At 70.3% G+C, this 92,906-nt stretch carries 84 protein-coding genes; 42 read left to right on the top strand and 42 right to left on the bottom strand.

Annotation, left to right across the window (positions count from 1 at the left end):
* On the bottom strand, positions 1 to 2,770 hold a 2,770-nt coding region (locus ASF41_RS06875; protein ID WP_407067261.1), incomplete at its 3' end, for a DNA translocase FtsK.
* Between the two features lie 282 nt (positions 2,771 to 3,052).
* Here ASF41_RS06875 and ASF41_RS06880 point away from each other — a divergent pair.
* The 3 genes from ASF41_RS06880 (at position 3,053) to ASF41_RS06890 (ending at position 5,977) form a co-directional block, all read left to right on the top strand.
* Positions 3,053 to 5,134 carry an NAD(+) synthase gene (locus ASF41_RS06880; protein WP_056491903.1) on the top strand — a complete coding sequence of 694 codons (2,082 nt, stop codon included), beginning with the start codon at positions 3,053 to 3,055 and terminating at the stop codon, positions 5,132 to 5,134.
* Between the two features lie 66 nt (positions 5,135 to 5,200).
* The gene (locus tag ASF41_RS06885) at positions 5,201 to 5,428 is read left to right on the top strand and encodes a hypothetical protein (RefSeq protein ID WP_056491906.1); all 228 of its coding nucleotides are present in this window, start codon (positions 5,201 to 5,203) and stop codon (positions 5,426 to 5,428) included.
* 135 nt (positions 5,429 to 5,563) lie between these two features.
* Entirely contained in the window at positions 5,564 to 5,977 is a 414-nt protein-coding gene (locus tag ASF41_RS06890; protein WP_056214043.1) for a PilZ domain-containing protein, read from the top strand.
* A 1-nt stretch (position 5,978) separates the two neighbouring features.
* Here the strand turns inward: ASF41_RS06890 and ASF41_RS06895 are convergent, their stop codons facing one another.
* On the bottom strand, positions 5,979 to 6,416 hold the full coding sequence (locus ASF41_RS06895) for an HIT family protein (protein WP_056214046.1): 438 nt from the start codon (positions 6,414 to 6,416) through the stop codon (positions 5,979 to 5,981).
* A gap of 380 nt (positions 6,417 to 6,796) precedes the next feature.
* Here ASF41_RS06895 and ASF41_RS06900 point away from each other — a divergent pair, with 380 nt between their 5' ends.
* Both ASF41_RS06900 and ASF41_RS06905 read left to right on the top strand, forming a co-directional pair.
* Entirely contained in the window at positions 6,797 to 7,543 is a 747-nt protein-coding gene (locus ASF41_RS06900) for a glutaredoxin (protein ID WP_056349872.1), read from the top strand.
* Between the two features lie 252 nt (positions 7,544 to 7,795).
* Positions 7,796 to 8,779, top strand: a complete 984-nt coding sequence (locus ASF41_RS06905) for a cation diffusion facilitator family transporter (protein WP_056214052.1) — start codon at positions 7,796 to 7,798, stop codon at positions 8,777 to 8,779.
* A 74-nt stretch (positions 8,780 to 8,853) separates the two neighbouring features.
* Here ASF41_RS06905 and ASF41_RS06910 read toward each other — a convergent pair whose 3' ends face one another.
* From ASF41_RS06910 to ASF41_RS06920, 3 genes are all read right to left on the bottom strand, one after another.
* The gene (locus ASF41_RS06910) at positions 8,854 to 9,825 is read right to left on the bottom strand and encodes an alginate O-acetyltransferase AlgX-related protein (RefSeq protein WP_156653225.1); all 972 of its coding nucleotides are present in this window, start codon (positions 9,823 to 9,825) and stop codon (positions 8,854 to 8,856) included.
* A gap of 36 nt (positions 9,826 to 9,861) precedes the next feature.
* A complete protein-coding gene (locus tag ASF41_RS06915; protein ID WP_056379687.1) occupies positions 9,862 to 10,905 on the bottom strand; it encodes a hypothetical protein in 1,044 nt (347 codons plus the stop codon).
* Between the two features lie 318 nt (positions 10,906 to 11,223).
* The gene (locus tag ASF41_RS06920) at positions 11,224 to 11,451 is read right to left on the bottom strand and encodes a hypothetical protein (RefSeq protein WP_056214060.1); all 228 of its coding nucleotides are present in this window, start codon (positions 11,449 to 11,451) and stop codon (positions 11,224 to 11,226) included.
* 348 nt (positions 11,452 to 11,799) lie between these two features.
* Between ASF41_RS06920 and ASF41_RS25970 the strand changes: the two genes are divergently transcribed.
* Positions 11,800 to 12,300, top strand: a complete 501-nt coding sequence (locus ASF41_RS25970) for a hypothetical protein (RefSeq protein WP_244479583.1) — start codon at positions 11,800 to 11,802, stop codon at positions 12,298 to 12,300.
* Between the two features lie 37 nt (positions 12,301 to 12,337).
* On the opposite strand, the gene ASF41_RS06930 is transcribed toward ASF41_RS25970, so the two are convergent.
* From ASF41_RS06930 to ASF41_RS06955, 6 genes are all read right to left on the bottom strand, one after another.
* Positions 12,338 to 13,030 (bottom strand): sigma-70 family RNA polymerase sigma factor, encoded by a 693-nt coding sequence (locus tag ASF41_RS06930; RefSeq protein ID WP_056491909.1) that lies wholly within the window; start codon positions 13,028 to 13,030, stop codon positions 12,338 to 12,340.
* A gap of 380 nt (positions 13,031 to 13,410) precedes the next feature.
* Positions 13,411 to 13,911, bottom strand: a complete 501-nt coding sequence (locus ASF41_RS06935; protein WP_056492002.1) for a glutathione peroxidase — start codon at positions 13,909 to 13,911, stop codon at positions 13,411 to 13,413.
* 86 nt (positions 13,912 to 13,997) lie between these two features.
* The gene (locus tag ASF41_RS06940; RefSeq protein WP_056491912.1) at positions 13,998 to 15,158 is read right to left on the bottom strand and encodes a M20 aminoacylase family protein; all 1,161 of its coding nucleotides are present in this window, start codon (positions 15,156 to 15,158) and stop codon (positions 13,998 to 14,000) included.
* Between the two features lie 61 nt (positions 15,159 to 15,219).
* The gene (locus ASF41_RS06945; RefSeq protein WP_156653226.1) at positions 15,220 to 16,524 is read right to left on the bottom strand and encodes a GNAT family N-acetyltransferase; all 1,305 of its coding nucleotides are present in this window, start codon (positions 16,522 to 16,524) and stop codon (positions 15,220 to 15,222) included.
* 81 nt (positions 16,525 to 16,605) lie between these two features.
* A complete protein-coding gene (locus ASF41_RS06950; protein WP_056491915.1) occupies positions 16,606 to 17,370 on the bottom strand; it encodes a glycerophosphodiester phosphodiesterase family protein in 765 nt (254 codons plus the stop codon).
* Positions 17,367 to 17,840, bottom strand: a complete 474-nt coding sequence (locus tag ASF41_RS06955; protein ID WP_056214073.1) for a RidA family protein — start codon at positions 17,838 to 17,840, stop codon at positions 17,367 to 17,369. The genes ASF41_RS06950 and ASF41_RS06955 overlap by 4 nt, the downstream gene beginning before the upstream one ends.
* A gap of 284 nt (positions 17,841 to 18,124) precedes the next feature.
* Here ASF41_RS06955 and ASF41_RS06960 point away from each other — a divergent pair, with 284 nt between their 5' ends.
* From ASF41_RS06960 to ASF41_RS06975, 4 genes are all read left to right on the top strand, one after another.
* Positions 18,125 to 19,318, top strand: a complete 1,194-nt coding sequence (locus ASF41_RS06960; protein WP_056214077.1) for an aspartate aminotransferase family protein — start codon at positions 18,125 to 18,127, stop codon at positions 19,316 to 19,318.
* A gap of 96 nt (positions 19,319 to 19,414) precedes the next feature.
* Complete coding sequence (argF, locus tag ASF41_RS06965; RefSeq protein ID WP_056214080.1) at positions 19,415 to 20,368, top strand: ornithine carbamoyltransferase; 954 nt, start codon at positions 19,415 to 19,417, stop codon at positions 20,366 to 20,368.
* Between the two features lie 272 nt (positions 20,369 to 20,640).
* Positions 20,641 to 21,660 carry an Hsp33 family molecular chaperone gene (locus tag ASF41_RS06970; RefSeq protein ID WP_056491917.1) on the top strand — a complete coding sequence of 340 codons (1,020 nt, stop codon included), beginning with the start codon at positions 20,641 to 20,643 and terminating at the stop codon, positions 21,658 to 21,660.
* Between the two features lie 173 nt (positions 21,661 to 21,833).
* Positions 21,834 to 23,030, top strand: a complete 1,197-nt coding sequence (locus ASF41_RS06975; protein WP_056491920.1) for a hypothetical protein — start codon at positions 21,834 to 21,836, stop codon at positions 23,028 to 23,030.
* A 61-nt stretch (positions 23,031 to 23,091) separates the two neighbouring features.
* Here ASF41_RS06975 and speG read toward each other — a convergent pair whose 3' ends face one another.
* From speG to apaG, 3 genes are read right to left on the bottom strand one after another with little or no spacing between them, the layout of a single operon-like run.
* Entirely contained in the window at positions 23,092 to 23,676 is a 585-nt protein-coding gene (gene speG, locus ASF41_RS06980) for a spermidine N1-acetyltransferase (protein ID WP_056214091.1), read from the bottom strand.
* Positions 23,673 to 24,845, bottom strand: a complete 1,173-nt coding sequence (argE, locus tag ASF41_RS06985; RefSeq protein ID WP_056491923.1) for an acetylornithine deacetylase — start codon at positions 24,843 to 24,845, stop codon at positions 23,673 to 23,675. The genes speG and argE overlap by 4 nt, the downstream gene beginning before the upstream one ends.
* 4 nt (positions 24,846 to 24,849) lie before the next feature.
* On the bottom strand, positions 24,850 to 25,242 hold the full coding sequence (gene apaG / locus ASF41_RS06990; protein WP_055950877.1) for a Co2+/Mg2+ efflux protein ApaG: 393 nt from the start codon (positions 25,240 to 25,242) through the stop codon (positions 24,850 to 24,852).
* A gap of 144 nt (positions 25,243 to 25,386) precedes the next feature.
* Between apaG and ASF41_RS06995 the strand changes: the two genes are divergently transcribed.
* Together ASF41_RS06995 and ASF41_RS07000 are read left to right on the top strand one after the other, a co-directional pair.
* Positions 25,387 to 25,806: a hypothetical protein gene (locus ASF41_RS06995; RefSeq protein WP_056379702.1), complete on the top strand. Its 420-nt coding sequence runs from the start codon at positions 25,387 to 25,389 to the stop codon at positions 25,804 to 25,806.
* A 99-nt stretch (positions 25,807 to 25,905) separates the two neighbouring features.
* Positions 25,906 to 27,024 (top strand): 2'-deoxycytidine 5'-triphosphate deaminase, encoded by a 1,119-nt coding sequence (locus ASF41_RS07000; protein ID WP_056214103.1) that lies wholly within the window; start codon positions 25,906 to 25,908, stop codon positions 27,022 to 27,024.
* A gap of 79 nt (positions 27,025 to 27,103) precedes the next feature.
* Here ASF41_RS07000 and ASF41_RS07005 read toward each other — a convergent pair whose 3' ends face one another.
* Positions 27,104 to 28,189, bottom strand: coding sequence for a YeiH family protein (locus ASF41_RS07005; RefSeq protein WP_082487065.1), 1,086 nt, complete (start codon positions 28,187 to 28,189; stop codon positions 27,104 to 27,106).
* A gap of 134 nt (positions 28,190 to 28,323) precedes the next feature.
* Here ASF41_RS07005 and ASF41_RS07010 point away from each other — a divergent pair, with 134 nt between their 5' ends.
* Positions 28,324 to 28,566: a hypothetical protein gene (locus ASF41_RS07010; protein WP_056214107.1), complete on the top strand. Its 243-nt coding sequence runs from the start codon at positions 28,324 to 28,326 to the stop codon at positions 28,564 to 28,566.
* Between the two features lie 45 nt (positions 28,567 to 28,611).
* On the opposite strand, the gene ASF41_RS07015 is transcribed toward ASF41_RS07010, so the two are convergent.
* The 8 genes from ASF41_RS07015 to ASF41_RS07050 form a co-directional block, all read right to left on the bottom strand.
* Complete coding sequence (locus tag ASF41_RS07015; RefSeq protein ID WP_056491926.1) at positions 28,612 to 28,944, bottom strand: hypothetical protein; 333 nt, start codon at positions 28,942 to 28,944, stop codon at positions 28,612 to 28,614.
* An 11-nt stretch (positions 28,945 to 28,955) separates the two neighbouring features.
* Positions 28,956 to 30,170, bottom strand: coding sequence for a molybdopterin-dependent oxidoreductase (locus tag ASF41_RS07020; RefSeq protein WP_056491929.1), 1,215 nt, complete (start codon positions 30,168 to 30,170; stop codon positions 28,956 to 28,958).
* Positions 30,171 to 30,208: 38 nt separating this feature from the next.
* Entirely contained in the window at positions 30,209 to 30,937 is a 729-nt protein-coding gene (locus ASF41_RS07025) for a GntR family transcriptional regulator (RefSeq protein ID WP_056214262.1), read from the bottom strand.
* 161 nt (positions 30,938 to 31,098) lie between these two features.
* A complete protein-coding gene (locus tag ASF41_RS07030) occupies positions 31,099 to 32,088 on the bottom strand; it encodes an Ldh family oxidoreductase (RefSeq protein ID WP_056491932.1) in 990 nt (329 codons plus the stop codon).
* A 6-nt stretch (positions 32,089 to 32,094) separates the two neighbouring features.
* The gene (locus ASF41_RS07035; RefSeq protein WP_200941256.1) at positions 32,095 to 33,036 is read right to left on the bottom strand and encodes an NAD(P)-dependent oxidoreductase; all 942 of its coding nucleotides are present in this window, start codon (positions 33,034 to 33,036) and stop codon (positions 32,095 to 32,097) included.
* 89 nt (positions 33,037 to 33,125) lie between these two features.
* Entirely contained in the window at positions 33,126 to 34,493 is a 1,368-nt protein-coding gene (locus tag ASF41_RS07040) for a cation:dicarboxylate symporter family transporter (protein ID WP_056492008.1), read from the bottom strand.
* 163 nt (positions 34,494 to 34,656) lie between these two features.
* Complete coding sequence (locus tag ASF41_RS07045; RefSeq protein ID WP_082504143.1) at positions 34,657 to 35,937, bottom strand: UxaA family hydrolase; 1,281 nt, start codon at positions 35,935 to 35,937, stop codon at positions 34,657 to 34,659.
* A 7-nt stretch (positions 35,938 to 35,944) separates the two neighbouring features.
* Positions 35,945 to 36,262 (bottom strand): UxaA family hydrolase, encoded by a 318-nt coding sequence (locus ASF41_RS07050; protein ID WP_056214120.1) that lies wholly within the window; start codon positions 36,260 to 36,262, stop codon positions 35,945 to 35,947.
* 278 nt (positions 36,263 to 36,540) lie between these two features.
* Here ASF41_RS07050 and ASF41_RS07055 point away from each other — a divergent pair, with 278 nt between their 5' ends.
* The 9 genes from ASF41_RS07055 to ASF41_RS24670 all read left to right on the top strand — a co-directional run bounded on the left by ASF41_RS07055 (position 36,541) and on the right by ASF41_RS24670 (position 44,814).
* Entirely contained in the window at positions 36,541 to 37,284 is a 744-nt protein-coding gene (locus ASF41_RS07055) for a sulfite exporter TauE/SafE family protein (protein WP_056214123.1), read from the top strand.
* A gap of 226 nt (positions 37,285 to 37,510) precedes the next feature.
* Positions 37,511 to 38,527 carry a 2-keto-3-deoxygluconate permease gene (locus tag ASF41_RS07060; RefSeq protein ID WP_056214127.1) on the top strand — a complete coding sequence of 339 codons (1,017 nt, stop codon included), beginning with the start codon at positions 37,511 to 37,513 and terminating at the stop codon, positions 38,525 to 38,527.
* 1 nt (position 38,528) lies between these two features.
* Positions 38,529 to 39,830: a four-carbon acid sugar kinase family protein gene (locus ASF41_RS07065; protein WP_056492011.1), complete on the top strand. Its 1,302-nt coding sequence runs from the start codon at positions 38,529 to 38,531 to the stop codon at positions 39,828 to 39,830.
* Positions 39,827 to 40,828 (top strand): 4-hydroxythreonine-4-phosphate dehydrogenase PdxA, encoded by a 1,002-nt coding sequence (gene pdxA / locus ASF41_RS07070; protein ID WP_056214133.1) that lies wholly within the window; start codon positions 39,827 to 39,829, stop codon positions 40,826 to 40,828. Before ASF41_RS07065 ends, pdxA begins: the two co-directional genes overlap by 4 nt.
* A 107-nt stretch (positions 40,829 to 40,935) precedes the next feature.
* Positions 40,936 to 41,709 carry a DeoR/GlpR family DNA-binding transcription regulator gene (locus tag ASF41_RS07075; protein ID WP_056491935.1) on the top strand — a complete coding sequence of 258 codons (774 nt, stop codon included), beginning with the start codon at positions 40,936 to 40,938 and terminating at the stop codon, positions 41,707 to 41,709.
* A 194-nt stretch (positions 41,710 to 41,903) separates the two neighbouring features.
* A complete protein-coding gene (locus ASF41_RS07080) occupies positions 41,904 to 42,371 on the top strand; it encodes a hypothetical protein (RefSeq protein ID WP_056214274.1) in 468 nt (155 codons plus the stop codon).
* A gap of 391 nt (positions 42,372 to 42,762) precedes the next feature.
* Complete coding sequence (gene oxlT, locus ASF41_RS07085; protein ID WP_056214277.1) at positions 42,763 to 44,055, top strand: oxalate/formate MFS antiporter; 1,293 nt, start codon at positions 42,763 to 42,765, stop codon at positions 44,053 to 44,055.
* A gap of 206 nt (positions 44,056 to 44,261) precedes the next feature.
* On the top strand, positions 44,262 to 44,459 hold the full coding sequence (locus ASF41_RS07090) for a hypothetical protein (RefSeq protein ID WP_056491938.1): 198 nt from the start codon (positions 44,262 to 44,264) through the stop codon (positions 44,457 to 44,459).
* 187 nt (positions 44,460 to 44,646) lie between these two features.
* Positions 44,647 to 44,814 (top strand): hypothetical protein, encoded by a 168-nt coding sequence (locus ASF41_RS24670; RefSeq protein ID WP_156649637.1) that lies wholly within the window; start codon positions 44,647 to 44,649, stop codon positions 44,812 to 44,814.
* Positions 44,815 to 44,895: 81 nt separating this feature from the next.
* Here ASF41_RS24670 and ASF41_RS07095 read toward each other — a convergent pair whose 3' ends face one another.
* From ASF41_RS07095 to ASF41_RS07110, 4 genes are all read right to left on the bottom strand, one after another.
* The gene (locus tag ASF41_RS07095; RefSeq protein ID WP_156653227.1) at positions 44,896 to 45,456 is read right to left on the bottom strand and encodes a hypothetical protein; all 561 of its coding nucleotides are present in this window, start codon (positions 45,454 to 45,456) and stop codon (positions 44,896 to 44,898) included.
* A 146-nt stretch (positions 45,457 to 45,602) separates the two neighbouring features.
* Positions 45,603 to 46,331: a 6-phosphogluconolactonase gene (gene pgl, locus ASF41_RS07100; protein ID WP_056277684.1), complete on the bottom strand. Its 729-nt coding sequence runs from the start codon at positions 46,329 to 46,331 to the stop codon at positions 45,603 to 45,605.
* A gap of 73 nt (positions 46,332 to 46,404) precedes the next feature.
* Positions 46,405 to 47,379, bottom strand: a complete 975-nt coding sequence (gene gnd / locus ASF41_RS07105; RefSeq protein WP_056491944.1) for a phosphogluconate dehydrogenase (NAD(+)-dependent, decarboxylating) — start codon at positions 47,377 to 47,379, stop codon at positions 46,405 to 46,407.
* A 168-nt stretch (positions 47,380 to 47,547) separates the two neighbouring features.
* The gene (locus ASF41_RS07110) at positions 47,548 to 49,881 is read right to left on the bottom strand and encodes an NADP-dependent malic enzyme (protein WP_056214152.1); all 2,334 of its coding nucleotides are present in this window, start codon (positions 49,879 to 49,881) and stop codon (positions 47,548 to 47,550) included.
* Between the two features lie 390 nt (positions 49,882 to 50,271).
* On the opposite strand from ASF41_RS07110, the gene ASF41_RS07115 reads away from it, so the two are divergent.
* On the top strand, positions 50,272 to 50,526 hold the full coding sequence (locus ASF41_RS07115; RefSeq protein ID WP_056214155.1) for a DUF3297 family protein: 255 nt from the start codon (positions 50,272 to 50,274) through the stop codon (positions 50,524 to 50,526).
* 3 nt (positions 50,527 to 50,529) lie between these two features.
* Here ASF41_RS07115 and ASF41_RS07120 read toward each other — a convergent pair whose 3' ends face one another.
* The 3 genes from ASF41_RS07120 to aspS form a co-directional block, all read right to left on the bottom strand.
* On the bottom strand, positions 50,530 to 50,883 hold the full coding sequence (locus ASF41_RS07120) for a hypothetical protein (protein ID WP_056491947.1): 354 nt from the start codon (positions 50,881 to 50,883) through the stop codon (positions 50,530 to 50,532).
* Between the two features lie 169 nt (positions 50,884 to 51,052).
* Complete coding sequence (locus tag ASF41_RS07125) at positions 51,053 to 51,361, bottom strand: hypothetical protein (RefSeq protein WP_056214162.1); 309 nt, start codon at positions 51,359 to 51,361, stop codon at positions 51,053 to 51,055.
* A 70-nt stretch (positions 51,362 to 51,431) separates the two neighbouring features.
* Positions 51,432 to 53,246, bottom strand: a complete 1,815-nt coding sequence (gene aspS, locus ASF41_RS07130) for an aspartate--tRNA ligase (RefSeq protein WP_056277867.1) — start codon at positions 53,244 to 53,246, stop codon at positions 51,432 to 51,434.
* Between the two features lie 185 nt (positions 53,247 to 53,431).
* On the opposite strand from aspS, the gene ASF41_RS07135 reads away from it, so the two are divergent.
* The 4 genes from ASF41_RS07135 to ASF41_RS07150 all read left to right on the top strand — a co-directional run bounded on the left by ASF41_RS07135 (position 53,432) and on the right by ASF41_RS07150 (position 56,923).
* A complete protein-coding gene (locus tag ASF41_RS07135) occupies positions 53,432 to 53,875 on the top strand; it encodes a hypothetical protein (RefSeq protein ID WP_056379722.1) in 444 nt (147 codons plus the stop codon).
* A 79-nt stretch (positions 53,876 to 53,954) separates the two neighbouring features.
* Positions 53,955 to 55,106 carry a ribonuclease D gene (gene rnd / locus ASF41_RS07140; RefSeq protein ID WP_056491950.1) on the top strand — a complete coding sequence of 384 codons (1,152 nt, stop codon included), beginning with the start codon at positions 53,955 to 53,957 and terminating at the stop codon, positions 55,104 to 55,106.
* Positions 55,107 to 55,170: 64 nt separating this feature from the next.
* The gene (locus ASF41_RS07145; RefSeq protein ID WP_056491953.1) at positions 55,171 to 56,055 is read left to right on the top strand and encodes a LysR family transcriptional regulator; all 885 of its coding nucleotides are present in this window, start codon (positions 55,171 to 55,173) and stop codon (positions 56,053 to 56,055) included.
* 142 nt (positions 56,056 to 56,197) lie between these two features.
* Positions 56,198 to 56,923: an amino acid racemase gene (locus ASF41_RS07150; RefSeq protein ID WP_348271625.1), complete on the top strand. Its 726-nt coding sequence runs from the start codon at positions 56,198 to 56,200 to the stop codon at positions 56,921 to 56,923.
* A 34-nt stretch (positions 56,924 to 56,957) separates the two neighbouring features.
* Here ASF41_RS07150 and ASF41_RS07155 read toward each other — a convergent pair whose 3' ends face one another.
* Positions 56,958 to 58,790, bottom strand: coding sequence for a hypothetical protein (locus ASF41_RS07155; RefSeq protein WP_056491956.1), 1,833 nt, complete (start codon positions 58,788 to 58,790; stop codon positions 56,958 to 56,960).
* Positions 58,791 to 58,926: 136 nt separating this feature from the next.
* Positions 58,927 to 59,253 carry an iron-sulfur cluster insertion protein ErpA gene (erpA, locus tag ASF41_RS07160; protein WP_056349834.1) on the bottom strand — a complete coding sequence of 109 codons (327 nt, stop codon included), beginning with the start codon at positions 59,251 to 59,253 and terminating at the stop codon, positions 58,927 to 58,929.
* Between the two features lie 164 nt (positions 59,254 to 59,417).
* Between erpA and ASF41_RS07165 the strand changes: the two genes are divergently transcribed.
* A complete protein-coding gene (locus ASF41_RS07165; protein WP_407067262.1) occupies positions 59,418 to 60,719 on the top strand; it encodes a deoxyguanosinetriphosphate triphosphohydrolase in 1,302 nt (433 codons plus the stop codon).
* Positions 60,720 to 60,741: 22 nt separating this feature from the next.
* On the opposite strand, the gene ASF41_RS07170 is transcribed toward ASF41_RS07165, so the two are convergent.
* Both ASF41_RS07170 and ASF41_RS07175 read right to left on the bottom strand, forming a co-directional pair.
* Positions 60,742 to 61,368 (bottom strand): PilZ domain-containing protein, encoded by a 627-nt coding sequence (locus ASF41_RS07170; RefSeq protein WP_056214190.1) that lies wholly within the window; start codon positions 61,366 to 61,368, stop codon positions 60,742 to 60,744.
* 74 nt (positions 61,369 to 61,442) lie between these two features.
* Positions 61,443 to 62,051 (bottom strand): PAS domain-containing protein, encoded by a 609-nt coding sequence (locus tag ASF41_RS07175; protein WP_056491959.1) that lies wholly within the window; start codon positions 62,049 to 62,051, stop codon positions 61,443 to 61,445.
* Positions 62,052 to 62,417: 366 nt separating this feature from the next.
* Between ASF41_RS07175 and ASF41_RS07180 the strand changes: the two genes are divergently transcribed.
* Together ASF41_RS07180 and ASF41_RS07185 are read left to right on the top strand one after the other, a co-directional pair.
* A complete protein-coding gene (locus ASF41_RS07180; protein WP_056491962.1) occupies positions 62,418 to 63,233 on the top strand; it encodes a rhomboid family intramembrane serine protease in 816 nt (271 codons plus the stop codon).
* A gap of 185 nt (positions 63,234 to 63,418) precedes the next feature.
* Positions 63,419 to 63,850 carry a CBS domain-containing protein gene (locus ASF41_RS07185; protein WP_056214200.1) on the top strand — a complete coding sequence of 144 codons (432 nt, stop codon included), beginning with the start codon at positions 63,419 to 63,421 and terminating at the stop codon, positions 63,848 to 63,850.
* A 35-nt stretch (positions 63,851 to 63,885) separates the two neighbouring features.
* On the opposite strand, the gene ASF41_RS07190 is transcribed toward ASF41_RS07185, so the two are convergent.
* From ASF41_RS07190 to folE, 3 genes are all read right to left on the bottom strand, one after another.
* A complete protein-coding gene (locus ASF41_RS07190; protein WP_407067263.1) occupies positions 63,886 to 64,929 on the bottom strand; it encodes a patatin-like phospholipase family protein in 1,044 nt (347 codons plus the stop codon).
* A 96-nt stretch (positions 64,930 to 65,025) separates the two neighbouring features.
* A complete protein-coding gene (gene hisI, locus ASF41_RS07195; RefSeq protein ID WP_056214203.1) occupies positions 65,026 to 65,442 on the bottom strand; it encodes a phosphoribosyl-AMP cyclohydrolase in 417 nt (138 codons plus the stop codon).
* A 28-nt stretch (positions 65,443 to 65,470) separates the two neighbouring features.
* Positions 65,471 to 66,295: a GTP cyclohydrolase I FolE gene (gene folE / locus ASF41_RS07200; protein ID WP_056214206.1), complete on the bottom strand. Its 825-nt coding sequence runs from the start codon at positions 66,293 to 66,295 to the stop codon at positions 65,471 to 65,473.
* Positions 66,296 to 66,583: 288 nt separating this feature from the next.
* Between folE and ASF41_RS07205 the strand changes: the two genes are divergently transcribed.
* Both ASF41_RS07205 and yidD read left to right on the top strand, forming a co-directional pair.
* Positions 66,584 to 67,027 (top strand): iron-sulfur cluster assembly scaffold protein, encoded by a 444-nt coding sequence (locus ASF41_RS07205; RefSeq protein ID WP_056491965.1) that lies wholly within the window; start codon positions 66,584 to 66,586, stop codon positions 67,025 to 67,027.
* Between the two features lie 4 nt (positions 67,028 to 67,031).
* Positions 67,032 to 67,391, top strand: coding sequence for a membrane protein insertion efficiency factor YidD (gene yidD / locus ASF41_RS07210; RefSeq protein WP_056492017.1), 360 nt, complete (start codon positions 67,032 to 67,034; stop codon positions 67,389 to 67,391).
* On the opposite strand, the gene ASF41_RS07215 is transcribed toward yidD, so the two are convergent.
* Positions 67,372 to 68,763: a 2-hydroxycarboxylate transporter family protein gene (locus ASF41_RS07215; RefSeq protein ID WP_082504147.1), complete on the bottom strand. Its 1,392-nt coding sequence runs from the start codon at positions 68,761 to 68,763 to the stop codon at positions 67,372 to 67,374. The genes yidD and ASF41_RS07215 overlap by 20 nt on opposite strands.
* A gap of 373 nt (positions 68,764 to 69,136) precedes the next feature.
* On the opposite strand from ASF41_RS07215, the gene thrS reads away from it, so the two are divergent.
* Positions 69,137 to 71,164: a threonine--tRNA ligase gene (thrS, locus tag ASF41_RS07220; protein WP_056491968.1), complete on the top strand. Its 2,028-nt coding sequence runs from the start codon at positions 69,137 to 69,139 to the stop codon at positions 71,162 to 71,164.
* A 61-nt stretch (positions 71,165 to 71,225) separates the two neighbouring features.
* Here thrS and ASF41_RS07225 read toward each other — a convergent pair whose 3' ends face one another.
* Both ASF41_RS07225 and ASF41_RS07230 read right to left on the bottom strand, forming a co-directional pair.
* A complete protein-coding gene (locus ASF41_RS07225; RefSeq protein WP_056491971.1) occupies positions 71,226 to 71,648 on the bottom strand; it encodes a hypothetical protein in 423 nt (140 codons plus the stop codon).
* A 37-nt stretch (positions 71,649 to 71,685) separates the two neighbouring features.
* Complete coding sequence (locus ASF41_RS07230; protein ID WP_156653228.1) at positions 71,686 to 72,654, bottom strand: hypothetical protein; 969 nt, start codon at positions 72,652 to 72,654, stop codon at positions 71,686 to 71,688.
* Between the two features lie 211 nt (positions 72,655 to 72,865).
* Between ASF41_RS07230 and ASF41_RS07235 the strand changes: the two genes are divergently transcribed.
* The 4 genes from ASF41_RS07235 to ASF41_RS07250 all read left to right on the top strand — a co-directional run bounded on the left by ASF41_RS07235 (position 72,866) and on the right by ASF41_RS07250 (position 74,817).
* Positions 72,866 to 73,429, top strand: coding sequence for a nitroreductase (locus ASF41_RS07235; protein WP_056491974.1), 564 nt, complete (start codon positions 72,866 to 72,868; stop codon positions 73,427 to 73,429).
* A gap of 10 nt (positions 73,430 to 73,439) precedes the next feature.
* Positions 73,440 to 74,051 carry a flavin reductase family protein gene (locus tag ASF41_RS07240; protein WP_056214229.1) on the top strand — a complete coding sequence of 204 codons (612 nt, stop codon included), beginning with the start codon at positions 73,440 to 73,442 and terminating at the stop codon, positions 74,049 to 74,051.
* Between the two features lie 84 nt (positions 74,052 to 74,135).
* Complete coding sequence (locus tag ASF41_RS07245) at positions 74,136 to 74,510, top strand: type II toxin-antitoxin system RelE/ParE family toxin (RefSeq protein WP_056491977.1); 375 nt, start codon at positions 74,136 to 74,138, stop codon at positions 74,508 to 74,510.
* Positions 74,494 to 74,817 carry a DNA-binding transcriptional regulator gene (locus tag ASF41_RS07250; RefSeq protein WP_056277636.1) on the top strand — a complete coding sequence of 108 codons (324 nt, stop codon included), beginning with the start codon at positions 74,494 to 74,496 and terminating at the stop codon, positions 74,815 to 74,817. Before ASF41_RS07245 ends, ASF41_RS07250 begins: the two co-directional genes overlap by 17 nt.
* Positions 74,818 to 74,881: 64 nt before the next feature.
* Here the strand turns inward: ASF41_RS07250 and ASF41_RS07255 are convergent, their stop codons facing one another.
* On the bottom strand, positions 74,882 to 75,805 hold the full coding sequence (locus ASF41_RS07255) for a DMT family transporter (protein WP_056491980.1): 924 nt from the start codon (positions 75,803 to 75,805) through the stop codon (positions 74,882 to 74,884).
* Positions 75,806 to 76,102: 297 nt separating this feature from the next.
* On the opposite strand from ASF41_RS07255, the gene ASF41_RS07260 reads away from it, so the two are divergent.
* From ASF41_RS07260 to ASF41_RS26430, 5 genes are all read left to right on the top strand, one after another.
* Positions 76,103 to 77,194 carry a hypothetical protein gene (locus ASF41_RS07260; RefSeq protein WP_056214238.1) on the top strand — a complete coding sequence of 364 codons (1,092 nt, stop codon included), beginning with the start codon at positions 76,103 to 76,105 and terminating at the stop codon, positions 77,192 to 77,194.
* Positions 77,184 to 80,345, top strand: a complete 3,162-nt coding sequence (locus ASF41_RS07265) for an efflux RND transporter permease subunit (protein WP_056491983.1) — start codon at positions 77,184 to 77,186, stop codon at positions 80,343 to 80,345. The genes ASF41_RS07260 and ASF41_RS07265 overlap by 11 nt, the downstream gene beginning before the upstream one ends.
* A gap of 1,069 nt (positions 80,346 to 81,414) precedes the next feature.
* A complete protein-coding gene (locus tag ASF41_RS07270) occupies positions 81,415 to 88,155 on the top strand; it encodes an Ig-like domain-containing protein (protein ID WP_162242105.1) in 6,741 nt (2,246 codons plus the stop codon).
* Positions 88,156 to 88,856: 701 nt separating this feature from the next.
* Positions 88,857 to 89,858 carry a hypothetical protein gene (locus ASF41_RS07275; RefSeq protein WP_156653229.1) on the top strand — a complete coding sequence of 334 codons (1,002 nt, stop codon included), beginning with the start codon at positions 88,857 to 88,859 and terminating at the stop codon, positions 89,856 to 89,858.
* A 311-nt stretch (positions 89,859 to 90,169) separates the two neighbouring features.
* Positions 90,170 to 92,005 (top strand): M64 family metallopeptidase, encoded by a 1,836-nt coding sequence (locus ASF41_RS26430; protein WP_082504151.1) that lies wholly within the window; start codon positions 90,170 to 90,172, stop codon positions 92,003 to 92,005.
* A gap of 201 nt (positions 92,006 to 92,206) precedes the next feature.
* Here the strand turns inward: ASF41_RS26430 and ASF41_RS24675 are convergent, their stop codons facing one another.
* Positions 92,207 to 92,518, bottom strand: coding sequence for a hypothetical protein (locus ASF41_RS24675; protein WP_156653230.1), 312 nt, complete (start codon positions 92,516 to 92,518; stop codon positions 92,207 to 92,209).
* Positions 92,519 to 92,906 lie beyond the last annotated feature (388 nt).

Consider the following 92,906-nt stretch of genomic DNA (forward strand, 5'->3'; position numbering starts at 1 on the left):
CCTTGCCCGCCACCATCATCAGGTCGGCCATCTCGTCGACCACGATCACGATGTAGGGCAGCGCCGACAGGTCCATCTCCTCCGTCTCGTAGACGGCCTGGCCGGTCTCGCGGTTGAAGCCGGTATGGACCTCGCGGGTGATGGTCTCGCCCTTGGCCCGGGCCTCCGCCATGCGGGCGTTGTAGCCGTCGATGTTGCGCACGGCGATCTTGGACATCTTCTTGTAGCGCTCCTCCATCTCGCGCACGGCCCATTTGAGGGCGATGACCGCCTTCTTCGGGTCGATGACGACGGGGGAGAGCAGGTGCGGGATGCCGTCGTAGACGGAGAGCTCCAGCATCTTCGGGTCGACCATGATCAGGCGACACTCCTCCGGCTTCATCCGGTAGAGGAGCGACAGGATCATGGTGTTGATGGCCACGGACTTGCCCGAGCCCGTGGTGCCGGCCACCAGCAGGTGGGGCATCTTGGCCAGATCCGCGATGATCGGCTCGCCGCCGATGTTCTTGCCCAGGCACAGGGCGAGCTTGTGCTTGCTCATGCCGAAATCGGCCGAGGCGAGGAGTTCGCGCAGGTACACGGTCTCGCGGGTGTCGTTGGGCAGCTCGATGCCGATGACGTTGCGGCCGGGGACCACGGCGACGCGGGCGGAGACCGCCGACATCGAGCGGGCGATGTCGTCCGAAAGCGAGATCACGCGGCTCGACTTGGTGCCGGGCGCCGGCTCCAGCTCGTAGAGGGTGACCACCGGGCCGGGACGCACGGCCAGGATGTCGCCGCGCACGCCGAAATCCTGCACCGTCTGCTGGAGGTTGAGGGCGTTCTGCTCCAGCACGTCGGCATCGACCTCCTCCGTCTCGTTCAGGGGCGGCTCGGCCAGGAGGTCGAGGGCGGGGTGCTCGTAGTCGGCGTTCTCCACGAAGGACATCGGCACGTGCCGGCCGGCCGGGATGAGGAGCGGGCGCTCGGGCAGGATCGCGCGCGGCATGTGGACGGCCGGGACCTCCGGCGCCGCGACGGCCTCCGCCGCGGGGGCGGACGCCTCGGCCTCGACCGGGACGGACCCCTCGACCGCGTCGGTCGACGCGACCGAATCGGTCGACGCGACGGGCGTCGGAGCCTCGATCTCGGGCTCGGGGGCGGACAGGCCCTTGGGATTGCGCAGCAGCACCGGGCGCGCCGGGATCGGGGTCGGCACGAAGGCGGGCTCGGCCGCCCGGGGCGCCGCCGCGACGAGGGCAGGGACGACGGGGGCAGGGACGACAGGGGCAGGGGCGACAGGCGCCGGCTCGAAGGGCGCGACCGGCACGAACGGCATAGCCCCCGGCAGGGCAGGGGAGGGGGCCGGAAGCGGAGCCGCGACCATCGGGGCGGCCACCAGGGCCGCGGCGCCGACGGGGGCGGCCGGACGGCCGGCGCGGATCGCCGCGCGGGCCGCCATGGCGTGGAGCGGGGTGGAACGGACCGGCGCCGCCCCCGGAACCGCGTTGTCCTGGCCTTCGACCGGGCGCGGCGGGCCGAAGGGCTCGAACCGCACGAGGTGTTCCAGGCGGTAGCCCGCCCGGGCCGGCGCCGTCTCGGCGGTCGCGTCGGCCGGGGCGGAGGCCGCGGGCTCGACCCGTGCCGCAGCGCCGTCGAAGGCCCCGCGCTCGGAGACGGGGCTTTCGGCGGTGGCGATCTCGGAGGGGACGATCTCGGAGGGGACGATCTCGGAGGCGGCGATCTCGGACGCCGGCAGCGGGGCGGGCTCGGCCTGGATCGCCGACCAGGCGTCGAGGGCGGCGCCGTCGCGGCCGTCGAACCAGGCCTGGACCTCGGACCAGTCCGGCACGTCCGACCAGTCGCGATCGTCGGGGATCACGGCCGTCTCGACGGGCGCGGTGTCTGCGGGGGCGGTCTCGGCGAGAGACGTTTCGGCGAGAGAGGTTTCGACAGGGACGGCCTCGACCGGCGCAGGCTCCGGCGCGAGCGCGGCGGGAGCCTCCGGGTCGGGACGGACCTGGCGCCGGTCGGGGCTGCGGAAGAAGCGCACGCCGGGGGGGGCGACGAAGGGCTGGCGCCACAGGGGCTCGGGCACCTGGGCGGCCAGGGCCTCGGCCTCCGCCTGCGCCGCGCGGGCGGCCTGCTCCCGCGCCTCGGCCTCGAGCCGGAGCGCGTCCTGCTCGGCCTGGAGGCGCAGGGCCTCCGCCTCGGCCTCCGCATGGGCCTGGGCGCGGGCGGCGCGCTCGGCGTCCAGCGCCCGCTGGCGGCGCTCGTGCAGGACGGGATCGGGGGTGCGGGTGTAGCGCACGGCCGGTCCGGCCGGGGCCGCCGCGGCAGGGGCCGGGGCCTCGCCGGCCTCGGGCATGATCGCGGCCGGGCGGCGCGGGGTCCGGATCAGGACGCGGGGCGCGGGCGTGTCGGCCTCCATCTGGCAGTCGTCGAACCCGACCGCGGGGGCGGCGCGGCGCGGGATCATGTCGAGGGTGGCGCGGTCGTCGAAGACCTGGGCCGGCCAGGCCTGGATCGCGGGGGCGGGCCGGAAGGCGAGGCCGACCTCGTTGCGGCCGACGAGGGCCTGCGGGCTCGTCATCCAGCTCGGGGTCGGGCGGGTGGCCGCCACCGTGTAGTCCGGCCGCTGCGGCGGGCCGGCGAGGCGGCGGGAGAGGGTCGCCCGCAGGTTCATCAACCGGTGCGCCAGGGCGCCAATCGACAGGCCGAGGCGGTCGCTGCCGCGAACGGGGCGCGAAGGATCACGATGGGAGTAGGGGAGCCGTCCCGATGCGCGCATGATTGGCCGGATGTACTCAAAACGGGTCCGCCGCCGGGAGCGGCGCGGTTCAGCGCTGAGTTAGGGGCATCGTCGTTAACAGACGCTTGATTTGACCGCGCGACCGAGGCCCGATCGCCTGAACCGGGACCACCGAACCGCGCCCGTCGAACCCGGAGCCCCCTCGCCCGGCCCCTCGCTGGGCCCCTCGCTGGGCCCCTTGGCACGCCGCCGAACCCTTGCGCTGGAGGCGGATGGCGGCAGGGGTTAAGGTGCGGCGCGATCAGTCCGGAGCCCCGCCCCTTGCCCAGTCCCTCGGCGACCACGTCCGCCCCGGCCGATCCCGGCTTCCGCTCCCTCTACCGGCACGGCTTCGCCCGGGTCGCCGCCTGCACCACCCGCAGCCACCCGGCCGACCCGGCCCGCAACGCTGCAGGCATCCTCGCGCTCGCCCGGTCGTGCGACGAGGCCGGGGTCGCCGTGGCGGTGTTCCCGGAGCTCTGCGTCTCGGCCTACGCCATCGAGGACCTGTTCCTGCAGGTTACGGTGCTCGAGGCGGTGGAGGCGGCGGTGGCGCGCCTCGTGGCGGATTCGGCCGCGCTCCAGCCCGTCCTCGTCGTCGGCGCGCCCTTGCGCTGGGGCCACCGGCTCTACAACTGCGCCCTGGCCATCCACCGCGGCCGGCTCCTCGGGGTGATTCCGAAGAGCTTCCTGCCGACCTACCGGGAGTTCTACGAGAAGCGCCACTTCGCCTCCGGCGCCGGGATCGCGGGCGAGAGCATCCGGGTCGCCGGCCTGGAGGCGCCCTTCGGCACCGACCTGCTGTTCGCCGCCGCGGACGTGCCCAATCTGGTGCTCGGCGTCGAGGTCTGCGAGGACCTCTGGGTGCCCGCCTCCCCCGGCATCGACGCGGCCTTGGCCGGCGCCACTGTGCTCGCCAACCTGTCGGGCAGCCCGATCACGGTGGGCCGGGCGGACTCCCGCGCGCTGCTGACGCGGGCCGCCTCGATGCGCTGCCTCTGCGCCTACGTCTACGCCGCCGCCGGCACCGGCGAATCCACCACCGACCTCTCCTGGGACGGGCAGACCAGCATCGACGAGAACGGGGAGCGCCTCGCCGAAGGGCCGCGCTTCGCGTCCGAGCCCGTGATGACCCTGGCCGACATCGATCTCGGCCGCCTCGCCCAGGAGCGGCTCCAGATGGGCAGCTTCGACGATTCGGGCCGTGCCGCGCCCCGCGGGCCGACCTATCGCCGGGTGGCCTTCCGGCTCGATCCGCCGGCCGGCGACCTCGGCCTGCGGCGCACGGTCGAGCGCTTCCCCTTCGTGCCCGCCGATCCGGCCCGCCTCGCCCAGGATTGCTACGAGGCCTACAACATCCAGGTGGCGGGCCTCGCCCAGCGCCTGGAGGCGACGGGGACGAAGAAGGTCGTCATCGGCGTCTCGGGCGGCCTCGATTCGACCCACGCCCTCATCGTCGCGGCCAAGGCCATGGATCGGCTCGGCCTCCCGCGAACAAACATCCTGGCCTACACCCTGCCGGGCTTCGCCACCTCGGAGGGCACCAAGACCAACGCCCACGCCCTGATGCGGGCGCTCGGCACCACCGCCCGCGAGATCGACATCCGCGAGGCCGCCACCGTGATGCTCACCGGGATGGACCACCCGTTCGGACGCGGCGAGCCGGTCTACGACGTCACCTTCGAGAACGTGCAGGCGGGCCTGCGCACCGACTACCTGTTTCGCCTCGCCAACCAGAACGGCGCCCTCGTGATCGGCACCGGCGACCTGTCGGAACTGGCGCTCGGCTGGTGCACCTACGGCGTCGGCGACCAGATGAGCCATTACGGCGTCAATGCCGGGGTGCCCAAGACCCTGATCCAGCACCTGATCCGCTGGGTCATCGCCTCGGGCCAGGTCGGGCCGGAGGTCGGCGTCACCCTGCGGGCGATCCTCGCCACCGAGATCTCGCCCGAGCTGGTCCCGGTGGACGCGGGCGCGACGCCGCAGAGCACGCAAGGGGTGATCGGCCCCTACGCGCTGCAGGATTTCAACCTGTTCTACACCCTGCGCTACGGCTTCCCGCCCGCGAAGATCGCCTTCCTGGCGCTGCACGCCTGGGGCGACGCGGGCACCGGGTCCTGGCCGCCGGACTTCCCGGACTCCGAGCGCGGCGCCTACGACCTGGGAGAGATCCGGCGCTGGCTCGCGGTCTTCCTGCAGCGCTTCTTCGGCTTCAGCCAGTTCAAGCGCTCCGCCCTGCCCAACGGACCCAAGGTCTCGGCCGGGGGCTCCCTGTCGCCGCGCGGCGACTGGCGCGCGCCCTCCGATGGAAGCGCCCGGCCCTGGCTCGAAGACCTAGCCCGTAACGTTCCGGAGACCTGATCGACACAGTGCTGTCCGATTGCCCGCTTAGGGCGTAGCTTGGGTGGGCGAATCGGAGATTGACCGATGCAGAATTACAACGTTTTCTGCCTCAGGAGCATCGAGGGCCTGTGCTGCGCCGTGCCGGAGAGCCGCGCCGTGCCGCCCTTCCTCGGGAACGGCCGCTGGGCCTTCGGCGGCAAGCTCGCGGCGGCGGGCGACGCCCCGGCCGATTTCGACGACCGCGCGGCCGAGACCGCCGTGCGCTTCAACGGCTTCTACCTGTTCCAGACCATGGACAGCCGCTTCCACTGACCCGAAGGGAGAACGCGGCATCCGGTCCGCCGCCGCGCGCGCGCATCGCGGCGATCATTCCTTAAGGGGCGCCGTGCCAGGGTGCCCCGCATGGGACGCGGAGTCGGAGACCGCCCCAGGGTGGAGCAGCACGGCATGTCGGAGCATCGCAGGGAGTCGCGCCTGAGGACCTTCCTCAAGGGCCGGATCATCTTCAACAAGGGTGCCTCGACCATGGACTGCCTGGTCCGGGACCTGTCCGCCTCCGGCGCCCGGCTCGCCCTGACCGAGACCTCGACGCTGCCCGAGAGCTTCGATCTCTACATTCCGCAGAAGGACCGGACCTACCGCGCCACCCTGTGCTGGCGCCGAGCAGACGGCATCGGCATCACCTTCGTGGACGAGGCCGCGCCGGCGCCCGTGCCCGTGTCCGTGCCCGCCGCGGCTCCGCCCCCGGCGGACGAGGCCGCCGCGATGCTCGCCCTGGTGCGCCGGATCAGCGAACTCGAGGCGGAGAACGCCGCCCTGCGCCGGCTCCTCGCCAGCCCGCCGGTGAGCGGCGCCGCCTGAATCAGCCGGCCGCGAGGGCCGCCCGGATGCGGGCGGCGTGCTCCGCCAGGACCGCCCGGTCCGCCATGCCGCCCGTGTGGCGCTGAAGCGGCACGCCCTCGAAGCGCGGCACGATGTGGACGTGCAGGTGGAACACCGTCTGCCCGCCGGCCGGCTCGTTGTACTGGAACACCGTGAGCCCCTCGGCCGCGAAGGCCGCCTTCACCGCCCGGGCGACGCGCTGCACCGTCCGCGCCAGGGCCGCGAGGGCCTCCGGGTCGGCGTCGAGGAGGCCCCGCGCCGGGGCCTTGGGAATCACCAGGGTGTGGCCGTCCCCCTGGGGCATCACGTCCATGAACGCGAGGGTGTCGGCATCCTCGTAGACCCGCTCGGCGGGAATCTCCCCACGCAGGATCTTCGCGAAGACGTTGTCGGGATCATAGGCGGGCGTGACGGTCATGCGGCCGGCTCCGGTGAAGGTTCGACGGGGTCGGCGCGCACGATGCACAGGCCGACCAACCCCGTCCACCTCATCCCGGCCTCCTTCGTCCCAGACCTGGGCGGTCGCGCCGTGGGACCGCGCCGTTTCGGCGCTCACGGCGCTTCGCCCCCCCGATCTCGCCGCACGGACGTCGCGTCGGACGCCTGCCGAAGGGCCGCCCCTTTGCAACCCAGGATCTTTCTTGCGCCTCCGCTGCAACGAATCGTTCGTACCCCCTTGACCTTCCCACTATGGGAAGCCCCATCTACGCACCGGCCGCCGGTGCATCCCGCCGCGCGGCCGACCCGGCGGAGTTTCGAACCGCCTCCCGGGCCGGGTCACCCGTCGAGGAGCCCCAGATGTCGAGTCCCGCCCGGACGGCCACCCTGTTCCGCATGGTGATGCCGGAGCACACCTGCCCCTACGGCCTGAAGGCCAAGGACCTGCTCGAGCGCGAGGGCTTCGCGGTCGAGGACCGCTGGCTGACGACGCGGGAGGAGATCGACCGCTTCAAGGCCGAGCACGACGTAAAGACCACGCCGCAGACCTTCATCGCCGGCCAGCGCGTCGGCGGTTACGACGACCTGCGCCGGCATCTCGGCCGGTCCGTTCCGGACCCCCAGGCCACGACCTACACGCCCGTGATCGCGGTCTTCGCCATGACCGCGCTGATGGCGTCGGCCGCCAGCCACGCGGCCTTCGGCTCCCCCTTCACCGTGCGGGCGGCGGAATGGTTCATCGCCCTCAGCATGTGCGTGCTGGCGATCCTGAAGCTGCAGGACATCGAGCGCTTCTCGTCGATGTTCCTGGGCTACGACCTCCTGGCCAAGCGCTGGGTGCGCTACGCCTACGCCTATCCGTTCTGCGAGGCGCTGGCCGGGCTCCTGATGCTGGCCGGGGCCCTGTCCTGGCTCTCGATCCCGGTGGCGCTGTTCATCGGCACGGTGGGGGCGGTCTCGGTGTTCAAGGCGGTCTACATCGACAAGCGCGAACTGAAATGCGCCTGCGTCGGCGGATCGAGCAACGTGCCGCTCGGCTTCGTCTCGCTGACCGAGAACCTGATGATGGTCGGGATGGCCCTCTGGATGCTGGTGATGGCGGCCTGATCCACCGGCCCCCCGATCCCTCGGTGGGGTGCGCCGTCGGCGGCTTGCCCCAGGAGGGGCCCGATGCGCGAAGCCGGGCCAGGGAACATCCCGCGCGGAACCGTCGGGGACGGAGAACCTTCCGAGGCTCCCGTGCGTTGGATGCGCTTCGCCCCAGCGGCAACGCTTGTCCGAACGCCGCGCCCTGCCGGCGGGTCGGGCCCGCGTCGCCGCAGGTCCGACCGATCCCCCCCCCGAGAGCATCGCCATCGCATGGCCCACGAGAGCACCAGCGCCATCTACACCGCGGCCGGGGCCAACCTCGCCATCGCGGCGGCCAAGTTCGTCGGCGCCTTCCTCACCGGCAGCTCGGCGATGCTGGCCGAGGGCGTCCACTCGGTGGTCGACACCACCAACCAGATCCTGCTCCTCATCGGCCTGAAGCGGTCGCAGCGTCCGGCCACGGCGAAGCACCCGTTCGGCTACGGCCGCGAGGTGTACTTCTACGCCTTCATCGTCGCGCTGTTCATCTTCCTCGGCGGCGGTGCCTTCGCGGTCTACGAGGGCATCCACAAGCTCCAGCACCCCGAGCCCTCGGTGGACGCCGTGGTCTGGGGCTACCCCGTCTCGGGCTTCTGGGTGAACGTGGCGATCCTGGGCTTCTCGGTGATGGCCGAGGGCTATTCCTGCTTCGTGGCCCTAAAGGCGTTCTGGGCAGAGAAGGGCCAGCGGCCGCCGCTCGCCGCCATCCGCCGGAGCAAGGACCCGGCCTTGTTCACCGTGCTGGCCGAGGACGTCGCCGCCCTGATGGGCCTCGTGGTGGCGCTGGCCGGCGTGATCCTGGCGCGGGTCCTCGACATGCCCGCCCTCGACGGCTGGTCCTCCATCGGCATCGGCCTGATCCTGATCGGGATGGCGGCCTTCCTGATGATCGAGACCCACGGCCTCCTCATCGGCGAGGCCGCCGACCCGGAGCTCGTGGCGGCGATCCGCGCCGTGGTGCGCGACGAGCCGGGCGTCCACCACGTCAACACCGTGCTGACCCAGCATCTCGGTCCGTCCGACGTCCTCGTGAACGTCAGCCTCGACATGGACGACGCCCTCAGCGCCGGTGCGATCGAGGCCATGGTCTCCCGGGTCGAGGCCCGGCTCAAGGCGCGCAGCCCCGACGTGACGCGGGTGTTCATCGAGGTCCAGGCCCGGGCGACCCCGGCCCCGGACGCCCTCGGCGCCGCCCCGGCCTCGGCCAACGCCTGACGGGGGACGTCAGCGGCCTTCTCGGCCGCCCTCGGTGATGGACCGGCGCCTTCGGGCCCGGAGCCGTGGCGCGCCTACGGCTCGACCGCGTAGGTGTCCGCCGTCACCTGGCGCAGAAACCGCTCCGCGATCTGGCCGATCAGGATGTCCGGCTTCACGCGGGCGAAATAGGCCCAATCCACCGCCGGCGACCAGATGAAGTGCACCTCCCGGAAGGTCTCGGCCAACATGACGACCAGGCTCGCGGCGGGAAAGTCCGCATAGGAATCGCCGACCAGCATCAACGTCCGGGGATCCGCGCGCGCACTGGAATTGCGATAGACGTGATGGATTCCCCGGTGCGAGGCGGTCTGCCGCGACTCGTACAGCAACGCCTTCGCGTTCGCGTAAACCCGCGTGGCCTCCGATTGCAGGCTGTAGAAGGTCCGATCTTCCGAGATCGCGGGCTCGAACTTCGATCCGAGATCACCGGCGGACCGCTCCTGGCGGCGCTCCCTGAGGTGGAAGTCGTCGACCGCCCTCGCCCGACAGGCCCGGCAGATCTGCCGATAGGCGATCTGGCAGCCCGCCAGCGTCCAATGCGTATCCGTCCTCTGATACAGATCGCCGTCCGAGCGATGCGCGCGCAGGTGCGGAGACAGCTCGATATAGGATCGGCGCAGGATCGGATGGAACAGCAGCCCCCGGTGCAGGCGGTTGCAGAGAGACGATCGCGGATCGATCGACAGATCTCCGAGCTTATTGTCGTAGATGTAGATCTTTTCCGGCGCGATCATCGTGAAATACTCGCACCCTGCTTTTTTACAGGCACGATAGCGACGCGCGAAGACATCCCGCCAAGCTTGAAGCTGGATGTCGATGTGGGGATTTTTTCGGGTCTGGGCGAGGACCCTGTTGGTTCCGCCGACGAGAAAGAGCCATCCGTCGACACCGCGATGAACATCGTCCTCGGACATGGCTCGGGTCGGGCTTTCAGAACGTCGCGGGCACAGGATGGGTGGGAAACCGGACGGCCGGGAGGCCCGCGGACCGCCCTCGACCGGCACGCCGCGCCCGGCGTCGAACGGCGACCCCGGCGTCGATCATTGCCAGCTCTTTCCGACGGCATGCCGAACGGCATCGGAAATCACCGTGTCGAACGCGACCATGTCCCGCGCGGCGTCGACCGATCTCAACAGGGCCGCGAGCGAGAGGACGTCCTCCGAAGGCTTCGGATGCGACATCGCGATGGGAGCGACCCCCAGGCGGTCGAGGAGCGCGGTATAATATTCGCTCGTGTAGTCGCTGTGCCCCACGACCTTGATCCGCGAGATGATCTCCATGGCGACGATGGAGTTGCCGGGCGCGAACGGGTCGCTCGGCGAGCGGGTTCCGAATTGCCGGCAGAGCGGGTTGTAGAGGAAGCGGTAGCACGGCTCGGGTAGCATCCGCAGGAAGCGCTTGATGTTTCGGCTGTTCGACAGATCGTACTCCGCCGCGAAGCGGACGGATTCCAGCATCCCGCCCAGGCGCCAGTTCTGCGCGGGGTCGTCCGTGATCGCCTTCTTCGACTGAAGCCACCGCATGCGGGCGGCCATTTCCTCGAAGGGGTCCTGGATGAGGACGCCGCTCACGCAATGGTCGTCCTGGAAGAACACCTCGTAGCGGGGAAAGATCACGGCCCCCGTGATGAGCGACGACGTCAGCCAGGGGCCCTGCATGATGCTCTGCACGACCTCTTCCGAAAGCCGGTCGACGTTGAAGTAGCTATACTGGAAGAGATCGAACAGGTTCTGTTCGACGAAGGTATTCTTCTGAACGGTCGTGGTGATGCTGATCAGCTTGGCCGGCAGGAAAACCTTCTCCCGAATGGACCGGTAGATCAGGATGTTCGTATCGGCATCGAAGATCTCGATCCGGTTCGCGGAAGCGAGCTCCGGCAATTCCTTCTCGGTGATCATGTAGACGCATTGACCGGTCGAGTGCCAGCCATTCGCGCGGATATTGTCGTCGGTGATCCAGGCCGACAGTTCCGCGGTCCGGCGCCCGTCGACGGAGACGAAAACCCTGCTGATCGCACGCGGATTGTCGGGCGCCAGCCAGAAGTGAATCCCTCCACTCACATCCTTGTTGACGAAAAATCTCATCGTTGGGTCCTAAGGAACACCCGCTCGGATCGCCCGGCCGGCAGGCCTGACACATGCCTGTACCAAGGAAGACACCGCGACCTTCCGAACCCTTCGCAGCGGACCGTCGCGCCGAGCCGGATGCCTGGGCAGGCCCGTCCGATCGATCGAGGGGCCCGGGCCCCGGGTCCCGCGGCCAGCACGGACGATCGACCGGACCCGTCGCCGGACGGCCACCCCGACCCGCCTCGGCATCGGGGGCCGCGTTCTCGCATACCCGGAATTCTTTCGTCCAGCGCCATCGGGTCTCACGGACCATCCGGGCGGCGGGCGCCCCGCTCAGGCGAGCTCGAGTTCGAGGGCGACGTCGGTCAGGTAATAGGCGATGCGGCGGCGCGCCTCCGGGTCGGTGCAGGCGACGCTGAAGCCGACGGTGAGGGTCTGGCCCGCGTAGCGACGCAGGACCGATTCCGCCATCAGGGCCGCCTCCCGCTCGGCCATCGCGGTCAGGACGCGGCGCCCGTCGCGGGTCTCCAGGGTCACGCGGTAGGTCTGGGCGTTCATCATGGATCAGTCCCTGCGAACGGGAACGGTGACATCGACCGGATCCGCGCAACGGCCCGAGCAACGGCGGAGACGGCAAGACCGATCCACGCAGATCGATCACCGCAGACCGATCCACGGCGATGCAGACGGTGATGCAAGGTTCGAACCTCCGGCCGCGCCCCCGGTTCGCGGACTCTCGACCATGTGAACTCGGGGCGCGGCGCTCCGCGCCGAGACGGACGGGCCGGGGCCGCCCGGGCGGGCGAAGGCGGCCGGAACCGTCGCCGAGACCCCGGCATTACGCTTTTCCGCGCCGCTCCCGGCCTGCGGGGCAGGGCCCGGGCCGTGCGGGCGAACGGAGGTGAGCGCATGACGATGTCCCGATGGACGGCGTCCGGATTCGTGGCTTCGGCCCTGGTGGTGGCCTGCCTTTCGGCACCCGCCCGCGCACAGGCCGACGCAGGCTCCGGGGCGTCGCCCCCCACCAAGCCGCCCGTCCCCACCAAGACGCTGCTGCACGGCAATTACTGCGGGCCGGGCAACAACGCCCCGCTCGCACCCATCGACGCCCTCGACGCGGCCTGCGCCCGGCACGATGCCTGCACGCCGGATGAGGGCCTGCCCGCGCGGGCGTGCAACCTGCGCCTCCAGGCGGAGGCCGAGGGCGTCGCCCAGGATTCCCAACAGCCCGCCCCATTGCGGGCGCTGGCCGGCGTGGTCGCCTCGGGGGCCGCGATGATGCCCTTCGACCCGGCCCGGCCCACCCTCGCCCCCGCCCGGGTCCAGCCCGAGGGGCGCGCGCCCCTCGTGCGGGAGCCCTACCGGTCGGGAGACGATGACGGCGAGGCCGACGAGGCGGCCCCCGAGTAAGGGGCGCCGCCCGCGCCGGTGCCCCCGCAATGCCGGTTCAGGACGCCGCCTCGCGCGCCTCCATCCCGAGGGACCCGACGAGGAAGGCCCGGGCCCGGCTGACGCGGCTCTTCATGGTCCCGACCTGGCAGCCGATCAGCGCGGCGGCGGCCTCGTAGGTCATCCCCTGCGCCGCCACGAGCACCAGCGCCTCCCGCTGGGCGGGCGGCAGCTTGCCGAGATGCTGCCAGACCCGGCGCAGATCGCTGCTCGCCTCCTGCGCGGCCGGCGCCACGACCTTCGCGGCGAAGGCACCGTCCGCATCCTCGACCTCGCGCTTGCGCTTGCGGCACTCGGTGTAGAACTGGTTGCGCAGGATGGTGCAGAGCCAGGCCTTCAGGTTGCTGCCGGGCTCGAAGCGGTGCCGGTTGGCCCAGGCCTTCAGCAGCGTCTCCTGCACGAGGTCGTCGGCCGCATTCGGCGCGACGGCGAGCGACAGTGCGAAGGCGCGCAGGCCGGGCAGGGCGTCGAGCAGCGCGGCGCGGAAGTCCGCGGCCGCGGGCGGGTGGACCTCCAGCCGGACGATCAGGTCGAGCAGGGCCGTCGGCGGCGCCTCGGCGAGAACCGCGGCGTAGAAGGCCTTCAGCTCGGATCCGAGATGCAATCGCACCGCCTCGGGCATGGCCCGGCCCGGAGCCGCAGCGCCCGCCTCGCCGTTCGCCGATGCCAATCGACCCGTGCCTGCAGCCATGCCGTGTCCCCACCTCTCCGAATCGCACCGCAGCCGGGACGATCCGGCAAGTCCGTCGGGAGCTTCTGGCATGACAAGGCTGAACGCCGGCTAACGAATTCTTTACCGGATCGTTGCGGGCGCGGGCCGGACGGGCCGGCATCGGGGCCCGGAGAGCCGCCGGTCGGCCGGTCGGACCGGCGCGACCCCTGTCGGGTCAAGCGGTTCCGGCGCCTGTGGGATTTGGCCAGGACTTTCCTAACCCTGGCCGCCGATCGCGCCCATCCGGCTGGGGATCGTGGCGGCGGGGCCGGCGCGTTCCGGCCGGCGGGACGGCGCGGGGCCCGACGCGGCCGGTCCGATCGCCCCGTCGCGCGCCCTCCGCCGGGGCGGGTCGCCTCTCAGGAGGCGGGCGCGGGCTCCGCCAGGGCGGCCGCGATGGCGGCCTCCAGGGCCTCCGGCTTCGTGGAGGGCGCGTAGCGGGCGATCACCCGACCGTCGCGCCCGACGAGGAACTTGGTGAAGTTCCACTTGATGGCGCGGCTGCCGAGGAGGCCGGGCTTCGCCTGCGTCAGATGCGCGAAGACCGGGTCGGCCGCGGGGCCGTTCACCGCGACCTTGGCGAGGACCGGGAAGCTGACGTCGTAGGTCAGGTTGCAGAAGCGGGCGATCTCGGCCGCATCCCCCGGCTCCTGGGCGCCGAACTGGTTGCAGGGAAAGCCCAGCACCACGAGGCCGTCCGCCCGGTGCTTCTGCGCCAGGGCCTCCAGCCCGGCATATTGCGGCGTGAACCCGCATTTCGAGGCCGTGTTGACGATCAGGATCACCTGCCCCCGGTGCTGGGCCAGGGGGTAGGGCGACCCGTCGGCCGCCCTCGGACTCAGGTCGTGCAATTCGTTCATGGACATCGACCGTGCGGCGTGCGGGAGGCGGGCGCCTTTCCTAAGGCCCCGCCACCCCGATCCGCAATGCCCCGTGACCGCCCGTGTCAGGCGGCGGTGCGCCGCTCGACGAGGCGGGCGAGGAAGGCCGAGCCGAGGGGAATGATGCTGTCGTCGAAGTCGAAGCTCGCATTGTGCAGGCCGGGACCGGGATTCGAGCCGATCCACGCATAGGCGCCGGGCACCCGCGCGACCATGTCGGCGAAGTCCTCGCTGCCCATGCGCGGCTTCGACTGGTCGTCGACGCCCTCGGGGCCGAACAGCTCGCGGGCGATGTCGGCGGCGGCGGCCGCGTGCTCCGGGCTGTTCATCAGCACCGAGAACACGTCGCGGATGTCGACGTCGATCGTCGCCCCGTAGGCGGTCGCGAGGCCAGCGGCGATGGCCCGGATGCGGGTGGTGACGAGGGTGCGCAGGTCCGCGTCGAAGGTCCGCACCGTACCGGTGATGTGCGCGCCCTCCGGGATGACGTTGTAGGCGGCGCCCGCGTGGAACTGCGTCACCGACAGGACCGCGCTCTTGAGCGGGTCGGCGTTGCGCGAGACGATCGACTGCAGGGCCTGGACCAGGGTGGCGCCCACCACGATGGGGTCGATGCCCTGCTGCGGCTGGGCCGCGTGGGCGCCGCGCCCGGTGATGCGGATGTCGAAGAAGTCCGCCGCCGCCATGGCCGGGCCGGGGCGCAGCTTGATCTTGCCGTGCGGGCCGTTGGGCTGGTTGTGGATCGCGTAGATCTCGTCGCAGGGGAATTTCTCGAACAGGCCGTCGGCGATCATCGCGCGGGCGCCGCCCTGGCCTTCCTCGGCCGGCTGGAACACGAACAGGGCGGTGCCGTCGAAATCCCGGGTCTCGGCGAGGTAGCGCGCGGCGCCCAGCAGCATCGTGGTGTGGCCGTCATGGCCGCAGGCGTGCATCTTGCCCGGCACCGTCGAGCGGTAGGGCAGGTTGGTCTCCTCCTCGATCAGCAGGGCGTCCATGTCGGCGCGCAGGCCGACCCGCCGGCCGGAGCCGGTGCGGCCCTCCAGCACGCCCACCACTCCGGTGCCGCCGATGCCGCGATGGACGGTCACGCCGTAGCGCGCCAGCTCGGCGGCGACGATGCCGGAGGTGCGGACCTCCTCGAAGCCGAGCTCGGGATGGGCATGGAAGTCGCGGCGGAGGGCCACGAGGTCGTCGGCGAAGGTCTTGATGCGGTCGATGGGGCTCACGGATCGTCCTTGGGCTCTCGCGCCTCTTTGGGGCGGGCTGTGCTGGGTCGGAGGGGCGTCCTCAACCGGAAGGATTCGCCTCCGGCTCGGCCCCAGGCAAGTCGGATGCCGGTTCTTCGGACGCTTCCGGCAAGGCTTCGCGCCGGAAGGGCGTCAGCGTGTCCAGGACTTCGGCGGCTTCCAGCACGTGTTCGCGCTCGCGCCTCAGGTAATCGGCCACCGCCCGGCGCAGGGCCGGGTCGGCGATGTCGTGGGCCGAGTGCATGAGGACCGGGCGGTAGCCGCGGGCGAGCTTGTGCTCACCCTGCGCGCCCGCCTCGACGCGCTTCAAGCCCTGGGCGATGGCGAAGTCGATGGCCTGATAGTAGCAGACCTCGAAATGCAGGAACGGGTGGTCCTCGACGCAGCCCCAGTTGCGGCCGTAGAGGGCCACATCCCCGATGAGGTTGATGGCGCCGGCGACGTAGCGCCCCGCGCGCTTGGCCATCACCAGCAGCACCCGCTCGGGCATGCGCTCGCCGAGGAGCCCGAAGAACCTGCGGTTCAGGTAGGGCCGGCCCCACTTGCGCGCGCCGGTATCGGCGTAGAATTCGTAGAACGCGTCCCAGTGGGCGGGGGTCAGGTCGGCGCCGGTGACGTGCTCGATGGTGAGGCCGGGCGCCAGGGCGTCGCGGCGCTCGCGCCGGATCGCCTTGCGCTTGCGCGACGCCAGCGCCCCGAGGAAATCCGCGAAGGTCCCGTACCCGGCATTCTCCCAGTGGAACTGCTGGTCGACGCGCTGGAGGAAGCCCAGCGCCCCGGCCTGGTCCCACTCGCGCGCCTGCATGAAGGTGACGTGGATCGAGGAGGCCTTGGTCTCGGCCCGCAGGGCGCGCAGGCCCGCCACGATCGCGGAGGCCGCCTCGTTCACGTCCTGCCCCGGCGCGATGAGGAAGCGCGGGCCGGTGACGGGGGTGAAGGGCACGCTGACCTGGAGCTTCGGGTAGTAGCTGCCGCCCGCCTGCTCGTAGGCGTCGGCCCACCCGTGGTCGAAGACGTACTCGCCCTGGCTGTGGGATTTCAGGTAGCAGGGCGCCACCCCGACGAGGCGGCCCTCGCGCTCCACCGCCACGTGGAGGGGGAGCCAGCCGGTCTTGCGCGAGACGCAGCCCGAATCCTCCAGCGACGACAGGAAGGCGTGCGAGAGGAAGGGATTGTGGGTCTCGTCGCCGCCCGAGAGGGTCTCGGCCGAGGTGGCGCAGGCATCCCACTCGGCCGCCGCGATCCCGGCCAGGCCCGGCACCGCGCGCACCTGCAGTTCCGTCACGGTCTCGGCCGGGGCGCCGGGGCCTTCGCCGGAACGCTGTGTTTCGCCGGGAATGTCCATCGCGGGGCAATCTAGTCCCCGGAGCCCGGCGGGCCAAGGGCGGCGCGGGGCCGCGCGCCGTCGCAGGGGGCGAGCGGCGCCCTACGGGCAGAACCCCTCGAACACCATCTGGTCGGCGTGGATCGCGGCGTGCCGGCGCTGGTCCGGATTGCGCACGGTCCAGGTCATCACCGGGCGTTGCCCCAGGAGCCGGCACAGGACGGTGGGCGCGCAGGGCAGGTCGTCCACCCGCCAGGACAGGAAGTCCGGCCGGGTCTCGTCGAAATGCAGCAGGGCCGGGAGGGCGCGCCGCAGGCTCGGGGGCAGGGTGGCGTAGGCCGGGTCGTCCTGGCGCGTCTCGGCGACGATGCCGCGCGGGAGCCCGGGCGCGAGCGTCCGCAGGGCGGTGACGATCTGCGGATCGAAGGATTTCAGCGCCACGGGGCCGTCATAGGCGGTCGCGAGGGCGGCCACGCGCTCGGCGAGCCGCAGGTCGCCGGTGTAGCGCGACTTCACCTCGATCACGAGGGGCGTGCGCCCGCCGATCCGGGCCAGGAAGGCCGGCAGGGTCGGGATGCGCTCGGCGCTGCCCGCCACCGTCAGGGCGCCGAGATCCGCGGCGGAGCGCGCGCCCACCGCCTCCCCGGCCGCGGTCAGGCGGCCCAGGGTCTCGTCGTGGAACACCATCGCCTCGCCGTCGGCGCTGAGCTGGACGTCGCACTCGATGGCGTAGCCGCCCCGGATCGCCGCCTCGGCGGCCGCGAGGGTGTTCTCGGGCACGCCGCCCGCCCGGTCGTGCAGGCCGCGATGGGCGATGGGCCGGGCGGTGAGCCAGTCGGGGGCGTTGGGGGCCGTCGGCGGGCTCATTTGACCTCGAACATCGCCTCGACCTCGACGGCCGCGTCGAGGGGCAGCTCGGCGACGCCGACGGTGGAGCGGGCGTGGCGGCCGCGGTCGCCCAGGATCTCCACCATGAGGTCGGAGGCACCGTTCATGATGCCGGCGAGTCCCGCGAAGGTCGGCACCGCGTTGATGAAGCCGCCGAGGCGGATGCACTGCACGACGCCGCGGTCGAGGTCGCCCACCGCCGCCTGGAGCTGGGCCAGCACGTTGAGGGCGCAGAGCCGGGCGGCGGCGATGCCGTCCTCGGCCGAGACCTCGGCCCCGAGCTTGCCCGTGTGGGCGCCGGCGATTCGGCCGTCGGCCCCGAAGCAGATCTGCCCGGAGATCACCACGAGGTTGCCGCTGCGCACGAAGGGCACGTAGTTCGCGACGGGGGCCGCGGCCTTGGGCAGGGTCAGGCCGAGGGCCTCCAGGCGTTCCGTGACGGTGCTCATGCTGCGTCGTTCCTCTGCTGGGCGGCCGCGGGTCGTCCGGCCGGCGTGACGCGGCTCTGAGCACTTCCAGGCGCAGGGTGCAAGGCATGACCCGAGGCGGGCCGCACAGCGCGCGCGCAACAGCCTAATGGGCAGGCATGTCAGGGCTGTGAACCCGGTCTGTCGTTGACAGAATTGGCCATTTCTCTAGTAATCGCGCGCGTGCCGCCCCATCCGAGGCGGCACTTTCATTTGGTGCGGTCGCGTGTCTCGCGTGCCCGCGAGACACACGGGAAGACGGGATCGTGACATCCGCCCTTCTGCCGACCTATGCCCGGGCTCCCATCGCCTTCGAACGCGGCGAGGGCGCATGGCTCGAGGCGCGCAGCGGCGAGCGATACCTCGATTTCGGCGCCGGCATCGCGGTGAACGCCCTGGGTCACGCCCATCCGCACCTCGTCCAGGCCCTGACCGCGCAGGCGCAGAAGCTCTGGCACACCTCGAACCTGTTCGAGATCCCGGAGGGCGAGCGGCTGGGCCGGCGCCTCGTGGACGCCACCTTCGCGGACGTGGCCTTCTTCGCCAATTCGGGGGCGGAAGCCAACGAGGCCGCCATCAAGATGGCGCGCAAGTACCACGCCGCCGACGGCCACCCGGAGCGCTTCCGGATCCTCACCGTCGAGGGCGCCTTCCACGGCCGGACCCTGGCCACCATCGCGGCCGGCGGCCAGCAGAAGTACATCGAGGGCTTCGGCCCGAAGGTCGACGGCTTCGACCAGGTGCCCTTCGGCGACCACGAGGCCCTGCGGGCCGCCATCGGCCCGGAGACGGCCGCGATCCTGATCGAGCCGATCCAGGGGGAGGGCGGCGTGCGCCCGGTGCCGCCGCAATGCCTGCGCGGCCTGCGCGAACTCTGCGACGCGCACGGCATCCTGCTCATCATGGACGAGGTCCAGACCGGGGTCGGGCGCACGGGCAAGCTGTTCGCGCACGAGTGGGCGGGGGCGGCCCCCGACATCATGAGCGCGGCCAAGGGAATCGGCGGCGGCTTCCCCCTCGGCGTCTGCCTCGCCACGGCGAACGCCGCGCGCGGCATGACGGCGGGCAGCCACGGCACCACCTTCGGCGGCAACCCGCTGGCCATGGCGGTGGGCAACGCCGTCCTCGACGTGGTGCTGGCGGACGGCTTCCTCGACCATGTCCAGCGCATGGGCCTGATCCTGAAGCAGCGCCTCGCCGCCCTGCAGGACCGGCACCCGGCCGTCATCGCGGACATCCGCGGCGAGGGCCTGATGCTCGGCCTCAAGCTCCACGTGCCGAACACCGAATTCGCCGCCGCCGCCCGCGACGCGCACCTGCTGGTGATCCCGGCGGGCGACAACGTGGTGCGCCTGCTGCCGCCGCTCATCATCACCGAGGCCGACGTGGCGGAGGCGGTCACCCGCCTCGACACGGCGGCCGGCCGGCTCGGGACGCGCCTGCGCGGCGCCGCCGAGTAACCGCCAGGAACCGGGCGCGTCACCGGACGGCCGCGACGCCGCCCCGCCCCGACCGAAGCTGCCCTGACCGGGACCACGCACACGAAGAACGGACCGATGACCACGACACTGAACGGGACCGGCCACGGAACCCGCCACTTCCTCGACCTCAAGGACTTCTCGGCCGAGCAGCTGCGCACGGTGCTGGACGCCGCCGCCCGCATCAAGGCGCGCCGCCGCAAGGGCACGCTGGCCGAGGACCGCCCCCTCATCGGCAAGACCCTGGCGATGGTGTTCGACCGGCCCTCGACCCGGACCCGGGTGTCGTTCGACGTCGGCATGCGCGAGCTCGGCGGCGAGACCCTGATGCTGACGGGGAGCGAGATGCAGCTCGGCCGCGGCGAGACCGTGGGCGACACCGCCCGGGTGCTCTCGCGCTACGTCGACGCGATCATGATCCGCATCCTGGACCACGGCCTGATGCTGGAGCTGGCCGAGTACGCCACCGTGCCGGTGATCAACGCCCTGACCAAGGTCTCGCACCCGTGCCAGATCATGGCCGACCTCCTGACCTTCGAGGAGCATCGCGGGCCGATCCGGGGCCGCACCGTGGCCTGGTCGGGGGACGCCAACAACGTGCTCGCCTCCTGGGTGCACGCCGCCGCGCGCTTCGACTTCACCCTCAACATCGCGGCCCCGCCGGAGCTGTCGACGCCCCAGCCGCTCCTCGACTGGGCGAAGGCGCAGGGCGCCACCGTCAACGTCACCACCGACGCCTACGAAGCGGTGGACGGAGCGGACGCGGTGGTCACCGATTGCTGGGTCTCCATGGGCGACGAGGACGACCAGCACCGGCACAACCTGCTGGTGCCCTACCGGGTCGATGCCCGCCTGATGGCCGCCGCGGCCCAGGACGCGATCTTCATGCACTGCCTGCCGGCCCATCGCGGCGAGGAGGTCACCGCCGAAGTGATCGACGGCCCGCAATCGGTGATCTTCGACGAGGCCGAGAACCGCCTGCATGCCCAGAAGGGCATCCTCGCCTGGTGCCTGCAGGCCCACGGCCTCTGACGGCCGGGAACGCCCCCGGGGGGTGGCCTGGTGCGGGACCACCCGTGCACGGGCCGCATCCCCGCCCCGTCGCGCCGCCGCGCCCGGATCCCTATATGGGGACCATTCTTCCCTGAGGGTTGGGCGCGGCCGCGCGACGCGCGCGGCCGTTCCGACCGGTACGCCGCCGAGACCGTTCGGCGATCTCACGACCCCGCCCCCGAGGGGTCGCGCGGTCCGTGGCCCAGCCCTCGCGTTCGTCGAGCCCGATCGGAGCTGCCATGACTTCTGGAATGCCTGCTGGAACGACCACGGGATCCGTCCCGCCGCTCCTCATCGAGGGCGATGACGACGTGGTGCTGCCCTTCGCCGTCGAGGCCCTCGACGTGCGCGGCCGCGTGGTCCGCCTCGGCCCGTCCGTCGACACCATCCTGCGCCGGCACGGCTATCCCGATGCGGTGGCCCGCCTCCTCGGCGAGGCGGCGGCGCTCACCGTGCTCCTCGGCTCGTCCCTGAAGTTCGAGGGCCGCTTCCAACTCCAGACCAAGACCGACGGCCCGGTGGAGATGATCGTGGTCGACTTCGAGGCGCCCGACCGCCTGCGCGCCACGGCGCGCTTCGACACCGCGCGGGTGGACGCCCTCGGGGCCGGCCCGCTCCAGGACCCGGACCTGATCGGGCAGGGGCACCTGGCCATGACCATCGACCAGGGTCCCACCAGCAGCCGCTACCAGGGCGTCGTCGCCCTGGAGGGCCAGAGCCTCGAGGAGGCGGCGCACCAGTACTTCCGCCAGTCCGAGCAGATCCCGACCCAGGTCCGCCTCGCGGTGGCCGAGCAATATGCCGGCGGCGCCCGGACCTACCGGGCCGGTGGCCTCCTGGTGCAGTTCTTGCCGCAATCCATCGACCGGGCCCGGCTCGCCGACCTGCCCCCGGGCGACATCCCCGAGGGCCACGTCCACCTCGACGCGAACGGCGTTCCCGAGGACGACGCCTGGGTCGAGGCGCGCAGCCTCGTGTCTACCATCGAGGACCACGAGCTCGTCGACCCGGAGGTCTCGGCCGAGCGCCTGCTCTACCGCCTGTTCCACGAGCGCGGCGTGCGGGTGTTCGAGGCGCAGGCGGTGCACGAGCAGTGCCGCTGCTCGACCGAGCGGGTGATGGGCATGATCACCTCGTTCTCGCCTCAGGAGCGCCGGGACATGATCGCCGATGACGGGCGCATCGGCATCACCTGCGAGTTCTGCTCACGGCGCTACGACCTCGATCCGGCGGCGGTGGAAGCCGAAGTCGCAGCCCAGTCGGGCCCCTGATCCGGGGCTGCCGCGACAGACGTCGCGGCAGCATCGCCAAGCTTGACCTTTGACGAGGACAAGACGCTGCAAATGCTCGCGCCCACAGCCGGGCCTCGCATTTGAACCGTTTCTCAGGTTTCGACGTTTGGGGTTTCTCAAGAGTGCTCGACAAGAGCTCAGGAGGAACGTCGATGAAGACATTCGTGGTCGGCAAAAATCTGGTCAGCAAGAATATCGTCGTCGGTCTGACGGCACTGCTGATGACGACGTCAGCCTACGCCCAGGGCGCGGGCCAGGCCGGCACCGCCGGCGGCAGCGAGGCCGGCGGCCGTGGTGGGGCCGCCGCCCGCAGCCAGGGCGGCGCCGAGGGCGCTTCGGGCGGCGCCCGCAGCGAGATGGGCGGACGGGCCGAGGCGGGCGGACGCCGCGAGGGCAGCCGCATGGAGAGCGGCGGGCGCGGCGACACGGCGGCCCGCGAGTCCCAGGGCCGGGATTCCCAGGCCCGAGATTCTCAGGCCCGAGATTCGCAGAACAAGGATTCGCAGGCCCGCAGCGCGGACCGGGGCGACCGCGACGGCGCGCGCGGCGACCGGGCGACCCGGACCTCGTCCCGGGAGGACCGGGTCGGCGGCCGCGAGCAGCGCGACCGCGTCTCGGTCAACACCCGCAGCGAGTCGCGCAGCGAACGCTTCGAGGGCGGACGCCGCTCGGGCCGCTTCGTCTTCATCGGCGGCCAGCGCGTGGTCTACGGCTCGCCGGAATATCGCCGCCTCGTCACCATCGAGCATCGCGGCGGCGACCGCGTGGTCGAGCGCGCACGCCGGCGCTACGTCACCATCCGCGGTCAGCGCGTCCTCTACGGCTCGCCCCAGTACCGCCGCCTCGTCCGCGTCGAGGAGACGACCACCCGCCGTCCCGGCACCCGCTATGTCGTGGTGCGCGGCCAGCGCGTGGTCTACGGCTCGCCCGAGTATCGCCGCCTGACGGTGACCGAACGCCGGGGCGGCACCGTCGGCGCCCGCTTCGAGGAGCGGGGCTTCCGCGGCAAGGCCGTCTCGTCCCGTACCGACGCGCGGCGCGACACGCGCAACGTCCGCTCGCCCGAGACCACGTCGCGGGATGGCATCCGCAACGCCGACACCCGCCAGCAGGGGGGCCGCAACGGCGCCTCGGCCGAGCGCGACACGAACCGCGACCGCGGGACCGAGGGCTCGGGCATCCGCAACGCGGCCGACCGCTCGGGCGGCGCCGAGCGCGGCACCATGAACACCGGCAACCGGACCGGCGGGGCCGAGCGCGGCCCGAATGCCGGCGCGCAGGGCGGCAAGGCCGGCAGCATGGGTGGCGGCGAGCGCAGCGGCGGGCAGGGCGGCGCGGGCCGCAACTGATCGCGAAGGCCGATCGCAGGACCTGAACGCGGCGCCGGACCTCCTCGCGGGGGCCCGGCGCTCAGGCCTTCAGGACGGGATCGGCGATGTCGCCGCCGCCCCGGCGGGCGAGGTAGGCGGGCTGGAACAGGCACATCCGCACCGCGTCGCGGTACTTGCCGTTGACGAAGAACTCGTCCTTCAGGATGCCCTCGGGCTCGAAGCCGCAGCGCTCGTAGATCCGCACCGCGCGGGCATTGTCCTTGTCCACGTGCAGGTAGAGCTTGTGGATGTTGAGGACGCTGAAGGCGTAGTCCATGGCGATGCGCGTGGCCCGCGGGGCGTAGCCCTGGCCCTGGAAGGCCGGGTGGATCGCGATCTGGAATTCGCAGCGCCGGTGCAGGTGGTTGATCTCCACGAGCTCGACGAGGCCGGCGGGGGCGCCGTCCGCATTGGCGATGATGAAGCGCCGCTCGGTCTGGTTGTGGATGTTGCGCTCGTAGAGCTGCGCCAGTTCGGCGAAGGACTCGTAGGCCTCCTCGAACCAGTAGCGCATGATGCTGTCGTTGTTGTTGAGCTGATGCACGAACATCAGGTCCTCGCGCTCCAGCGGGCGCAGCTTCACCGGCCCGTCCGCCGCGATGGTGCGGGGCGTGAAGGCGGTCATGGCGTCACGCACGCCGCCGCGAGGCGGTCCATGAAGGCCTCGCCGGCCTTGAGCGCCGCGAGCGTGATGTACTCGTCCGGCTGGTGCGCCTGGTCGATGGAGCCGGGGCCGCAGACCACGGTGGGGATGCCGGCGACCTGGAAGCGCCCGGCCTCCGTGGCGTAGGGCACCGAGATCGTGTGGTTGCGCTCCGCCACCCGGAGGGCCAGCCGCTCGGCCGCCGAGCCGGGCTCCGGGGCGAGGCCCGGCACCGCCACCTCCTCCAGCGTCTCGATCCGCCCGTAATCGCTGTAGCGGTTGAGCCGGTCGCGCAGCACGGTGCCCACCTTGGCCTCGAACAGGGCGGGGATCTCGCCCATGTCGAGGTCGGGCAGGCCGCGGAACTCCCAGTGGAAGGTGCAGACCTTGGGCAGGATGTTGCGGGCCGTGCCACCCGCGATGGTGCCCACATGCACGGTGGTGGCGGGCGGGTCGAAGCGGCCCGAGGCGTCGCCCCGGGCGATCATCGCGTCGGCGATCCGGTTCAGCTCCGAGACGAGGTCGGCCGCCGCCATCACGGCGTTGGCCCCGAGCATCGGCTTGGCCGAGTGGGCCTCGTGCCCGTGCACGGTGGTGAGATAGGTGACGATGCTCTTGTGCGCGTCGGCCACTTCGAGGTCGGTGGGCTCGCCGACGATCACCGCGCCCGGGCGCGGCAGGTCGGCCCCGAACCGCGCGATCGTGTCGGCCACACCCAGGCAGGTGGTCTCCTCGTCGTAGGACAGGAGGATGTGGATCGGACGCTCGAGGCCGGCGGCCTGGAAGCGCGGGATCGCCGCGAGCGCCAGGGCGCAGAAGCCCTTCATGTCGACGGCGCCGCGCCCGTAGGCACGCCCGTCCTTCACCCGCAGGGTGAAGGGGTCGGCGCTCCAGGCCTGCCCCGTCACCGGCACCACGTCGGTATGGCCCGAGAGCACGATGCCGCCGTCGACCATCGGGCCGATGGTGGCGAACAGGGCCGCCTTGTCGCCGGCCGCGTTGGGCACGCGGACGAAGGGCACGCCGAGGTCGTCGAGGGCGGCCGCCACGCAGTCGATGAGCGCGAGGTTCGATTTCGAACTCTCGGTGTCGAAGGCCACGAGCCGCGCCAGCCAGTCGAGGGTCTCCGGGCGCGGGCCTTCGGTGGACATCGCCCTAGTGCACGCTGCGGCGGACATGGGGCGAATCGAGCGAGAAGGCCGGGATCTCCGCCTCGAAGCTCTCGCCCCCATGGGTCGCCATGGTGTAGCTGCCGGCCATCAGGCCGTCCGGCGTGGTGAGCGGGCAGCCGCTGGTGTAGCTGAACGATTCGCCCGGCTCGAGCACCGGCTGCTTGCCGACCACCCCGGCGCCGCGGACCTCCTGGGTCTCGCCGCGCCCGTCGACGATGCGCCAGTGGCGGGAGCGCAGCTGCACCTGCTCGGGGCCGTTGTTCACGATCTCGACCGTGTAGGCGAAGAAGTAGCGGCTCTCGGCCGGCGACGATTCTTCCTCGACGAAGCGAGGCATCACGGTCACGCTGATCCCGCGCGTCTGGGCCTTGTACATCCCCGTCATGCCTCCCTGGCCGGACCTGAACCCCGAGCGCGCTGCGTTCGCGACAAGCACAGGGCGTCGTGGTACGGCCCTCGCAAAACCGCGTCAATCGTGGCGAATGCGGGGGTGCCCGCGCAAGAACGAGGTCCGTGCCCCGTGGTCGAGGAGACCGTTTCGCGCCCGTCCGTCCGGTCCGCCGGCCGGGCCCTCCTCGCCAGCCTCGCCCTCGCGGGCCTGACCGCCGCCTTCGCCTGGGCCGCGCCCGAGCGCAACGGCTGGGCCGCCCTGGCGCTGGCCGTGGCGCTGGCCCTCGACGGGCTGGCGCAGGGGGCGGGGGCCTGGCTGGCCCGCCGCGGAGGCGGGCCGCCCCGGATCGCCGGCCTGCCCTCCCTGGTGCTGGCCTTCGGACCGGCCGCCGGCCTCGGCACGGTCCTGTTCGCCGTCGCCCTGGCGGCCTGGCCCGCCGGCTTCCCGATCCTCGCCAGCGCGCTCGCGGGTCTGATCGCCATGGGCGCCATCGCGCGCCTCGTCCTTGCCTGGATCGTCCTGCGGATCGCGCAAGACCCGGAGGCTTAACCGGACCTTAGGCGATCCGGCCGCATTTCGTGCAGAATGCGGCGTTCCCGCCCCGGCCGCCGGGGTGGTGCCCGATCGACGAGCGGGTGGTGCGAGCGGATGCAAGACGGGATTCGGGCCGCGATGCAGGACGGGGCGGACAGCCGCCAGCACGGGATTCTGGCTGCGGCCGGGATCGCAGCGCTGACGCGCGCGGGCGCGATCCGGCCCGACACGCCCTACGCGCCCGACCAGATCCAGCCCGCGAGCCTCGACCTGCGCCTCGGCGCCCGGGTGTTCCGCGTGCGCACCAGCTTCCTGCCCGGCACCCGCACGGTCTCCGCCTGCATCGAGGCCTTCGCCCTGCACGAGATGGACCTGCGCCACGGGGCCGTGCTGGAAACGGGCTGCGTGTACATCGCCGAGCTGCAGGAGCATCTCGCCCTGCCGGGCGACCTCGCGGCCAGCGCCAACCCGAAGAGCTCCACCGGCCGCATCGACGTCTTCACCCGCGTCATCACCGACCGGGGCGCCGCCTTCGACCAGGTCGAGGCCGGCTATCACGGGCCGCTCTATGCGGAGATCTCGCCCCGCACCTTCCCGGTGAAGGTCCGCACCGGCTCGCGCCTGTCGCAGATCCGGTTCCGGCGCGGCGAGCCCCGCCTCAGCGACGCCGAGCTCGCGGCGCTGCACGCGGCCTCGCCCCTGGTCGACGCCCCGACCCCGACCTTCCAGGGCGGCATCGGCGTCTCCATCGACCTCGCGGGCTTCTCCGGCCTCATCGGCTACCGCGCCCGGCGCCATACCGGCCTCGTCGACGTCGACGCCCCGGGCACGCACCGGGCGGCGGATTTCTGGGAGCCCCTGCACGCCGACCCGTCCCGGGCCCTGATCCTCGATCCCGGCCAGTTCTACATCCTGGCCTCCAAGGAGGCCGTGCAGGTGCCGCCCGACTTCGCCGCCGAGATGGTGCCGTTCGACCCCCTGGTCGGCGAGTTCCGGGTCCACTACGCCGGCTTCTTCGATCCGGGCTTCGGCTTCGCCGCCGCGGGCGGGGCGGGGGCCCGCGCCGTCCTCGAGGTGCGCTCGCGCGACGTGCCGTTCCTGCTCGAGGACGGCCAGATCGTCGGCCGCCTCGTCTACGAGCGCATGGCCGAGCGCCCCGCCACCCTGTACGGCGCGGGCGCGGGCTCGAACTACCAGGCCCAGGGGCTGAAGCTCTCCAAGCACTTCGTCTGAGACAGGCCCTTCCTCCGAGAGGGCCGTTCCGCCTGACGGACGAGCGGCGGCCGGATTCGGGCCGCCGCCGGGGACCCGCTCAGGCGATCCCGAGGGCCCAGATCAGGGACAGGCTGACGACCAGGAGGACGACGAGGGAGCCGGTCACCGCCAGGGTGACCCGGCCGCCCACCCGCGCCAGCACCCGCACGTCGACGCCGAGGCCGAGCGCCGCCATCGACACCACGGTGAGGAGGCCCGCCAGCCGCGTCACCGGCTGGGAGGCCGCGTCCGGGATGAGCCCGGCCGAGCGCAGGGTCGCGAGCGCCAGGAAGCCCAGGATGAACCAGGGCACGATCTTGAAGAAGCCGAGGCGCCCGGGCCGGCCCTTGGCCGACGCGCCCTCCGCCGGCAAGTGCGGCGCGATGAACGAGAAGGCCACAACCACCGGCCCGAGCATCAGGACGCGCACGAGCTTGACCAGGGTGCCGACCTGGGTCGCCAGGATGCCCACCGGCACCGTGGCGGCGAGCACCTGCGGCACCGCATAGACGGTGAGGCCCGCCAGGGTGCCGTACTGGTGCTCGGACAGGCCGGCGAGGGGGATGAACAGGGGCAGGCCCAGCACCATCAGCACGCCGAGCACCGCCGTGAAGGCGATGGCGGCCACCACGTCCTTGCTGTCGGCCCCGATCACCGGCGCCACCGCGGCGATGGCGGAGTTGCCGCAGATCGCGTTGCCGCAGGCCACCAGGATCGCCATGCGGGACGGCAGGCCGAGCACCCGGCAGATGGCGTAGCTGGCCACGATCGCCAGCACCACCGTGGCGACGATGCCCACGAGGAGGCTCGTGCCGGAGGCGACGATGGCCCCGAGGCTGATCGAGGCGCCGAGCAGGGTGACGGCCAGTTCGAGCACCTGCTTGGCCGAGAAGGCGATGCCGGCCCGGAAGCGCTCGCCCGGGCTCCACAGGGTGCGCAGCGCGATCCCCAGCAGGATCGCGATGACCAGGGCCTCGACGTAGGGGTGGCCCGTGGCGCGCTCCTCCAGGGCCTGGACGGCCAGGGCCGCCGCCGTGACGGCGAGGCAGACGCAGAGGCCGGGCACCAGGGAGGCGATCCGGCCACCGGCGGCCTCCGGCTTGCCCGCTCCGGCGGGGGCCGTCGTGATGCTCTTGGTGCTCATGCTGCCTTTCCGCGAGGCAATCGGAAGGAAATTCTGCCCCGGGCGCGGCCGCGAGAACAATGCTCTCCCGTGGCGAAAATCTTCGCAAAACCCATCCATTGATTGGGCAGGGTCGAAGCGCGACATTCACCGCCATGAGCAACCGGTCCGACAACGCAGCGATGGCCTACGATCCCTTCGGCGAGCCCGTCGAGATCGCGTGCCAGGGCGCCCCCACCGCGGGCGACCGTCGGGCGCGCAGCGTCGCCGTGATCGGCTTCTGGCTGGTCGCCGCAACTCTGACGGCGAGCCGCGTCTACCTGGCCGACGAGCCGGTGGCGCAGATGGTCGCGAACGCTCATGCGCAGGTTGCCGCCTTCATCACCGCCATCCTGTAAGGGTCCGGCGCCGCCCGGTGCGGCGTCCGTCATTCGGTCCGACGCCTAGTACGCCGCCGCGAGGTAGTCCGCGATGGCCTTGCCGTCCGCCTCGTCGACCGGGGCGTGATAGACCTTGCGCATCTTCGTCACCTCGCTGGTCCAGAAGGCCGCGCCCTGGCCCGGCGGCTGCATCGCGATGTAGTCCACCCCGTGGCAGCTCTGGCAATGGGCTTCGGCTGACGCGCGGCCGGCCTCGTGGCCGGGGGCCGAGCGCAGCTGCGCGGTCGGCTCCGGCAGGTCGTAGGTCCGGGGCGCGGCGGCGGCCGGCAGGCCGGCCCAAAGTCCGGCCAGGAGGCCGGTGGCGGCCAGCGCCGCCGCGCGGGAACGCACGGTCATCCTGTCTCTCCTCATGCGGCCTGCACCCGGACGGTCTCGACGACGTTGCGCATGTAGCCCGGCGGGTTCCAGCGCGGTTCCATCGGCTGGGTGGCGCCGTCCTGGCCCGTCGCCCGGACCCGGAGGGCATGCGCCCCCGCGGGGAGGTCGACCGACAGGGTCCAGGGCCGGAATGCATAGCGCCCCAGATCGGGGCCGAGGTGCGCCTCCGTCCAGCTTCGCCCGTCATCGGTGGAGACCGCCACCGCCCGGATGCCCGAACCGCCGTCGAAGGCGATGCCGCGCAACGCCGTCCGCCCGGCCGGGATCGCGGCCCCGTCGGCGAGGTTGGTGATGAAGGAGCGGATGGCGAAGCGGTTGATCGGCACGGTGGCCTTGGGGGTCTGGCCGGGCTCGACGCAGGCGCAGGCATTGTCCGGGATGCGGTAGGCCGCGCGCATCCAGAATCCCTCGTAGGGCTTGTCCGTCACCGTGATCGCGCTGAGGTGCTTGACCCAGTAGGTGCCGTAGAAGCCCGGCACCACGAGGCGCAGGGGATAGCCGTTGAGCCAGGGCAGGTCCTCGCCGTTCATGGCCCAGGCCAGCATCACCTCGCCGTCGCGGGCATGGTCGATGGCGAGCGCCTTGGCGAAGTCCGGGGTCTCGGGCAGGACCGGGCCGTCGAGGCCCTCGAAGACGGCCTGCACCGCCCCGGCCTTCACGCCCGCCCGGTCGAGCACGGCCTTCAGGGGCACGCCGGTCCAGCGGGCGTTGCCCATGGCGCCGTTGGCGAGCTGCCCGCCGGCGACCCGCGGCGCGACGAAGCCACGCGAATTGCCCGAGCACTGGTTGACCGCGACGATCTCGGCGCCCGGCATCGCCTTCAGGGCGGCCAGCGACAGTCCGACCGGTCCGTCCACATGCCCCGACACCGTCAGGCGGAAGGTCTCGGGATCGATCGCGGTCGGAATGTCGGCGAGGTGGTAGCGAACGAAGAAGGCGTCGTTCGGCGTAATCACCCCTTCGTCGAACACCGCGAAGGGCGTCTCGAGCTGCGGCGGCCGCGCCGTCATCTGCAGGAGCGGGCGCTTGCCCGGATAGGCCACCAGGGGGCGCTCGCCGTTGCCGAAGGGCAGGGTGACGACCTCGCCGGCCCGGGCCGCCCAGGGCGCCAGGGCAGCGCCGGACGCCGCGAGCAGGCCGGCCCCGGCCTGCCGGAGGAGCGTTCTGCGATCGGTCTCGGTCATCCCGGTCTCTCCCGTCCGGCTGAAGCCGTCCCGCGCGGTCAGCGCAGGACGGAGGCGTAGTGGATGTCCTCGGTGAGGCAGGTCGACAGGCGCCACTCCACCGGCCGGTCCTCGAGATCGACGGCGACCCGGTCGACCTCGAGCACCGGAATCCCCGCCGGCACCCCCAGCAGGGGCGCCTTGTCGGGGGCCAGGGCGATCGCCTTGAGGCGCTCGTGCGCGGTGGCGATCGTGATGCCGAACCGGGTCGCGTAGAGGCTGTAGAGCGTGTTCGGGAGCTCCATCGCGGCCAGGCCGGGGAACAGGCTCGACGGCACGGCGATCGTCTCAACGAGGCAGATCCGTCCGTCGAGGGCGCGCACTCGCTCCAGCCGCACCACGCGCGCGTTGCGCAGGAGGGCGAGCCGGTCGCGCTCGTCGATGGTGGCCGCGGCCTCCGCGATCGCCACGACGCGGCTGGTGGGGGTGCCGGCCACCGCCCCGTCGGGGCGCAGCTTGAAGAAGCGGAAGACGCTCTGCTTGTCGTCGTGCTCGGCCACGAAGGTGCCGCGCCCCTGGCGGCGCACCAGCAGGCTGTCGGCGGTGAGGGCGTCGAGGGCCTTGCGGACCGTGCCCTGGCTGACGCCGAGCTCGGCCGCCAGCACGCCCTCGCTGGGCAGGATCTGGCCCGGCTGCCAGACGGCGTCGGCGAGGCGGCGCAGGAGCGTGTCGTAGACCTGCCGATAGAGCGGCCGGAAACCCACCGCATTCCCACCTGTGCGTTCCATGTCGGTGCGCCGCTGCTCCCCGGGCGTGGGCGGAGGAAAGGAGAGGTTTCCCAGCACGGTGTCCCGTCCCTCGTTAAGGCCGAGCCCCGCTCCGGGCAATCGGTCGATCCGCAGGGCCGGCGGCCGGGGGCGGGTCCCGCTCGGGAGGGCGGCCTTCATCGTCAGAGCGCCTTGATCTCGGCCACGAGGGCGTCCGGGACGGCGAGCCCCTCGGCCTCGGCCCGGGCCCGGAGGGCGAGGCGGCGGGCCCCGGGCAGGCGGGCCCCGTCCTGCGCCTCGATGGAGCCGGCGAGCTCCGCGAACCGGGCCAGCGCCCCGGGGCCGAAGGCATCCGCCGCGAGGGCGATGACGAGCTGCCCGGTGCCCGGCGGATCGCCCTCGGCGTCGAGGAACGAGCTCGCCTCGCCGGCGAAGCGCCCGCCGGTCAGGCCGGCCGCGAGGAGTTCCACCATCAGGGCCAGCGCCGTGCCCTTGGCGTCGCCGAGCGGCACCATGGTGCCCTTCAGGGCCGCGGCCGGGTCGGTGGTCGGCGCGCCCGCGGCATCGAGGGCCCAGCCCTCGGGGATGGCCTCGCCGCGCTGGCGGGCGGCCATGATCGCGCCGCGGGCCACCTTCGAGAGGGACAGGTCGACCACGATCGGCGCGCGGCCGGGCAGGGGGCAGGCGAAGGCGAGGGGGTTCGTCCCGAACACCGCCCGGGATCCGCCCCAGGGCGCCATGGCGGCGGGGGTGTTGGCCAGCAGGATCGCTACGAGCCCGGCCTCGGCCAGGGCCTCGACGGGACGGCCGGCCGCGCCGCAATGGTGCGAGCGCCGGATGCCGGCCGCCGCGACGCCCTGCGCACGGACCACGGCCGGGAGTTGCTCCACCACCGCGTCGAGGGCCGGGTAGGCGAAGCCGTGGGCGGCATCGACGGCGAGGAGCCCGGGCCGGGGCCGGCTCACCGCGACCGCGGCGTCGCCCACCACCTTGCCGGCCCGGACCTGGGCCGCATAGGCGGCCACCCGCGAGAGCCCGTGGCCCTTCAGCCCGTCGGCCTCGGCGCCCACGAGGGCGCGAGCGACGCTGCGGGCAGCGGGCGCGCGGGTTCCGCAGCGGACCAGGGCCTCGCTGACGAGGGCGTGGGCGGCGGCGAGGCTCAGGGTGGTCATGGCGTTTCAGTCCTCGGAGAGGTGGCGGCGCACGGCCTGGGCCGTGACGCGGGACACGCGCACGTTCGATTCCCGGGTCACCCCGGCGATGTGCGGCGTCAGGATGAGGTTGGGCACGTCGCGGAAGAGGGCGCCCGCGGCGGCCGCGAGGGGTTCCTGCGGGAAGACGTCGAGGGCGGCCCCGCCGAGATGCCCGGCCCGCAAAGCCGCCGCCACGGCCGCGCCGTCGACCACCTCGCCCCGGGCGGCATTGATGAACACCGCCCCGGCGGGCATCCGGGCGAGGGCGTCCGCATCGATCATCCCCCGGGTCTCGGGCGTCAGCGGCACGTGCAGGGACAGGACGTCGCTTTCGGCGATGAGCCCGGCGAGATCGGCGCGCGCCACCGGACCGCAATCCGGCCGCCAGGCCGGGTCGTCGGCCGGCAGGAAGGGGTCGTGGGCCGAGACCTCCATCCCGAGGGCGAGGGCACGGCGGGCGGTCTCGCGGGCGATGGCGCCGAAGCCGACGAGGCCGAGGCGCTTGCCCGAGATCTCCCGGCCCATCAGGGCATTGCGCGGCCAGGTCCCGGCCGCCACCGCGGCGCTGGCCCCGTAGGCGCCGCGCAGGAGGAGCATGGCGGTGCCGATCACGTACTCGGCCACCGCGACGTCGTTGGCGCCGGTGGCGGGATAGACGGCGACGCCGCGGGCCCGGCAGGCCGCGAGGTCGATGTTGTCGAGGCCGACGCCGAGGCGCCCGACCACCTTCAGGTCGGGGGCGGCGGCCAGGAGGGCCGCGCTCACCTGGGTGCGGTTGCGGACCACGAGGGCGTCCGCATCGGCCAGCGCCGCCCGCAGGTCCTCCGGCCGGTCGACCAGGGCCGGGTCGTACAGGGTCGCGAACCCGCCGAGCTCGGCCGCGATGGCGGCCTCGTCCATGAACTCGGCGATCACGACCTTCGGCACGCGGCCGGTTCGGGATGTCGTCGTCTCTGAGGGCGTCAGGGTGGATGGTGTCACGGCGCTGGGCCTCCGGTTTGCGGGGACGCGGCCCGTCAGGTGGCGGGGATCGCGGCGGGCATCGCCCGGTGGCGGGCCGGGCTCGGGGCGGTGGGGGCGGGCGCCTCCGCCATCGCCTCGTCCGGCTCGTCCAGGCTGTCGAGGTCGGGCTGGATGCGTCCGTCGAGGACGGCGCGGGCATGGGCGAGGTCGATCTTGCCCTCCCAGCGGGCGATCACCAGGGTCGCCACCATGTTGCCGATGGCGTTGGTGATGCAGCGCAGCTCGTTGAGGATGCGGTCGACGCCGATGATCAGCGCGATGCCGGCGACGGGGAGGAGCTGGGACGCCTGCAGGGTGGCGGCGAGCACGAACAGGATGGCCCCGGCGACCCCGGCCACCCCCTTCGAGGTCACCAGCGCGATGGCGAGGATCCCGAGCCCCTGCTCCCAGGTGAGCGGGATGTTGAGCGCCTGGGCGATGAAGCCGATCGCCATGGTGAGGTAGATGCACGAGCCGTCCATGTTGAAGGACAGGCCCGCCGGCATCACCAGGCCGGTGACGCCCTTCTCGACGGAGAGTCCGCCGAGCTTGGCCATCAGGCGCGGTAGGACCGATTCCGTGCTGGTCGTGCCGAGCAGGATGAACATCTCCTCGCGGACGTAGAGGAACAGCTTCCACAGGCTCAGGCCCACGTAGAACCGCATCACGCCGCCGAGGAACAGCACGATGAACACGAAGAAGGTCAGGTAGAGGGACAGGATCAGCATCCCGTACTGGGCCAGGATGCCGAGGCCGAACTTGCCGATGGTGAAGGCCATGGCCCCGAACGCCCCGATGGGGGCGAAGCGCATGATGATGCCCACGACCTTCATCAGGATCTCGCCGAAGGCGTGGATGACCCGGAGGGGGAACTGCCCCTTCGGCCCCATGGCGGCGAGGCCCATCCCCACCAGCACGGAGAAGAACATCACCTGCAGCAGGTCGCCCTTGGCGAAGGCGTCGACAGCGCTGTGCGGGATGATGTTGGCGATGATCTCCATCACGCTCTGGGCGTGGGCCTTGCCGGCGATCGTGGCGACGCTCTGGGCGTCCAGGCTCTCCACCGTGGCGTTGATGCCGTCGCCCGGCCGCAGCAGGTTGACGAAGAGGAGGCCGGCGCCGAGGGCCACGGTGGTCGAGACCTCGAAGTACACGAGGGTCTTCAGGCCCATGCGGCCGACGCTCTTCATGTCGCCCACATGGGCGATGCCGACCACCACCGTGCAGAAGATCACCGGCCCGACGACCATCTTGATCAGGTTGATGAACATGTCGCCGAGGATCTTCAGGCCGACGGCGAAGCCGGGGGCCAGCACGCCCACGACGATGCCGAGGGCGATGCCGATCAGGACCTGGCCGTAGATCGATCGCAAGAATTTCATTGGCGCGAACCGCATCGGCATTCCTCCCACGCGCGCTTCGAACGGGATGCGCCGCTGCGCGGTCTTCATCCCTTCGCGAAAAACTCCGCCTTCGCGAAAACCCCGATGGCGTCGGGGCGGGACGCCGCGTTCCAGGCCGGAACGCGGCGGGAGAGGCCGCCGGTCAGGCGCTCCGGTACAGCTTCGTCATCACGAACTCACGGTGGCCGAGGGATTCGGCGGCCGTGAGCCGTCCGTTCGCGGTCCGCACCACCATGTCGATCAGGGCGTCGCCGGCCTGCGGGATGGTCATCTCCCGGGTGAGCACGCCCGAGACGTCGACGTCGATGTGCTCGCCCATGGTGCGCACCGTGCGTGGGTTGCCGGTGATCTTGATCACCGGGACGATCGGGTTGCCGATGACGTTGCCCTGGCCGGTGGGGAAGGTGTGGACCACGTAGCCCGCCGCCGCCATCAGGGTCACGCACTCGGCCGCCGCCGAGGAGGTGTCCATGTAGTACAGGCCCGGTCCCCGGGCGGGGGACTCGGCCGGCTGCAGCGCGTCGATGTAGCGGCAGTCGTGGCCGATCTTCTCGAGGTTGCCGAGCGCCTTCTCCTCGATGGTGCTCAGGCCGCCGAGGATGTTGCCCTTGGTCGGCTGGGAGTCCGAGAGGTCGTCCGTCTTATGGGCCTCGATGACGTCGTCCTGGTAGGACTTCCACATGGAGAACCACTTGTCGCCGATCTCCGGCGTGGCGGCGCGCTCGCGGCAGAGGTGCTCGGCGCCGGTGATCTCCGAGGTCTCGCCGAACACGCCGTAGATCCCCTGCGGGATCAGCTTGTCGTAGAGGTTGCCCACGGTGGGGCAGGAGGACAGGCCGGTGGTGGTGTCGGACTCGCCGCACTTCGTCGAGATCCAGAGGTCCGAGATCGGGCATTCCTCGCGGGGCAGCTCGGTCGCCCACTGCACGAAGCGCTTGGCCTGGTAGCTCGCCTTGGCGATGGTGGCGATGTCGCCGTGCCCCTCGATGCCGAAGCCGACCACGGGCTTGCCGGTCTTGGCGATGCCCTCGACGATCCGGTTGGTCCACTGGTCCTCGATGCCGATCACCACCACGGCGGCGACGTTCGGGTTGGAGCCGATGCCGATCAGGGTGCGGAAATGGAGCTCGAGATCCTCGCCGAACTGCAGGCGGCCATAGGCGTGGGGCAGGGCCATCGTGCCCTTGACGAGGTTGGCGACCGCCTCGCAGGAGGCGTTCGAGAGATCGTCCAGGGGCAGGAGGACGACGTGGTTGCGCACGCCGACGCGGCCGTTCTCGCGGCGCCAGCCCATGAAGGTGGCGGCCGCGATGTCCGCCGAGGGGCGGGCGGCGCCGAGGGCGCCGGTGGCGAACTGGTCGGGGGCTCCGCCGACGAAGGGGGAGGTGGTCTCGGGGGCGTTCATGATGGTCTCTCCGGGCATCGCGACCTCACCAGCGCTTCGTCTTGAGGTTCTGGACATGGACGTGTTCGCCCTTGGCGACGTCCTGGACGATCTTGCCGATGTCCTGGCCGTACTTGATGGCCGTATCGCCGGCCTTCAGGTCGGTGAGCGCCACCTTGTGGCCGATCGGGATGTCGTGGCGGACATGCACCGCGAAGGTCGAATCGTCCTCGGTGATGACGCCGAACGCATCGGTGTCGGCACGCAGGCCCTCGATGACCGCGACGGCGACGTTGTCCAGCGGGCTGTGGGCGAGAAGGTGCGGCTTCGTCCGCCCCTCGCCCGATCCGGCGTGGCTGTTCATTCCGAGATCCTCCTGGGTGAAGCCGTCGGCTCTTTGCGGCGACTGAGTCTTATATAAGACATGAGATTTTCCGGCGTCAATCCGCGAGGTGAATCTGTCTCGACCGGGGATCCGGGCGGGGGGAACGAGCCCGAGCGTATCGCATCAGCCTCCGGAGCGTGCCGTCCAGGCAGGCACCAGCTTGATCCCACGGTAATCTTATATAAGACATAAGTACTCACGTCGTGCGGTCCGGCCGTCACGCACCCCGACGATTTCCCGGCAGACCGAGACGCAGCGTGAGCGAGACCCTCCAGATCGTCCTGTGCCTGAGCTGCGCCGGCCTCATCTCCGGCCTGACGGGCTTCGCCTTCGCCCTGGTGGCCTCCGGCACCCTGCTGTCGATCCGGGCGCCCGTCGAGGCGACGGCCCTGGTGCTGACCTGCAGCATCCTCTCGCAGGCCCTGTCGGTGATGCGGCTGCGGACCCTGCCGCCGCGGGCGACGGCCCTGGCGATGATCGGCCCCGGCCTCCTCGGGGCGCCGATCGGCATCTACCTCCTGAACGATCTCAACCCCGCTCTGATCAAGGTGCTGATCGGGGTCTTCCTGATCCTCTACAGCGCCGGCGTGGCGCTGCTGCGCAGCGACTTCCGGGTGTCGTTCGGCAATGCCTGGAGCGACGGCGCCGTGGGCTTCCTCGGCGGCATCCTCGGCGGCATCGCCGGGCTGTCGGGCGCGCTTCCCACCGCCTGGAGCCTGGTGCGCGGCTGGGACCCGCGCATGCAGCGGGCGGTCTACCAGAGCTTTACCCTGGTCCTGCAGGTCTGGTCCCTGGCGATCCTGGCCGTGCTCAACCCGTTCCCGCCCGAGCTCCTGGGCGACCTCGCCCTCGGCCTCCCCATCGTCCTCGTCAGCGTGCTGGCCGGGCTGTCGCTGTTCGCGCAGATCGACCAGCGCCGGTTCCGCGCCCTCGTCCTCGCGCTGCTCGCCGCCATCGGCGTCACCACCACCGCCCTGGCGCTCCCCGGCCTGCTGTCCTGAGGCGCGCCCCCGACGGCGCAGATGGCGGACCGCGAAGCGATCCGGCCTCGACGGGATGCGCCGCCAGGGCACCCGCTCAAGATTGCGCGTATCACGCAAAATTGTTGACCTAATGCGCGTAATGCGCAGAATGAGCGAATCGTTGCGGTCGATCACCGGTCGCGTGCGACGAAAAAAATCGTCAAAAGCGAAAAAATTGCGCGAAACGCGCACGGAGGAAACGCGCATGCAGATTCCGATCAAGCGGGCCATCGAGGCGGTGCCCGGCGGCATGATGGTGGTGCCGCTCCTGGCCGGCGCGCTGATCGCCACCTTCTTTCCCGGCACGCCGAAGCTGTTCGGCTCGTTCACGGGCGCGCTCTTCTCCGGCGCCCTGACGATCCTGGCGGTCTTCTACGTCTGCATGGGCGCCAGCATCGACTTCCGCGCGACGCCCTACATCATGAAGAAGGGCGGCACCCTGCTGGTCGTGAAGGTCGGCATCGCCATCCTGCTGGGGCTGGTCTTCGGGCAGGTCCTCGGCGAGGCGCCCGTCGCGGCCGGCATGTTCGCGGGCCTCTCCACCCTGGCGGTGGTCGCCGCCATGAACGACACCAACGGGGGCCTCTACATGGCCCTGATGGGCCAGTACGGCCGACCCCGCGACGTCGGGGCCTACACGGTGATGTCCCTGGAGAGCGGGCCGTTCCTCACCATGGTGACCCTCGGCGTCGCCGGGCTCTCGGCCTTTCCCTGGCAGACCCTGGTGGGCGCGATCCTGCCGCTCCTCGTCGGCATGATCATCGGCAACCTCGACCGGGAGATGCGCGCCTTCCTCAGCCGGGCGATCCCCGTGATGATCCCGTTCTTCGCCTTCGCCCTGGGGGCCGGCCTCGACCTGACCAAGGTTTGGCAGGCCGGCCTGCTCGGCCTCGCCATGGGCGTCGCCGTGGTGGTGGTCACCGGCATCCCGCTGTTCTTCGCCGACCGGCTCACGGGGGGGACCGGCGTCGCCGGGATCGCGGCGGCCTCGACGGCGGGCAACGCCGCCGCCGTGCCGGCGATCGTCGCCTCGGCCAACCCGGCCTATGCCGAGGCCGCCGGACCGGCGACGATCCTGGTGGCGGCCTGCGTCGTCGTGACGGCGATCCTGGTGCCGATCGCCACCGCCTGGGCGTCCCGGCGCTTCGGCGGCGGCGAGGCCGAGGCCGAGACCGGGAGCCCGGAGGTGGCGGCCCCCGCGCAGCCCGTTGCCGGCCGCTGACATGACCGCCGCCGATTCGGCCCGCCGCTGGCTCATCCTCGCCGACGACCTGACGGGGGCGGCCGATTGCGCCATCGCCTTCGGGCGGCGCGGCCTCGACGCGGCGGTGACCTGGGGGGAGGCCGCGGGCATCGCCGACCGGGACCTCGCGGTGCTGGCCTACGACGCCGACAGCCGCGGCCTGTCCGGGGACGCGGCGGCGGCGCGGCACGCCGCCCTGCTGGCGCGCTGGTTCGCGCCGGACCGGGTCCTGTTCAAGAAGATCGATTCGACCCTCCGGGGCCAGCCCGCCGCCGAGACCGCCGCCACCCTGGCGGTCCTGGCGGCCCGGACCGGGTCCGCCTTCGGGATCTGCGCCCCGGCCTTCCCGGCCACCGGCCGGACCACCCTGGAGGGCCGGGTCCGGGTCGACGGCCGCCCCCTGGAGGCGGCGGAGGTCTGGCGGCGCGACCACACCTACGCGAGCGCCGACCTCCGGGCCATCCTCGCCGGCGCGGGGATCCGCAGCGAGACGGTGTCGCTCGCTACCGTGCGCGGGACCGGCCGCGGCGGCGACTTGGCCACCGACTTGGTCGCCGACTTGGCCGCGGAGCTGGCCCGAATCGCCGCGACGGGGCCGGCCGTCGCGGTCTGCGATGCCGAGACCGAGGCCGACCTCGACCGGATCGCGGCGGCGGGCCTGTCCCTGGCGCCGGCCCCGTTCTTCATCGGCAGCGCGGGCCTCGCCCATGCGCTCGCCGCCCTCCCGACGGCACCGGCGATGCAGCCCCCGTCCCACGCGCCGAGCCGCTTCGGCAGCCTGATCGTGGTCGGCTCGCTGGCCGCCGCCAGCCGCGCGGCCGCCCGCCGGCTTGCCGGACGGGACGGCGTCACCCACCTGCCCGTGGACCCGGGGACGCTGCTCGTCGACGGCCCGGCCCGGGCCGCCTTCGCCGGCCGCGTCGCCGCCATCCTCGAGGCCGGGGGCGACGCCCTGGTGGAGATCACCACCGCGGGCGAGCCCGACATGGCCCTCGGACCGCGCCTGGCCCGGGGCCTCGCCGAAGCCCTCGACCCGGTGGCCTGCCGGATCGGTGCCGTGGCGGCCACCGGCGGCGAGACCGCCGCGGCGCTGCTGGCGCGCTTCGGCGTCGACGGCATCCGCCTCGTCGACGAGATCGAGCCGGGGGTCTCCCTCGGCCTGACCCTGGGGCGCCTCGCCGTGCCGGTCGCCACCAAGGCCGGCGCCTTCGGCGACGCCGACTCCCTCATCCGCATTCGCGAGCGCCTGCGCGCCGCCCGACTCGAAGGACGCTTCTCATGACCCGCCCCACGCTCGCGATCACCATGGGCGACCCCGCCGGCATCGGGCCGGAGATCATCATGAAGGCGCTGGGGCATGCCGACGTCCAGGCGACGTGCCGGCCCCTGGTCATCGGCGACGCCGAGCGCCTGCGGCAGGCCGGCCGGATCGTCGGCTCCGGCCTGACGGTCGATGCCCTGTCGGCGGCCGGGGAGGCGGATTTCGACGGCGGCGCTGTGCAGTGCCTCGACCTCAAGGTCGTGCCCGCCGACCTGCCGTTCGGGCAGGTCTCGCCGGTCGCCGGCGAGGCGGCCTACCGCTACATCGAGAAGGCCGTGGCGGTGGTCCAGGCCGGGCAGGCCCAGGGCATCTGCACGGCGCCCCTGTCCAAGGAGGCGCTCCACGCCGCCGGCCACAGGTTCCCCGGCCACACCGAGCTCCTCGCCCACCTCACCGGCACGCCGGAGGTCTCGATGATGCTGGTCTCACCCAAGCTGCGGGTGATCCACGTCACCACCCATATCGGCCTCATCGACGCCATCGCGAAGATCGAGCCCGGCCTCGTCGAGCGCGTCATCGCCCGCGGCCACGCCGTCCTGGTGAAGGCGGGCCTCGCCGATCCGAAGATCGGCGTCTGCGCCATCAATCCCCATGCGGGCGAGAACGGCCTGTTCGGGCGGGGCGAGGAGGCGGAGAAGATCGCCCCGGCCATCGCGGCCTGCCGGGCGAAGGGCTGGGACGTGCGCGGACCGCTGCCCGCCGACACGCTGTTCTTCCTCGCCGGGCGCGGCGACTACGACATGGTGGTGGCCATGTACCACGATCAGGGCCACGGCCCGATCAAGGTCCTGGGACTCGAGGCGGGGGTGAACATCACCGTGGGCCTGCCGGTGATCCGCACCTCCGTCGACCACGGCACGGCCTTCGACATCGCCGGCACGGGGATCGCGGACGAGCGCAGCCTGATCGAGGCCCTGCGCCAGGCCGTCGACCTCGCGCCGAAATCGATCGCCGCCTGAGCCCGCGTGGGTCCTGTCGCGCCGCCGCCGATCCGGGCGAAACGCCCCGGCCAGCGGCCGCGACCTCGGCCATGACGAGGGATCGAAGCCGGGAGAGCCACGAACCCATGTCGATGCGCAGCCGGGAGCGTCGGGCGTTGCTGCTGGAGGCGCTGAGCGTCGGCGAGATCGACGTCGACGACGTGGCGGCCCGTCTGAAGGTCTCCGCCTCCACGGTCCGCCGCGACCTCCAGCACCTCTCCGCCACCCGGGCCGTGCGCCGGACCTATGGCGGGGCGATCCTGACGCGCCACCCGCCCGAGACCACCCTGACCGAGCGGCTCGCCGTGAACGGCGCGGAGAAGCGGGCGATCGCCCGCGCCGCCCTCGACCTCGTGGCGGACGGGGACACGCTGATCCTCGACGCCGGCTCGACGGTGGCGGCCTTTGGCCAGCTCCTGGCCAAGCGGCGGCTGCGGATCATCACCAACAACCTCGCGCTGCTGCCCTTCCTGGCCGAGGCGCCGGACCTCGACCTCGTCGTCCTCGGGGGGGCGCTCCGGGCCACCAGCATGAGCACCGTCGGCCCCCTCGCCATCGAGGCCCTGCGCCTGATGACGGCGGACCGGGCGATCGTCAGCGCCGACGGCGTCGTGGCCGGGCGCGGCCTGTGCGAGGCGAGCCTCGACCAGGTCGCCCTCAAGTCCCTCATGATGCGCCAGGCGCGCGAGGTGATCGTGCTGGCCAATGCGGGCAAGCTCGGCCGGGCCGAGCAGACCGCCTGGGCGCCGCTTCCGCGCGACTGGACCCTGGTGACGGATTCGCCGGAGCCGCGCGAGGAGCTGCGGCGCCTGGCCGAGGCCGGCGCCCGGATCCACGTGGCGCCCGACCGGGACGGCTGATCCGGGCTCCGCTCGATCGAAGCGCTGCCCGGATCGGCAAGCCGGCGCGGCGCGTGCGCGAAGCCCACATCCGCCATCCCGAAGGGATCCGCCGGATTGGGTTAGTAGGCGCGCGCCGGCTACCGCCGCGCCGTCCGTCCGGGCTAGGATCGGTCGATCCTGAGCCGGGGGCCGGACGCGTGACGCGACGCCTGATGAAGTTCCTCCACACGATGGGGTCGACCGGCCTTCTGGGCGCGATGGCGGCCCTCGTCGTCATGCTCGGCGCGGCGCCGCCGCCGAGCGCCCTCGACGGCTACGCCGCGGCACGGGCCGCCATGGGGGCGGTCGCCACCTGGATCGTCCTGCCGAGCCTGGCGCTGACCCTGGTCTCCGGGCTGCTGGCCATGACCCTGAACCGCGGCTTCCTCAACGCGGGCTGGGCTTGGCTGAAGCTCGCCACCGGGGTGCTGATGTTTGAGGGCGTGCTCGTCTACGTGCAGGGGCCAATGCGCCAGGAGGCGGAGCAGAGCGCCCTGGCGCTGGCGGGACGGGTCGATCCCGCCACCCTGGCGGCCAGCCTCGGGCCGGAGCGCGGGACGCTCTGGGTGTTGCTGGCGGTGGCCACGGCGAACGTCGTCCTGGGCATCTGGCGGCCGCGGCTCCTGCGCCTGCCCCGCTAGGGATCCGCGGCCGGACCCCGCGGCCTCCAGCCTCTTCCGAAGGCTTTCCCGGAAAAAGCCGCCGTCACGACAGGCACAGGACAGCATTGTGCCCCGCCGCCAGCGATGATCCGGCGGCCAGCCGCGTCCTAATCAGGAACGGATTCCGCACAACCTCGGTCAGAGGCGATAAACGCGCCCAGCGGCCCATTTAATCCCGAAAAATCCCGCCCCGTCGTAGAATTATTCTGCTTGCACCGATCCGTGGCATACCAAATAATGCAGGTGTGCTGCCCGACAAATGAACCATAGGATTCGCCTCAGGCGTGCGGGCCGCAATCGAGCATTCCAATCGGGATCTTCAACACAACGCATCCCGTCCCAAGCAGAACGAGGAAACGAGCTCATGGCGATGACTGCTGCCGCGCCCCCCGCAACGAAACCATCCGTCAATCGATGGTTGCAACTGATTCTCGGCGTGGCCTGCATGGTCGCCGCTGCCAATATACAATATGCCTGGACACTCTTCGTCCCCGAGATCCAGAAGACCTTCGGCTGGGATCGCGCGGCGATCCAGGTCGCGTTCACGATCTTCGTCGTGGTCCAGACCTGGCTGACCCCGATCGAGGGCTACTTCATCGACAAGTACGGCCCGAGCCGCGTGGTGATGTTCGGCGGCCTGATGACGGGCCTGGCCTGGGTCATCAACTCCTACGCCACCTCGCTCACCGGCTTCTATGCCGGCTCGGTGGCGGGCGGCATCGGCGTCGGCTGCGTCTACGCCACCTGCATCAACAACGCCCTGAAGTGGTTCCCGGACAAGCGCGGCCTCGCGGTCGGCCTGACGGCGGGCGGCTACGGCGCGGGCTCGGCCCTGACGATCATCCCGATCGCCAACATGATTTCGCAGGGCAGCTACGCCCAGGCCTTCTTCATCTTCGGGCTGATCCAGGGCGGCATCATCATGCTGGCGGCCATCGGCCTGCGCGCACCGTCCAAGGGCGAGGTCACCTTCTCCACCAAGGTGCTGCAGACCCGGCGCGACTACACCCTGCGCGAGGCCCTGCGCACGCCGGTGTTCTGGGTGATGCTGCTGATGTTCACCTGCACGGTCACGGGCGGCCTGATGGCGGTGGCCCAGCTCGGCGTCATCGCGCAGGATCTCGGCGTCAAGGAATTCCAGGTCAACCTGTACTTTTTCGCCATGGCCGCGCTGCCCTTCGCGCTGATGCTCGACCGGATCATGAACGGCATCTCGCGTCCGCTCTTCGGCTACGTCTCCGACCGGATCGGGCGCGAGAAGACGATGTTCATCGCCTTCACCATGGAGGGGATCGGCATCGTCGCGCTGGGCTACTTCGGCACCAACCCGTGGGCCTTCGTCATCCTCTCGGGCATCGTGTTCCTGGCCTGGGGCGAGGTCTACTCCCTGTTCAGCGCCACCGCCGCCGACACCTTCGGCTCCAAGCACATCGGCAAGATCTACGGCGTGCTCTATTGCGCCAAGGGCTTCGCCGCGCTGTTCGTGCCGGTGGGCAACCTGCTGATGCAGGCGACCGGGACCTGGGCGACGGTGCTCTACACCGTGGCGGTGATGGACCTCGTCGCGGCCTTCCTCGCCATCGCCGTGCTGCGGCCGATGCTGAAGCGCCACCACGCCGCGCAAGGCGTGGCCCAGCCGGCCGGCGCCCTGGCACACGCTTGACCCGCCCGCGCCCCGGCCCCCGGGCCGGGGCATCCCCGGGCGTCCCGCCGCGCCCGGCCCGACGCGACGTCCCCCTCTCGAGCCGGGCCCGGAGCCCGGCTCGAAGCCGTCCGCCCCCGGGCGATCCCGAGCGGTGTCGGGCGGGCCCCCACCGGGCAACATTCCGGGCAAGGTTCCGAGCAAAGGTTCCGAGCAAAGGTTCCGCGATGGTCTTCTCCGTCCTCCTCGCCCTGGTGAGCATTCCCTTCGCGATCGTCGTGCTGCAGACGGCGGACTTCAATCGCGACGTGTTCGCCGTGCTGTACGTCTCCTCCCTCGGCCTCGTCCTGTCGGCCATCCTGCTGGTCGGCGGCTACTACCTGCTGCCGCTGCCGCCGATCGTCCCCGAGCCGCTGCACCGATGATCGCGGGCTCGGGGCCGCGGAAGCGACCGGCCTCGTCCGAGCGATCGTCCTGACCTTCGCGGCCCCACCGTCGCTTGCCGGCCGTCGAGGCCGGCCCCGGTTGCATGACCGCATTGCGGTATGTGGCATACCAAATCCCGTTGTGCGGTGCGACAATCCTCCGTCGCACCGCAACCGGGATACTTCGATGCTCTCTCTGTTCGTTCTCGGCCTGGCCGCCGTCGCCATCGGCCCGATGCTGGCCCTGCTGGTGGACGAGGAGGCCACCGGACCGGCGGCCGCCGACACGGGCTCCGCCGGCATGTTCGTCGCGCTCAACGACAACGCCCTGTCGACGGCCCGGCGCGCGGCCTGAGCGAGGCTCGCTCCCGACGTTTCGACCCGCCCGACGTCCGTCGCGGCGGGTCTTGTCATGCGCCGGCCTGGGCGGACGGCGTCAGGGCGTTCTGGGAGGCTTGGCCGCGGCGGCGCGGGCCGGCCGCACCGGCCTGGCTTCCGGCGCCGTCGGATCCTCGATCGTGAGGGCCCCGCTCGGGTCGTCGAGCACCGGGATCCGGTCGAGGCTGAGGGCCGAGCGCGCCCCGTCCCCACGCCCCGAGGTCGGCGGCGGGGCGGCGGGGCCCGGGCCGCGCGCGTCGCGGCTCGGCCCGGCGTCGACCCCGGCTCCCGCCGTCGCGGCCGCCCCCCTGGCGGGCGCGAGAGGGGGCGCGGGCTCGGCCACGGCCCGGGCGACCGGCTCGGCGGCCCAGACCCGGGCGGCGGCGGGCGCCTCGTCCAGGGCCGGGGAGGGCGCCTTCACGGTGAGAACCAGCAGGATGGGCAGGCCGAGGCCGGCCACCAGGGCGAGGCCCGCGATGGCGCCGGAGCGCATGCCGCGCAGGATCGGATGCGGCGCGGCCTCGGAGATCGAGCGCAGCGGTCCGATGCGGTGCCGGGCGGTGCGGCGCCACCGCCGGGGACGGGCGGGGCGGCGGGACAGGCCTGCGGAAGACTCCACGCCCAAGACTCCCCGCTCATGACACAGCGTTGCGAAACCGGGCCAGTCCGGCAATTCGAAAGTGTTCGCCTACCGATACCGACAAATCAACATCTTTTGTCAGTGAAGCGTCGGCCGGGACCGACGCATCTCTGATGTCGCGCAGATCAGGCGCCTGCCGCCTCCTGGTCGACCAGCCAGACCAGGCGGCCAACACTGCGCAGGTGCCGGACGGGCAGGTCCTCGCCGCGGGCGAGTCGGCGCAGGGGTTCCTGCTTCCCGGCTCCCGTCACGAGGACCAGGGTCTCCCGGGCCGAGGCGAGGGCCGGGAAGGTGAGGGTGATGCGCGGCACGAAGGGGGCGAGCCCCGCCTCCGGCACCGGCGCCGTCCAGGCCTGCCGCTCGGCCAGGGCCGGCTTGGCCGGAAACAGCGAGGCCGTGTGCCCGTCCTCGCCGAGGCCGAGGAGGACGAGGTCGAACAGGGGCCGGGCGGGATCGAGGACGGCGGCGCCGTAGAACGCCCGCAGGGTCTCGGCATAGGCGCGCGCCCCGGACTCCGGGGTTCCGCCCGTGTCCATCCCGTGCAGGTGGCCCTCCGGGATCGGCGCGTCGCCGAAGGCCTCGCGCGCCATGCGGACATTGCTCGCCGCATCCGTCCACGGCACCATCCGGTCGTCGCCGAAGAACCAGTGCAGGCGTTCCCAGGGCAGCTGCGCCCGGTAGTCCGGGCCGCTCAGCCGGGCGTAGAGGCGCTTGGGCGTGGAGCCGCCGGAGAGGCAGACCGCGATGGCCGGACGCGGCGCCGAGCCGCACAGGGCCACGAGGCGGGCGGCGGCAGCCTCCGCCACCGCGTCGGCATCGGGCAGGATCTCGGCGGCCTCGGGCAGGGGGATCATCGGCGCGGAACCTCGATGGGGGCGGGACGGGTCCGGGGGCGGCCCCCCGCACGCGCGGGCGACCGCCGCGGGGTTATTTCGGCTCCTGGTGGCCGCCGAAGCCCTTGCGCATGGCCGAGAGCAGCTTGTCGGCGTAGCTCGCCTCCTCGCGGGAGCGGAAGCGCGCGTAGAGGGCGGCCGAGAGCACGTTGGCCGGCACGGATTCCTCGATGGCAGCGTTCAGGGTCCAGCGGCCCTCGCCGGAATCGGCGACGAAGCCGGAGAAGTCCTCCAGGTGCTCGTCCCGGGCCAGGGCCCCGGCGGTGAGGTCGAGGAGCCAGGACGAGACGACGCTGCCGCGGCGCCAGACCTCGGCGATGTCGCCAATGTTCAGCCGGAAGCGCTGGGCCTCGGGCAGGTCCTCGGAATCGGCGTGCCGGAGGATGTCGAAGCCCTCGGCATAGGCCTGCATCAGGCCGTACTCGATGCCGTTGTGGACCATCTTGACGAAGTGGCCGGCCCCGCTCGGACCCGCATGGATGTAGCCGGCCTCCGCGCGGGGATCGCGGCCCTCGCGCCCCGGGGTCTTCGGGATGGTGCCGAGGCCGGGCGCCAGGGTCCGGAAGATCAGGTCAAGGCGCTCCAGGGCGGCCGTGTCGCCGCCGATCATCATGCAGTAGCCGCGCTCCAGGCCCCAGACGCCGCCGGAGGTGCCGACGTCGACGTAGTGGATGCCAGCGCCCTTCAGCGTGGCGGCGCGGCGGATGTCGTCCTTGTAGAAGGAATTGCCGCCGTCGATGATGACGTCGTCCGGGGCCATCAGGCCCCCGAGACTCGTCACCGTGGCCTCGGTGATGGCGCCCGCCGGGAGCATCACCCAGGCGGCCCGGGGCACGGAGAGCCTGGCGACGAAGTCCTCGAGGCTGTCCGCCCCCGTGGCGCCCTCCGCCACCAGGGCGGCGACCGCCTCCGGGTTCTGGTCGAAGACCACCGCCTGGTGCCCGTCCCGCAGGAGCCGGCGGACGATGTTGCCGCCCATCCGGCCGAGGCCGATCATGCCGAGTTGCATCCCGTGTCTCCCGTGCCCGCGACGGCGCGCCGGATTCGCGCCCGGCCGTCGCACGCTCCCTCGTGCGAAGGGCTAGCGCATTTGGCCTGCCAGGGCGAGGCGGCGGACCGGCCGCCGCCCCTGCGTCCGGCGCGCGGGTCTCGCCCTTGCCGGACGCCGTCGCCGCCCTCAGGCGGAGGTCGGCCCGACGCCGGGTTCGGCCAGCACCGGGCTGGCGCCGACCTCGGCCGCCTGCGCCTCGACCACGGCGGCGGCCGTGACGTTGACGATGCCGCGGGCGGTCACCGAGGGCGACAGGATGTGGGCGGGCTTGGCCGGGCCGATGAGCAGGGGCCCGACGGGCAGGGCGTCGGCCAGCACCTTGGCGAACTGGAAGGCGATGTTGGCCGCATCCAGGTTCGGCAGGATCAGCACGTTGGCCGCCCCCTTCAGGCGCGAGGCCGGCATCACCCGGTCGCGGATCAGCTCCGACAGGGCGGAATCGGCCTGCATCTCCCCGTCGACCTCGAGGTCGGAGCGGCGCTCGCGGATCAGGCCCAGGGCGGTGCGCATCTTCACCGCCGACCGCGAATCCGACTGGCCGAAATCCGAGTGGCTCAGCAGCGCGATCTTCGGGGTCAGGCCGAAGCGGCTGACATGCTCGGCGCAGGCCACGGCGACGTCGGCGATCTCCTCCGCGCTGGGATCCGGCCGCACATGGGTGTCGGCGAGGAAGTAGGCGCCCTCCTTGGTGACGATCAGGCTCATGGCGGCGAAATCGAGCACGCCGGGCGCGAGGCCGATCACGTCGCGGATCACCCGCAGGCGGGTCTCGAAGCGGCCCTCGAGGCCGCAGATCAGCGCGTCCGCCTCGCCGCGGCGCACCGCGATGGCGCCGATCACCGTGTTGTTGGTGCGCACCAGGGTGCGGGCGGCGTCGGGCGTGATGCCGCGCCGGCCGGCGGCCTCCAGGTAGGTGGCGACGTAGTCGCGGTAGCGCGGATCGTCCTCGGGATCGATCAGGTCGAAATCGACGCCCTGCTTGAGGGAGAGGCCGAAGCGCTTGATCCGGGTCTCGATCACCCGGGGCCGGCCGACGAGGATCGGGCGCGCGACCTTGTCCTCGCAGATCGCCTGGGCGGCGCGCAGCACGCGCTCGTCCTCGCCCTCGGTGTAGATCACCCGCTTGGGGTTCTCCTTCGCCTTGGAGAAGATCGGCTTCATGATGAAGCCCGAGCGGTGGACGAAGCGGTCGAGGCTGTCGGTATAGGCCTGGATGTTCTCGAGCGGCCGCCCGGCGACGCCCGAATCCATCGCGGCCTGGGCCACGGCGGGGGCGATGCGCAGGATCAGGCGGGGGTCGAACGGGCTCGGGATCAGCGAGCGCGGGCCGAAGGGCCGGGCCTCGCCGCCATAGGCGCGGGCGACCACATCGGAGGGCGTCTCGCGGGCGAGCGCGGCGATCGCCTTCACGGCGGCCTGCTTCATCTCCTCGTTGATCGAGGTGGCGCCGACGTCGAGGGCGCCCCGAAAGATGTAGGGGAAGCACAGGACGTTGTTGACCTGGTTGGGGAAGTCCGAGCGCCCGGTGCAGATCATCGCGTCGGGGCGCTTCTCCTGCGCCAGGTCCGGCATGATCTCGGGGTAGGGGTTGGCCAGCGCCATGATCAGCGGCTTGTCGGCCATCGTTTCCAGGTATTCGGGCTTCAGGACGCCGCCGGCCGAGAGGCCGATGAACACGTCGGCGCCGGGGATCACCTCGGCCAGGGTCCGGGCCTGCGTCTCCTGGGCGTAGACGTCCTTCCAGCGGTCCATCAGCTCGGGCCGGCCCTTGTAGACCACGCCCTTGATGTCGGTGACGGTGATGTTCTCGACGCGGGCGCCCAGCGACACCAGCAGGTTGAGGCAGGCGAGCGCCGCCGCACCCGCGCCCGAGGTGACGATGCGGACGTCGGAGAGCTGCTTGCCGGCGAGCTCCAGACCGTTGAGGACGGCGGCCGCCACGATGATCGCGGTGCCGTGCTGGTCGTCGTGGAAGACCGGGATGTTCATCCGGGCCCGGCACTGCTCCTCGACCTCGAAGCACTCCGGCGCCTTGATGTCCTCGAGGTTGATGCCGCCGAAGGTCGGCTCCAGGGCGCAGACCACGTCGACGAGCTTGGCCACGTCGTGCTGGGCGACCTCGATGTCGAACACGTCGATGCCGGCGAACTTCTTGAACAGGACGGCCTTGCCCTCCATCACGGGCTTGGAGGCGAGCGGCCCGATGTCGCCGAGGCCGAGCACGGCCGTGCCGTTGGTGAGCACCGCGACGAGGTTCTGCCGGATGGTGAGGGTGGCGGCCTCCTGCGGATCCTCGTGGATCGCCATGCAGGCGGCGGCGACGCCGGGCGAGTAGGCCAGCGCCAGGTCGCGCTGGTTGCCCAGCGGCTTGGTCGCCTGGATCTCCAGTTTCCCGGGCCGCGGCAGTCGGTGATAGACGAGCGCTCCCGACTTGAGATCGTCGGACATATTGTCGCCCATGGTCGTCCTCCTGAGGATTGCGCGCTGCCCCGGCGTCGGAGCGCGTCTCCCATCATCGGCGGGATCTTCGCTGGGGGCTCCTGTTGCACCGGCTGCCGGATGGGCGCAACCCGCGCGCGGAGACCCCGAATCGACCGTGCCCGCCCGCCCTTCGGGCCGGTTTTCCCTTCGGCACAAACTCCTACGGCGGGGCATTCCTGTCGCGTCCGGACCGCGGCCCGACGCTGACGATCGGCGGATTTTGTTCCATCGCGACGGGGATTGCGTTCCTGGCCGCCCCCGCGACGCGCGCTCCGGACGGCCCGGCGTTGCGGCCTCGCGCCGAATCCCGTACCCGCTAGCGCTCGCCGTCCCCACCGCACGACGTGAAACGATCCAAGGCCCGCGACGATGTCCGACACGCCCCCCGACCGCCTCGCTGTGAATCCCAACAGCCCGTACTACGACGAGAAGATGCTCGAGCGCGGCATCGGCATCCGCTTCAAGGGCGTCGAGAAGACCAATGTCGAGGAATACTGCGTCAGCGAAGGCTGGGTCCGCCTCTCGGCCGGCAAGACCCTGGACCGGGCCGGCAACCCGATGACGGTGAAGCTCAAGGGCCCCGTGGAGCCCTACTTTCGCGATGACGCGCCGGCCGAAGCCTGAGGCTCAGGCCGACGCCGCCTCCAGGGGGAACGGCGTCGGCGCCCCGTAGGGCGCGATCCTGGTGCCGCGGCTGTTGTCCGCCTCCCAGCCGTGCAGGATTTTCGCAAGCGCGGCCCGGTCGCCGGCGCGCAGCGGTTCGGCGACGCTCAGGACCATCCGGCGGCGTCGCCGGAACCCGTCGATGTCGGGGGACCGGTCTTCGCGAAGCTCCGGCTCCAGGGTTTCGCAGAGCGCCCCCGCCGCATCCAGGAGGCTCGTCAGAAGATCGGCCCCCGGCAGGAAGGTCCGCACCATCGTCCCGTGCGGGGTACGGAAGTCCTCGTGGGAACCGCGGTCGATCAGGACGCGCAGGGCCACGTGGCGAACCGGACGAAGCTGGAGACAGTCAGATCCGATCTGAATCAGGTCGTCGTATCGCACCGTCAGCGGTCCGCTCGTCCGATCTCGCCGCTGCAGGGAACATACATCCTCAAGTTGCATTCTTTCGCGCTTGGGGAAGTCGGGAATCGCGCCTCGGGCGTCCCGATCAGGCCGGACCCGCCCGCTCCCGCTTCGCCCGCTCGCCGTTGAAATTCCGCACCGCCACGGCGACCGCCTCCGCCAGAGCCGCCTCGGAGGTCGGGTCGCGCAGGACGAGGCTGGTGATGGCGTCGGGGTGGTTCTTGCGCTGCTTCGGTGTGCGAGCGTGGTTCGAGACCCGCAGGGCGAAGGCACAGGCCGCGGGCTTGAGATAGACGCTGTCGCCCCGGGTGTTGCGCGCCACCACCGCGAAGCCCTGCGCCGCGAGGATCGCGACGGCGCGGGCCAGGGCCTCGGCGGGCCGGAGGACGGTCATGCGCGCGACGTCCCGTGAGCCCACGGTCTCGGGCCGCTCCCCCTGCGGGGACGGCCCGAGGACGGCCGCCTCAGGCGCCCTTCTCGGGCAGGTTGAGGCGGATGTGGAGCTCGCGCAGCTGCTTCGGCGTGGCCTCGGCCGGGGCGCCCATCATCAGGTCCTCGGCGCGCTGGTTCATGGGGAACAGCACGACCTCGCGCAGGTTCTGCTCGCCGCAGAGCAGCATGACGATGCGGTCGATGCCCGGCGCGATGCCGCCGTGCGGGGGGGCGCCGAGCTTCAGGGCGTTGAGCATGCCGCCGAACTTCTCCTCCAGCACCTCGACGCCGTAGCCGGCGATGCCGAAGGCCTTCTCCATCACGTCGGGGCGATGGTTGCGGATCGCGCCCGAGGACAGCTCGGTGCCGTTGCAGACGATGTCGTACTGGAACGCCTTGATGTTCAGGATCGTCTCGGCATCCGCCGGGTCGAGGGCCAGGAACGCCTCCCGGTCGAAGTTCGGCATCGAGAACGGGTTGTGCGAGAAGTCGATCCGCTTCTCGTCCTCGTTCCACTCGTACATCGGGAAGTCGGTGATCCAGCAGAACGCGTACTGGTCCTTGTCGGACAGGCCGAGCTCGTCGCCGATGCGGATGCGGGCCTTGCCGGCGAGCGCCGCCGCCTTGGCCTCGGTGCCGGCCGAGAAGAACACCGCGTCCCCGGCCTTGGTCCCGGTCTTCTCCGCGATCAGGGCCTGGACTTCGGCGGGGATGAACTTGGCGATCGGGCCCTTGCCGGTGAGCGTGCCGTTGTCGTCCTCGAAGATGATGTAGCCGAGGCCCGGCGCGCCCTCGGCGCGGGCGAAGTCGTTGAGCTTGTCGAAGAACGAGCGCGGCTGGGTCGCCGCCCCCGTGGCCGGGATGGCCCGGACCACGCCGCCGGAGGCGATCACGCCCTTGAAGGCCTTGAAGGCGACGTCCTCGCGGGCGAACGCGGCCGTCACGTCGGCGATGATCAGCGGGTTGCGCAGGTCCGGCTTGTCGACGCCGTATTTCAGCATCGCCTCGGCATAGGGGATGCGCGGGAAGGTACCGGTGACGCGCTTGCCCTCGGCGAATTCCTCGAAGACCGAGCGCAGCACCGGCTCCACCGCCTGGAACACGTCCTCCTGCGTGACGAAGCTCATCTCGATGTCGAGCTGGTAGAACTCGCCCGGCGAGCGGTCGGCGCGGGCATCCTCGTCGCGGAAGCAGGGCGCGATCTGGAAGTAGCGGTCGAAGCCCGCGATCATCGTCAGCTGCTTGAACTGCTGCGGGGCCTGCGGCAGCGCGTAGAACTTGCCCGGGTGGACGCGGGACGGGACGAGGTAGTCGCGCGCACCCTCCGGCGAGGAGGCGGTGAGGATCGGCGTCTGGAACTCGAAGAAGCCGCCGTCCCGCATGCGTCGGCGCAGGCTGTCGATGATCGCCCCGCGCTTCATGATGTTGGCGTGCAGCTTCTCGCGCCGCAGGTCGAGGAAGCGGTACTTGAGCCGCGTCTCCTCCGGGTAGTCGAGGTCGCCGAAGACCGGCATCGGCAATTCGCCCGCGGGGCCGAGCACCTCGAGGTCGTCGATGTAGACCTCCAGGGTGCCGGTGGGCAGGTCCGGGTTCTCGGTGCCGGCGGGGCGGGTGCGGACCCGGCCGTCGATGCGGATGACCCATTCCGAGCGCGCCGCGTTGGCGGCCTGGAAGGCCTTCGAATCCGAATCCACCACGCACTGGGTCAGGCCGTAATGGTCGCGCAGGTCGATGAACAGCACGCCGCCATGGTCGCGGATGCGGTGGCACCAGCCGGAGAGGCGGACGCTCTCGCCGACGTCGGACGGCCGGAGCGCCCCGCAGGTATGGGTCCGGTAACGGTGCATGACGGGCTGCTGCATAACGGGCTGACGGATCACGGGCTTTGGGGATTGAGCGGCGCACCATTCACGCGGGGGAGGTGAAGTCAAGGCGACGGCGATGCGCGGGTGAGGCCCGAAGACCGCCGAAACCCGGCGGATCCAGGCCCGGAACCCTTCCGGAATCGCCCGGTGATTCCCATATCAGGCCTATGAATTCAAACGCTTTTTTCGACATTCTGCGTCAGGCGGGAGCGACTCACGAGGCCGCGACCGCCGCATCCGCGACGGGCGAGCGGCAGGAGGGCCGGTGGCGCGTCCTGCCCCTCGAGGGCACCTTCGAGATCGTCTACGAGGATTCGCGCGGGGCTTGGAGCACCCGGCGGGTCGAGGCGCGCGAGCTGAAGCTCGGGCCGGGCCGGACGCTCTTGGGCGGCATCGACCGGGGGCGGGGCGGCTACCGGGGATTTCGCGCCGACCGCATCCGCCGGCTCGTCGATCCGGCGAGCACCACGCGGCTCGAGGCCGGCATTCTCGACTGGCTCCTGGCCCGGGCCGAGGCACAGCGCCGGGAGCGCGCGGCCCAGATCCGGGCGCTGGCGACCCGGCGCCGCCCGGTGAAGACGCGCGCCGGGCCGCGCGAGGTCGCCGCCTAGGGGTATTCGCGGCTTCGAATTCTGGTGACCGGGTCCGGCGTCCCTCGCCTGGGGCGAGAACCTTCGGTATAGCCGATTCATGGATCTGATCGCCACCACTGCGGCCCTGGCCGAGGCCTGCACCCGCCTGTCCGCCCATCCCTTCGTGACCGTCGACACGGAGTTCATGCGCGAGACGACCTACTATCCGAAGCTCTGCCTCATCCAGATGGCGGCGCCCGACGGCACGGGCGTGCTCGTCGACCCCCTCTCCCCCGACATCGACCTGGCGCCGTTCTTCGCCCTGATGGCCGACGAGGGCGTGGTGAAGGTGTTCCACTCCGCCCGCCAGGACCTGGAGATCATCTGGCTCCTCGGGGGCCTGCTGCCGCAGCCGTTCTTCGACACCCAGGTCGCCGCCATGGTCTGCGGCTACGGCGACTCGGTCTCCTACGAGCAGCTGGTCAACGACGTGGCCAAGGCCAAGATCGACAAGTCCTCGCGCTTCACCGACTGGTCGCGCCGGCCGCTCTCGGACGCCCAGCTCAGCTACGCCCTCTCCGACGTGACGCACCTCGTGAAGGTCTACGAGGTGCTGGCGGGCCAGCTCCTCTCCACCGATCGCGGCGAGTGGCTCGACGAGGAGATGAGCGTGCTCACCTCGCCGGAGACCTACCGGGCCGATCCGGCCTCCGCCTGGCGCCGCCTGTCGGGGCGGATGCGCAAGCCCCGCGAGATCGCCGTGCTGATGGAGGTCGCCGCCTGGCGCGAGCGCGAGGCCCAGAGCCGCAACGTGCCGCGCGGGCGCATCCTCAAGGACGAGGCGGTGATCGACGTGGCGACCTCGGCGCCCCGCAGCGTCGAGGCGCTGGGGCGCCTGCGCTCGATTCCCGCCGGCTTCGAGCGCTCGCGCACCGGCACCGACATCCTGGCGGCGGTGGAGCGGGGCTTCGCACGCGACCTCTCGGACATCGCCCCGCCCGAGCGCACCCGCAGTCGGGGCGGCAACGGGGCGCTGGTCGAGCTGCTCAAGGTCCTGCTGAAGGCCGTATGCGAGACCGAGGGCGTCGCCCCGAAGATCATCGCCACGGTGGACGACCTCGAGGCCATCGCGGAGGACGACGCGGCCGACGTGGCCGTGCTGCACGGCTGGCGCCGGACGCTGTTCGGCGAGAAGGCCCTGGCCCTGAAGAGCGGCCGCCTCGCCCTCTCGGCCGAGCGCGGCCGGGTGGTGGTGCGCGACCTGGCGTGAGTCCGTCCGGCGCGAGTCTTTCGGGCGCGACGCGCCGCGGCGGAGGCCCGGTCGGGCGGCCGTCGTGGAGCTGAAGTGGCTGGAGGATTTCCTCAGCCTCGCCCAGACCCGCAGCTTCTCCCGCTCGGCGGAAGCCCGCCACGTCACCCAGTCGGCCTTCAGCCGACGCATCCGGGCCCTCGAACTCTGGCTCGGGGTGGCCCTGGTCGACCGCAGCACCTACCCCACCACCCTGACCCCGGAGGGCCGCCGCTTCCGCGACACCGCCGAGGAGAGCGTGCGGGTGCTCCTCGGCGCCCGGGCGGACCTGCGCGCCGGCCTCGACTCCCCCGAGCCCCTGGTGCGGATCGCCGGGCTGCACACCCTGGCCCTGACGTTCTTTCCCGCCTGGTTCCGGACCCTCGCCGCGCGCACCGGACCGGTGGCGACGCGGCTCCTGCCGGACGACTTCCACGACTGCCTCCAGGCCCTGGTGGAGGGCGGCGCGGACTTCCTCCTGACCTTCCACCATCCGGGCGTGCCGATCCCCCTCGACCCGGCGCTCTACCCCCACCGGGTCGTCGGCGCCGACGCGCTGGTTCCGGTGCGGAGCCCGGACCTCGCCGCCGGGGCGGAGGGCCGGCCGGTGCCGCGCCTCGACTACGGACGGGATTCCTTCCTCGGCCGCGTCAGCGCGCTCGCGCAGGCCGAGCTCGGCCTGCCGCCGGGGCCGGTGGTCCACGCCAACCCCATGGCCGAGGCCCTGAAATGCATGGCCCTCGAGGGACACGGCCTCGCCTTCGTGCCGCGCAGCCTCGTCACCCGGGAACTCGCCGAGGGCCGCCTCGTCGCCGCCGGGCCGGCGGTGCCCCTGGAGATCCGCCTCTACCGCAACGGCGCCCCGGCCCACGGCCCCCGGGCACGCGCCGCCGTGGCGGCGATCTGGGCGGCGGCGTCCGCACCCGCCTGACGCTCGGGGCAGGTTCGTCCGAACCCGCGTGACGTTTGGGGCGGGTTAGTCCGAACCCGCATGGGCCGTTCCGACACGGCATTGGCCCCCGCGCCGGTCTTCGCGCATCCCGTCCGCGGGACGCGCGACGGGGATCGGGACGATGGCGGGGAGCGAAGGGCCGGACGTGCCATTGCTGGGCGTCCTGGGCGGCATGGGGCCGATGGCGACGGTGGATTTCCTGCGGAAGCTCGTGGAGGCGACGCCGGCCGCCCGCGACCAGGACCATCTCGCCGTGATGGTGGCCCAGGCCGCCGACATTCCCGACCGGACCCGGGCCATCCTGGGGGAGGGGCCCGACCCGCTGCCGGCGATGACCCTGGCCCTGCGCCGCCTCGAGGCCGCCGGCGCCACCCGCCTCGCGATCCCCTGCAACACCGCCCATCACTGGCACGGCGCGCTCCAGGCGCTGACCCCCGTCCCGATCCTGCACATCGTCGATGCGGTGGCGGCGGGGCTCGCCCGCCGGGGCCTCGCGGGCGGCCCGGTGGGGCTGCTCGCCACCGACGGCACCCTCCGGTCCGGGCTCTATCCCCGGCACCTCGGCCGCCACGGCTTCACCTGCCGCGTGCCCGCGGACCAGGCGGCGGTGATGCGGGCGGTCCGCCTCGTCAAGGCGGGGCAGGGGGCGCAGGCCCGGCCCCTGCTGGAGGCCGCGGCCGCGGGGCTGGTGGCGGAGGGGTGCCGGCAGGTGGTGATGGCCTGCACCGAGATCCCCCTCGCCCTGGCCGATCCGGCCGGTCCGGCGAGCGCGGTCCTGCTCGACGCCACCGACGCCCTGGCGCGGGCCTGCGTGGCGGCGGCCGCGCCGGCCCGCCGGGCGGCGTGATCCGTCCGGCCGGCTCGGCCCTCCGTCGTCTGCCTCAGTTTGCCTTGGCGTTGACCTCGAGGCGGTCGAACAGGGCGGCCGGGGTCGGGGCGGCGCTGAACTCCAGCATGCCGATGCCGGCGGCGTTCTTCGGCCGCAGGCTGACCGAGAGGGTGCCGGGCTTGGTCACGAACTGGCCCATCGCGGCGCCGATCGCTTTGGCGCCCGCCGAGTTGCCGAGGATCGCGGGCACGCCGAACACGCTCGCGGTGACGTATTCCTGCTTCAGCTCCTCGGGCTTCAGGCTGAGCACCTTCGACTGCGCGGCGATGAAGCGGTCGAACAGGCCGGTGTTCTCGATGGTCAGGTCGAGGGCCTTGGCGGTGGCCGACAGCATGGCGAAGCTCGACACCGCCATGTCCGGGTTGAAGACCTCCGGGCCGATGCCGCCGATCATGCCGTTGAGGCGCAGGCTGCCCATGTCCTTGCCGGAGACCGAGACCTCGCCGAGCTTGAGCTCGCGGGCGGCCTCGTCCCAGGAGGTGTCGGCCACCAGGGCGAGGTCGAGGTCGCTGTAGCCGTAGAGGCCGAGGGAGCCGAGGCCCGGCACCCCCGCCACCGCGGAGGCCGGCAGGGTGAGGCCCGACAGGCTCAGGCGCCCGGCCGTCGGCACCCCGTCCCGCGGGGGCGCGAAGTTCATCGAGCCGTCGCGCAGGCCCACATGGGTCGGGGCGGGCGGCGCCCGGTCGGTCAAAGCCCTGTCGGCAGGGTCGCGGGGCGCCTTCGCCTCGGGCGGCAGGTCGAGGCTGAGATCCTTCAGGGCCAGGGTGCCGAGGGCCGGCGTCAGCAGGCGCAGCTCGCCGTCCGAGGGCGGCGTGGTCAGGGTGGCGAGCTTGCGCAGGGCCGCGATCGTCGGGCCGAGGGAGAAGCCGTCGAGGGAGAGCCGGGCGAGGCGCGCCTTGGCCCCGTCGATGCCCGCGAAGCGGATGTCCTCCAGGAGGAGGCCGGCGCCGGTCAGCCCGAGGCGGGCGATGCCGAGGCTGAAGGCGTCCCGGGGCTTGGCCTCCTGGATGCTGAGGCCGGTGGCCTCCAGGGAGCCGACGGAGACCGCCTCGGCGAGGTCGGCCCCGAGGCTCATCAGCCGCGCGCGCTCGGGCGGCGCGAGCCGCTCGTAGTCGACGGCCGTGAAGGCCTGGAGCGCCCCCGTCCAGGTCGCCGGGATCTGGCGGCCGCTGAGGTCGCGCCCCTCGATCCGGGCGATCTTCACGGCGGTGCCCCGGGCATCCACGTAGGCGACGTCGTCGACCGCGAAGGTGGCGTAGATCCGCTGCAGGGCGCTCTTGCCGTCGCCCGGCTCGCCGTAGAGGCGGGCGAGGACGGTCAGGTCGAGATCGGTCGCCCGCATCCGGCCGTAGGTGCCGGTGCCCTTCTGGGGGCCGCCCTCCAGGAGGATCGAGGCCCCGGCGGCGGTGAGCTCGGCGGCGCGCCCGGCGCGTACGTCGCGGGCCACCACGTCGCGATAGGTGACCACCGGCGTCGCCCCGGCGGTACCGGTGCGCTCCACCCGCAATTCGGGCATCGCCAGGCTCGCGGCGTCGAGGCGCACGAGGCGGGCGGCCCAGGATTCGCCGGGGCCGGGCTTGAGCAGGGCGGTGAGTTCGTCCTTCGAGAGGCGGGTGCCGCTGGCGGTGAGGCGCGGGGCTTTCAGCACCGTGTCGCCGAAGGTCAGGGTGACGTCCTGCAGGGTGACGTCCTGGACCGCCGAGGCGGCCTCCTGAGCCCGCGCCGCGCCGGGCTGCACGGCGCTCCCCGCGCCGAGGAGGACGAGGACGCAGGCCGAGGCACCGGTCGCCCACGCGAGGAGGGGGCGGCCTTTCGAGCAGGTCATGGGCTTATCCGGATCGCTGGCGAAGAGGCGCTTTCAGGGGAAAGGCCCGGAGGCGTCGGGGAGAGGGCCCATCCGTGCCGCAGTTTCACGCGGGAGGCAATCGCGGGGGCGGGCCCCCGCGGGGGCCGCGCCGCATTCACAGCGAGAACGAGGTTCCGCAGCCACAGGAGGCGGTGGCCTGGGGGTTCTCGATCTTGAAGGATTGCCCGATCAGGTCGTTCACGAAATCGATGGTCGAACCGCTCATGTATTCCAGCGACATCGGGTCGACCAGGACGGTGGCGCCGTCGCGCTCGATCGCGACGTCGTCGGCGGCCCGCGCCCGCTCGATGTCGAAGGCGTAGGAGAAGCCCGAGCAGCCGCCGCCGTTCACGCTGATCCGCAGGGAGGCGCCGGGCGGCTCGGCGCCCATGATCTCGTTGATGCGCTTGGCGGCGCGGGGCGTCAGGGTGATGTCGGCCATCGGGGTATTCTCGCGGGGTGCTCTCGAGATCCGCCGGCCGTCCCGGCCGATCGTGGACCGTGGCGGCGTTGGAACAACTGCTAGGGAACACAAGATATGCCTGGGACCCTGATGCTGCAACGCGTCGGGGGACCGGGCCGAGGCGGGCGGACCAGGATCGGTCGATGAATGTGGGGCGGCGAGACGTGATGCAGGCGGACGAGACAGGCCCCGGCGCGGCGCGGCGGCGCGGCGAGCGCTGGCGGGCGCCCTACGCCACCGATCCGGCGGCCACCCGCGGGCGCCTGATCCCGGAGGCGATCTCGCCCACGCGCAGCGACTTCCAGCGGGACCGCGACCGCATCATCCATTCCTCCGCCTTCCGGCGCCTCAAGCACAAGACCCAGGTCTTCGTCCATCACGAGGGCGACCATTACCGGACGCGGCTGACCCACACCCTGGAGGTGAGCCAGATCGCCCGGGCCCTCGCCCGGGCGCTGGGCCTCGACGAGGACCTCGCCGAGGCCCTGGCGCTGAGCCACGACCTCGGCCACACCTGCTTCGGGCACACGGGAGAGGACACCCTGGATGCCTGCCTGGCGGACCAGGGCGGTTTCGACCACAACGCCCAGGCCCTGCGCATCGTCACCCGGCTGGAGCGGCGCTATGCCGGCTTCGACGGCCTCAACCTCGCCTGGGAGACCTTGGAGGGCCTCGTCAAGCACAACGGCCCGCTGCTGGAGCCGGACGGGCGCCCCACCCGGCGCTGGACGGGCCGCGGCATCCCGGCCGCGATCCTCGAATACAACGCCCTCAACGACCTGGAACTGGACCGCTTCGCCGGGCCCGAGGCGCAGGCCGCGGCGCTGGCCGACGACATCGCCTACGACAGCCACGACCTCGACGACGGCCTGCGCGCCGGCCTGTTCGACCTCGCCGACCTCGCCGCGGTGCCGTTCCTGCGGAGCCTGCTCGACGAGATCGAGGGCCTGTACCCGAGCCTCGAGCCCTCGCGAAGGATCCACGAGCTGGCGCGGCGCGTCATCACCCGCTTCGTGGAGGACGTCATCACCGAGAGCACCCGGCGCCTCGCGGCCCTGAACCCGCGTACCGTGGCCGACATCCGGGCGGCGCAGGCCCCGGTCGTCGCCTTCTCGGCGGCGATCGCGGAGGCGGATGCGGCGATCAAGGCCTTCCTGTTCGCCCGGATGTACCGCCATCCCGGCGTGCTCGCGGTGCGGGCCAAGGCCAACACCATCGTGTCCGACCTGTTCGACCGGTTCACGGCGGAGCCCGGGGCGATGCCGGCGGAATGGTCGGCGGGGCTGGACGGGGCGGAGCCGGGACGCGTCGCCCGCCGGGTCGCCGACTACATCGCGGGCATGACCGACACCTACGCGGTGCTGGCCCACCGACGCCTGTTCGCGACGACGCCGGACCTGCACTGGAGCCCGGGCGACCGCAGCCTGCCCCTCACCGACCCGTAGGCGGCCGCGCGGCCGGGCGCCCCTAGAGCGTCAGCCCCTCGTGGAACAGGTCGGGGGAGATCGGCAGCATGAAGTGCACGCCGATGCCGCCCTCGAAGTGGCGCACCACCCGGCCGGGGGTGCGCCCGACCATCAGGCTCATGCCGATGGCCGGAGTGCTGGTGGTGCTCAGCGCCACGCCCGACATGGAGATGTCGATGATCCGGGCCGGCACCTCGCGCCCGCTCTCCAGGCGCAGGACGACGCCCGTGACCAGGGGCGTCAGGCGCTCGTGCGTGCGGCCCTCCGGCAGGCCCAGGCTCTCGCGGTTGGCGAGCCAGGTCAGCTGCGAGGCGATCTTGTCGCGCTTGCGCGGGGTCGCGCTGAGGCGGACGGCGAAGCCGCCGGGAATCAGGCGCGCGATGGTGCCCTCGATCCGGCCGACATGCTCGAGATAGAGCACCACCCGCTCGCCGACCTCGCCCGGGACGGCGCAGTTCAGGCGCACGCCCCCCGGCGACATGTCGACGGTCTGGCACGGATATTCCCGCCGGTCCGCCAGCATGTAGCGCCCCAGCATCGAGACCTTGACGCGGTGGTGCCGGCGCAGGTCCGAGATGCGGACGTCACGGGGCAGCCTCGCGGGCGGACGGGTGGCGACCTCGATCATGGGGACAGGGCGACTCGTTTCGAGGCTTCACTGCCCGTCAGGCTAACACCCGCTGGTTACGAAAGGTTTGCCCGTCAGGCGCGACCGCCGGGATGGACCAGGAGGTGGCCGCGGCGGAGCGGCGCGCTGTCGTTGGCGGGCTCGGGCAGGTTCTGCAGGGTCGCCCGGGCATCGCGGGAGGCCGGGGCGGTCTCGTGGCCGAGGATGCGCAGGGAGGTCGTGCGCATCTGCGTCAGGGGACGCAGGCCGAGCCAGTGCGGCACGCAGGTCGGGCTGAGGGCCCCGAGGATGCGGGTCTGCGTCTCGCCGTGGTGGCGCAGGGGCAGCAGCAGGAGCTCGAGGTCGATGGTCTCGTCGCGCTCCGTCAGGCCCTGCAGGCCCGCCACGGCCCCGACGGTGTCGACGGCCACGGCCTCGACCAGCAGCCACGGATCGGCGTCGGGCCGTCCCCAGAGGCCGGCGAAGTCCCGTCCCTTCAGCTCGCGCCCGAACAGGGCGCAGACATGGGTCCCGGCCAGGCGGACCGAGGCCGCCCCGCGTGCCATGTCGACCTCGAGGATCAGGCTGTCGGCGAGCAGGTTCCGGATCTCGCCGGGCTCGATCTCGCTGCGTTCCGGCGCGGCGCGGCCATTCCGCAACCGGTCCCAGTAGGCGTGGAGCAGGCGGCTGGTCGGATGCTTCATGGGAGTCCCACAATGGCACGGTCCGGCGACGGACCTTCTCGGATCGGGCGCTTTCGGGACGGTTCTGGGCCGCTCCCGAGGTCTGTGCCAGGCTCGGCGCAGAGCTTATGCCGACCACCCTCGCGGCGCCCCCTTAACCCTTCATCAAGGTTAACGGGTCGACGGAGTTGTCCACCGCCAAGTTTGCACGGGCCCCGTGCCGGCGGATTTTCCCGCGCGGCGGGGCCCGTTCCCGCATCGCGGAGCTTGTTTCCCGCATGGCGGGGCTTGTTTCCCGCATGGCGGGGCTTGTTTCCCGCATGGCGGGGCTTGTTTCCCGCATGGCGGGGCTTGCGGCCCCGCCTGCCGCCCCGACATGGTGGCCGCATGGATGCCAGCCCCGACCTGCCGCCGCAGAACCGCGTTCCGATCTTCAACATGCCGGGCGTGGTCACCGCGTCGATCGGCGTGCTCGTGGGCATCCACGCCCTGCGCGAATTCGTGCTGCCGGACACCTGGGACATCGCCGCCCTGATCGACCTCGCGCTGATCCCGGGGCGCTGGAGCGTGGCCGTCGATCCGGCCCGGGCGGAGGAGCTCCTGCGGGCCGCCACGGCCCTGGCGGGCGACCCCGACGTGGTCGAAGCCCGGCAGGCCTTCGCCCGCTACGTGGTGGCCGACCCCGCCGCGATGCCCTGGACCTTCGCCACCTACGCGCTGCTGCACGGCTCGTGGATGCACGTCATCTTCAACACCGTCTGGCTCGCCGCCTTCGGCTCGCCGGTGGCCCGCCGCTACGGCGCCTGGCGCTACGGCCTGATCGCCCTCGTGGGCGCGGTAGCGGGCGGCATCCTCCACGTCCTCCTCGACCCCCTGAGCACCGCCCCCCTGATCGGGGCCTCGGCCGGCGTCTCGGCCCTGATGGCGGCCGCGGCCCGCTTCGTGTTCCAGCCGCCCCCCGTCTATGCCGGCGCGCCCCCCTGGCAGCGCCCGGCCGCGCCCCCGCTCCAGACCATCCCGGAGCTGATGCGCAACCGCACCGCGGTGGTGTTCCTGGTGATCTGGCTCGTGACGAACTTCCTGTTCGGCGTCATCGCCCTGCCGCTGGGCGCCGAGGCGACCTCGGTGGCCTGGGACGCCCATCTGGGCGGCTTCGTCGCGGGCTTCTTCCTGCTGCCGCTCCTCGACCGGGCCCGGCGCTGACGACGGGCTCACGCCGCCGCCCCGGACCGCGAATTATCCTGCGTCCTCGGCGACGGGATCCTGCGGGATCTTGCTATATGCGGTCGCCCGCCACACAATCGCCGCAGACCGAGCTGGGCACCCTGCCGTTCTGGCCAAGCCCGGCCGCCCCGTCCCAGGGGTGACTTGAGGGAAAGGACACGTCCATGACCGTTGCTCGCATCCTCGCCGAGAAGGGCCGCTCCGTCGTCACGGTGGAGCCCCAGCGCACCCTCGACGAGGCCATCCACCTCCTGGCCGAGAAGCGCATCGGCGCCGTCGTCGTCAGCGATGCGGACGGGGCGGTGCGCGGCATCCTCTCCGAGCGCGACATCATGCGGGCGCTCGCCGCCAAGGGCGCCAACGCCCTCGACGCCCGGGTCTCCGAGCACATGACCGCCGAGGTCACCACCTGCACCCGCGCCAGCAGCATCGAGGAGGTCATGCACCTCATGACCGAGGGCCGCTTCCGCCACGTGCCCGTGATCGAGGACGACCGGCTGGCCGGCCTCATCTCCATCGGCGACGTGGTCAAGCGCCGGATCGAGGCCGTCGAGGCCGAGCACCGGGCCATGCGCGACTACATCACCATGGCCTGAGTCAGGTGCGGGCGTGAGGCAGGATCGGGCCTGAGTCAGGTCCGGGCGGCGGCGGCCGCCACGAGGCCGCGAATCTGCGGCAGGGCGGCGCGCGCCGCCTCGCGGCCGAGGGCGATCCCCTCGGCCGCCCGGTGGAACTCGAACAGGCCCATCCCGGCCAGGCGGGGCACGATGGCGATGTCGGGCGGGTCGCCGGCCAGGCGCGCCCGCGAGATCCGGTCCTGCGTGATGTTGAAGGCGTCGAGCATCACCCGCGCCATGCCGGGGGTGGCGAGGCCGTCGGCCGGCCCGGACGCGCGATCGGACGCGGCACGGCGCAGGCCCGGCCGGCGCAGGCTCCAGCGCCGGGGCCGGCGGGGGCCGGGCGCCACCGCCTCGGCCGTGACCCGCGCGGGCGCCGCCTCCCGCACGCCGGGGCGCGGGTCGCCGTTGAGGTTGACGCAGATCACGAGGTCGGCCCCCAGGGCCCGGGCGATCGTCACCGGCACCGGGTTCACCAGGGTCCCGTCGAGGAGGAGCCGGCCGCCGCAGCGCACCGGCGGGAAGATGCCCGGCAGGGCGTAGGAGGCGCGCAGGGCCTCCACGAGGCTGCCCCGGGTGAGCCAGACCTCCTCGCCGCTGTCGAGGTCGGTGGCGACGCTGGCGAAGCGGATCGGCAGGCCCTCGATCCGGCGGTCGGCGAGGTCGTGCTCCAGGCGCCGCTTCAGGCGGTCGCCCGCGATCAGGCCGGAGCGGAGCCGCAGGTCGAGGAGCCCCATCACGCTGCGCCGGGTCAGCGACAGGGCGAAGGCCTTGAGCAGCCCGAGCTGGCCCGCCGCGTAGCAGCCGCCCACCACCGCGCCGATGGAGCAGCCCGCCACCACGGCCGGGTGGAGTCCGGCCTCCTCCAGCACTTCGATCACCCCGATCTGCGACCAGCCCCGGGCCGAGCCGCCACCGAGGGCGAGGCCGATGCGGGGGCCGGGGGCGGGGGGCGCCGCCACGGGCTCGACGGCCCCGGCGGGGAAGCGCGCGTGCGGGGAGGCGCCCTGGCGGACCTCCGCGGCGGGACGCACCGGGGACAGGCCGTCCCACATCAGCGACACCGGGATGCGGGAGAGGGGGCGAAGAAACGCGGGACGCGGCGACCGCGAAGGGGCGGGCGCCGCTCCGGACGGGCACGCCGCGCGCCGGGATCAGGCATCGGCGGGCCGCAGAATCGCCTGGCCGGTCGCCGGATCGTGATCGACGCGGCGGTAGAAGCAGGCGCGCCGGCCGGTGTGGCAGCAGCCGCCGTCGCCACCGACCGCGACGCGGATCAGCACCGCGTCCTGGTCGCAATCGACCCGCATCTCGACCACGCGCTGGACCTGACCGCTGGTGGCGCCCTTGTGCCAGAGCGCGCCGCGGGAGCGGGACCAGTACCAGGCCTCGCCGGTCTTCAGGGTGAGGGCCAGGGATTCGGCGTTCATGTGGGCGAGCATGAGCACCTGCCCGTCGGCGGCGTCGACGGCGATGCAGGAAACGAGGCCGTGTGCGTCGAAGCGGGGGGTGAAGGCGGCCCCCTCCTCGACCTCGGCCCGGCTGCCCGGTTCCGGGAAGGCGCGGGTCATCGGGAGACAGACGTCATCGCGGGCCGGCTCAGGACTTGTTGCGCACGAGGGTGAGGAAGCGGACCTGCTCGTTGGCGTCGTTGCGGAAGGCGCCCCGGAACTGGGTGGTGATGGTGGAGACGCCGGCCTTCTGGACGCCGCGCATCGCCATGCAGAGGTGCTCGGCCTCCACCATCACGGCGATGCCGCGGGGCTTGAGGATGCTCTCGATCACGTCGGCGATCTGGGCCGTCATGGTCTCCTGGGTCTGCAGGCGGCGGGCGAAGGTGTCGACCACGCGGGCGAGCTTCGACAGGCCGACCACGCCCTTGGTCGGGTAGTAGGCGATGTGCGCCAGTCCCATGAAGGGCACCATGTGGTGCTCGCAATGGGAGTAGAACGGGATGTCGCGCACCAGCACGATGTCCGAGTAGCCCTCGACCTCCTCGAAGACCCGCTCGAGCAGCGCGTCGGCGTCCTGGCCGTAGCCGCCGAAGATCTGGCCGTAGGCCTTCACCACCCGGGCGGGGGTGTCGCGCAGGCCCTCGCGGTTCGGGTCGTCGCCGGCCCAGCGCAGGAGGGTACGCACGGCGGCCTCGGCCTCCTCGCGGCTCGGACGGCCCGTGGCGATGGCCTCGGGCACCCGCTGGGCGGAGGCGGGCAGGGGAGCGATCTCGGGCGCGGGCGCGGGCGCTTCGCCCCGCGCGTTGTCGTTGCGCATGGCGCTGAGGGCGCCGTTCTGGCGGGTCGGTTCCATCCCGGATTCCTCCGTCTCGGTCAGGCGGTAGGAGAGGGACTTGAGCGCGGCATCCATGGCATCTTCCGCCCGGGCGATCCGGGTCGTCATCGGGTGGCTGTCAGGCTTTGCGTACATCGTCGAACCATGGGGCCGTCGGGTGAGGACGGCCGATGCCCGGACGGTGCCGTCTGCGGTGGCGCAACCCCGGCCGTGGGCGCGACCCGGGTCGACGAGCCGCCTCCTCGCGAAACGGTGCGTGGGGGCCTATATCGTCGTTATCGCGCCGTCGCGCAATGCAGGCTGCGCGGATCAGATCTCCGGGATCGGAAGCCGGCTGTGCGCCCGGCCGTCCCGGCGGAACGGCAAATGGACCCGGCGGGACCGCAAGTGAACCCGGCGGAACAGCCAGAGGATCGGAATTCCATGCTCGACGACATCTACAACCGTCGCATCCTCGAACTGGCCGCCGACATCCCGCGCCTGGGACGCCTGGCGGCCCCGGACGCCAGTGCCACCGCGCATTCGAAGCTCTGCGGCTCCACCGTCACGGTGGACCTCGCGGTGCGGAACGGCACGGTCACCGACTTCGCCCACGAGGTGAAGGCCTGCGCCCTCGGCCAGGCCTCGTCCTCGCTGATGGCCCGCCACGTGGTCGGCACCAGCGCCGGGGAGCTGCGCGCGGTCCGCGCCGCCATGCGGCGGATGCTCAAGGAGGGCGGCCCGGCGCCCACGGGCGCCTGGGCGGATCTCGCCGTCCTCGAGCCGGTGCGCGACTTCAAGGCCCGGCACGCCTCGACGCTCCTGACCTTCGACGCGGTGGTGGACGCCCTCGACCGGATCGAGGCCGGGGCGGTGGCGGCCGCCTAGCATGCTGCTCCGCCGCATCGCCCACGGGGCGATCCGCACCTATCAGCTCACCCTGTCGAGCCTGGTCGGCCGCCAGTGCCGGCACTGGCCCTCGTGCTCCCACTACACCGACGGGGCGATCCAGCGGCACGGGCTCTGGGCGGGCGGCTGGATCGGGTTCGCCCGCATCTGCCGCTGCGGCCCCCTCGGCACCCACGGCATCGACCTGGTGCCGGAGGTCCTGCCGGCGCACGCCGCCTGGTTCACCCCCTGGCGCTACGGCCGCTGGCGCGGCGTGAACGCGCCTCCCTCGCCCTTCGCCTGCGAGCCCTGCACCTGCGCGGCGGTGGGGGAGGGGGCCGCCCCTAGACCGGCGCCGCCGTGATCCACTTCAGGAACACCAGGGTCCCCGTCACCGTGAGGGCGCCGCCGATGCGGGTGGCGATCTGGGCGAAGGGCATCAGCGCCATCCGGTTGGCGGCGGTGAGGATCGCCACGTCGCCGGTGCCGCCCTGGCCGCTGTGGCAGGCGTTCACGATGGCGGTCTCGATCGGGTACATGCCGAGCCGGCGCCCGACGCCGTAGCCCGTCGCCATCAGGGTGACGACGGTGGCCACGATGGTGATCAGGTTCGGCAGCGTGAAGGCCGCCACCAGCTTGTCCCAGGGGGTGAGCGAGACGCCGATGGCGAAGAGCAGCGGGTAGGTCATGCCGACCTGCACGAACTTGTAGACGATGAAGCCGCCGGCCTGGAGCCGGGGCGAGACCGCGCTGGCGAGCTTGGCCAGCACCGCCAGGAACAGCATCGCCACGGGGGCGGGCAGGCCGGTGAGGTGGTGGCACATCACGCCGAGGAGGTAAAGCGTCACCGCCGTGAGGCCGGCCGCCGCCACCGTGGCGGCGTCGATCGGGCCGGTCTCCACGGGCGTGCCCGCCTCCATGTCGTTCTCGGTGTGGGGCTGCAGGCGGCCCTCGCCGGTGAGGTGCGGCTTGCGCCTGCCCACCCAGTTGAGGGTGCCGGCCAGGATGATCGCCGTGAGGCTGCCCAGCATCACGGGCGGCAGCACCTGGGCGAAGACGTCGCCCTGCGGGATCCCGAGGATGTTGCCGTAGCCGATGGAGAGCGGAATCGCGCCCTCGCCGACGCCGCCGGCCATGATCGGCACGACGATGAAGAAGAAGGTGTGGTGCGCCCCGAGCCCCAGCAGGGTGCCCACCAGGGTGCCGACGCAGCCCGCCGCCAGGGAGCCGAGGCCGAGGGGGACGAAGATCTTGAGGAAGCCCTTGATCAGCACAGCCCGGTCCATGCCCAGGATGCTGCCGACGATGATCGCCGCGATGTAGAGGTAGAGGAAGTTGGTGAACTTGGTGAAGTCCGTGATCGCCTTGATGATCGGGCCCGGGATCAGCGCGTAGTAGACCAGCGCCGAGGGGATGAAGGTGGCGAAGATCGCCCCCGCCCCGATCTGGCGCAGGACCGGCAGGCGCTTGCCGATCTCCGCGCAGGTGAAGCCGCCGAGCACCAGGACAGCGATCATCGTCGGCGCGTCGGCCTTGATCTCGCCCTCCGCGGTCAGCACCCAGAGCAGCGCCACCAGGATCAGGTAGACCGGCAGCGGGATGATGCCGATCTGCAGGTCGACGAGGCGCCACCAGCCCTGAGGCCAGAAGCGTGTCCCGGTCTGGACCCCCGGCAGGTGGGCCGTCGTGGTGATCGCGACGCCTTCGGGGTGCGCCGTCGGTACGGGGCTCGGCATGAACGTCTCTCCCGGCGAAAGCCCGTTTGCCCCGCGGGGCCGGCTCGTCCGTGTTTTCTTGGATTTTTTTCTGGTCTCGACCGTGCGGCACGGAAGGCCATCGGCGAGCATCAGTCGGGTTGGACCGGCTTTGTCAATTGATCGGCCGGCACGGGCCGCGATGGTGATTGAGGATCCCTGGCGATTGTCAGCAACCCGGGGCGGGAGCGGCCGCCGGGGGCCCGGGACCGGATGCGCGGAATCCGCGTTCCTTCCCGATGCGAATGGGTCTAAACGGCCCGGCGCGGCGCCGCATCGGGGCCGCGCCGACCCCGACCCGCCCCCCGCTTACCTGCCGCGTACGCAGGAGTGAGCCTCCAAGGAGCCCCCGGCCATGCCGATCCTGACCTTCCCCGACGGCAACACCCGCAGCTACGACGCCGCGATCACCGGCCGTGCCGTCGTCGAGGGCATCGCCAAGTCCCTGGCCAAGCGCACCGTCGCCATGGCCCTCGACGGCACCGTGCGCGACCTCGACGACACGATCGCGCAGGATGCCCGCATCGAGTTCCTCGACCGCACCGACCCGCGCAGCCTGGAGCTGATCCGGCACGACTGCGCCCACGTGCTGGCGGAGGCGGTGCAGGCCCTGTGGCCGGGCACGCAGGTCACCATCGGCCCGGTGATCGAGAACGGGTTCTACTACGACTTCGCCCGGGACGAGCCCTTCACCCCGGAGGACTTCCCGAAGATCGAGGCGAAGATGCGCGAACTCATCGCGCGCGACGCCCCCTTCACCAAGGAGGTCTGGAAGCGCGACGACATCCGGGCGCTCTTCGCCGGGAAGGGCGAGGCCTACAAGGTCGAGCTCGTGGACGCGATCCCGCCCGGCGAGGACCTCAAGGTCTACCGCCAGGGCGACTGGTTCGACCTCTGCCGCGGCCCGCACATGACCTCGACGGGCAAGGTCGGCACAGCCTTCAAGCTGATGAAGGTGGCGGGCGCCTACTGGCGGGGCGATTCCAACAACCCGATGCTGACCCGCATCTACGGCACCGCCTGGGCGACCAAGGAGGACCTCGACGCCTACCTGCACCGCCTGGAGGAGGCCGAGCGCCGCGACCACCGGCGCCTGGGGCGCGAGATGGACCTGTTCCACTTCCAGGAGGAGGGGCCGGGCGTCGTGTTCTGGCACGCCAAGGGCTGGACCGTGTTCCAGGAGCTGATCGCCTACATGCGCCGGCGCCTGCGCGGCGACTACCAGGAGGTCAACGCCCCCCAGATCCTCGACAAGGCCCTGTGGGAGACCTCCGGCCACTGGGGCTGGTACCGCGAGAACATGTTCGCGGCCCAATCCGCCGGCGACGAGGCCGAGGACAAGCGCTGGTTCGCGTTGAAGCCCATGAACTGCCCCGGCCACGTGATGATCTTCAAGCACGGCCTGAAATCCTACCGCGACCTGCCCCTGCGCATGGCCGAGTTCGGCGTGGTCCACCGCTACGAGCCCTCGGGCGCCATGCACGGCCTGATGCGGGTGCGGGGCTTCACCCAGGACGACGCGCACATCTTCTGCACCGAGGACCAGCTCGCCGACGAGTGCCTGAAGATCAACGACCTGATCCTCTCCACCTACGCCGATTTCGGCTTCGGCGAGATCGTGGTGAAGCTCTCGACCCGCCCCGAGAAGCGGGTGGGCTCGGACGCCCTCTGGGACCATGCCGAGGACGTCATGACCCGGGTGCTCACCCAGATCGAGGAACAGTCGTGGGGCCGGATCAGGACCGCGATCAACCCGGGGGAGGGCGCCTTCTACGGGCCGAAGTTCGAGTACGTGCTGCGCGACGCCATCGGGCGCGACTGGCAGTGCGGCACGACCCAGGTGGACTTCAACCTGCCGGAGCGCTTCGGCGCCTTCTACGTCGATGCCGAGAGCGGCAAGAAGCCCCCGGTCATGGTCCACCGCGCCATCTGCGGCTCCCTGGAGCGCTTCACCGGGATCCTGATCGAGCACTTCGCCGGGCATTTCCCGCTCTGGCTCGCGCCGGTGCAGGTGGTGGTCGCCACCATCACGGGCGATGCCGACCCCTACGCCCGCGCGGTGGTCGCCGCCGCGACCCGCCTCGGCCTGCGCGTCGAGGCCGACCTGCGCAACGAGAAGATCAACTACAAGGTCCGCGAGCACTCGCTGGCGAAGGTGCCGGTGATGCTCGTCGTCGGCCGCAAGGAGGGCGAGGAGCGCACCGTCTCGGTCCGGCGCCTGGGCAGCCAGCACACCCGCACGGGCGGCCTCGACGAGACCCTGGCCGCCCTGGTGGCGGAGGCGACCGCGCCGGATCGCATCCGGGCGGAGGCGGTGGCCGAGACCGTGCCGAGCGCCGACGTCGCTCTCGACGGCCAGCACGGCGAGGCCCCGACGCCGTAGGGCGGCGGGTTCGGCCTCCGGGCGGTTGCGTCCTCCGGGCGGTGCCCGGGGGATGCCCGGATCAGGGGGCGCAATTGGCGGCGTAGAGGGCCAGGATGCGCTGCAGGGCGGCGTAATCCTGCGGCGTCGCCGGGTTGCGCAGTTCGGGCCCGTCCGGGACGAGGCCGGCGATGCCCGCCGCGAGGTCGGCGACGAAGCGGCGGGGCCCCACGGGATTGCCCATGCGGTTGGTGGTGTCGACGACGCCGCAGAAAGCCCCCGCGCGGCCGGCACGGAGCTGGCCGTAACGGGCGGGGGCGGGCGCTCTCAGTCCCTGTCCCAGGAGGGCGATCACCCGGTCCGCGCGTTCCGGACCGATCTCCCGGTCGGAGCCGTCCGCCACGAGCGCCCGCGCGGGATCCGCCCCCTGCGCCCGCGCGGGACGCGGCACCAGGAGAAGCGGCGCCAGGAGCAGGACGAGGGCACCGATCGCAAGTCGCCTCATGCGTGTCGTCTCTCTCCGCCGGTCGGGACGCCTCGGCTCAGCCCGCCTTGGCGATCACCTCGACGTCGCGGTTCAGGCCGCTCTCGACCTTGAATTCGCGGGTGTAGACCTGCCCGTCGTGGCGGGCGATCAGGACGTAGTCCCCCTCCGCCAGGGTCACCTGCGGGAAGGCGCCGATGGCCTCGCGGATGGTGTCGCCGCCCGGCGTCAGCACGCTGAAGGCGGTGCCGGCGAAGGCCTCGGCGCCTTCGGCCGCCACCAGCTTCAGGGTCAGGGTGGCGGCGCGGTGGTTGAGGGTGGCGTCCGTGACCTTGCCGTTCTCCACCTTGAGGTCGGCGCGCTGGATCGCGTTCGAGCCGCCATAGGTCGAGACCACGTGGTAGGTGCCCTCGGGCAGGCGCAGGAGCTCGCCCGCCTTGACGCCGCTGCGCACGAGGCGCCCCTCGGAGTTCGTCCCGATCGGCACGAAGACCGAGAAGGCGAGCTGGTCGGCGCCGAGCTTCACGTCGCCGATGGCGCCCGAGAGCTTGAGCGCCCCGGCGCTGACCTTGAGCTGCTCGGCGGCCGGCTGGCCCGCCATGACGACCCGGCGCGCGGCGCTGGCGAAGCCGTAGGTCACGGTGGCGACGTAAGCGCCCGGCGGCAGGGTGAAGCTCGGCTCGGCCGCCTCGGAGCGGGCGACGATGCCGGGCTTCGTGCCGTCGGGGCGGTCCTCGTAGATGCGCCAGGCGAGGCCGGAGCGCAGGGGCTTGTCGCCGCCCGCGAACACCGCCGTGAGGGTCAGGGCCGCGCTCGCCGCGCTGGGCAGCGGCGGCGAGGGGTCCGACATCGACGGGGAGGGCATCGAAGGGGAGGGCATCGAAGGGGAGGGCATGGACGGGGAGGGGAGGTTGGGCCCGATCCGGTTGTGGAAGGCGTTGCCGTCCTGCGCCGCGGCGGTGCCGGGGTGACCGCCGAGGAGGAGGGCGCAGCCCAGCCAGACCGATCCGTACCCTGCCCGCGCCATCCCGCACCTCCCAATCCCGACCGGGGCGTCCCGGCGGCGTTGCCAATCTGCCGCCGGCGCGCCATGTCACGGACGGCCGCCGCGCCCGGTGCCCGCCCTCTGGAACCGGACCATGGCGGCGGCAAGGCCGCGCGGGTCCGGGCTCCCGTCGCCCGAGGGCCGCGCGTCTCCGGTCCTGCCCCCATCCGCCCGATCCTGCTCCAGGGATGCCATGAACACCACCCTCGATCTCCTGCGCACCCGCCGCTCGGTCCCGCCCCTCCGCCTCGCGGGACCGGGCCCGGACGCGGCCGAGCTCGACGCGCTCCTCACCATCGCGTCGCGCGTGCCGGACCACGGCAAGCTGGCGCCCTGGCGCTTCCTGGTGATCGCGGGCGAGGCCCGCACCCGCATCGGCGACGCCATCGCGGCGGCCTATGCCGCCGACCACCCGGAGGCCGACGCCGCGCGCCTCGACCTCGAGCGCCACCGCCTCGCCCTCGCCCCCCTGGTGGTGGCGGTGGTGTCGCGGGCCGGCCCGCACATCAAGATTCCCGAATGGGAGCAGGTGCTCTCGGCCGGCGCGGTGGCGATGAACCTCGTGGTGGCGGCCAACGCCGCGGGCTACGCCACGGCGTGGCTCACCGAGTGGTTCGCCTACGATTCCCGCATCCTCGACGTCCTCGGCCTCGTGCCCGGCGAGCGCCTCGCGGGCTTCATCCATATCGGGCACGCCCAGGAGGTGCCGCCCGACCGGCCCCGCCCGGCGCTCGCCGACATCGTCACCCGGCTCTGAGGGGCACCCCATGCATTACGACGCCGAGACCAAGGGCCTGCCGCACAACCCGCTGAAGGCCCTGGTGGCCCCGCGCCCGATCGGCTGGATCAGCGCGATGAACCGCGACGGCGCGGTGAACCTCGCGCCCTATTCCTACTTCAACGCCGTGGCGGCCGGCCCCGACATGGTCATGTTCTCCTCGGCCGGGCGCAAGGACGCGATGACCTTCGCGGAGGAGGGCGGCGAGTTCGTCTGCAACCTCGCCACCTACGACCTGCGCGAGGCGGTGAACGCCACCTCGGCGCCCCTGCCCCGCGGCGAGAGCGAGTTCGCCTTCGCGGGCCTGACCCCGGCGCCCTCGCGAAAGGTGCGCCCGCCCCGGGTCGCCGAATCGCCGGCCGCCCTGGAGTGCAAGTGGCTGCAGACCGTGCCGCTGACGCCGCTCGACGGCAGCGACGCCTCCCACTTCCTGGTGATCGGGCAGGTGGTCTCGATCTACATCGACGACCGCTTCATCCGCGACGGCCTCGTCGACACCGGCGCCATGCGGCCGATCCTGCGCGGCGGCTACTTCGACTACTTCACCGCCGAACCGGAGACCCGGTTCGAGCTGCGCCGGCCGGCCGGCGGGGGCGGGTAGGCGCCCGACCGCCCTTCCGTCACGGCAGCCGGGCGCATCGCCGCCAATCCTTGATTTTTATAGCACCCGGTGCTACGATTTGGAATGTCGGCCGATACACCCAGAACCTTCAAGACGGCATGGTTTTTCCGAGCCGCTCGAAAGGCTCGCATCCAGGACGACGCGCTGTGCGCTGCAATCCGGGATGTGGCCAGAGGTCAAGCCGACGATCTCGGGAGTGGCGTCTTCAAGAAGCGCCTGGACAAGAACCGGTATCGCAGCATCATCCTTGCGAAGGGGGGCCGATACTGGATCTTCGCATACCTGTTTGCCAAGAAGGACAAAGCGAACATCGCGGACGACGAACTGGAGGACTTTCGAACCCTCGCCAAGGCTTACGGGGCGATGACCGAGGAGCAGCTTGCCGAACTCATTGCGGACAGGGACCTGACGGAGATTTGCCATGGCGACGAAAGCTAGGTTCAGGAACGCGGCCTCCGAGGCGATCCACACATCTGCGGCTATGCTTCACAAGGTCGGTGCCCTCGACAAGGCGACGATGCGCGACTTCGATGCGCGTCATCTGGCTGTCCCGAGCGCCATCGATCCTGCTCAGATCAAGCGGATCCGTGAGGCCAACAACGTCAGCCAGCCCGTCTTCGCACGCTATCTCAACACGAGCGAGAGCACCGTCGAAAAGTGGGAAACCGGCGCCAAGCGGCCGAGCGGGATGGCGCTCAAGCTGCTGAGCGTCGTCCAGAAGCACGGATTGCAGGTCCTCGCCTGAATCTCCCCTCCGCCGGTCTCGCCACGCAACCCGTGACGTCCGATGCCGCCGGCGGCTGGGCCCCTCACCGCCGCCGGCCCAGGCGCTCCGCGATGGCGATGCCGCCGATGACGAGGGCCAGCGCCAGGGCGTCGTGCCAGCGGACAGGCTCGCCCACCAGCAGGATGGCGAGGCCGGCCCCGAAGATCGGCACGAGGTTGACGAAGAGGCCGGCCCGGTTCGGGCCGATCAGCTCGACGCCGCGCAGGAAGGCGAGCTGCGCGATGAGCGAGGGCCCGAGCGCCACGAACAGCACGATGGCCCAGCCCTTGCCGGTCGGCCAGATCGTGTGGCCCAGCGCCCATTCGGCGGCGAGCGGCGGCAGCGAGGTCACGAAGGCGGAGAGCGCCACGGCGGTGAAGAAGCTCAGGCCCGAGACCTTGGGCCTGCGGGAGAGCGCCACGGTGTAGCCGGCATAGAGCCCGCAGGCGACCAGCATCAGCACGTCGCCCCGGTTGAAGGCGAAGGTCGCCAGCACCCGCCAGTCGCCGTGGGTCGCCGCCACCATGGCGCCCGCCAGCGTCACGGCGACGCCGAGGAGCTGCGCCCCCGTCACCGCCACCCGGTGGACGAGATAGTTGATCAGGATGACGAGGACCGGGATCGACCCCTGGAACAGGGCGATGTTGATGCCGCTGGTGAACAGGCCGGCGGCGTAGAACAGGCTGGCGTAGAGGGTGTAGCCGCACGCTCCCATCAGCAGCACGTAGCGCCAGTGGCGCGTGAGCCGGTCCCACTCCGCGTTGAGGCCGGCCCGGGCCGGCAGCGCCAGGGCGAGGCAGGCGAAGGCCCAGCGCAGGCAGGTGAGCACCTGGGGCGAGACCTCGCCCGCCGCCCACTTGCTCGCCACCACGTTGCCGCCCCAGAGCAGCATCGTGAACACGAGGAGCGGGTAGGCCGTGGTCGCCGGCTCGGCCGCGCGTCCGGCGGGCGTCTCCGGGACGCGCATGGGGCGGATCTCCCTGGGCTCGGGCCGGGCTCGCGGCCGGCGACCGGCGACCGGCGACCGGCGACCGGGGGATAGCCCGCCGGGGGCCGCGGGGACAGGCCGTCCGGCGCAACACCGCCATCGAAATCCGTCCGCGGCCGCCGCGGCGCGAATCCCCGCGGTCCTGCGGAGAACCGGCAGCGTGCCCATCCCCCGGTATCGCTCGGCGCACCGATTCCCTCTGCGGGTGAACACGGTTATGCCGGGCGGAACACAGCGGCGATACGGCCGCGGACCAGGGGGAGGGCGAGACAGTCGGTGACGTGGCGATCGCTCCTCCTCGCCCTCCTCCTGGTCGGCGTGCTGGCGGCCGGCCTCGGCGGCCTCGCCGTCTCGCCCCAGGGCGCCCTCCTCCTGGGCGAGCTGCGCGAGCACGTCGAGGCCCTCCAGGCCCGCCCCGGGCCGGCGAAGCCCGCGCACCTGCCGGCCCAGCGCACAGCCGTGGAGGAGGGCCGCACCGTGGTGCGCCTCTCGGCCGCCGAGCGCGCCCGCATCGGCATCACGACCGAGGCCCGGCCCCTGGCCGAGCACCGGGAGGAGTTGCAGGCCTATGGCAGCGTCCTCGACCTCGCCCGGGTCACCGACCTGACCAACGCCTATGCCAGCGCCCAGGCCGCGCTCCAGACGGCCCAGGCCCGCGCCGAGGTCTCGCGCAGCGCCCTGCAGCGGGCCAGGACCCTCGGCCCCTACGCCACAACCGTGCAGGTCGAGACCGCCGGGGGCACCGCCCAGACCGACCAGGCCGCCCTGGCGGCGGCGGAATCCCAGGTGCGCACCCTCTCGGCCACCGCCCAGCAGGAATGGGGGCCGGTGATCGGCCGGGCCATCGTCGCGCGCGCGGCCACCGTCACCCGGCTGATCGAGCGCACCGACTTCCTGGTGCAGGTCACCCTGCCGCCGGGGGAGGGCCTGAAGGGCCCGCCGGCGGCGGCCTTCGCCGAGGTGCCGCCCCAGAGCGCGCGGGTCGCCCTGGCCTACGTCTCGCCCGCCACCCGCACGGACCCGCGCATCCAGGGCCTGAGCTTCTTCTACACCGTGCCGGGCGACAGCGGCTTCCTGCCCGGCATGAGCATGCTGGCCTTCCTGGCCTCCGACCGCAGCGTCACCGGCCTCAGCGTGCCCGAGGACGCGGTGGTGCACTGGCAGGGGGCCGCCTGGATCTACCGGGCGGTGGGGCCCGACGCCTTCGCCCGCCACCGGCTGAAGGCCGACCCGCCGATGTCGGCCGACGCCTACGTGGTGGAGGACCTGCCCGGCGGCACCGAGATCGTGCTCTCGGGGGCGCAGGCGCTCCTCTCCGAGGAGATGAAGAGCCAGCTCCAGGTCTCGGGCGGCGTCGATGACGATTGAGGCGCCGGGCTCCGGACCGGGAGGCTCCCGCGGCCCCCAGGCGGCCCTGGTCGCCTTCGCCGTGCGCTTCCGCGGCGTCGTCCTGGCGCTCAGCCTGGCGCTCGCCGCCTACGGCTTCGTCGTGCTGGCCGATGCCCAGTACGACGTCTTCCCGGAATTCGCGCCCCCCGCCGTGGTGATCCAGACCGAGGCCCCCGGCCTCAACCCGGAACAGGTCGAGGTGCTGGTGACCCAACCCGTGGAGGTCGCGGTCAACGGCCTGCCGGGGGTGGTCTCCCTGCGCTCGAGTTCGATCCAGGGCCTGTCGGTGATCACCGTCACCTTCGGGGCCGGCAGCGACATCTACCGGGTGCGCCAGCTCGTCACCGAGCGGCTGACGGCGCTGGCCGGCCGCCTGCCGCAAGGGGTGCTGCCGCCGGCGATGACGGCGCTCACCTCCGCCACCAGCACGGTGCTGCTCGTCGGCCTGACCACGCAGAGCCGCTCGGACATGGACCTGCGCACCCTGGCGGACTGGACCGTGCGCCTGCGCCTCCTCGCCGTGCCGGGGATCGCCCAGGTCTCGGTCTATGGCGGCGCGGTGCGCTCGCTGCAGGTGCAGATCCGCCCGAACGACCTCGTGCGCTTCAACATCGGCGTCAACGACGTGCTCGCCGCCGCGCGGAAAGCCACGGGCGTGCGCGGGGCCGGCTTCGTGGACACGCCCAACCAGCGCATCGCCCTCCAGACCGACGGGCAGTCGCTGAGCCCCGAGGCGGTCTCTCGGACCGTGCTGATCAACGAGGGCGGGGCCAGCGTGACCCTGGCGGACGTCGCCACCGTGGTCGCCACCGGCGAGCCGGCGATCGGCGCCGCCCTGGTGGACGGCCGGCCCGGGGTGCTCCTCATGGTCGGCGCCCAGTACGGCGCCAACACCCGCGCGGTCACCGCGCGGGTCGAGGCGGCCCTGGAGGACCTGCGCCCGGCCCTGGCGCGCGAGGGCGTGACCCTGCACGCCGACCTGTTCCGGCCGGCCAACTTCATCGCCATCGCTAACGGCAACGTGCTCCAGGCCCTCGGGCTCGGCGGCATCCTGGTGGTCGTGGTGCTGTTCGTCTTCCTGTACGACTGGCGCACCGCCGTGATCTCGGCGCTGGCGATCCCGCTCTCGCTCATCGCCGCCGTGGTGGCGCTGCAGGCGCTGGGCGAGAGCCTCAACACCATGACCCTGGGCGGGCTCGCCATCGCCATCGGCGAGGTGGTGGACGACGCGGTGATCGGCGTCGAGAACGTGGTCCGGCGCCTGCGCGAGAACCGCCGCCTCGGCGGCCCGCGCCCCGAGGGACGGGTGGTCCTCGACGCCATCCTGGAGGTGCGCACGGCGGTCGCCTACGCCACCATCGCGGTGCTGCTGGTCTTCCTCCCCGTCCTCGCCCTGTCGGGCATCGCCGGCCGGCTGTTCGGCCCCTTGAGCCTCGCCTACATCCTCGCCGTGGTGGCCTCGCTCGCCGTCGCCCTCACGGTGACCCCGGCCCTGGCGATGGGGCTGCTCACCGGCCGGCGCGAGGCCTCGACCCTGGACCCGCCGGTGATGCGCGTCGCGCGCGGCGCCTACGCCCGCCTACTCACCCGGATCGACCGCGCCCCGCGCGTCCTCATGACCTGCGGCCTCCTCGTCACCCTCCTGGGGGCCGCGATGCTGCCGTTCTTCGGCTCGACCTTCCTGCCCGACCTCAAGGAGGGCCACCTGATCCTGCACATGGCGGCGGCGCCCGGCACCGCCCTGCAGGAATCCCTGCGGCTCGGCACCCGCATCACCGCCGAACTGAAGGCGATTCCCGGCATCCGGGCGGTGGCGTCGCAGATCGGCCGGGCCGAGGCCGGCCAGGACACCGCCGGCACCCATTACAGCGAGATCCACATCGACCTCGAACCCGGCCTCGACGGGGCGGGGCAGGGGGCGGCGGAGGCCCGGATCCGGGCCGTGATGGCGGGCTTCCCCGGGGCCGCCTTCTCCCTCAAGACCTTCCTCACCGAGCGCATCGAGGAGACCGTGTCGGGCTTCACCGCCCCGGTGGTGATCAATGTCTTCGGCACGGATCTCGGCGCCATCGAGACGGCCGCCCGGGACATCGCCCGCGAGCTCGCCGAAGTGCGGGGCGCCGTCGACATCCAGCAGAGTTCCCCGGCGGGCCTGCCCCAGGTCAATGTGGGCTTGCGGCCCAACGACCTGCGCCACTGGGGCCTCTCGGCCATTGAGGTGATGGAGGTGGTGCGCACCGCCTACCAGGGCGACATCGTCGGCCAGACCTATGCGGGCAACGCCGTGTTCAACGTCCTCGTCATCCTCGATTCCGCCACGCGGGGCCGGCTCTCGGCCCTGAGCGACTTGCCCTTGCGCGGCTCCGGCGGCCGGGTGGTGCGCCTCGCCCAGGTGGCGGACATCTACGAGACCTCCGGCCGCTACCAGGTCCAGCACGAGGGCGCGCAGCGGGTCCAGGCGGTCACCGCCAACGTGACGGGGCGCGACGTCGCCGGCTTCGTGGCCGACGCCAAGCGCAAGATCGCCCGCGCGGTCGCCCTGCCCCCCGGCACCTATGTGGGCTTCGCCGGCTCGGCCGAGGCGCAGGCGCGGGCCCGGCGCGACCTCCTGGTCTATTCGGGGCTGGCCGGCCTCGGCATCGTCCTCCTGCTGGCCATCGTGACGGGAAGCCTGCGCAACCTGCTGCTGGTGCTGGTCAACCTGCCCTTCGCCTTCGTGGGCGGCGTGCTGGCGGTCTTCGCCACCGGGGCCGTGCTGTCGCTGGGCTCGATCGTCGGCTTCGTCACCCTGTTCGGGATCAGCTTGCGCAACACCATCATGATGATCGCCCATTACGAGCACCTCGTGGTGGAGGAGGGGCAGGCCTGGGACCGGGACACGGCGGTTCGCGGGGCCGCCGACCGGATGGTGCCGATCCTGATGACCTCCCTGGTCACCGGCCTCGGCCTGCTGCCGCTGGCGCTGGGCGCCGGCGAGCCCGGCCGCGAGATCGAGGGCCCGATGGCCATCGTGATCCTGGGCGGCCTCGCCACCTCGACGGTGCTCAACCTCCTGATCCTGCCGACCCTGGCCCTGCGCTTCGCGCGCTTCGGCACGCCGCAGGGCAGGGCGCTCGAACCGGTCGCCTGAGGCACCCTCGCCCCGCGCGACCCGGACGGCACGGCGGCGTAGACCAGGAGGGCCGGATCCGGGGCCAGGCGAAGGCCGGATGGCCGTCCCTGGCCATGTCATCGCTAACTGGCGACGGTCAGAGATAATTGGCGGGATCATCCGGGATCATCCGGAATTTCGCGCGCCGCGCCGGCTCCTGGCGGAGGTCATCACAGCTTCTGCTTGACCCGGTCGCTTGGCTTTGGACTGGTTGATTAAAAGGGGCAGACCCGTCGTAAGCCAAGCGATCAGGTCAAGATCCTACGATGATCTAAGCAAGCCTGTTGTCAGGTATGAGGAAAGGGTTTTTAAGCCGGGAGATTTCCGGTCAGCCTTTCCCGACACCCCCTCTACAAAAAGGTTCGCGAAAATTTGGCGAAGATCAAATGTCAGGAAAGAGATCGTTTACCCGACATCCTGACCGTTAGGACGACCGTCTTTTTGGGTGGATTTCTGCCTGTCTGCTTTCAGCAAACAAAAATACGGGAAAGACGTTAGGCGGAGCGGCCACGACGGAGAGATTTGCCGCCTTGATGCCGAGCTTCTACGTCAGTTCGAAATCTCTGCGGTTGAAGCTGAAACAGAGATGTGCCTAATTTTTGAACAGGATGGCTTTCTCTATAAGCAAAGCTTCCTCAAACTTAATTAAACACGGTTTTCGTGCACTGTGATATATTTTCAACAGTCGTTTAAGGCTTGAAGTATTCCCTATCCATCTAAAATGTAAAGCAATATTCAGATATTTATGATAAAACATATAAATTTACTGGAAATATTTTGATTTAAATCTTTATATTACTATTGTAATGATATATTATATATTTGATATAAGTTTTTAATAATTATATATTTAATATAATTCAATAAATAGTATTTTAAAATACGGCCCAATTTGCTTGGAATTATTATCTTGGATAGCCATTACCAAGTAATTCATGGTGCAATCTTTTATACAGATAATAGTTGATAGAAGTAAAATACAATTACGCATTTGGCTTGTCGCTAAGCTGATGAGTAGATAATGCTCCCAGAATCCTGGGGCATTACAATGATCTTCTTGCAGCGCGCCGAGAGTGGCGCATCGCTCACCTTCAATGGCGATGCAGCGCGAATATTGAAGGGTAGTCAGGTCGTCGTCGATTGGACGGTCGGCGGCCTCATCACCAATATTCCCGAGGGGAGCGGCTACACGGTCGAATTCCGGACGGGCTCTACGATCCGGAGTGAATCGCTCGCGGTCGGCATCGTCGTCCTGACTCTTGGCCAGTCCAACATGAAGGGCTGGTATCAGACGCCGAGCCTGACCGCGTCGGACGCCGGCAACGGTTACATGTACGATTCCGGGCAGTGGGTGCCGGTGCAGGGCGCCGGTGCCGGCGCTTTCGCAAACAGCCTGTCGGCGAGCCTCGGAGGGGTGCCAGTCGCCTTCGTCAACGGAGCGGTCAACGGCAGCGCCCTCTTTGCAGCGGACGACGGCGGCTTCGGCTACTGGGAAGGCGGGCCGACCAGCCTCTATCCAGCCGCGCTCCAGACACTATCGAGCGCCGGAGGCAAGGCAGAGTTCGTCCTCTGGGCGCAAGGGGAAGCGGACGTCGGCGTCACGGCCGCCCGCTACCAGTCCGGCCTGACGACACTCTTCACCAGCATTCAGAAGGATCTTCCCGCCAGCGACGTCCTCATCGTTGGTCTCGGACCCATACGTGTTAGCGGGCAGGAGGGTGGTTACAAGGCAATCCGGCAGGGCCAGGCTGGCACTGCAGCGGCGATGGAGCACGTCGAGTACGTTCCAACCGACCTCGACCTCGACCTCGCGGATGGACCGCACCTGTCTGGCGCATCCCGTGCCTGGCAAGCGCGAGAGGTCGCAGCGATGGCGGCATGGCTGCGCGGAGGCGCGAGCGCATCGGCCGTCGAGAATCTTGGCACGGCGGACGCCGACCAGTTCCATGGCACAACGAGCGGTGACATGATCGCCGGCTATGGCGGAGCCGATGAACTGTTCGGCAACAAGGGCAACGACCTTATACGCGGCGGCGATGGCAACGATTTCGTCTCTGGCGACGAGGGCGATGACCTGCTCTCTGGCGGGAACGGCGATGATACGGTGTTGGGCGGGGCCGGCAGCGACGAGATCTACGGGGATGCCGGCGACGACGTTCTGGACGGTGGTTCCGGCGACGACCTTCTGTTCGGTGGCGAAGGCATCAACCAGCTCATAGGGGGAGCAGGGAACGACACCTTCATCATCAACCTGGGCGACACCGTCGTCGAGATGAACGATGGCGGCACGGATACGGTGCGGATCGCCGACAACTACGTGCTCGGCGCCAATGTTGAGAACCTCGTGCTGCTCGGCAAGGCGGTCTCCGGCACGGGGAATGCGCTCAACAATCGCCTGACGGGCGACACGCTCGCCAACCAGCTCTACGGACTTGGTGGCGACGACTACCTGTTCGGAGCCGAAGCCAGCGACACTCTGTCGGGCGGCGCGGGCAACGACCTGCTGGATGGCGGCACCGGCGCCGACATGATGATCGGCGACACCGGCGACGACACCTACTTCGTGGACAATACCGGCGACGTGGTGCGCGAGTTCGCGGACGAAGGGATAGACACCGCCAAGGTCTCGATCGCGAACTATACGTTGCCGGACTTTGTCGAGAACCTCGTCTTCGGCGGATCGGGGGCATTATCGGGCGCGGGCAATGAGCTTGCCAACACCTTGCGCGGCGGAAGCTCGACGGACGCGCTCTACGGCCGCGGTGGCGACGACCAGATCTACGGCCTGCTCGGCAACGACATCCTCGACGGCGGCGTCGGCGACGACACCCTGTATGGCGGAGCCGGCAACGATACCTACTACGTCGACGCGGCCGGCGACCGGGTGTCCGAGATCGATGGCGGGGGCAGTGACACGATCTATGCAAGCGCCAGCTTCGCCCTGCCGACGGATGTAGAAGCGCTGATTCTCATTGGGTCGGCGGCGATCAACGGCACCGGCAACGAACTGGCCAACCGCATCACCGGCAACGACGCGGCCAACGTCCTGTCCGGCAACGATGGCACCGACACGCTTCAGGGCGGGGGCGGCGACGACGTGCTGGATGGCGGCAGCGGGGCCGACACCATGAACGGTGGCACGGGCAACGACACCTACGTCGTGGATAATACCGGAGACATCGTGTCCGAGAACGGCGGAGGCGGGGTCGATACGATCGTCACCAGCCTGTCCAGCTACACCCTCTCCGCTTCGTTCGAGAACCTCGTCTTCACGGGCTCCAGCGCGTTCAAGGGCAACGCCAACGATGCGGCCAACAAGGTGACCGGGGGCAACGGCAACGATGTCCTGAACACCTACGGTGGCGCCGACATTCTCGACGGCGGCGCGGGCGCGGACACGATGACCGGCGGGCTCGATAACGACGTCTATTACGTCGACAACGTCGACGACACGGTGATTGAATACGGGACGGGCGGCATCGACTTGGTTCGCACCACGCTCAATCTCTACACGTTGCCCAAGAACGTCGAGCGGAGCGAATTTCTGGGAAGCGGTGCGTTCAAGGGTACCGGCGGTACCGGCGCGGAGACGTTGGTGGGCGGTACCGACGCGGACACGCTCGACGGATCGTCCGGCAACGACACCCTGATCGGGCTTGGCGGAAACGATACGCTGATTGGCGGATCGGGGACGGACACGGCCGCCTATCAGGCCTCGGTCCATAACCATCAACTCGTCAGGAGCGGTGGCACGCTGATGCTGCGGGATGTCACTGGCGTCGATGGCACCGACACGCTGTCGTCGATCGAATGGCTGACCTTCGCCGAGGGCCAGTTCAGCACCACCGCCAACAACGCACCGATCGCCGTCGCGGACAGCTTCTTCGCCCTGTCAGGCGCCGTCACGGCGCTCAGCGTCCTCGCCAACGACTGGGATCTGGAGGCCGGGCGAACCGGGCTCCAGGTCAGCCTGGTGTCGGGCCCCGCCCACGGTGCCCTTCAGGTCAACGCCGACGGCGTAGTCAGCTACACATCCACACGCGGCTTCACGGGGACGGACAGCTTCACGTACCGCCTGTCCGACGGCGCGCTGACGTCTGGGGCGGTGTCCGCGTCGATCACGGTCCAACCGCCCGTGAACACACCGCCGGTCTTCACCTCGCCCGCCACCGTCGTCATATTCGAGAACAATACCCAGGTTCTCACTCTCGCGGCGAGTGACGCGGATGCCGGCGACGCGCTCGTCTACACCATCGCAGGTGGTCCGGATGCGAGCCTGTTCCGCATCGTGAACGAAAACGAACTCGAATTCGTGGCGCACGCCGACTTCGAGGGCGTGCATGGCCCCCGGTACGACCTGCAGGTCAAAGCGAGCGACGGCACCCACGAGGTGCTGCAGACGCTGAAGGTCGTCGTGGCCGACCAGAACGACATGGCCCCCGTCATGACGCTGCCGGCCACTGTGATCGTGCCCGAGAACCAGACGCAGGTGCTCGCTCTGTCGGCCAGCGACGCGGATACGACAGGCGAGACGATCACCTTCGGCATCCGGGCCGACGGGGCCGACGCCGCCCTGTTCCGGATTTCCGGATCGCAGCTCTCCTTCGTCGCCCCCCCGGATTTCGAGAGCGCGAACCACGGCCCGTACAGCGTGACCATCGTCGCCTCGGACGGCATCAACACCACCGAACAGAGCGTCAAGGTCGAGGTCACCGACGTCAACGACAGTGCGCCGGTCTTCGCTGTCCCGGACAGCTACGCCGTTTTGGAGAACACCACCAAGGTCGCGACCCTCGCCGTGAGCGATGCCGACAGCGTGGGAGGGCCGATCCGGTACAGCCTCAAGCCCGGAACCGGTGACGCGGCCTGGTTCAGATTGCTCAACCACGATCTCGAGTTCGTCGAGCCCGCGGATCACGAGGCCAGCCACGGACCCACCTACAGCGTGACCGTGGTCGCGTCCGACGGGCTCAACGCGACCGAGCAGGCGATTGCCGTCACCGTGCAGGACGTCAACGACACCGCGCCCGTCATCACGACGTCGACGAACCTCGTCGTGACCGAGAACGAAACTTACGTCGCCGATCTTGCCGCTCGTGACGCCGATACCACGGGAGAGGCGATCAATTTCAGCATCAAGCCGGACACGGCCGACGCCGACCTCTTCCGGGTGGTGGGCGGACGTCTCGAATTCGTCGATCCCATCGATCGCGAAGGGCCACACGCTGCTACCTACAGCGTCACGGTCGTCGCCTCGGATGGTGTCAACGCGACGGAGCAGGCGATCACCGTCGTCGTTGAGGATGCAAACGACAACGCTCCAGTCTTTACCTCACCGGCCAGCGTCACCGTCACGGGTGGGCAGACAAAGGTCGTCGACCTGACAGCGCGCGACGCCGACGTGACGGGCAGCCCCGTCAGCTTCAGCATCAAGCCAGATGCCGGCGAGGCGTCGCTGTTCCGCATCGTGGATCAGCGTCTTGAGTTCGTCGAGCCCGTGGATCACGAGGCCGATCACGGACCCAACTACAGCGTGACGGTGATCGCGTCCGACGGGCTCAATGCGACCGAGCAGACGATCACTGTCGCGTTTCAGAAAGCCGATGCTTCGACCGATCGGCCGCCCCTGGACTTCGCCCTCCCGTCCGCTCACGTAGACGAGAACGCCGCCGTCGGGACGGTCGTTGGCACGCTGCAGGCGATGGATCCCTCCGGAGAGAACGCCTTCACCCTGCTCGACGATGCCGCCGGAATGTTTCGCCTCGACGGCGCCAATCTGATCGTTGCCGGGCACCCCGATTTTGAGCTGGCGAGCCGTCACACCATCACGGTGAGGCTGACTGACGGGTCCAGCCGCAGCGTCGAGCACGCGTTTGCCGTCAGTATCGGGGATGCGAACGACAACGCACCGGTCTTCACTAGCGCCGCCAGTTTCGCCGTCGCCGAAAACACGATCGTGATCGGGACCCTTGCGGCGAGCGACGCGGATACGACGGGCGAGGCGGTCACGTTCAGCATCCTACCGGAGAGCGGGGATTCGACCCTGTTCGCAATGGTGGGTGACCGGCTGCAATTCGTAGATCCCGTTGACTACGAAGCGTCACACGGCCCGGTCTACAGCGTCACGCTCGTTGCATCGGACGGCGTCAACAGCACCCGGCAGACCGTCGCCGTCAGTATCGAGGATGCGAACGACAACGTCCCAGTTTTCACGACGCCGACGAGCTTTTCCATCGTCGAGAACACGACCCGAGTTGCCTCTCTGGCGGTCACCGATCCCGACAGCGTGGGAGCTCCCGTCAGCCTGGGCATCAAGCCCGGAACGGATGACGCCGACCTGTTCAGATTGGACGGCTCGACGCTGTACTTCGTCGAAGCCCCCGATTTCGAGAACCCGGATCACGGCCCCTATCACCTCACCGTGGTGGCGTCGGACGGCGTGAACAGGACCGAGCAGGTGATCGAGGTCGCGGTCACCGACGCGGTCGTAGGCGATACCTTGCGGGGAACCCAGGGAGATGACGATTTCACCCTCGCCTCTCCGTTCAGCTTCGACACGGTGGACGGCCTCGGCGGAACGGACCGTCTGGTCGTCGGCGCCTCCTCCGCCTGGATCGGGGGGCAGGGCGCGGCCTTCGTCCTCGATCTCGGGGCTGACGGCGTGGTCGACCTCACCGGTTTCAACATCGAGGCCTTCTCGCTGTCCGGCTCGACACTCGCCTTCACGAGCGCAGTGGCCAATACCGCACTCGCGCGTGGCGGCGTCACCTTCGCGGGAACTGATGGCAACGACACCCTCGATGGCTCCCTTGGTGGCATCGCGATGATCCTGGACGGCGGTGGCGGCGCGGATGTGCTCAGGGGCGGTGCCGCCGCAGACCTGATCAATGGCGGCGCGGGCAACGACCAGATGAGCGGCGGTCTCGGCAACGATACCTACGTGGTGGACAGCCCCGGCGACATGATTACGGAGAGAGCCGGCGAGGGGAGCGACACCGTCCGCACCGACCTGTCGATCCATACGCTGGGCGCCAACCTGGAAAACCTCGTCTATACCGGCGCGTCGGCCTTCACGGGCACCGGCAACGCGCTTGCCAATGCGATCACAGGCTCCGGCGGCGCAGATCGCCTCGACGGGCTGGCCGGCGCGGATACGATGATCGGCGGCCTCGGTGACGACAGTTACATCGTCGACAACGTTGGCGACGTCGTGGTGGAAAAGCTGAACGAAGGCAACGATGGCGTGACCGCGAGCGTGTCCTATACGTTGGCCACGGACATCGAGAAGCTGACGCTCACCGGCAAGCTCAACCTCAACGGCACCGGCAACGCGCTTGCCAACACCCTATCAGGCAACAGCGGCGACAACGTCCTTATCGGGCTGGTCGGCGACGACGCAATTTATGCCGGCGCCGGCAACGACACGCTGATCGGCGGCTGGGGTGCCGATGTCATGACGGGCAACGGAGGCGCCGACGCGTTCGTGTTTGATGTAATGGAATCGAAGGTCAATAAGGACACGATCAAGGACTTCGAGCACGGGATTGACCATATTGTGTTCAGCAAGTCCGTCTTCGCTGCACTGGAGAGCGGAACCGGCGGAGCGCTCGATCCGTCCTCCTTCGTTATCGGCAGCGCGGCAACGAATACGAATCATCACATCATTTACAATCCGAGCGCTGCCGCGCTCTACTATGATACCGATGGTTTGAATGGCGCGCCCTCGGTCCTGATTGCGACGTTTTCCAACAAGCCGGTATTGGATGTAGGCGACATACTGGTTCTTTGAGAGCCTGTTTGAGGTCTTTGTTTCAGGCTGGATTGTGGAGGGCGTTGGTGACCATGAGGCTGGCAAAGCGGCCCGTTGCGACTTCGAGGCGTCCGGCGCGCTCGCGGCACAGGCCGCCCCAGCGGCTGAGCCATACAAAGGTCCGCTCGGCGACCCAGCGATGAACAACGCTGGGTGCAAGGTTCAATAATGCCCAGCTGGCGAACGGTTCCTCATCAGCAGGGCCGTATCGGGCTCAAAGCCTATCGATTTTGAATTCCCGACAGACTTCTCTGACGGGTTTGAGCGTCAGGTTTACGGTCGAATAACTGACATCGACGAGCCATGCCGTTGGCGCAGGCGGGGACAGTAGCAGTCTTGCAGCAATGGTGCTTTCCCGCACCTTGGTTGAGGTCGTTTGCAGACCTCCTGATCCGCCAAAGCTTTTGCCGTAGACAGTGCGCATTGTATCCAGCTAACCTCTGCTTCGCTGTCACGTCACGCGGAATTACCTTTTTATCTGGTCGTGACCTTAGCCGAAATAATACTACGATTATTCAACTGATTACACATGCAAAGAGGGGGCTTTGCATTTCGCGGGTTGGCATAAATCTAAGCATACGCTGCGCTTTTCACTGCGCATGGTTGCATTTTTGCCGAGCTTCGAAAGGCCGTGCGCTGTCAGAATGCAGTGCCCGCCAGTTTCGTAGGATAGAAGGAAGATGATAAAGCCGGCGCTGCGCGACCTAATATGTGCTGAGACGAAGGCTGCTCGGCTCAAATCCAATAGTCGCAGAACACAAGTTGCTTACGTAGGCGCGCCCGGCCATGAGCAGGCTGCTGCCACGCCCGCGATGCCGCCGGCGCGTCAAGCCGCGCGGCTCGTCTCCCCCCTAATTCGACCTGGCCCCCTGTCGGACTGGGGGTTCGCAACCGCGTTCTGCCGCGTCTCGGAAGGACGAAGCGTCCGGGCTGCCCGCTTTGAGTACGTCGAGCGCGGTTTCAAAGATGATCTGATGACCGAGATCGATCCGGCCCGGCTCAAGCGTCGCCTAATCGACGTTGTCTCGGATGGGCGCGACCACGTCCGTCTTTCGCATTGGTTCCTGGACCAGGGCGACTGGGAGCAGGCGCTCGTTGCGCTAGAACCGTCGGAGGTGCACCTTGAGATGGAGGCCATCTTTGAGCCCGAAGATCGCCTCCAGGAGACGGCCGCCTATCGACAGCTTCTCTCGGTCGCAGCCCTCGGGCGGCCCCAAATCCACAACGGCGTCCGCCTCTCAACCCCGGAACTGATCCGGAGCTACTTCGAGCATTACCGAAATCTCAGGCTCAGCATCGAGCGGCATGGATTTCTACCGCGCCGGCAGGTGTCCCGCGAAATCAGCAACGCTTTTGCCCGTAACATGGTCCGCAGCAGCAAGGCCGAGCTGCAGGAGCGGGAAGTCAGCATCGCCATCTCGGCCGATGGGGAACCCATCCGCATCGTCGGAGGCCATCATCGAACCGCGATCGCCCAGCGCATTGGCCTAACCCGCATGCCCGTGCAGGTCAGGCTCGTGCACGCGAAATGGCTTGCCCGACAGGTCCAGCAAACGGGCCTTTCTCCTGCTAAAGCTCTTATGGCAGGAATACGAAAATTGAGCTATCTACTCATCATTTCAACGTTTTGGTATAAAATCTATATTGATGAAATATGCCTATCTGGCACTGCGGTAGTGTAAAGCTATCTAGAGGAAGTCGTTCTATTGTACAAATGAATTGATGCAGCCCTGACTTTGCCGTATGCGGTCGCATCTGTCGGTAAAACGATCGGATACCCGACATGCCAAGCTATACGCAGAACGCGGGCTCAACCTTTGCGGTGTATAGCAAGGCCGGCGCAAGGGGTTGTAAAACCACCCTTTCAGCAACTGCATTGATATTTTTCCCTGTTCAATTGCTTGCATCGCCTTTGGTATAGTAAAATCCTAAGGTACCAATGAGGTGCCGGATCTCCGGACGAAAGCATTTATTTTTAGTGGATTGACGCTTCATGGCCATTCTCCGTCAAGTTTATAACACGGGATCCAGCGCGAACCGTATTGATATGATATTGATGGGTGATGGCTATACATCTGGAGAAATAATAACCAATTACCAGGCTGATGTTGATTCTCTTTTAGGTTATCTCTTCGATGACGGATTTTTGACGCAACCATTCGGACGTTATAAACAGTTCTTCAATATTTCTGCTATTGACGTTATGTCAAAAGAATCTGGCGCCGATGACCCAACATCCGGGGTAATTCGAGATACAGCTCTGAACGCAAGCTACAAATGGGATGGAATCACAGATAGGCTCCTCTACGTTGACCAATCAAAGGCAAACGAAATACTAAAACGCGCATTGGACGGCACAAATATTAATGCGGAAATGCGATACATTTTGGTCAATGATACTAAGTATGGCGGCGGCGGTGGGTATTACGGCGTTTACGCCGCCGGCAATGTTCATGCGAAGGATGTCGCTGTTCACGAAATCGGTCATTCATTCGCAGGACTGGGAGACGAGTACGGCGGCATCTCTGGTCGGTACAACGATCCAGAGCTTTATGCTCCCAATGTCACCACTGATCCCGCCGGAGCCAAGTGGTCAGAATGGATTGGCTACATCGATCCGATCCTAGGCACCGTCGGAAGTTATGAGGGTGGTGCCAATTATGATGAGGGTGTCTATCGACCTACACAATCCTCAAAGATGAGAGATTTAGATCGTCCATTCGATCCGATCGCCCGTGAAGAATTCATCCATAGTTTTTATAAATATGTCGACCCGATTGATAGCTATGATCCCAATGATACAACCCTTACAGACATTCGGCATCTTCATATAGACGTTGTCGACCCAAATATCATATCAGTAGATTGGACTGTAAATGGGTCAACATTTTCAAATTGGGGCGAAAGCCTAAGCCTTGAACACCTTGGTTTTACATCCGGAACGTTTGAGATAACGGCTAGGGCATATGATACCACGGATTGGGTCCGAGGCGATCGCTCGGATCTTGAGCAATCCATTAGTTGGAACGTAGAGAATAGTTATACGTTTATGCCGGACATTGATGGTGGTGGTGACGACACCTACGTGGTCGACAAGATTGGCGTCAATATTGTAGAAGCTTTCAACGGCGGTATCGACACAGTTCGGACTAGCCTAGAAAGTTACATTATCGGATCTAATATTGAAAATCTGATCTATACTGGCATATTTGGATTCAACGGCACCGGTAATGAGGTTGCTAACATTATCATCGGTGGTTCTGGGGTAGATAAGCTGAACGGAAAGCTCGGGGCAGACACTTTAATTGGTGGCGCACGTAGTGACACCTATTACATCGACAATGCGGGTGACGTGGTGGTGGAACTTGCTCACCAAGGAACAGACCGAGTGGTCTCTCAGGTGAGCTATGTGCTGTCCGACAACGTCGAGAACCTAAGCCTGGGTACCAGCGGGGCGCTCAGCGGCGCTGGCAACGCACTAGCAAACAAGATCGTCGGCAATCCTGGCGTCAACGTTCTCGACGGCCGGGGCGGCGCGGACACGCTGACGGGCGGCGGAGGCAACGACACTTTTGTCTTCCACGCTGGCGAGACGCAAGGCGATCAGGTCGTAGACTTTACTGGGGCAGGCGCGGCCGTGGGTGACGCCTTAGCTTTCTACGGCTTCGGCTCGGGAGCAAAGCTGAGCCAAATCGGAACGACAGACAGCTACACCATCACAGCGGATGCGGCGCACGGCGGCGCGAGCGAGACGTTTCAGCTCGTCGGAGTGACCAACTTCGATCTGCTCACAGGCACAAACCACAACGACGTCATGTTGTTTGCCTGAGGCGAAGTAGGCCAGATCGTATGGCTCACCTCTCCGCGGGTGAGCCATACGGGCATGCTGGAGGGCATTGGTTCCATAACGCTCAACCGGCGAACGGCCCTGCCTCAGCAGGTCTTGGCAGACGGGCGAAAGGCATGAGCGTCCAATACTCGTTCCTCGCAGGCCGGCCTCTCGGGTTCCGACCTGCTGGTCTGACGTGTGTCAGCGCATATGGCCGCGGATGCTCTTCTGATCTCGTGCATCTGCACGCTGCCGTGCTGGCGTGTTTGCCATGGTGCGGTCGCGATAGGCGATGCTGTTCTGCTCGCGCCGGATCGCTCGCTCGTTCGCGTGAGCAGCCTCGTACTTCAAACGGTTCTCATGCATCCGCTCCCGGATACGCTCCCGCCGCTCGGCCCCACGTTCGGCCCGTCCCTGTGCGGCACGTTCCTCACGGCCGAGCGCTTGAGCATTCACTGCAGGTACAATGGACAGCAGCCCCAGGGCTGTAAGAGCGACAGCAGCGTAGCGCATGATAGGTGATCCTCCTGGCCGACTGATCGCCATCGACAGGGACAAAGAACGCTCACGCCGCTGATCCGATCCTGAACGTTTTCATCAATGCCCAATCTTTGTCCGTGACTCGCACAGTGAGCCTGAGCGTCCTGGTTGGAGGCAGCCTACCGCACTGCGGATAAGGTCGCTTGGAATTAAAAAAAGGCGGAGTTTTGGACACAGCGCAGCTGATTTAATGCAGGGCCGCTCCCATCAATGCGGTTATTGGTACAGCGTACAGGCTTCGCAGATCGCGCAGGATGGGCCTTGTCTGTCGTCAGATGATTTGGGACATTCAGCGGTGTTCAGGAGCGGAGGCTCTGGTCCATCTGGGGTGAGAGGTTAGGCAGCCTGCGCGTGATGGCGC

Origin of the sequence: Methylobacterium sp. Leaf111 (assembly GCF_001423285.1) — a bacterium.
Classification (GTDB): domain Bacteria; phylum Pseudomonadota; class Alphaproteobacteria; order Rhizobiales; family Beijerinckiaceae; genus Methylobacterium.

Bases quoted from the DNA above. Each gene is read 5' to 3' on its own strand.
- ASF41_RS06885 (WP_056491906.1), top strand. From the start codon at position 5,201: ATGCAGAATTACAACGTTTTCTGCCTCAGGAGCATCGAGGGCCTGTGC.
- ASF41_RS06890 (WP_056214043.1), top strand. From the start codon at position 5,564: ATGTCGGAGCATCGCAGGGAGTCGCGCCTGAGGACCTTCCTCAAGGGC.
- ASF41_RS06895 (WP_056214046.1), bottom strand. From the start codon at position 6,416: ATGACCGTCACGCCCGCCTATGATCCCGACAACGTCTTCGCGAAGATC.
- ASF41_RS06900 (WP_056349872.1), top strand. From the start codon at position 6,797: ATGTCGAGTCCCGCCCGGACGGCCACCCTGTTCCGCATGGTGATGCCG.
- ASF41_RS06905 (WP_056214052.1), top strand. From the start codon at position 7,796: ATGGCCCACGAGAGCACCAGCGCCATCTACACCGCGGCCGGGGCCAAC.
- ASF41_RS06915 (WP_056379687.1), bottom strand. From the start codon at position 10,905: ATGAGATTTTTCGTCAACAAGGATGTGAGTGGAGGGATTCACTTCTGG.
- ASF41_RS06920 (WP_056214060.1), bottom strand. From the start codon at position 11,451: ATGATGAACGCCCAGACCTACCGCGTGACCCTGGAGACCCGCGACGGG.
- ASF41_RS25970 (WP_244479583.1), top strand. From the start codon at position 11,800: ATGACGATGTCCCGATGGACGGCGTCCGGATTCGTGGCTTCGGCCCTG.
- ASF41_RS06930 (WP_056491909.1), bottom strand. From the start codon at position 13,030: ATGGCTGCAGGCACGGGTCGATTGGCATCGGCGAACGGCGAGGCGGGC.
- ASF41_RS06935 (WP_056492002.1), bottom strand. From the start codon at position 13,911: ATGAACGAATTGCACGACCTGAGTCCGAGGGCGGCCGACGGGTCGCCC.
- ASF41_RS06945 (WP_156653226.1), bottom strand. From the start codon at position 16,524: ATGGACATTCCCGGCGAAACACAGCGTTCCGGCGAAGGCCCCGGCGCC.
- ASF41_RS06950 (WP_056491915.1), bottom strand. From the start codon at position 17,370: ATGAGCCCGCCGACGGCCCCCAACGCCCCCGACTGGCTCACCGCCCGG.
- ASF41_RS06955 (WP_056214073.1), bottom strand. From the start codon at position 17,840: ATGAGCACCGTCACGGAACGCCTGGAGGCCCTCGGCCTGACCCTGCCC.
- argF (WP_056214080.1), top strand. From the start codon at position 19,415: ATGACCACGACACTGAACGGGACCGGCCACGGAACCCGCCACTTCCTC.
- ASF41_RS06970 (WP_056491917.1), top strand. From the start codon at position 20,641: ATGCCTGCTGGAACGACCACGGGATCCGTCCCGCCGCTCCTCATCGAG.
- ASF41_RS06975 (WP_056491920.1), top strand. From the start codon at position 21,834: ATGAAGACATTCGTGGTCGGCAAAAATCTGGTCAGCAAGAATATCGTC.
- speG (WP_056214091.1), bottom strand. From the start codon at position 23,676: ATGACCGCCTTCACGCCCCGCACCATCGCGGCGGACGGGCCGGTGAAG.
- argE (WP_056491923.1), bottom strand. From the start codon at position 24,845: ATGTCCACCGAAGGCCCGCGCCCGGAGACCCTCGACTGGCTGGCGCGG.
- apaG (WP_055950877.1), bottom strand. From the start codon at position 25,242: ATGTACAAGGCCCAGACGCGCGGGATCAGCGTGACCGTGATGCCTCGC.
- ASF41_RS07000 (WP_056214103.1), top strand. From the start codon at position 25,906: ATGCAAGACGGGATTCGGGCCGCGATGCAGGACGGGGCGGACAGCCGC.
- ASF41_RS07005 (WP_082487065.1), bottom strand. From the start codon at position 28,189: ATGAGCACCAAGAGCATCACGACGGCCCCCGCCGGAGCGGGCAAGCCG.
- ASF41_RS07010 (WP_056214107.1), top strand. From the start codon at position 28,324: ATGAGCAACCGGTCCGACAACGCAGCGATGGCCTACGATCCCTTCGGC.
- ASF41_RS07015 (WP_056491926.1), bottom strand. From the start codon at position 28,944: ATGACCGTGCGTTCCCGCGCGGCGGCGCTGGCCGCCACCGGCCTCCTG.
- ASF41_RS07020 (WP_056491929.1), bottom strand. From the start codon at position 30,170: ATGACCGAGACCGATCGCAGAACGCTCCTCCGGCAGGCCGGGGCCGGC.
- ASF41_RS07025 (WP_056214262.1), bottom strand. From the start codon at position 30,937: ATGGAACGCACAGGTGGGAATGCGGTGGGTTTCCGGCCGCTCTATCGG.
- ASF41_RS07030 (WP_056491932.1), bottom strand. From the start codon at position 32,088: ATGACCACCCTGAGCCTCGCCGCCGCCCACGCCCTCGTCAGCGAGGCC.
- ASF41_RS07040 (WP_056492008.1), bottom strand. From the start codon at position 34,493: ATGAAATTCTTGCGATCGATCTACGGCCAGGTCCTGATCGGCATCGCC.
- ASF41_RS07045 (WP_082504143.1), bottom strand. From the start codon at position 35,937: ATGCCCGGAGAGACCATCATGAACGCCCCCGAGACCACCTCCCCCTTC.
- ASF41_RS07050 (WP_056214120.1), bottom strand. From the start codon at position 36,262: ATGAACAGCCACGCCGGATCGGGCGAGGGGCGGACGAAGCCGCACCTT.
- ASF41_RS07060 (WP_056214127.1), top strand. From the start codon at position 37,511: ATGCAGATTCCGATCAAGCGGGCCATCGAGGCGGTGCCCGGCGGCATG.
- ASF41_RS07065 (WP_056492011.1), top strand. From the start codon at position 38,529: ATGACCGCCGCCGATTCGGCCCGCCGCTGGCTCATCCTCGCCGACGAC.
- pdxA (WP_056214133.1), top strand. From the start codon at position 39,827: ATGACCCGCCCCACGCTCGCGATCACCATGGGCGACCCCGCCGGCATC.
- ASF41_RS07075 (WP_056491935.1), top strand. From the start codon at position 40,936: ATGTCGATGCGCAGCCGGGAGCGTCGGGCGTTGCTGCTGGAGGCGCTG.
- ASF41_RS07080 (WP_056214274.1), top strand. From the start codon at position 41,904: ATGAAGTTCCTCCACACGATGGGGTCGACCGGCCTTCTGGGCGCGATG.
- oxlT (WP_056214277.1), top strand. From the start codon at position 42,763: ATGACTGCTGCCGCGCCCCCCGCAACGAAACCATCCGTCAATCGATGG.
- ASF41_RS07090 (WP_056491938.1), top strand. From the start codon at position 44,262: ATGGTCTTCTCCGTCCTCCTCGCCCTGGTGAGCATTCCCTTCGCGATC.
- ASF41_RS24670 (WP_156649637.1), top strand. From the start codon at position 44,647: ATGCTCTCTCTGTTCGTTCTCGGCCTGGCCGCCGTCGCCATCGGCCCG.
- pgl (WP_056277684.1), bottom strand. From the start codon at position 46,331: ATGATCCCCCTGCCCGAGGCCGCCGAGATCCTGCCCGATGCCGACGCG.
- gnd (WP_056491944.1), bottom strand. From the start codon at position 47,379: ATGCAACTCGGCATGATCGGCCTCGGCCGGATGGGCGGCAACATCGTC.
- ASF41_RS07110 (WP_056214152.1), bottom strand. From the start codon at position 49,881: ATGGGCGACAATATGTCCGACGATCTCAAGTCGGGAGCGCTCGTCTAT.
- ASF41_RS07115 (WP_056214155.1), top strand. From the start codon at position 50,272: ATGTCCGACACGCCCCCCGACCGCCTCGCTGTGAATCCCAACAGCCCG.
- ASF41_RS07125 (WP_056214162.1), bottom strand. From the start codon at position 51,361: ATGACCGTCCTCCGGCCCGCCGAGGCCCTGGCCCGCGCCGTCGCGATC.
- aspS (WP_056277867.1), bottom strand. From the start codon at position 53,246: ATGCACCGTTACCGGACCCATACCTGCGGGGCGCTCCGGCCGTCCGAC.
- ASF41_RS07135 (WP_056379722.1), top strand. From the start codon at position 53,432: ATGAATTCAAACGCTTTTTTCGACATTCTGCGTCAGGCGGGAGCGACT.
- rnd (WP_056491950.1), top strand. From the start codon at position 53,955: ATGGATCTGATCGCCACCACTGCGGCCCTGGCCGAGGCCTGCACCCGC.
- ASF41_RS07150 (WP_348271625.1), top strand. From the start codon at position 56,198: ATGGCGGGGAGCGAAGGGCCGGACGTGCCATTGCTGGGCGTCCTGGGC.
- ASF41_RS07155 (WP_056491956.1), bottom strand. From the start codon at position 58,790: ATGACCTGCTCGAAAGGCCGCCCCCTCCTCGCGTGGGCGACCGGTGCC.
- erpA (WP_056349834.1), bottom strand. From the start codon at position 59,253: ATGGCCGACATCACCCTGACGCCCCGCGCCGCCAAGCGCATCAACGAG.
- ASF41_RS07165 (WP_407067262.1), top strand. From the start codon at position 59,418: ATGAATGTGGGGCGGCGAGACGTGATGCAGGCGGACGAGACAGGCCCC.
- ASF41_RS07170 (WP_056214190.1), bottom strand. From the start codon at position 61,368: ATGATCGAGGTCGCCACCCGTCCGCCCGCGAGGCTGCCCCGTGACGTC.
- ASF41_RS07175 (WP_056491959.1), bottom strand. From the start codon at position 62,051: ATGAAGCATCCGACCAGCCGCCTGCTCCACGCCTACTGGGACCGGTTG.
- ASF41_RS07180 (WP_056491962.1), top strand. From the start codon at position 62,418: ATGGATGCCAGCCCCGACCTGCCGCCGCAGAACCGCGTTCCGATCTTC.
- ASF41_RS07185 (WP_056214200.1), top strand. From the start codon at position 63,419: ATGACCGTTGCTCGCATCCTCGCCGAGAAGGGCCGCTCCGTCGTCACG.
- hisI (WP_056214203.1), bottom strand. From the start codon at position 65,442: ATGACCCGCGCCTTCCCGGAACCGGGCAGCCGGGCCGAGGTCGAGGAG.
- folE (WP_056214206.1), bottom strand. From the start codon at position 66,295: ATGTACGCAAAGCCTGACAGCCACCCGATGACGACCCGGATCGCCCGG.
- ASF41_RS07205 (WP_056491965.1), top strand. From the start codon at position 66,584: ATGCTCGACGACATCTACAACCGTCGCATCCTCGAACTGGCCGCCGAC.
- ASF41_RS07215 (WP_082504147.1), bottom strand. From the start codon at position 68,763: ATGCCGAGCCCCGTACCGACGGCGCACCCCGAAGGCGTCGCGATCACC.
- thrS (WP_056491968.1), top strand. From the start codon at position 69,137: ATGCCGATCCTGACCTTCCCCGACGGCAACACCCGCAGCTACGACGCC.
- ASF41_RS07225 (WP_056491971.1), bottom strand. From the start codon at position 71,648: ATGAGGCGACTTGCGATCGGTGCCCTCGTCCTGCTCCTGGCGCCGCTT.
- ASF41_RS07230 (WP_156653228.1), bottom strand. From the start codon at position 72,654: ATGGCGCGGGCAGGGTACGGATCGGTCTGGCTGGGCTGCGCCCTCCTC.
- ASF41_RS07235 (WP_056491974.1), top strand. From the start codon at position 72,866: ATGAACACCACCCTCGATCTCCTGCGCACCCGCCGCTCGGTCCCGCCC.
- ASF41_RS07240 (WP_056214229.1), top strand. From the start codon at position 73,440: ATGCATTACGACGCCGAGACCAAGGGCCTGCCGCACAACCCGCTGAAG.
- ASF41_RS07245 (WP_056491977.1), top strand. From the start codon at position 74,136: ATGTCGGCCGATACACCCAGAACCTTCAAGACGGCATGGTTTTTCCGA.
- ASF41_RS07250 (WP_056277636.1), top strand. From the start codon at position 74,494: ATGGCGACGAAAGCTAGGTTCAGGAACGCGGCCTCCGAGGCGATCCAC.
- ASF41_RS07255 (WP_056491980.1), bottom strand. From the start codon at position 75,805: ATGCGCGTCCCGGAGACGCCCGCCGGACGCGCGGCCGAGCCGGCGACC.
- ASF41_RS07265 (WP_056491983.1), top strand. From the start codon at position 77,184: ATGACGATTGAGGCGCCGGGCTCCGGACCGGGAGGCTCCCGCGGCCCC.
- ASF41_RS07270 (WP_162242105.1), top strand. From the start codon at position 81,415: ATGATCTTCTTGCAGCGCGCCGAGAGTGGCGCATCGCTCACCTTCAAT.
- ASF41_RS07275 (WP_156653229.1), top strand. From the start codon at position 88,857: ATGATAAAGCCGGCGCTGCGCGACCTAATATGTGCTGAGACGAAGGCT.
- ASF41_RS26430 (WP_082504151.1), top strand. From the start codon at position 90,170: ATGGCCATTCTCCGTCAAGTTTATAACACGGGATCCAGCGCGAACCGT.
- ASF41_RS24675 (WP_156653230.1), bottom strand. From the start codon at position 92,518: ATGCGCTACGCTGCTGTCGCTCTTACAGCCCTGGGGCTGCTGTCCATT.